General features: G+C 52.6%; 74 protein-coding genes and 1 pseudogene. 46 read left to right on the top strand and 29 right to left on the bottom strand.

Annotation, left to right across the window (positions count from 1 at the left end; translation table 11 throughout):
- From PsW74_RS29590 to PsW74_RS01480, 11 genes and pseudogenes are all read left to right on the top strand, one after another.
- Positions 1-495, top strand: a pseudogene (locus tag PsW74_RS29590) (transketolase); the annotation flags it as partial.
- Positions 496-591: 96 nt separating this feature from the next.
- Positions 592-1,743 (top strand): DSD1 family PLP-dependent enzyme, encoded by a 1,152-nt coding sequence (locus tag PsW74_RS01525; RefSeq protein ID WP_063287506.1) that lies wholly within the window; start codon positions 592-594, stop codon positions 1,741-1,743.
- Between the two features lie 192 nt (positions 1,744-1,935).
- Positions 1,936-2,373, top strand: a complete 438-nt coding sequence (locus PsW74_RS01520) for a glyoxalase superfamily protein (RefSeq protein WP_057461441.1) — start codon at positions 1,936-1,938, stop codon at positions 2,371-2,373.
- 214 nt (positions 2,374-2,587) lie between these two features.
- Positions 2,588-3,073: a hypothetical protein gene (locus tag PsW74_RS01515; RefSeq protein WP_063287507.1), complete on the top strand. Its 486-nt coding sequence runs from the start codon at positions 2,588-2,590 to the stop codon at positions 3,071-3,073.
- 328 nt (positions 3,074-3,401) lie between these two features.
- A complete protein-coding gene (locus PsW74_RS01510) occupies positions 3,402-4,127 on the top strand; it encodes a FadR/GntR family transcriptional regulator (protein ID WP_057461439.1) in 726 nt (241 codons plus the stop codon).
- On the top strand, positions 4,124-5,287 hold the full coding sequence (locus tag PsW74_RS01505; RefSeq protein ID WP_063287508.1) for a PLP-dependent transferase: 1,164 nt from the start codon (positions 4,124-4,126) through the stop codon (positions 5,285-5,287). Before PsW74_RS01510 ends, PsW74_RS01505 begins: the two co-directional genes overlap by 4 nt.
- 28 nt (positions 5,288-5,315) lie before the next feature.
- Complete coding sequence (locus PsW74_RS01500) at positions 5,316-6,575, top strand: sugar ABC transporter substrate-binding protein (protein WP_063287716.1); 1,260 nt, start codon at positions 5,316-5,318, stop codon at positions 6,573-6,575.
- Positions 6,575-7,513, top strand: a complete 939-nt coding sequence (locus PsW74_RS01495; protein ID WP_063287509.1) for a sugar ABC transporter permease — start codon at positions 6,575-6,577, stop codon at positions 7,511-7,513. Before PsW74_RS01500 ends, PsW74_RS01495 begins: the two co-directional genes overlap by 1 nt.
- Positions 7,514-7,522: 9 nt before the next feature.
- Positions 7,523-8,374 (top strand): carbohydrate ABC transporter permease, encoded by an 852-nt coding sequence (locus PsW74_RS01490; protein ID WP_206599540.1) that lies wholly within the window; start codon positions 7,523-7,525, stop codon positions 8,372-8,374.
- Positions 8,375-8,385: 11 nt separating this feature from the next.
- The gene (gene ugpC / locus PsW74_RS01485) at positions 8,386-9,471 is read left to right on the top strand and encodes a sn-glycerol-3-phosphate ABC transporter ATP-binding protein UgpC (RefSeq protein ID WP_063287510.1); all 1,086 of its coding nucleotides are present in this window, start codon (positions 8,386-8,388) and stop codon (positions 9,469-9,471) included.
- A gap of 132 nt (positions 9,472-9,603) precedes the next feature.
- Entirely contained in the window at positions 9,604-10,665 is a 1,062-nt protein-coding gene (locus PsW74_RS01480) for a Gfo/Idh/MocA family oxidoreductase (protein ID WP_063287511.1), read from the top strand.
- 124 nt (positions 10,666-10,789) lie between these two features.
- Here the strand turns inward: PsW74_RS01480 and PsW74_RS01475 are convergent, their stop codons facing one another.
- From PsW74_RS01475 to PsW74_RS01460, 4 genes are all read right to left on the bottom strand, one after another.
- Positions 10,790-11,803 (bottom strand): ABC transporter permease, encoded by a 1,014-nt coding sequence (locus PsW74_RS01475; protein WP_063287512.1) that lies wholly within the window; start codon positions 11,801-11,803, stop codon positions 10,790-10,792.
- A 58-nt stretch (positions 11,804-11,861) separates the two neighbouring features.
- Positions 11,862-13,400, bottom strand: coding sequence for a sugar ABC transporter ATP-binding protein (locus tag PsW74_RS01470; protein WP_063287513.1), 1,539 nt, complete (start codon positions 13,398-13,400; stop codon positions 11,862-11,864).
- Between the two features lie 168 nt (positions 13,401-13,568).
- Positions 13,569-14,486 carry a sugar ABC transporter substrate-binding protein gene (locus PsW74_RS01465; RefSeq protein WP_063287514.1) on the bottom strand — a complete coding sequence of 306 codons (918 nt, stop codon included), beginning with the start codon at positions 14,484-14,486 and terminating at the stop codon, positions 13,569-13,571.
- A 102-nt stretch (positions 14,487-14,588) separates the two neighbouring features.
- Positions 14,589-15,392: a TIM barrel protein gene (locus PsW74_RS01460; RefSeq protein WP_063287718.1), complete on the bottom strand. Its 804-nt coding sequence runs from the start codon at positions 15,390-15,392 to the stop codon at positions 14,589-14,591.
- 263 nt (positions 15,393-15,655) lie between these two features.
- On the opposite strand from PsW74_RS01460, the gene PsW74_RS01455 reads away from it, so the two are divergent.
- The 6 genes from PsW74_RS01455 (at position 15,656) to PsW74_RS01430 (ending at position 24,790) form a co-directional block, all read left to right on the top strand.
- Positions 15,656-16,675 (top strand): LacI family DNA-binding transcriptional regulator, encoded by a 1,020-nt coding sequence (locus tag PsW74_RS01455; RefSeq protein WP_208987781.1) that lies wholly within the window; start codon positions 15,656-15,658, stop codon positions 16,673-16,675.
- Between the two features lie 556 nt (positions 16,676-17,231).
- Positions 17,232-17,849 (top strand): TetR/AcrR family transcriptional regulator, encoded by a 618-nt coding sequence (locus PsW74_RS01450; RefSeq protein ID WP_208987780.1) that lies wholly within the window; start codon positions 17,232-17,234, stop codon positions 17,847-17,849.
- 96 nt (positions 17,850-17,945) lie between these two features.
- Entirely contained in the window at positions 17,946-19,529 is a 1,584-nt protein-coding gene (locus PsW74_RS01445) for an AMP-binding protein (RefSeq protein ID WP_063287515.1), read from the top strand.
- A gap of 70 nt (positions 19,530-19,599) precedes the next feature.
- Complete coding sequence (locus PsW74_RS01440) at positions 19,600-20,808, top strand: acetyl-CoA C-acetyltransferase (protein ID WP_057461429.1); 1,209 nt, start codon at positions 19,600-19,602, stop codon at positions 20,806-20,808.
- 11 nt (positions 20,809-20,819) lie between these two features.
- Complete coding sequence (locus PsW74_RS01435; RefSeq protein ID WP_063287516.1) at positions 20,820-22,967, top strand: 3-hydroxyacyl-CoA dehydrogenase NAD-binding domain-containing protein; 2,148 nt, start codon at positions 20,820-20,822, stop codon at positions 22,965-22,967.
- Between the two features lie 290 nt (positions 22,968-23,257).
- Positions 23,258-24,790 carry a glycosyltransferase family 39 protein gene (locus PsW74_RS01430; protein ID WP_063287517.1) on the top strand — a complete coding sequence of 511 codons (1,533 nt, stop codon included), beginning with the start codon at positions 23,258-23,260 and terminating at the stop codon, positions 24,788-24,790.
- Here the strand turns inward: PsW74_RS01430 and PsW74_RS01425 are convergent.
- Complete coding sequence (locus PsW74_RS01425) at positions 24,751-26,361, bottom strand: virulence protein (RefSeq protein ID WP_063287518.1); 1,611 nt, start codon at positions 26,359-26,361, stop codon at positions 24,751-24,753. The genes PsW74_RS01430 and PsW74_RS01425 overlap by 40 nt on opposite strands.
- 760 nt (positions 26,362-27,121) lie before the next feature.
- Between PsW74_RS01425 and PsW74_RS01420 the strand changes: the two genes are divergently transcribed.
- The 7 genes from PsW74_RS01420 (at position 27,122) to PsW74_RS01390 (ending at position 37,853) form a co-directional block, all read left to right on the top strand.
- Positions 27,122-28,225, top strand: coding sequence for a hypothetical protein (locus PsW74_RS01420; RefSeq protein ID WP_063287519.1), 1,104 nt, complete (start codon positions 27,122-27,124; stop codon positions 28,223-28,225).
- Positions 28,226-28,374: 149 nt separating this feature from the next.
- Positions 28,375-31,140 (top strand): DEAD/DEAH box helicase family protein, encoded by a 2,766-nt coding sequence (locus PsW74_RS01415; RefSeq protein WP_063287520.1) that lies wholly within the window; start codon positions 28,375-28,377, stop codon positions 31,138-31,140.
- 1,246 nt (positions 31,141-32,386) lie between these two features.
- Positions 32,387-33,787 (top strand): tryptophanase, encoded by a 1,401-nt coding sequence (locus tag PsW74_RS01410; RefSeq protein ID WP_057461422.1) that lies wholly within the window; start codon positions 32,387-32,389, stop codon positions 33,785-33,787.
- A gap of 82 nt (positions 33,788-33,869) precedes the next feature.
- Positions 33,870-35,147, top strand: coding sequence for a tryptophan permease (mtr, locus tag PsW74_RS01405; protein ID WP_063287521.1), 1,278 nt, complete (start codon positions 33,870-33,872; stop codon positions 35,145-35,147).
- Positions 35,148-35,219: 72 nt separating this feature from the next.
- On the top strand, positions 35,220-36,074 hold the full coding sequence (gene pdxY / locus PsW74_RS01400) for a pyridoxal kinase PdxY (RefSeq protein WP_063287522.1): 855 nt from the start codon (positions 35,220-35,222) through the stop codon (positions 36,072-36,074).
- 13 nt (positions 36,075-36,087) lie between these two features.
- Positions 36,088-36,468: a RidA family protein gene (locus PsW74_RS01395; RefSeq protein ID WP_057461419.1), complete on the top strand. Its 381-nt coding sequence runs from the start codon at positions 36,088-36,090 to the stop codon at positions 36,466-36,468.
- A gap of 263 nt (positions 36,469-36,731) precedes the next feature.
- Positions 36,732-37,853, top strand: coding sequence for a polysaccharide biosynthesis/export family protein (locus tag PsW74_RS01390; protein ID WP_208980577.1), 1,122 nt, complete (start codon positions 36,732-36,734; stop codon positions 37,851-37,853).
- Between the two features lie 67 nt (positions 37,854-37,920).
- Here PsW74_RS01390 and PsW74_RS01385 read toward each other — a convergent pair whose 3' ends face one another.
- The 4 genes from PsW74_RS01385 to PsW74_RS01370 form a co-directional block, all read right to left on the bottom strand.
- Positions 37,921-38,646, bottom strand: coding sequence for a copper homeostasis protein CutC (locus PsW74_RS01385; RefSeq protein WP_063287523.1), 726 nt, complete (start codon positions 38,644-38,646; stop codon positions 37,921-37,923).
- The gene (locus tag PsW74_RS01380) at positions 38,643-39,596 is read right to left on the bottom strand and encodes a N(4)-(beta-N-acetylglucosaminyl)-L-asparaginase (protein ID WP_063287524.1); all 954 of its coding nucleotides are present in this window, start codon (positions 39,594-39,596) and stop codon (positions 38,643-38,645) included. The genes PsW74_RS01385 and PsW74_RS01380 overlap by 4 nt, the downstream gene beginning before the upstream one ends.
- 405 nt (positions 39,597-40,001) lie before the next feature.
- Entirely contained in the window at positions 40,002-41,039 is a 1,038-nt protein-coding gene (locus tag PsW74_RS01375) for a helix-turn-helix domain-containing protein (protein ID WP_082830440.1), read from the bottom strand.
- 681 nt (positions 41,040-41,720) lie between these two features.
- The gene (locus PsW74_RS01370) at positions 41,721-42,326 is read right to left on the bottom strand and encodes an NAD(P)H-dependent oxidoreductase (protein WP_063287526.1); all 606 of its coding nucleotides are present in this window, start codon (positions 42,324-42,326) and stop codon (positions 41,721-41,723) included.
- A gap of 103 nt (positions 42,327-42,429) precedes the next feature.
- Between PsW74_RS01370 and PsW74_RS29210 the strand changes: the two genes are divergently transcribed.
- Together PsW74_RS29210 and PsW74_RS01365 are read left to right on the top strand one after the other, a co-directional pair.
- Positions 42,430-42,717: a LysR family transcriptional regulator gene (locus tag PsW74_RS29210; protein WP_208987779.1), complete on the top strand. Its 288-nt coding sequence runs from the start codon at positions 42,430-42,432 to the stop codon at positions 42,715-42,717.
- Positions 42,718-42,723: 6 nt separating this feature from the next.
- Positions 42,724-43,332, top strand: a complete 609-nt coding sequence (locus tag PsW74_RS01365) for a LysR substrate-binding domain-containing protein (protein WP_208987778.1) — start codon at positions 42,724-42,726, stop codon at positions 43,330-43,332.
- A gap of 51 nt (positions 43,333-43,383) precedes the next feature.
- On the opposite strand, the gene PsW74_RS01360 is transcribed toward PsW74_RS01365, so the two are convergent.
- The 6 genes from PsW74_RS01360 to fabI all read right to left on the bottom strand — a co-directional run bounded on the left by PsW74_RS01360 (position 43,384) and on the right by fabI (position 52,437).
- Positions 43,384-45,840 carry a matrixin family metalloprotease gene (locus tag PsW74_RS01360; protein ID WP_193775924.1) on the bottom strand — a complete coding sequence of 819 codons (2,457 nt, stop codon included), beginning with the start codon at positions 45,838-45,840 and terminating at the stop codon, positions 43,384-43,386.
- A 423-nt stretch (positions 45,841-46,263) separates the two neighbouring features.
- Complete coding sequence (locus tag PsW74_RS01355) at positions 46,264-46,746, bottom strand: GNAT family N-acetyltransferase (protein WP_063287528.1); 483 nt, start codon at positions 46,744-46,746, stop codon at positions 46,264-46,266.
- Between the two features lie 75 nt (positions 46,747-46,821).
- Positions 46,822-47,985, bottom strand: a complete 1,164-nt coding sequence (locus tag PsW74_RS01350; protein WP_063287529.1) for an acetate/propionate family kinase — start codon at positions 47,983-47,985, stop codon at positions 46,822-46,824.
- Entirely contained in the window at positions 47,982-49,364 is a 1,383-nt protein-coding gene (locus PsW74_RS01345; RefSeq protein WP_063287530.1) for a bifunctional enoyl-CoA hydratase/phosphate acetyltransferase, read from the bottom strand. The genes PsW74_RS01350 and PsW74_RS01345 overlap by 4 nt, the downstream gene beginning before the upstream one ends.
- A gap of 9 nt (positions 49,365-49,373) precedes the next feature.
- Complete coding sequence (locus PsW74_RS01340) at positions 49,374-51,653, bottom strand: DUF3141 domain-containing protein (RefSeq protein ID WP_063287531.1); 2,280 nt, start codon at positions 51,651-51,653, stop codon at positions 49,374-49,376.
- Positions 51,654-51,672: 19 nt separating this feature from the next.
- Positions 51,673-52,437 carry an enoyl-ACP reductase FabI gene (gene fabI, locus PsW74_RS01335; RefSeq protein WP_063287532.1) on the bottom strand — a complete coding sequence of 255 codons (765 nt, stop codon included), beginning with the start codon at positions 52,435-52,437 and terminating at the stop codon, positions 51,673-51,675.
- 381 nt (positions 52,438-52,818) lie between these two features.
- Between fabI and PsW74_RS01330 the strand changes: the two genes are divergently transcribed.
- Together PsW74_RS01330 and PsW74_RS01325 are read left to right on the top strand one after the other, a co-directional pair.
- The gene (locus PsW74_RS01330) at positions 52,819-54,852 is read left to right on the top strand and encodes a hypothetical protein (protein ID WP_063287533.1); all 2,034 of its coding nucleotides are present in this window, start codon (positions 52,819-52,821) and stop codon (positions 54,850-54,852) included.
- A 26-nt stretch (positions 54,853-54,878) separates the two neighbouring features.
- On the top strand, positions 54,879-55,334 hold the full coding sequence (locus PsW74_RS01325) for a type III secretion system chaperone (RefSeq protein WP_063287534.1): 456 nt from the start codon (positions 54,879-54,881) through the stop codon (positions 55,332-55,334).
- A 62-nt stretch (positions 55,335-55,396) separates the two neighbouring features.
- On the opposite strand, the gene PsW74_RS01320 is transcribed toward PsW74_RS01325, so the two are convergent.
- Entirely contained in the window at positions 55,397-56,458 is a 1,062-nt protein-coding gene (locus tag PsW74_RS01320) for an FAD-binding oxidoreductase (protein WP_063287535.1), read from the bottom strand.
- A gap of 326 nt (positions 56,459-56,784) precedes the next feature.
- On the opposite strand from PsW74_RS01320, the gene PsW74_RS01315 reads away from it, so the two are divergent.
- The 4 genes from PsW74_RS01315 to PsW74_RS01300 all read left to right on the top strand — a co-directional run bounded on the left by PsW74_RS01315 (position 56,785) and on the right by PsW74_RS01300 (position 62,287).
- The gene (locus tag PsW74_RS01315) at positions 56,785-57,342 is read left to right on the top strand and encodes an XRE family transcriptional regulator (protein ID WP_063287536.1); all 558 of its coding nucleotides are present in this window, start codon (positions 56,785-56,787) and stop codon (positions 57,340-57,342) included.
- Positions 57,343-57,447: 105 nt separating this feature from the next.
- Positions 57,448-59,931, top strand: coding sequence for an FAD-dependent oxidoreductase (locus PsW74_RS01310; protein ID WP_063287537.1), 2,484 nt, complete (start codon positions 57,448-57,450; stop codon positions 59,929-59,931).
- A gap of 307 nt (positions 59,932-60,238) precedes the next feature.
- Positions 60,239-61,033: a FadR/GntR family transcriptional regulator gene (locus PsW74_RS01305; protein WP_063287538.1), complete on the top strand. Its 795-nt coding sequence runs from the start codon at positions 60,239-60,241 to the stop codon at positions 61,031-61,033.
- A 42-nt stretch (positions 61,034-61,075) separates the two neighbouring features.
- Complete coding sequence (locus tag PsW74_RS01300) at positions 61,076-62,287, top strand: mandelate racemase/muconate lactonizing enzyme family protein (protein WP_063287539.1); 1,212 nt, start codon at positions 61,076-61,078, stop codon at positions 62,285-62,287.
- A 93-nt stretch (positions 62,288-62,380) separates the two neighbouring features.
- On the opposite strand, the gene PsW74_RS01295 is transcribed toward PsW74_RS01300, so the two are convergent.
- From PsW74_RS01295 to PsW74_RS01285, 3 genes are all read right to left on the bottom strand, one after another.
- Positions 62,381-62,611 carry a tautomerase family protein gene (locus tag PsW74_RS01295; RefSeq protein ID WP_057461399.1) on the bottom strand — a complete coding sequence of 77 codons (231 nt, stop codon included), beginning with the start codon at positions 62,609-62,611 and terminating at the stop codon, positions 62,381-62,383.
- Between the two features lie 50 nt (positions 62,612-62,661).
- Positions 62,662-63,201: a pyridoxamine 5'-phosphate oxidase family protein gene (locus PsW74_RS01290; RefSeq protein WP_063287540.1), complete on the bottom strand. Its 540-nt coding sequence runs from the start codon at positions 63,199-63,201 to the stop codon at positions 62,662-62,664.
- A 207-nt stretch (positions 63,202-63,408) separates the two neighbouring features.
- Positions 63,409-63,873 (bottom strand): DUF1348 family protein, encoded by a 465-nt coding sequence (locus PsW74_RS01285; protein WP_063287541.1) that lies wholly within the window; start codon positions 63,871-63,873, stop codon positions 63,409-63,411.
- Positions 63,874-64,083: 210 nt separating this feature from the next.
- Here PsW74_RS01285 and PsW74_RS01280 point away from each other — a divergent pair, with 210 nt between their 5' ends.
- Both PsW74_RS01280 and PsW74_RS01275 read left to right on the top strand, forming a co-directional pair.
- Positions 64,084-64,644 (top strand): TetR family transcriptional regulator, encoded by a 561-nt coding sequence (locus tag PsW74_RS01280; protein ID WP_063287542.1) that lies wholly within the window; start codon positions 64,084-64,086, stop codon positions 64,642-64,644.
- Positions 64,645-64,864: 220 nt separating this feature from the next.
- The gene (locus PsW74_RS01275) at positions 64,865-65,656 is read left to right on the top strand and encodes a cyclase family protein (RefSeq protein WP_063287543.1); all 792 of its coding nucleotides are present in this window, start codon (positions 64,865-64,867) and stop codon (positions 65,654-65,656) included.
- Between the two features lie 51 nt (positions 65,657-65,707).
- Here PsW74_RS01275 and PsW74_RS01270 read toward each other — a convergent pair whose 3' ends face one another.
- Both PsW74_RS01270 and PsW74_RS01265 read right to left on the bottom strand, forming a co-directional pair.
- On the bottom strand, positions 65,708-66,157 hold the full coding sequence (locus tag PsW74_RS01270; protein ID WP_063287544.1) for a VOC family protein: 450 nt from the start codon (positions 66,155-66,157) through the stop codon (positions 65,708-65,710).
- 7 nt (positions 66,158-66,164) lie between these two features.
- Positions 66,165-67,010, bottom strand: a complete 846-nt coding sequence (locus PsW74_RS01265; RefSeq protein ID WP_082830438.1) for an alpha/beta hydrolase — start codon at positions 67,008-67,010, stop codon at positions 66,165-66,167.
- A gap of 143 nt (positions 67,011-67,153) precedes the next feature.
- Here PsW74_RS01265 and PsW74_RS01260 point away from each other — a divergent pair, with 143 nt between their 5' ends.
- The 3 genes from PsW74_RS01260 to PsW74_RS01250 all read left to right on the top strand — a co-directional run bounded on the left by PsW74_RS01260 (position 67,154) and on the right by PsW74_RS01250 (position 70,019).
- Positions 67,154-67,468 carry a metalloregulator ArsR/SmtB family transcription factor gene (locus PsW74_RS01260; RefSeq protein ID WP_063287545.1) on the top strand — a complete coding sequence of 105 codons (315 nt, stop codon included), beginning with the start codon at positions 67,154-67,156 and terminating at the stop codon, positions 67,466-67,468.
- 125 nt (positions 67,469-67,593) lie between these two features.
- Positions 67,594-68,796: an MFS transporter gene (locus PsW74_RS01255; protein WP_063287546.1), complete on the top strand. Its 1,203-nt coding sequence runs from the start codon at positions 67,594-67,596 to the stop codon at positions 68,794-68,796.
- A 158-nt stretch (positions 68,797-68,954) separates the two neighbouring features.
- Positions 68,955-70,019 (top strand): putative sulfate exporter family transporter, encoded by a 1,065-nt coding sequence (locus PsW74_RS01250; RefSeq protein WP_063287547.1) that lies wholly within the window; start codon positions 68,955-68,957, stop codon positions 70,017-70,019.
- On the opposite strand, the gene PsW74_RS01245 is transcribed toward PsW74_RS01250, so the two are convergent.
- Entirely contained in the window at positions 70,003-70,449 is a 447-nt protein-coding gene (locus tag PsW74_RS01245) for a hypothetical protein (RefSeq protein WP_063287548.1), read from the bottom strand. The genes PsW74_RS01250 and PsW74_RS01245 overlap by 17 nt on opposite strands.
- Positions 70,450-70,709: 260 nt before the next feature.
- On the opposite strand from PsW74_RS01245, the gene PsW74_RS01235 reads away from it, so the two are divergent.
- The 6 genes from PsW74_RS01235 (at position 70,710) to PsW74_RS01215 (ending at position 75,378) form a co-directional block, all read left to right on the top strand.
- Positions 70,710-71,819, top strand: a complete 1,110-nt coding sequence (locus PsW74_RS01235) for an S-(hydroxymethyl)glutathione dehydrogenase/class III alcohol dehydrogenase (protein WP_057461388.1) — start codon at positions 70,710-70,712, stop codon at positions 71,817-71,819.
- A gap of 129 nt (positions 71,820-71,948) precedes the next feature.
- The gene (fghA, locus tag PsW74_RS01230) at positions 71,949-72,785 is read left to right on the top strand and encodes an S-formylglutathione hydrolase (protein WP_063287550.1); all 837 of its coding nucleotides are present in this window, start codon (positions 71,949-71,951) and stop codon (positions 72,783-72,785) included.
- A gap of 116 nt (positions 72,786-72,901) precedes the next feature.
- Complete coding sequence (locus PsW74_RS01225; RefSeq protein WP_057461386.1) at positions 72,902-73,192, top strand: SCP2 sterol-binding domain-containing protein; 291 nt, start codon at positions 72,902-72,904, stop codon at positions 73,190-73,192.
- A gap of 270 nt (positions 73,193-73,462) precedes the next feature.
- Positions 73,463-74,317: a methyltransferase domain-containing protein gene (locus PsW74_RS01220; RefSeq protein ID WP_063287551.1), complete on the top strand. Its 855-nt coding sequence runs from the start codon at positions 73,463-73,465 to the stop codon at positions 74,315-74,317.
- A gap of 260 nt (positions 74,318-74,577) precedes the next feature.
- Positions 74,578-74,736: a hypothetical protein gene (locus tag PsW74_RS28790; RefSeq protein ID WP_193775925.1), complete on the top strand. Its 159-nt coding sequence runs from the start codon at positions 74,578-74,580 to the stop codon at positions 74,734-74,736.
- Positions 74,737-75,378: a LysE family translocator gene (locus PsW74_RS01215; RefSeq protein ID WP_063287552.1), complete on the top strand. Its 642-nt coding sequence runs from the start codon at positions 74,737-74,739 to the stop codon at positions 75,376-75,378.
- Between the two features lie 32 nt (positions 75,379-75,410).
- On the opposite strand, the gene PsW74_RS01210 is transcribed toward PsW74_RS01215, so the two are convergent.
- The 7 genes from PsW74_RS01210 to PsW74_RS01175 all read right to left on the bottom strand — a co-directional run bounded on the left by PsW74_RS01210 (position 75,411) and on the right by PsW74_RS01175 (position 82,810).
- Complete coding sequence (locus PsW74_RS01210; protein WP_063287553.1) at positions 75,411-76,445, bottom strand: agmatine deiminase family protein; 1,035 nt, start codon at positions 76,443-76,445, stop codon at positions 75,411-75,413.
- A 148-nt stretch (positions 76,446-76,593) separates the two neighbouring features.
- Positions 76,594-78,303, bottom strand: coding sequence for a Cache 3/Cache 2 fusion domain-containing protein (locus tag PsW74_RS01205; protein WP_063287554.1), 1,710 nt, complete (start codon positions 78,301-78,303; stop codon positions 76,594-76,596).
- A gap of 1,128 nt (positions 78,304-79,431) precedes the next feature.
- Positions 79,432-79,938, bottom strand: coding sequence for an SRPBCC domain-containing protein (locus PsW74_RS01195; RefSeq protein ID WP_063287556.1), 507 nt, complete (start codon positions 79,936-79,938; stop codon positions 79,432-79,434).
- Positions 79,939-79,951: 13 nt separating this feature from the next.
- The gene (locus PsW74_RS01190) at positions 79,952-80,305 is read right to left on the bottom strand and encodes a metalloregulator ArsR/SmtB family transcription factor (RefSeq protein WP_063287557.1); all 354 of its coding nucleotides are present in this window, start codon (positions 80,303-80,305) and stop codon (positions 79,952-79,954) included.
- Positions 80,306-80,430: 125 nt separating this feature from the next.
- Positions 80,431-81,261, bottom strand: a complete 831-nt coding sequence (gene proC, locus PsW74_RS01185) for a pyrroline-5-carboxylate reductase (protein ID WP_063287558.1) — start codon at positions 81,259-81,261, stop codon at positions 80,431-80,433.
- Positions 81,262-81,264: 3 nt separating this feature from the next.
- The gene (locus PsW74_RS01180) at positions 81,265-82,026 is read right to left on the bottom strand and encodes an aspartate/glutamate racemase family protein (protein ID WP_063287559.1); all 762 of its coding nucleotides are present in this window, start codon (positions 82,024-82,026) and stop codon (positions 81,265-81,267) included.
- Positions 82,027-82,111: 85 nt separating this feature from the next.
- On the bottom strand, positions 82,112-82,810 hold the full coding sequence (locus PsW74_RS01175) for a GntR family transcriptional regulator (RefSeq protein WP_008551148.1): 699 nt from the start codon (positions 82,808-82,810) through the stop codon (positions 82,112-82,114).
- A 206-nt stretch (positions 82,811-83,016) separates the two neighbouring features.
- On the opposite strand from PsW74_RS01175, the gene PsW74_RS01170 reads away from it, so the two are divergent.
- From PsW74_RS01170 to PsW74_RS01160, 3 genes are read left to right on the top strand one after another with little or no spacing between them, the layout of a single operon-like run.
- Complete coding sequence (locus PsW74_RS01170; protein ID WP_063287560.1) at positions 83,017-84,708, top strand: thiamine pyrophosphate-binding protein; 1,692 nt, start codon at positions 83,017-83,019, stop codon at positions 84,706-84,708.
- Between the two features lie 5 nt (positions 84,709-84,713).
- Entirely contained in the window at positions 84,714-85,853 is a 1,140-nt protein-coding gene (locus PsW74_RS01165; protein WP_063287561.1) for an enolase C-terminal domain-like protein, read from the top strand.
- Positions 85,850-87,091 carry an FAD-binding oxidoreductase gene (locus PsW74_RS01160; RefSeq protein WP_063287562.1) on the top strand — a complete coding sequence of 414 codons (1,242 nt, stop codon included), beginning with the start codon at positions 85,850-85,852 and terminating at the stop codon, positions 87,089-87,091. The genes PsW74_RS01165 and PsW74_RS01160 overlap by 4 nt, the downstream gene beginning before the upstream one ends.
- Positions 87,092-87,204 lie beyond the last annotated feature (113 nt).

Genomic DNA, 87,204 nt, shown 5'->3' with positions numbered 1-87,204 from the left:
CCTGAAGACGAACAGGACATTGTCGATGGCGCTTATTGGCTGCGCAAGCCGGGACCGAATGCAGAAGTTGTGATCGCGTACACCGGTGCCGTCGCACCAGAGGCAATCAACGCTGTTGGGATGATGGCGGAAGACCGCCGTGATGTTGGTCTGCTGGCAATCACGTCTGCTGACCGCCTCAATGCTGGTTGGACAGCTGCGCAGCGCGCTCGGGACCGTGGGGCAATGCATGCGCGCAGCCACATTGAGCGCTTGTTTGATGATGTGCCGGACAACTGCTCGCTCATTACAGTGCTGGATGGGCACCCTGCCACCCTTGCATGGCTTGGTGCGGTGAAAGGCAACACGATCCGCACACTTGGTGTGGAGCACTTTGGTCAGACTGGCACCATTGCCGATCTTTATGCTCATTACGGCATCGACACCCAATCCATTTTGCGGGCGGCTGAAACGATTTCGACAGGTGGCAAGATTCGCTACATCAAGGCGGGCTAGACTTGCAGGCGGAAGCGGTGTGTGGTGCATTGCTTCTGCCGTTTTACTGTTCAATTTCGTTCTTATTGAACTCATGCCTGCTGCAAGGACTTCGCTGTGACCTCTGATCTTTCCCAGTACACGCTTGGCTATGACATCCCTGCCCTACCGGGAATGAAGCTGGATGATGTGCAAACGCCTGCTTTGATTGTTGATCTTGATGCCTTTGATCATAACCTGCTGAAAATGCGTGATGAGATTGCCAAGTATGGTGTTCGCCATCGCGCTCACTGCAAAATGCATAAGTCTGCTGAAGTTGCAAAACTACAGATAGAGCGAGGCAATGCTTGCGGCGTGTGCTGCCAAAAGGCGAGCGAAGCAGAGGCTCTGGCGAGAGCAGGCCTCGCTGACATTATGGTGTCCAACGAGGTTTGTGATCCCTACAAGATTGATCGTTTGGCACAGCTTCCCAAGCTTGGTGCACGTATCCTAGTCTGCACGGACAATCTGGCTAATATTGCAGATCTCTCTCAAGCCGCAGTCAAACACGCAACACAGCTGGAAGTTCTGGTGGAACTGGATTGTGGTGGTGCCCGGTGCGGCGTGGCAGATAGCGCTGCTGTGTTGGAGCTGGCAACTGCAATCATCGCAGCAGCCAACTTACGGTTTGCGGGCATTCAGTCTTATCAGGGCGCTGCACAACATGCCTATGATTATGCTGATCGAAAAGCGCTGCTGGATACGGCAATCACGATCACCAAGGATGCTGTAGACCTGCTGGAAAGCAAAGAGATCCACTGTGATATCGTTGGCGGCGCAGGGACTGGCTCATACCCGTTTGAAGCAGCCTCCGGTGTGTTCAACGAGTTGCAATGCGGGTCCTATCTCTTCATGGATGCGGACTACCGCAAAGTGAAAGACAAAGATGGCAAGCACTTACCTGCTTTTGAGCATGCCCTGTTCCTGCTGACTTCGATCATGTCCACTGACATCGATGGGCAAGCCGTTTGCGATGCAGGGCTGAAGGCACACAGCATCGATTCCGGGCTGCCGACTGTGTTTGAGAGACCTGACCTGCAAAGTCTTGATTATTCAGATGAGCATGGCGTCCTGAAGGATCCGCAAAACTCGTTGAAGATCAACGATAAGATCAAGCTCGTTCCTGGGCATTGCGACCCGACCTGTAACCTGCATGACTGGTATGTGGGTGTACGTGACGGTGTCGTGGAAACGCTTTGGCAGGTGACAGCCCGTGGTAAGTTTTACTAGGCGTGCAGAACCTTGGTTTGACAGCAACATCCATCCTCTGTAGGTTGCGCGGCAAGGGATCAGGCCCCTGCCGCTCGCAGAGCAATGCTCATGGTGAAGCCTGAAACAAAAGATGCGACTTCAGCCCAGACAAGCGGGTTGGTGGCAATGCGAGCTCCATCAAGTTGATCCCGCATAGTTTGAGGCTATGAAATGAACGGATCTCTTCCTTCCCTTTCCGCGTTAAAAACGCAAGCGAAGCAATTGCGTGCTGCGCTGGAAAAACGCGGCGAAACAATTTCGCACTCCCAGACACTGGAGCTTATTGCTCGCCAACAAGGCTATAAGGACTGGAACACCCTTTATGCTGCCGTTGGCAACCGTCCACCTGTGTCGTTTCTGCGGCCCGGTGACAGGGTTGCCGGCAAGTATCTTGGACGTCGGTTTGCTGCCGAGGTTCTAGGCGTTCAAAGCTCCGTCGCAGCCCACCGGGTGCGGCTGACATTGCACTTTGATGAGCCGGTTGATGTGGTGAGTTTCAAGAGCTTTTCTGCGTATCGTCAACGAGTGACCTGCACCGTAAATGCGGATGGCATGACGAGCGAAAAGACCTCTGATGGCGAACCGCACATGGTTCTAACAGGGCTCTAATCTTACCTCGCAAAAGAACCGGGAGACGTGACGCCTCCCGGTTTCCCAGTGGACACAACCACCCTGTGCATCAATGCGATCTCAACCGCAAAATGCTTGGTGAGGTGAAACTGTTGCTTGAATATCCGTGCTCAATTAAACTATACTGTGATACTCATATTTAAATTGCTGGCGGTGTGATACAATCGCCAGATGCACGAAAGAGGCGCTGGCCATGGATGTTGGGGCAAATGATGTTTACCTGGAACGCCAACCGGAACGACTGGTTCTGGAAGGCTATCGCCGCTGGTCATCCGGCTTCGAGACAGGTTCCATCACACCCTGGGAAATGGCATGGGACCTTTATAGCGAAGTTCTTGGGCATCAAAATGCAGGAGTAGCGCTCGCCAGCCTGTCTCAATACGTGCGCACACTCAAGCGCTGCGCAGCCTGCCCACTACGCTCCTACCCTTATGATTCTCAGCATCTTTGTGTTGAAGAATGCCTGACCATGGGCCTGATTGCTGGCTTGCAACATGATGTCGACACCGTTGAGCTGTGCCTACAGCACATTACCTGTCCGCAAAGATGCGAAGAAGTAGAGCAAGCTGCTGCGAACTTCGCCGAGACCCTCAAATCCCTCGGTCAAGTCATGCTGCCTGTACCGTGTCATGTGCTGACTGATATTCTGAAAAAGAGCTCAGGCGGAAGCATGCATTAGGCTTGAAATAGAAAGCGCTTCTTAAAATATTGTGCGGCTCGTGTTTGTGAGCTGAAGCCTTCAAATTGATTTCATTACCAATTGCAATGGACGAGTCTGCGTCCGTGCAGGCCAATCTCTTCTATAATTCCCTCCAAACCATCCGCCTCCTACCACATTAATATATCCGCCGCAGCTCTCTGATATCTCACAGGTTTCCCTCTGGGTGCACTGCGATAAATCAGTGGTTGTGCACAGTAGGTATTTACAAGCACAGATTCCTGTTTCTAAAATTGGTCTGACGTCTGATGGCAGACGAAATCAAATAGACATCTGTGCGGAGCCTAATGTGCCAAGCCCATCCAACAATAAAATTCGGCCAATCAAGACCGAGGACAGAAGCGACGCAATTCTGCAGTCGCTGACAGATTTCATCGTGGAGGAAGGCTTGCAGCCCGGTGACAGATTGCCCACGGAACGAGAGCTGATGAACGGCCTGAAGGTTGGCCGCTCGTCCATTCGTGAGGTGATCCGCCATTTGCAAGCATTGGGGATCGTGGAGATCCGCCGTGGGTCAGGGACATACTTGAAGCGCCCGCTCTCGGAGAAAACCGTTTACCTGCCACTGTCCATTGCAACCAAGCGCGATGGCCTGTTGCAAACGCTGGAAGTGCGCCGGGCACTTGAAGTTGAGGCCTCTATACTGGCAGCCAAGCGGGCGACGCCGGAAGAGATTGACGAGATGCGCACCAAGTTAGAGCATATGGAGTCGGTCCATCATCTCAACGGCACGGCTGGCCCGGAAGACCTTGAGTTTCACCTGTCTATTTACCGCGCTGCAGGCAATCCGCTGTTTGAGCAATTGTTGCAGCAGATGCGGGAATCTTTTGAGAGCTTTTTTGATATGCCGTTCGACCGCAAAGATTTTGCCGGACGGTCTTTTCCTTTTCACCGACAATTATTTGACGCCATTGCCGCTGGAGACACGGAGATGGCCCGCAAACATACCTTGGAAATTTTGAGCGTGGTTGAAGAAGATATTGTGCAAATGGCACAGGAAACGGACGCAGTATGATCGACCTGTGGGGGGAGGACACAGCAACAATCGTGGCGCATGATGAAACATCCTTTGCGGATGCAGTCGTGCCACCGATTTTTCAAAACTCGCTTTTCACGTTCTCTTCCTATCAGGAGATGTGTGAAACCTTCGCGGGTAAGATCAACCGCCCGGTTTATACGCGCGGGATCAACCCAACCGTCCGTGCTTTTGAGGAGAAGATTGCCAAGCTGGAGGGCGCTGAAGATGCACTGGCGCTTTCCAGTGGTATGGCCGCTATTTCATCCGCAATCCTGTCTGTGGTGAAGCCCGGTGACCGGATCCTGTCCGTCAAACATGTTTATCCGGACACTTTCCGTTTCTTTGAAATCTTCCTGCGCAAGTTTGGTGTGAGCGTTGATTACATCGATGGCGGCAATTTGGCGACGGTTGAAGCTGCCTTGCCCGGGCATACTCTGTTTTATCTGGAAAGTCCGACCAGCTGGATCATGGAGGCCCATGATGTGAAAGCGTTGTGCGCCCGAGCCAGGGAAGCTGGTGTCACAACGATCATCGACAACAGTTGGGCTTCACCCATCTTCCAGAACCCGATCAAGCTGGGCTGCGATATTGTGGTCCATTCAGCATCCAAGTACATCAGCGGCCACAGTGATGTGGTTGCGGGGGTGATCGCAACGTCTGCTGCGCGTGTGGCGCAAATCCGCGGGGAAGTGACCCAGTATCTGGGCGGCAAGATTGCACCGTTTGAGGCGTGGTTGTTGTTGCGCGGCCTGCGGACACTGCCAATCCGCATGAAAGCCCATGAGCAGGCTGGGATGGAGATTGCCAAGCGACTGGCTGAACATCCTCTCGTGAAAACTGTTTTTCATCCGGCGTTCCAGAATAAGGCCCATCCGGGTCTGCGTGGAACTTCCGGTCTCTTTTCAATTGAACTGGCAGACAATGTCAGCGTCGAAGCACTGTGTAATCACCTGAAAATTTTCAAAATGGGTGTGAGTTGGGGCGGGCATGAAAGCCTGATTTGCCCTGCGCAGGCCTCTCTCATTCAATCGGGAGGACCAAATTCAACCGCATTCTTTGGCGTGTCACCGCACGTCGTTCGCCTGAATGTTGGCCTTGAAGACCCTGAGGATCTCTGGGGGGACCTCGAAGAAGCGTTAGGGGCAGCATCAGAATAACATTGCTAGAGGAGAGGCAATTATGAGTTTGAAGAAATTATTGGCCGCAAGTCTTGTGGCAACAGCTATTGCAGGTCCGGCAGCTGCTGAAACCAATCTTCGACTGGTGGAAGTGATCACAAGCCCGGAACGTACCAAGGTTTTGCAGAGTATTGTTTCGGAGTTTGAAGCGGAAAATCCGGGCACCAATGTCGAAATCATCTCGTTGCCCTGGGGGCAGGCTTTCGAGAAGTTCGCGACCATGGTTTCTGCTGGTCAGACACCGGATGTGGTTGAAATGCCAGACACATGGGCTGCGCTTTATGCCAATAACGGCGCTTTGGAAAGCCTTGAGCCCTACCTGAAGAGCTGGGATGGCACCGACAAGCTGAATGCCCGCACCATTGAGATGGCACGCAGTGGTTCCGGTACAGCTTACATGCTGCCCTACGGTTTCTATCTGCGCGCCATGTTCTACAACAAGAAGCTCTTCAAGGAAGCGGGTGTTGAAAAACCACCTGTGACATTGGATGACTTCCGTGATGCAGCTGAAAAAGTATCGGCTCTTCCCGGCAAGTACGGCTTCTGTCTGCGCGGTGGTTCCGGCGGTTTGAATGGCTGGGCCGTTTTTGGGGCAACGGCAGCTGGCACAGATCAGTTCTTTGATGAGGAAGGCAACAGCATCATGTCCACGGATGCGTGGATCAAGGGTGCACAGTTCATGGTGGACCTCTATCAGGATGGTCTTGCACCAAAAGACAGCCTGAACTGGGGCTTCAACGAGATCGTGGCAGGCTTCTACTCCGGCACATGTGCCATGCTTGATCAGGACCCGGATGCACTGATTGGCATTTCGCAGCGCATGGACCCGAATGATTTCGGTGTGACCACTATGCCAAAAGGTCCAAATGGCAAGGCCTACCCAACCATCGGGTATGCGGGCTGGTCCATGTTTGCTGACAGCGAAGACAAAGACGCCTCCTGGAAGCTGATTGCGAAGCTTCAAAGCCGTGATGCGAACCTTGAGTGGTCCAAGCGTGTGGGAACTCTGCCGATCTACAAAGATGCAGAAAGTGATCCGCACTACAACACGCCGCAGTTTGCTGGTTGGTTTGAAGAGCTGTCCGATCCGGACGTCCACCCGCTGACAATGCCAACACATCTTGAAGAATTTGCGTTCTTCAAAGATTCCATCTCCATCCGCACCAGTCAGGAGGCTCTGCTGGGTCGCAAGTCTGCGGAAGAGCTTGGCAAGGAGTGGGGGGAGTACCTCACAACAGCACAGAAAAAGTGGCTGGCTAAACAGTGATGACAGCTGCCACAGACCTTGGAACACACCCTGCCAGTCGGCAGGGTGTGACTTCCCGCAGATTCCTATCCCGATTTGAGCCCTACTTTTACGCAGCCCCTGCCATTGTGCTGTTGGTGACTGTGATGATGGTGCCGCTGGTGGTTGGCCTGACCTACACAGTCAGAGATATCCGCATCCTCAATCCGTTCAGTGGCGGTTATGTGGGCTTTGCGCATTTTGAGGCGGTCTGGCACGACCAGAACTTCCATAACGCCCTTTACAATACCTTCTGGTGGACAGTCAGCTCACTGTTCTTTCAGTTCTTTCTGGGGTTAACGCTCGCTCTGCTGCTCAACCGCACTTTTCCGGGACGGCGCATCATCCAGTCGCTTGTTTTTCTGCCATGGGCGGTGCCTGCATTCCTGTCTGGCCTCAACTGGGCATGGATGTTCAATCCAGTCATCAGCCCCCTGCCCCAATGGCTGTTTGCGCTCGGCATCCTGAACGAACCAACCAATATTCTCTCAGATCCTGACCTCGCCATGTGGGGACCCATCGTTGCCAACATTTGGTTCGGTATCCCATTTTTTGCGATCACTTTGCTGGCTGCGCTTCAATCCATTCCAGGTGAGATTTACGAGGCCGCATCCATCGATGGCGCGAGCCGCAAGCAGCAGTTTGTCAGCATCACGCTGCCGTTTCTAGCGCCAACCATCGCGATTACGCTGATGCTGCGCACCATCTGGATCGCCAACTTTGCGGATCTCATCATCGTCATGACGAATGGTGGTCCGGCAGATTCAACGCAGATCGTCTCCAGTTACATCTTCACGCAGGCTTTCCGCCGTCTGGACTTTGGCTATGCCTCCGCAATTGCGGCAGTGCTGCTGGTTCTGTTGATGGCCTATGCCGTCTCCATCATCTTCATCAGACGCAGTCTGCTGCGCGAAACCTGAGGCTCTGTTATGGCATACTATGCAAAATCAAAGGGCCAACGGGTGGTGGACTGGAGTGTTCATTACGGCCTGCTCGCCTGCTATCTGTTCTTTGCGCTGTTTCCGCTTTTTTGGCTGTTCAAGGTCGCGGTGACACCGACTAAACTGCTTTACTCAGAGGGCATCCGCATGTGGCCCTCAGAAATGACGTGGACCAACTTCACGCAGGTGATGACAGATACGGACTTTCCGCAGTTCTTTATCAACTCGGCTATCGTGTCAGGCTCAACCGCTTTCATTTCCACGCTGATTGCAGCGGCGGCAGGCTATTCATTCTCACGGTTTCATTATCGCGGTAAGGCAGTCATCATCGTGCTGATGCTGGTCACACAGATGTTCCCGCTGGTCATGCTGATTGCACCGATCTTCCGCATTCTCACGCCGCTGGGGCTGACGGACAGTCTGCTTGGACTTGTGGTGGTCTACACGGCCTTCAACGTTCCGTTTGCGACCTTTCTGATGCAGTCGTTTTTTGATGGCATTCCCAAAGACCTTGAAGAAGCAGCCATGATTGACGGCAATACCCGCTTTGGGGCGCTGGTGAAGATCATCTTCCCGCTTACCCTGCCGGGCATTGCAGCCACGCTTGGCTTTGTGTTCACCGCAGCGTGGAGCGAGCTGCTCTTTGCGCTCATGCTGGTCAGCAGTCCGGATGCAGTCACCTTCCCGGTTGGGTTGCTCACGTTCGTCTCCAAGTTCTCTGTCGATTTCGGGCAGATGATGGCAGCGGGCTTCCTGGCGCTCATTCCAGCGGCAATCTTCTTCTTCCTCATCCAGCGTTATCTGGTGCAGGGTCTTACCGCCGGTGCGGTCAAAGGATAACGAGGTACCCTATGGCTTCTATTCAAATCACCGAGGCAACCAAATCCTACGGAAACACCGCTGTTTTGCATGGGATCGATCTGAACATTCAGGATGGTGAGTTCATTGTGCTGGTTGGCCCGTCTGGCTGTGGCAAATCCACCTTGCTGCGTATGATTGCGGGGCTGGAGGAAGTGACATCCGGCTCAATCTCCATTAACGAGCGGATCATTAATGATCTACCGCCGCGGGATCGGGACATTGCCATGGTGTTCCAGTCTTATGCGCTCTATCCGCATATGAGTGTGGAGGAGAACATCAGCTATGCGATGACCCTTCGCAAATCACCGAAGGAAAAGATCGCCAGCGCCGTCAATGGTGTCTCCAGTATTCTTGGTCTGAACGGTCTTCTGGAACGGCGCCCCAAAGCGCTCTCCGGCGGTCAACGTCAGCGCGTTGCTATGGGGCGGGCGATTGTGCGTGACCCGCAAGCGTTTTTGTTCGATGAGCCGCTTTCCAATCTGGATGCGCGCCTTCGCGAGCAAATGCGCTCGGAAATCCGGAAGTTGCATCGCAAGCTCAATGCCACGTCTATTTATGTGACACACGATCAGATTGAAGCCATGACCATGGCCGACAGAATCGTCGCCATGCATGATGGATATATTCAGCAGGTTGGCACGCCGCTGGAAATCTACGACAAGCCAGCCAATGTTTTTGTGGCTTCATTCATCGGGTCTCCAGCCATGAACTTTATTAAGGGCACAGCCTCGGCATCTGGTGACGGATATCACCTTCAGACAGATCAGGGACACCAGATTATCCTGCCGGAAAGCGCGGGCCTGAGGGATCGGATGGACGTTATTCTGGGCGTGAGACCAGAGCATTTGATGATTGTAGAGGAAGGCCCGGCAAGCCTCCCGGCAACTGTGGATCTGATTGAGCCCATGGGTCTTTCCACGCTGGTTCATGTGCGTGTTGGACAAGACAGCCTTAAAATCTTCACACTCGACCGGCCTGATATCGCTGAAGGCACGCAGGTTCACGTGTCTTACATTAAAGAAAAGCTGCATATGTTTGATGCTCGGACGGAAATGCGGCTGGAGTCTCCTGTATAAGTTCCCCTGAACTGGTTCGTTGCTGCGGCAACGAACCGTTTTTCTGGGCTCAGGGTTTCCACGTTCTTCTGGGGCAACCTAAACTGGTATAAATACTGCCTGATATATGTACCGCAGAAGGAATTCCTCTGAATGCCCTCGATCAGTCTGGCCGTCGTTGGTTTGGGAATGGCCGCAAAACCACATCTGGAAGCGCTTGACCTGCTGAGAAATCACATTGAAGTCGCAGGTTTCTATACCCGAACAAAGGCCAGGGCAGAGGCTGTCTCTGAGCAATATGGCTGGCCATGCTTTGACAGCCCTGAGCAGATTGCCAGCGATCCGGAGATTGACGCGGTCCTTCTGCTGACCCCACCCGATCAACGCCACGAACTGGTTGAGCTGTTCTCCGGTGCAGGCAAACACATCCTGACAGAAAAACCGCTGGAACGGACCTATGACGCGGCGGCTGAGCTAGTGGAACTCTGCGATTATGCAGGCATCAAATACGGTGTCGTGTTTCAGCACCGTTTCCGCGAAGGTGCAAAGCAACTGAGGACGTTGCTTTCAGATGGGGCTTTGGGCGATATCCATCTGGTACGGGCGAACATCCCGTGGTGGCGGGATCAGGCCTATTATGATCAGTCAGGCCGGGGCACCTATGCACGCGATGGCGGCGGTGTGCTGATCACGCAGGCCATTCATGTGCTGGACCTGATGCTGAGCCTGACCGGCCCGGCAAAGTCCTTGCAGGCCATGTGTGCAACGACCACGGCACATAAGATGGAAGCAGAGGATTTCGCCACGGCTGGTATTGAGTTTCACAGCGGAGCTGTCGGGTCCATCATGGCGACCACGGCTACCTTTCCCGATGTAAAAGAAACGCTTGTGCTGGATGGTTCAAAGGCCTCTGCCCATCTGGAAGGCAGCAAGCTGACGGTGACGTATCGCGACGGGTCTATCGATGTGTTTGGTGAACGCAGTGGGACGAAGGATGGAACGGGTGGCGGGGCTAACCCAATGGCGTTTCCATGCGACTGGCACCGGGATCTTATTGACGATTTCGCCCTCAGCATCATTGAGCACCGCGACCCGAAAGTAACTGGCCATGATGCGTTGATGGTGCATGCGCTCATTGAGGCGATTGAGAGCTCTTCACGCACCGGATCAAAGGTTGATGTGCGCGAGGCGGAACTGTCGAAGGCCTACATCTGACAGGTGGTTCGCTGCCCAAAACTTTGCAGATAAAAAATGAGCAGGAGGCCGGACGAGGGCTCTCCTGCTCGGGTATTAGGCATCATCCGTGGGAGGTTTTAGCCTAAATTCTTTCGCGGTTTGATCAGACCTTGGCCCGCTTGCGCTGGCGATATTGATCCGCAACCACTGCAGCTACAATGATACCACCTTTCACGATGTCCTGGATGTAAGCATCAATACCAAGGAACGTGAAACCACTCATCATTGTACCCAGAATAATGGTTCCGATGACGGTGCCTGTGATGCGACCAACGCCGCCTGCAAGACTTGTTCCGCCAATAACAGCTGCAGCGATGGCGTCAAGCTCATATGCAAGGCCCATACCCGCCTGTCCACTGCCAGCTCGTGCTGCGGCAACCACACCGCCAAGACCAGCCAGCAAACCAGCAAGGGTGTACACTTTGATCAGGTGACGGCCAACGTTGATGCCGGAGACTTTTGCCGCCTGAACATTTGCACCAGTTGCATAGGTGAATTTGCCGTAGCGGGTGAAGCGCAGGGCTATGTGGAAGATAAACGCGGCCATCAGAAAGATGATCACCGGAATGGTGCCGGAACCGAGCCACATGTATTCTTCAGAAAGCAGGCTGATCGGCTGACCTTTGGTGTAGTAACGTGCTAAACCGCGCGCTGTTACCATCATGCCCAGAGTTGCGATAAACGGAGGGATGGCCGTGTAGGCTATCAACGACCCGTTTATGAACCCGGCTAAGGCCCCGACGGCGATACCAGCCAATACTGGTACGAGGAACGGCATGTCCGTGAACATTGGAAAGACGGCACGGGTATAGTCAGAGGTTTGCGCAAAACTGGCGGCAACCATGGCCGAAAGCGCAAGCACTGAGCCTGAGGACAGGTCAATACCGCCGGTGATGATCACCTGCGTCACGCCAATGGCCAGAAGGCCGATGATGGAAACCTGCAGAACCATAATCAGCAGGCGCTGTGGGTTGAACAGGAAGGTGTCACCCTTCACAATCCAGCCCAGAATTTCAAAAAAGACTGCAATGCCGATCAGTACGAGGAAGATGTTAGCTTCTACCGGCAGTTTTCGAGCTGGAGCATTTGTCTCAGCTACATCAGTTGCATTTGCCATCTGGCAAGTCCTTTCAATCTCTGCGTCGGGCGCTTAAAGCTGCCGCGCATGAAAACTCTTAGTTGGAAGCAAGGCGCATAACGCTGACCTGATCTGCTTCAGCTCGATCCAGAATTCCGGTGACATGTCCTTCATGCATCACCATCACGCGGTCACTCATGCCCAGCACCTCCGGCATCTCGGAGGAGATCATGAGAACAGCAACGCCCTCACCTGCCAGTTTGGTAATGAGCTTATGGATTTCAGCCTTGGCGCCCACGTCAATGCCGCGGGTTGGCTCATCCAGGATGAGGATGCGAGGTTTGGTCAGCAGCCAGCGACCAATCAGAACCTTCTGCTGGTTGCCCCCAGACAAGTTCTCGATGCGCTCGTTCATGCCCGGTGTTTTAACGCGAAGGGCTTCGCTCATTTCCGTGCACAGCTTGGAGACTGCGCTTTCGGCCACAAAACCGGCCTTCACATGATCCTGACTGAGAAGCGCGATCTGCATGTTCTCCTGAATGTCGAGCATCATGAACAGACCGGTGTCCTTGCGGTCCTCGGTCAGCAACGCCATACCATGACCCATGGCCTCTGCTGGCGTTTTGATCTTAACCGTCTCGCCGAACACGCTGATGCTGCCCCCCGTTGCCGGGGTCACGCCGTAGATGGTCTCTGCCACGTTGGTGCGACCTGAGCCCACCAGACCTGCAACGCCGAGAATTTCACCTGCACGCAGATCGAAGTTCACGTTCTCGAACACGCCGTCCAGACACAGATCCTTCACAGAAAGGACCACATCACCGATTGGCACTTCCTCTTTCGGGAACATCTGGGTGATCTCGCGGCCCACCATCATGCGGATGAGCTGATCACTGTCCAGATTGTTGGCAAGGTCGGTGCCGATGTATTTGCCATCGCGGAAGACGGACACGTCATCAGCGATCTCGAAGACTTCGTCCATCTTGTGAGTGATGTAGACGATGCCTTTTCCCTCTGCCTTCAGGCTCGCGATGATCTGGAACAGGTGCTCAACTTCGCGGTCTGTCAGAGCGGACGTTGGCTCGTCCATGATCAGCACATCAGATTCATAGGAAATCGCTTTTGCAATCTCGACCATCTGACGGTTGGCGATGGACAGGTCACGAACTTCAGTTTCCGGATCCAGATTGATGTTCAGCTGGTCGAACAGCTTTTTTGTATTGTCACGCAGCGCTTTATGATCAACAAACCCGAGCTTCGTCAGCGGCTCTCTGCGGATCCAGATGTTTTCGGCAATTGTCATGAACGGCATCAGGTTGAGTTCCTGATGGATCATGGCAACGCCCTGTTCCAGCGCATCCAGCGGCGTGGTCATGTGGACCTGTTTGCCACCCAGACGAACTTCTCCGCGGTCTGGTTGATAGATGCCTGCAATAATCTTCATCAGGGTGGATTTGCCCGCCCCGTTTTCTCCCATGAGGGCATGAACTGTGCCGGGTCGGATGCGCAGGTTCACATCATCCAGTGCAACAACACCGGGGAACTCCTTGCGCACACTATCGACTTCTAGCAGGTATTTTTGTGGGGCTGCGGCACCCTTATTCTCACGTACCGCCTCTTGTGTGCTTAAACTCACAGTCCGTGAACTCCATTTTTCTGCTGGCAGTGTGAGGGGCTTCCGGGTGCCTGGCCCGGAAGCTTGATCACTTGGAGGCTGGGCGCATTCCTGTCACTGGATAAAGCCAAGGGAATGGAACGCGCGCCAGAGCAAGGCGGAAGGCTCTAAAGCCTTCCGCTCAGCTGCTTACTTGTTGAGGAACTCGCCAAGGTTTGCTTTGTTTACCAGCTTGAATGGGATCCAAACGATGGTGTCCACTTTTTCGCCGCGAGCCAGCTTCAAAGCAGCTTTCACAGAGCCTGCGCCCTGGCCTTTAGCGTCCTGGAATACAGTTGCGAACATTTCGCCACGGTCCATGGAAACGAGTGCATCTGGAGTAGCATCAACACCAGCAACTGCGATGTCGCTGGACGCAATGCCAGCCTGCTTCATGGCGATCAGAGCGCCCAGAGCCATTTCGTCGTTGTTTGCAGCAACAGCGTCGATTTTGGTGCCAGACACGATCCAGTTGTTCATCAGGTCGATTGCTTCAGAACGCTGGAAGTCAGCAGTCTGCTCTTCAACAACCTTGATGTCCGGGTAGCTGCCAAGAACTTCTTTAACGCCCTGTGTACGGCCACGTGTGCCGTTGGACGCCAGTTCGCCGAGCATGATAGCAACGTTGCCTTTGCCACCCATCTGCTTGGCCAGTTCTTCCATCTGCAAACGACCAGCAACAACTTCGTCAGAGCCCACGAACACAACCTTTTCAGGCAGTTCTTTGTCTTCTGGCTTACGGTTTACGTAAACAAGTGGAATGCCGGCACTGTTGGCCAGTTTGGTGATGCGCGGTGTTGCGGATGTATCAGCCGGGTTCACGATGATCGCATCAACGCCCTGTGCAACAAAGTTCTGTACCTGGTCGATCTGCTTACCGATGTCGCCGCGTGCGTCTTCAAACTGAATTTCAACGCCGTCAGCTTTGGCTGCTTCGTCACCCATCGCGTTGCGCAGGATGGTCAAGAAGTTATCATCAAAATAGGCCATTGAAACGCCGATGTTCTCAGCCATGACGCTGGTTGTCATCATTGCCGATGCAGCTAGAGCCAATAGAGTACGTTTCATTACTTCCTCCTCCGTGCCGAAAACTGGCACTTCTCCCAAGATTAGGTTGGCGCGGATCCCCATCTACGCCAATTTATTTAGCGAAATCAGTCGCCTGGATGATCAGGCAGCGGTTGCCGCCTGCAGTTCTTTTTTCAGGAAATCAAAGCTTGCCTGCGTGGCGTCCACCACGTTTTCAAGGGCATGCACAACTGGAGAAAATGGCTCCAGAGACACGTGACCTGTGTACCCGTTGGCAAGCATGGTTTTGATTTGTGCGGCGTTGCCCAAACGGTCAGCTTCCCCCACCAACAGACGGTGATCATCCAACATTTGCGCAATGGAAAGGTCTGGATCTTCCACACCGGAAATGTGCATGAGGCCTGTCTGGTCCGCGAAGAACTCTGTTTCTTCTGCAAGGTGATGGTGGAATGTGTCATGCACCAGCTTGAACACACCCTCCCCGTTCACATCGCGGATTGCTGCAACAGCATCCGCCTTGCGGCGCAAAGAGCACTGCGGAAAGCCCAGAGGCTCCACGAGGCCGGTGATCCCAGCGGTCTCCAGCAGTGGTTTAAGTTCTGTCAGAGATTGGCGCAGGTTTGCCGCCAGCTCATCATCGCTCTTGCCATAATCATGGTCGTTGACCGGGCACATGACGAGAGCTTTGGAACCACACCGCTCAGCAAAGCCGATGAGTTCGTTTGCCTCAGCAAGACGAATATCTGACCACTCGTTAAAACGCTGAAGGGCATTGATGCTGATGATTTCGACGCTATGCTTTTCAGCGAGTGCTTTGACGTCTTCTGCTGGTGTTTTCTGCTCAAACGGATTGCCAGCAATGTCATTGCGGATTTCTACGGCATTGATCCCCATGGAGGCAGCCATGCCAAAAAACGCGTCCAGCGTCATTTGAGGTGCAAGCATATGGTTCAACGCGAAGTTGATGTTTCCCGACAAACGACTTCTCCCAATGTCCGATGTATAAACATCAATTTGATCTGCTAAAGATCATATGTAAGTACTGGTACCTGTCAATTTAGAGTCTGAAATTACATGTAAAATCGGGGTGAGAGAACGAATATTCCATCATTTCAATATTTTGGAAGGTTTGCTCCCGTGAAGTCAAAATGTGAATTTCGGTGTCAGGATTGATCGTTTTGATGGCTTAACAATCAAAGGTGATATATATGAGGCGTGGCAGCTGGCAGAATCCGAGTGTGTTGGACATTGCAAACAAGGCAGGTGTTTCGACCGCTACAGTTGACCGTGTCCTCAATAAACGGGGTGGTGTTTCCAAGGTCAAAGTGGGGCTGGTTCACAAGGCACTGGTGGAGCTGAAAGAGCCCGAAGAGGTTGCCTTGGAAAAAGTTTCTCCAATAACCGTTGGGTTGCTGGTGGATTCTGGAACAAGTTTCATTGAAGAGCTTATGGGACTGGTGGATCAGCGCTACGGGGACGATCCCAATGTGCGGTTCAAGCGCTTTTCTTCGCACACCAAAGACTTTGAACCGAGTGTGTTTTCAGAGCGGATGATCTCCTGGGTAAGCAAATATGACGGCATTATTATCGCTGTGCGTGAACATCCCGCTATCACCCGCGCTATTGAAGAAATTAGCGAAACCGGAACGCCGGTGATCTGCCTGACAACAGACCAGCAAAGCCCTAAACACCTTGGTTACGTTGGGATGGATCAGATCGCAGCAGGCCTGTGTGCGGCCCAATTGCTGGGGAAACTCTCTGGCGGCAAAACAGGCGAAGTCTTCCTTGCAACCAGTGCGCATTACCACTGTCAGGAAGGGCGGGAGACTGGTTTCCGGCGATTGCTGCGCAAGGATTACCCGAATATCACTATTTCCGAGATTATCAATTCAAACGATGATGCGGAGACCGTCTATCAGTTGTTCAAAAAGCGATTGGATGAAGGCGCAAGGCCACTTGGTATTTACAATGTTGCTGGCGGAAATACGGGCATCGCAAAAGCAATTGGTGAGCTGGGTTCGCCGATCACCTTTGTCGGCCATGAGTTGAACGAAAACTCACGCAAGCTGCTTGAGAATGATCAGATGGATTTCGTAATTACACACGATATGGAAACCGAGCTGAAACGGTGCATCAAACTCATTAGGTGGCAAAAGGATTTTCCTGATGGGATTCAACCAGAATACGGGGCTTTACCACCCGTTTTGAAGACGCGCTTCAACATCTGATGTATTTATGATGCAAATATTTGGATGAATTAGACTGCCATTCTAAGGAATGGAATATATTTTCCACGATATTGTGCGTTTGAATCATCTCAAATCCCAGGAAAAACAACGCATATCTGGCATTTAGCGTTCATATTGTGCCCATGTGCAGAGTGGCATCATGGCAGGGTGGTCGGATAAGTTCGATCCGTAGTTCCGCTATACGTACTAGTTCTGATGTTATTCACATCAAAATTGAGGTGTCCCCTCAGGCAGTTTGTGTTTGTGCTGTAAATAGTATGCGGGCCTACCGGTCTCGTTCCCTGATGGGATCAATGAGGCTGCAAGAGTGACAGTCGCTTTGATGAGTGAATGCTCGCTCTTTCCTGCTGCTGGGTGCAGGGCATCGTCCGCGCTCATCATATGCAAAGCAGAGATGCAAGAGTGACCCTCAATTCCTGTCAGTTGCAATCGCCTCCTCTTATTCCTTAGGCTCATTCATTGATGATCTGACGTTTGCGTCATGGATTCACTTCAGTTTATTTGCTAAACGTTCAACAATTAAAATGAGTGAATGTTGGCTGATTTGGAAAAGAAGAAGACACAGGCAGAACGGCGGGAGGAATCTGAACGCAAGCTTTTTGACGCGCTGGTGAGCATCATCAACGCGGAAGGTGTTCAGATGGCGACCTGCGAGAGCATCGGCCTGAAAGCGGGGTACAGCCGCGGTCTCACCATTCAACGGCTTGGCAAAAAAGACGAGATGTTCGTCAAGCTGATCGACCGCATGGTGAGCGAGACCGAGGCACACGTTACCCGGCAGATTCCACCGGAGACAAACGCGAGGGAGGCGATCCGGCAGTATATCGACATTCACTTTGAGGATTTGCAGAACAAGCCCAGCTATCAGGCTTATTTCGCACTGATGGCGGGCAGCGTTACAGATTATGCTCTTTTAGGAGATGCGGTGAAACGCGCACACGAGTTCGTAAAGCGGCTGCTTGTCTCTTATCTGGAGCGCGGCAAAGCGGAGGGCGTGTTCCCGCAGGATCTGGATTCAGCCATTCAGGCCGTTTCCATCGGAAGTTATTTGCTTGGGGTAGCACTGCAGCAAAAACTGCATCCAAGCCTCGATATCACTCTGCTGAAACCGGCAGCGTATTCATTGATACCATCATTGCCTGAAAAACAATAAGCGCCAAAATCAGCGCACCACGAGGAGAACAGGCGTCACATTTTAAAACGCACAGCGCACATCTGCGCTGTTCAACCTATGACTTGGGAGGGGATTATGGTTGGAACACATACTGGGGTGCCGGCAGGTGCCATGAATTTTGATATGCTCGTGAACCATCTGCAGAAGGTGGACACCGGTATTCCGTTGTTTAAAGACCTTGGCGGTCGCACCTTCAGCAATCCGCAGTTTGCGAAGCGCACTCGCCAGTTTGCAAAAGGTCTGCAAGACCTTGGCCTTGAGCCGGGCGCCCGCGTTGCCATTCTCAGCCTCAATTCCGCTGAGTATGTGGAAGCGATGATCGGCACCATGATTGCGGGCATGATCTCCGTTCCGCTCAACATCCGCTGGTCTGCAGAAGAGATGCTTTATGCGATCGGCCACTCCAGCATGGAGGCCATCGTTTATGACGACACGTTCTCGCCTATGGTGGCGGCCATCAAAGAGCGTGCGGATAGCCTGAAGCATTTCATCCATGTGGGAGAGAAGGAGCAGCCTGAAGGCACCAAAGCCTATGCAGATTGCCTGAGTGAGCCGATTGCGCTGGAGCTGGGCCGTGATGTGGAGACTGAGTGCTTCATGAGCTACACCGGCGGCACCACCGGATTCCCGAAAGGTGTCGTTCACACCCATAGTTCCATGCTCGCCAGTGCCAACATTGTTGCTGCCAACGGCGTTCCTTACCATGACCGACCTGCGCTTCTGGTCATGCCGCTGTTCCATCTTTCTGGTTATGGCCTGCTGCTGGCTCGCCTCATCCAGAACAAGCCGTCTTTGATAGTGCCGATGTTCCGTCCGGATATTGTGGTGGCTGCGGTTAAGAACTTCGACGTCTCGTCCTTCCTCATGGCACCGGCCATGTTCCAGATGCTGATGTACGCTCCGGAGTTTAACTCTGAAGACTTCTTGCGTGTGTCACAGCTTTATTACGGCGCCTCGCCTATTTCTGAGGCTCTGCTGAAGCTGATTCAGGAGAAATTTCCAAAGACCGATCTCATGCAGGTTTACGGCATGACAGAGGCTGGGGCGGCGACGTTCCTTGCAAGGCAATTTCACGAAGGCGAACTCATGCGCTTTGGTGCCGCCGGGCAGGCCGCCTCGCCGCTCATCCAACTGCGCATTGAAGATGAGGACGGCAATGAACTGCCAACCAACACAATTGGTGAGGTGGTGCTGTATTCTCCAGCTGTCATGAAGCGCTATTACAACGCTCCGGGCCAGACAGCAGCCGTGCTGCGCAATGGCGGTTACCGCACAGGTGACGTCGGCATGGTGGATGACATGGGTATCCTCTCGCTGAAAGACCGGCTCAAGGACATGATCATTACAGGTGCAGAGAACGTGTACACCGCCGAGGTGGAAAGTGCGATCTCCACGCATCCGGATGTGTCGATGGTGGCGGTGATCGGCATTCCTGACGAGACCTACGGTGAGGCTGTTCATGCGGTGATTGTAGCAAAGGAAGGCAAGACCCCGACTTTTGAAGAGATCCGCGCCCACACAAAAGAGCGCATTGCTGGCTATAAATGCCCGCGCTCCATGTCTCTGGTAGAAGAGCTGCCACTCTCTGCCATGAACAAAGTTTTAAAGAACAAACTTCGCGAACCGTTCTGGGAAGATCAGAACCGCGAAATTGCATGAGTTCAATCGGGGCGACCTGGTTGCCCCGGTCCTTAATCTGTTTGAAGATCACAAGACACGGTAGAAACACATGGCGACGACAGCATACGTTTATGATGCGATCCGCACTCCGCGTTCCAAAGGAAAGCCGGATGGATCCCTCAACGAAGTCAAACCAATCAATCTGGTGACCACCCTGCTCTCCGAAATGCAGGGCCGACACGACCTCGACACTTCCCGGGTGGATGATGTCGTGATGGGCTGCGTAACCCCGGTGCGCGAACAGGGCGCTGTTCTGCCAAAAATCGCTCTGCAGAAAGCGGGCTGGGACCAGACCGTGGCTGGCGCTCAGGTCAACCGTTTCTGCGCCTCTGGCCTGGATACCTTCAACACCGCCGCAGCGCGTATTGCATCCGGCTGGGAAGATATGATCTGCGCAGGCGGCTATGAAAGCATGAGCCGCGTGCCTATGGGCACTGATGGTGGACCGTTCAGCGAAGACCCTGAAACCGTGCTCGCCACAGGCTTCGTGCCGCAAGGCATTGGTGCAGACTTGATTGCCACTATTGAGGGCTGGAGCCGTGATGATGTGGACGCAGCAGCCGTTGCCAGCCAGCAACGGGCAGCGCACGCACGCGATAACGGTTGGTTCGACAAATCCGTTGTGCCGGTCAAAGACGAGAACGGCATCATTGTTTTAGAAAAAGACGACTTCATCAAACCGAAAACAGACATGCAGACCCTCGGCTCTTTGCGTGCAAGCTTTGAAAAGCACGGGGCAATGGGCTTTGATGCTGTTGCTCTGGCGCGCTATCCGGAAGTTGAAAAAATCAACCACGTCCACACTCCGGGCAACTCCTCCGGCATCGTAGATGGAGCGTCCTTGATCCTGCTCGGCAGTGAGCAGGCCGGTAAGGACATGGGTCTGACACCTCGCGCCCGCGTGCTCTCGGTTGCTGTGACTGCGTCTGATCCAACCATCATGCTCACCGGACCGGGACCAGCTTCCAAGAAGGCACTCGCCAAGGCTGGCCTGACCATTGACGATATTGATCTGGTTGAGATCAATGAGGCTTTTGCCTCTGTCATGATGCGTCTGCAGAAGGACCTCAATGTACCGGACGAGAAGCTGAACGTGGTTGGCGGGGCGATCGCTATGGGTCACCCACTGGGCGCAACCGGCGGCATGCTGGTTTCCACCATGATTGACGAGCTGGAACGCAGGAACCAGAAGCGTGCCTTGATCACCATGTGTGTTGGTGGCGGCATGGGCATCGCGTCCATCGTTGAGCGCGTATAACGGGGAAGACCATGTCTGAATACACTTACGAAAAAGACGCCAGCGGCATTGTTACAATCACGTTTGACTCAGCTGGCAAGTCCGCAAACACCATGACCCGTGCCTGGTTTGAAGGCATGAAAGAGCTGATGGCCAAGCTGTGCGCTGAAGAGGGTCTTTCCGGTGTCATCATCGCCTCTGCCAAAAAGACCTTCTTTGCAGGCGGTGATCTGGAAGAGATGCTCCACGGCAGTATGGACCCGGAAGATATCTTCGCCTACGTGGAAGAGATGAAAGCCCCGCTGCGCCAACTGGAAAAGCTGCCAGTGCCAGTGGTTGCGGCCATCAACGGTGCCGCGCTTGGCGGGGGCTTCGAGATTTGCCTCGCCTGTAACCACCGCATTTTGCTCAACTCTCCAAAGGCCGTTGTTGGCCTGCCGGAAGCGACACTCGGCCTGTTGCCAGGCGCTGGCGGCGTTGTCCGCCTCACCGCAAAGCTGGGACTGGAAGCAGCGCTGCCACTGCTGGCAGAAGGCAAGCAGCTGCGTCAGGAAAAAGCGCTGAAAGCCGGTTTGGTGGACGAGTTGGTTGATATGCCGGAGAAGCTGATCCCAGCTGCAAAGGCATGGATCAAAGCCAACCCTGAGGCTGCTGTTCAGCCGTGGGATCAAAAAGGCTTCCGCTATCCAGGTGGCAATGCGGAAAGCGCCAATGTGCGCATGGTGGCCGCGATGGCACCAACCATGCTTTACAACAAAACGCGTGGTCTGATGCCCGCACCTGAAAAGGTGATGGACATTGCCGTCAACTCCATGCGCATGGGCTTTGACAGCGCACTGCGCAATGAAAGCCGCGGCTTTGCTGCTCTGCTGCGCTCCACTGAAGCCCGTGCAGCGATCACCACGTTCTTCTTCGGCATGCAGGCGATCAAGTCCGGCAAAGTCCGCCCGCAAGGGGATGCCTGGAAAGCAGGCAGCTCTGCTATTCTTGGCGCAGGTATGATGGGCTCGGGCATTGCATGGGCACATGCAAGCCGTGGCCTGCCAACCACACTCAAGGACATGAGCCTGGAGAATGCTGAAAAAGGCAAAGGTTACTCCGTAAAACTGGCAGACAAAGCCATCAAACGGGGCCGCATGGATGAGGCGAAGAAGGAAGCCCTTCTTGGCTGTATCACTCCGACCGACAGCGATGACACCTTTGCTGGCACCGACATCATCATTGAGGCGGTCTTTGAGGATATCTCTTTGAAAGAGAAGGTTATCCCTGAAACTTACAAGCAGCTTTCTGATGCCGGTATCTATGGCTCGAACACCTCGACCCTGCCGATCTCCATTCTCGCGGAAAGCTGTCCTGATCCGACCCGTTTCATCGGCCTGCATTTCTTCTCGCCGGTTGATAATATGAAGATCGTCGAGATCATTGTTGGCGACAAAACCAGCATCGATACCCTGCGCAAAGCCTATGATTACGTGCAGCAGATCGGCTACCTGCCAATCGTGGTCAACGACAAGCGTGGCTTCTTCACCAGCCGTGTGTTCGGCACTTATCTGGATGAAGGTCTGGCTCTGATGCGTGATGGCATGAGCCCGGTCGCTATTGAGCGTGCTGCGTGGAAAATCGGCATGCCGGTTGGTCCGCTGGCCGTGCATGATGAAGTCTCCATGGTTCTTACCAAGAAGATCCACGAGACCCACATCGCGCTGGACAAACGCCTCGGCGTTGAAAACGGGTTCCCGGCAGATGATAGTTCCAACGTAAAGGTTGGCCAGTCCATGGTGAACATGGGCCGTGGTGGTCGTCACTACGGCGGCGGCTTCTACGAGTACGCTGGCGATGGTTCCAAGAAACTCTGGGATGGTCTTTCCCAGTTCAAAGAGCGTGATCTGAACGTTTCCACGCAGGATGCGGAAGATCGCATGATGTACCGTCAGGCCATTGAGACCCTGCGCTGTCTGGATGAAGGCGTGTTGCGCACAGAGGTGGAAGCCAACATCGGCTCCATCTTCGCCATTGGCTTCCCGGCACACACTGGCGGTGCTCTCCAATTCATCCACGGTATCGGCCTTGAGGCCTTCAAGAAACGCGCTGACGAGCTGGCAGCAGCTTATGGCCCACGCTTTAAAGTCACCGAAGCAGCTCTTGATAAATTGCGCAGCGAAAAACTCGCAGCTGCCTGAGCTTAAGCCGACTAAACAACAAGCCCGCGAAGCCATCGTTTCGCGGGCTTTTTTGTGTGCGGTTGCCTGCCGTTGCGCCACACTTCATCTCTGCACTGATAAAAATACGACATACTCTTCAGATTAACTTCAGGCTCGCAAGGAAGAAGGGCATTGGAGGTGGAGAGATTGTCTGAGTGTTGTTGAGTTGTCGTGAGATTGCCTGTTGGCATTCCGGTTGACCTGAATGTGCCCGACCCTCTGTTCCCCATCCTAAGAATAAGCGATGTAACCTGATCATGAGGCAGCTGATGATTGACAGAACCGTCACACCAGCCCGTGTTGCCATTGTTGTTTTCATTATAATTTTTTCTGCAGTGCTCGCCCGATTTTACGGGGCTGCCATGTTGGGTCTGGGCGTTGATGAAAGCTATATGGTCGTCATGGCCCGAGATCTGTCTCTCAGCTATTTTGACCATCCTCCGCTGACCTTCTGGATTGTCCATGTGACGGCTTGGCTGACAGGCTCTGAGGCAGGCTTTGTGCTCCGCACGCCCTTCATCGCCATGTCGGTTGTCTCCACCCTGCTGCTGTACCAGCTCACCGCCCACTTCTACGGTGCGAAGGCTGGGGCATGGGCGATTGCATGGTTCTCCATCTCCCCGTTTTTCCTACTGTCGGCTGGAAGCTGGATTGTACCGGATGGGCCGATGATGCTCTTCTTGTTGGTTGCGGCCAGTCTTCTGGCTCCGCTCTCGGATCCGAATACAACGCACATAAGCAAGACGCGTTGGGGAATTGCCGGACTGGCATTCGGGTTGGCGCTGCTTTCAAAATACATGGCGGTTTTGAGTGGGCTTGGTGTCTTGCTTTTCCTGCTCTCGAACAGAACAACACGGCCCCTGCTTCGCAGCTCAGGCCTATACATTGCCGTGGTGATCGCGCTGCTGGTCTTCAGCCCGGTTATCTATTGGAATGCAGTGAACGGCTGGCAGTCCTTCGGATTTCAGCTCTCACGTTCAGTCTCTTCCAGTGATTTTGAACCTGTGGTGCATCTCATCAATTCCGGACGCATGCTGTTGGGACAACTGGCCTATCTTCAACCGGTTACGCTGGTTGTGTTCCTATGGCTCCTGTTGAGGCACTTCAGATCAGCTGAGAAAACAAGAGCTGATCGATATCTCCTGTGCCTTGCGATTGTTCCAATCGTGGTTTTCAACGCGGTGGCTTTGCTTTCCAGAAATACACTTCCCCACTGGCCTATGGCTGGATATCTGTTCCTCTTCCCTCTCTTGGGGAGTTGGTTCGCCAGCCTCAAGCCAACTGGGGCAGCGATCGCAAAACGCGCGTTTGCGGCATCCGCAGGGGTGATCCTCACTGTCGTGGTGCTGGGCGGACTGCATTTTAAAACGGGAGTTCTGACGCGTCCGCTGGCGTCTGCTGCCCGTTGGGATGATACCATCCGCGCAATGGACTGGTTTGATGTGAAGGATGCTCTCCGCCGCCGCGGTTTCTTGCAGGAGGATGAGCCCAGACTGATTTATACGCTGAACTGGATTGACGGCGCTAAGATTGCTTACGCACTTGGCGATCAAGCGCATGTCAGAGTGCTGGGCAGTGATCAGCGTCATTTCGGGCTGTTGCCAGAGCCAACAAATGATCCGAAGCGCAAAGTGCTCGTCGCGGGGCTTCTTCCCTTTGATGACTGGGAAGAGAGACTGCGCAGAGTTCATGCAGCACTGGCTGGGTCATACTGCACGATCACTCCCGATGAGCCGATTACGATTAACCGGGGTGGCTCGCCTTATCGGGCACTCTTCTTGCTCTCAGTCTCTTCTTGCTGAGAGGCTGGGCTCTTTTCAGGGGCCTCTGGTTTGTAATCCTTGTTGGTGAGAGCTTGATAAAACGGCTTGCTCCTCAGCATCTTTCGGTTCTCTTCGAGCTGGTCTTCGTCGTCCACACCAACACCGCGCGAGCCTTCTTCATTGCGGAAGGTTGCAAAGCTTAAGCCTTCGAGGCCGGCATCGGAATCCGGGTTTTTGCCCGGTTGAATCCCAGCGGCTGCCAGTTCCTGTTCCAGCAGTTTCAGGAAAAAGCCAAAGTCCTCAGCACCATCAGGATAGTTGGTGTCCTTAGCATAAGGATAAAGCGTGATCTGCGCACCTTGGGTGATACGATCAAAATATGCGTTTTGCTCTGCTATTTTTGCTTTGGCCTCAGGCGTGTCAGCGGAATACTTCTCCTGATCATCTTTAATCGCTGCCTCCGCTCCGTCCATATTGGTGACTTTGAACGAAAGGAAGGGGTTATCCGGTGAGAGCAAAAGTGGCGTCAGGATGTTTCCAGCTTGTGCCAGTTGATCCATCTGAACACTCAAATGAATCTTATTTCCGGCTTTCTCGTATTCGCCGCTATCAAGCACGGGCCTGCCGTCCTCACCCAGAGGCTCAAACTGGGTAAAGATGCCATCTCGGTCAGCATTATTGATCCGGTGATCGGGGTTTTTGAGCAACTCTCTTTGTGCTGATATCTTGTCCCTGCTCCGTGCGTACTCTTCTCTATCCGTGAATGGGATCTTGTGCTGCTCTTCATATAATTTATTCAGTTCAGTGAGTACTTCCTGAGCCGCAGCCACTGAGTTGCCGCCGGTATAAGCCCGTACGGAAGTTTCTTTGCGTGGTTTTTGAGTTTCTTTCGACGGTACTTCCTTGAGTGTCAGCTCCAGCATTTCCAGATAGGTTTGCAATGCTAGAAAGGTATCCCGACTGTCCTTGATTTCGCCAGCTTTCAGCTGTGCCTCTGCTTTATCTGCATTGGTTTTGATGAGCCCGGCCAGTCGAGGAGCCTCCTCCTGACGGCCCTGTGAGAAGCCCTCCAGGTCAAAACTCGCAAGGAACTTCAAACGGGCTTTGATATCTGCCAGCTCTTGCTTGCGATGCAACAGCACACAAGCGGAATCAACACCGCGGGCATAAGTCTCCTCGATCTCCTGCAGAGTAAGGTTTGCATTGTCCAACACATCCTCTGCTGCATCGACATTCTGCAACTTGTTCAGATCAGTCGCTTTGTCCAGAAGACCCGCTGTTTTCTTTACGTAATTGTCGAAGATTTCAAGATCACGGACATCCTTGAAGATATTCCGGCGCTTCTTGTAGGCCTCAAACTTGGCACGGACTTTTTTGATTTCCGGCGACAGGTCCGGGATTTGGGGCTCTGGCGGCATATGGTTCCCGGCCGGGCCGTCAACGTGCTCTGTTGGCTCCCCATTGGGAACGCCTTGCGGGCTGGAGCCTTCAACCGTGGTGCCCTGCACACCATCCATGTTGATACGAAGAATTTCAGAGACAGAATGGATCCACTCCTCTGCTTTCTGATCACCGGAAGTGTTGTCCGTTTCAGGGTTGTTTTTGGGCATCCATAGGCTCCGTTTCGCACCGGGAGAACGCCGCTATTTTGGAGTATCCCGCAGGTAAGCCAACTATCGCAGTGGTTTCAGAGCGAATGAAAAGTCAATGGAAACGATAAAATATTGGGGTATCTGATTGTCTGAATTGAGTTGGCAATTCCTGCTTGCACACGGCTTTAGCTCATCGGCCCAGGCTCTGGCTGTGATGTGTGCCCAACGTAAACCTCGGCAGACACATAAAAAAACAGCCCGCGCTGGAGGCTTGGCGAGCTGTTTTGAAGCAAATGACTTAGAATATAGTCCAGTCTAAGGTTCATCTCTGCTTGATATAGATTTCAAGTATAAATACAATAAGTTATGCAATATCCATTCTAATATTCTCTTCCCCCCATAACAGTTAAAACATAGCAGGATCTCATTTCGGCTTGCTCAAACCATCTGCTCAATGACCCATCAGCTGAGATAAATAATCTCGCCATGGGGCCACGAAAAACACAGTGTTTGTTTTGAAATGCGATCAGCTTACCTACAAGATTAAGAGAAACGCGGGTCTCCAACCATTCCCCAAATGGGGGCTTGCAGAAGAAAAAGAGCACCCCTCCGACAGATACCCGGCGTGTTCTGACCGTTCGATTAATAGGCCTGCCTCACCTATGTTACTCCGCAAAAGCTATCTACCACCTAAATCCTGTTTGATATTTATTGGCACTACGCTACGGTAACTGTGTCGAATATTTAAGGAATCATTGCTGTTTACACATTTAGAGGCATGGAAAAGAATTTTGAACTCTTTCTCACTCAGTTATATGAGTCTGTAGAGCACCCCGATCTGTTTGAGGACGCCCTCACCACGGCCAGTGACATGCTGGGAACATCTGGCGTTCATCTTTACACGTATGATGCTGCAAAACCTGAGGAGCGTCTCAACTATGTGGCGCGGATTGATACCGCATTCGAGCTTGAATACACCACAGACTACTTCCCCCATGACTACCGAATAGAGCGGGTTCACAAATCTCCCTATGGACAGGTGATAACCGACGCGGAGATAACAACGGAGCATGGGTTGAAAACCAACCCGGTCCATCAGTTGCTCCCCAAATATGAGGTTTATGACCTTATGGGGACGAACCTGACCAAGGGCGATAACTTCGGCTGGTTTGGTGTGTCTTCCCTCAGGGTCGGAGATGGCTTCACACCTTTGCAAAGAAAGATGTTTGAGCGCATGATACCGCATGCCAGCCGGGCTCTGCATTATCGGCAAAGGGTGAAGAGCCTTGAGATGAAGCTGTCGTTGCAAGACCGCGTTGCCGCAGAGCTGCCATTTGGCCTCATCGTCTTTTCACAGCATACCATCAGTTCCATCAATCCAGAGGCTCTTGAGATTCTGGAGCACGGGTTTTTGAAGCTGAAGAAAGCAGGCCTTGCCTGTGCTGAGCGTAAGCACAACAGAAAACTGGCAGAGGCGCATGTCAGCGCCCTTCACGGGGGCCTGCCCCTGTTGAAGCTGACGGATGAGCGATCCGGCATAACCTATCTGATCCAGATGTTTAACCCAAAACCACAGGCGGCAGGCGGAGCTGTAGAGGCCGCGCAGTATCTGGCGGTGAAGATCATGATGACGGGTACCACGGAGCAGGCAGATCGTGCTGTGCTGGAGAACATGGCAGATGCCTTCCGGCTCTCAAAAGCTGAGACAAATGTGATCTGCGCCGTCCTCTCCAACCAGTCCCTGCAAGCCTACTCAAAAAGCCGCTCCGTCCGGCTCGACACCGTCCGCAAACAACTCAGAAGCGCCCTTTACAAAATGAACATCAACTCCCAAAAACAACTCTTCCAGCTTTATGAAGTGTTTCGTTCGTTCTCGCGGTGAGTTGTGCGAATTGCTTGATGCGTTTCGCATTGTGCGTGCTAATCTGTGTTTATCTTCAACTCGTTTAGTACACGAAGGGAGCAGCTGAGCGTGTAGGCACTACAAGCATTTCATGTTACTTGTAGCGGGCCTTAAATCCAGAGTTGTAGATGTCATTTAATAATTTAAGTTTCCAAGCCTCTTGGAGAGAGTATCAAGAGCGCGTTCTCGCTGAGTTAGATACCCATCTGGATGATGACCACTTGCATATTGTTGCAGCTCCAGGATCAGGGAAGACTATCCTTGGATTGGAGGTCATGAGGCGAGTAGGCCAGCCTGCGTTAATTCTTGCCCCGACGATTACGATCCGCAATCAATGGATAGAACGCCTCACATCCTTGTTTTTGCCAGAGGATGAAGAGCGGCCTGATTGGATATCAAAAGACATCAGAAAACCAAAATTTCTGACTGTGATCACCTATCAGGCTCTTCATGCTGCATTCTCGAATGAGGACGTCGACGAAGAGCTTCAAGACGCAGAAGATGAAGCAGAAGATCAGCCAAGGGTAACCCAGTCTAAGTCGGTTGATGTAATTGCACTGCTTGCTGAGCAAAATGTGAATGTGCTCGTGCTGGATGAAGCGCATCATCTACGGAATGAATGGTGGAAGGCGCTCATCAAGCTGAAAGCTGGCTTAGTGAAGCCCAAAACCGTCGCATTGACCGCTTCTCCTCCGTATGATGTCGACTTTAAAGAGTGGCAGAAGTACGAGGAGTTGTGCGGCCCAATAGATGCTGAGATTTCGGTGCCTGAGTTGGTGCAACGCGGTGATTTATGTCCGCACCAAGATTATATTCACTTTTCTCTTCCGACAAAAAATGAACACCAGAAACTTTGGGAATTCAAAAAGAACGTCTCAGAATTTCTTAAGGAGCTTTCGGAGAATAAGCGCTTTTTGGATGCCCTTTCTGCTCATCCTTGGGTTTGTGACACGCAGCGACACGTTAAAGACATTCTTGATGATCCGCAGTTCTTTTCCTCGATAATTATTTTTCTCAACTCGCTTGGCTTCGCTCCGCCTGACTATGCTCTAACCATTTTAGGTGTCAGGTCGGCTGAAGTTCCAGGTGTTGATCCCAAGTGGCTTGAAGTATTGCTGAGTGGGGTTCTCTACTCCCACGTTGATGACTTTTCCGAGTTTGATGACACTCTGGTTGCTGTTCGCCGCGAACTTAAGCGAATAGGAGCTATTGAGCGGCGCAGAATAAACCTCGAAGACACCAAGGAAATTAAAAAAATACTAGCCAGTAGCACTGGTAAGTTGAAGAGCATTGCTACGATCACTCGAATGGAAGCCAAGCAACTTGGTGATGATCTGCGCATGGTGGTTCTTGCAGACTATATTCGAGAGACGGAATTGCCTTCTTGTGCGGATGAAATAGGCCCGCTTAATAAAATCGGTGTGGCCCCAATTTTTGAGCATCTCCGCCGTGAAAGCATTGCTGGTGTCAAACTTGGTGTGCTGACCGGATCTCTGATTATTCTTCCCAAAGATGCTCTAGGCATCTTTGACCAGGTGGTGAGAGATAATCACATTGATAATAGCCATATTCGGCTTTCTGACCTAGCTCATGATAAGAATTTCGTCCGCGTTCATATCAAGGGAGAGCAAAAGCAAAGCATCGTTCACTTGATAACTGAGGTGTTCAATGCTGGCGGAATTACTGCCTTGGTTGGAACGCAGGCATTGCTTGGAGAAGGTTGGGATGCGCCTTCAGTAAACACCCTCATTCTAGCCAGTTATGTTGGCTCTTACATGCTTTCCAATCAGATGCGTGGCAGGGCTATTCGTATTGATCCGAGTAAACCCAATAAAACAGCCAATATCTGGCATCTTGCATCAGTTGATATTGAGCGATTAGATGAAAAACTGAAATCAGTTTTTACGAAAGAGACATCGAGGCGAGAGATTTTTGATCCGTTCGATGACATTCAACAGGATGTTGGAGATGATGTGAGGATGCTGCAAAGGCGGTTTCTTGCGTTTGAAGGTGTTTCTTATGATGTGCCCTTCACAATAGAAAACGGCTCCAAGCGGCTTGCTCTTGCTGGCACTAAATGGACGGGTGCTGGCGTAGAAAGCCTTAATCAAAGCATGTTGGCGCGGGCTGAAATGAGGGAGGCCCTGCTTCACACATGGAGCAAGGGATTGCATGGCTCCAGCCCGAAACCGGAAACGCGTGAAAACATTGGTTCAAACTACGCGCCCCAAGGTTTCGTATTTTTTGAAACCATCCAATACTTAATTATGACAGGTCTTATAACTGCCGCTCTTGCCATTGCGCAGGTATTGTCTGGTGTTCGTGATGTTGAGACATTGGCGGTTTGGATTCTGGTCGGTGCAGGTGTGGCTGCGGTGATGATCGCACCAAAGGCTTTCAAGATTTTTCGACTATATCTTCGAAACAGTTCTTTAGAGAAATCTATCACGCAAGTAGGGCGGAGCGTTTTAGAAACCCTTCAATTCATGGAGCATATAAAAACAAGCACTCAAAACCTCCGCATTCAGTCCACGCAAAACAAAATGGGCGTCGTTTATTGTCGGTTGGATGGGGCGACACCTGCGGAGAGGCGTCTCTTTCTGGAGGCAATGGGAGAAGTTTTAGGCCCCTCTGAAAATCCGCGATATTTGCTTGTGCGCTCTTCCAGGCTTGGCGGCATATCTCGCGTGGATTATCACCCAGTTCCAAATTCTATTGGTCAAAAAAAGAAGAATGCCGAGTTCTTTGCTAAGCGCTGGGAGCGATATATCGGGCCCTCACAACTTATCTACACACGTAGCCCTGAAGGACGCTTATCGCTCTTGCAAGCACGAACGCAGTCCTTTGCTTCAGCCTTTCAGAAAAAGACAGATCGTTTGAGTGTGTGGGAGTAGTGCTTGCTATGTTTGTCTTTAGTGACAAGTTTATCTCGGCTCTCTGAATGTAGATTGGCTCTAGGGCTTGACGGTTTACGTGAGGTTGATCGCATGAATTTCAGGTTGCTGTTCACGCAGGACTTTTGAGTTTGCAGTTTCATCCCGCACCGCACAATGAAATCCTTAAAAAACGCAAGAAAACACGAAAGAACGCAAACGAACGCGTTGCTATGTGAGGCTAATTGCTGAGCGGGCTTCATGGATGATGAGTTCTGGTTTTAGGCGTCGGAAGAGATTTATGCCCGGTGCGCGGAAAAGTTATCAACTGCCTCTGTGCAGGGCAGAAAAACGCGGTTGGGAGGATAAGTGCGAGAGTGCGCAATTTTCTTACGGGGATAACGTGGTGTCCGCCAAAAAGTGTCGCAAAGAGAGGTTCCACTGCAAATAACTTGGTATAATTGCTCTCTGTGAAATTTAACAGGAAAGAAATCTCTGAGATATCAAGAGTTCGTGGCGGTGCCCGTGTATCTGCTATTGATTTATGCGCTTCACTCTTGGGCGTCTTCAGGCGGTTTTGCCTTTAAGCCCCGCAAAAAATCTTGCTTTGAAGGGGAATATAAGAATTTACAAAATTATTTACTGTGTGACGTCGAATATTACAGCGCCTGTTAATGCCTCATGAAGTCTATACTGACCTTTATACTTGTTCTAGGGGCAACCCCGTAGGAAAGACGTAGAATAGCTGCTTGACACATGGGTAAATGTGGTTTCATATGCCTTTGCTATCACATGATATGCAGTAAAGATGAGGAATAGGCCATGAGCCGGTCAGTACTGGTTCTTCAGTATCGCAATAAAAAGAGTTTGGCATGGTTTACGCAAGATGTTCGTCTTGCCTATGACTTCCCAAATGCGTGCGTATAAGCCTACAGGCCCATCAGTCCCTTTAAAAATTTGAATGTTTGACGCCTAATCTACTTGGAGCAACGGGAAAACTACATCTACCCTTGCGCTTTATCGGGCAAAACTACTCACACCGTCTCTGACAGTGAACGGGTGAGCTGCGTCTTACTTTCAAACCTGGTGACTGCTGCCGCAAAACACAAATTCCAAGATAACCGCCTGTAATTTCAGGTGCTTGAAAACTTTCGCGCCCAATGGTTGGAGAGCGACCCAACTCGTGCGCCGCTGCGTGTTCCCAAAGGTGGGAGCCAGTATTTGGATACAGAATGCGCAGTAAAAACATGACGTAAGGACTAGAACAATGAAACGTATCCCTGAGCCGTTCCGCATCAAAATGGTTGAGCCAATCAAGATGACCACTTTCGCAGACCGCGAAAAGGCATTGGCTGAAGCAGGTTACAACCCATTCCTGCTCGCAAGTGATGACGTTTACATCGATCTGCTGACAGACTCCGGCACGGGCGCCATGTCTGACTACCAGTGGGCGGGCATGATGATGGGCGATGAAGCCTATGCCGGATCCCGCAACTTCTACAACCTCAAAGAAGCTGTCCATCACTTCTTCCGTTATGAATATATGGTGCCAACCCACCAGGGGCGTGGTGCAGAGCAGATCCTGTTCCCGGCACTGATCCGTCGCGCCAAGGAAGTGCGTGATGCAGACAAGCACGTGTTCATCTCCAACTACCATTTCGACACCACAGCCGCGCACGTAGAGCTGAACGGTGGCGAAGTCGTCAATGTGGTGGATGAACGGGCTTATGACACAACCACTTACTACGATTGGAAGGGTGACTTCGATCTTGAGAAGCTGGAAGCGTCGATCAAGGAAAATGGTGCGAAGAACATCACCGCGATCATCACCACAGTGACCTGTAACAGCTCCGGCGGTCAGCCAGTTTCCATGGCCAACATGCGGGCTGTTTACGAGATCGGCCAGAAATACGACATCCCGGTTGTGATCGACTCCGCCCGTTATTGCGAAAACGCGTATTTCATCAAGCAGCGCGAGGAAGGCTACGCGGATAAGTCCATCACCGACATCATCCGCGAAATGTACTCCTACGGCGATATGCTCACCATGTCCGCCAAGAAAGACCCGCTGGTCAACATCGGCGGCATGTGCGCAATCCGGGAGAAGAAAGAGCTGTTCCAGGCCGTCCAGACCCTCTGCGTCCCAATGGAAGGCTTCGTAACATACGGGGGATTAGCCGGTCGCGACATGGAAGCGCTGGCACGGGGTATGCATGAAGGTGCGGACGAGAGCTTCCTGCACTATCGTATTGGCCAGGTTAAGTATTTAGGCGATCGTCTCGTTGAAGGCGGCGTGCCAATTCAGTACCCAACCGGTGGTCATGCGGTGTTCGTAGACGCGAAGAAGATCGTTCCGCACATCCCGGGAGACCAGTTCCCGGCGCAGGCTTTGTGTAACGCGCTCTATCTGGAATCCGGTGTACGCCCAGTTGAAATTGGCTCATTCTTACTTGGCCGCGATCCAGCCACCGGCCTGCAAAAAGAGTCCCCACTGGAACTCATGCGCCTAACAATCCCGCGCCGTGTGTACACCAATGACCACATGGATTACATCGCGGATGCTCTGATCAACGTTGCGAAAAATGCGAAGGATATCAAAGGTTTCGACTTTGAATACGAGCCACCTGTGCTTCGTCACTTCACTGCACGTTTGAAGCCAATCAAATAATTTGGCAACTTGGGAGGCGCTGCTCTGTGCCTCCCCTCTTTCCTCACGGATATAACAAAACTACTTCACGGGAGAGAAGTAAATGTCTGAGGGCACACAAGTCGGTGGTTTGGGAAAATCCACTGCAACAGTCAGTCCATCCTTCCTAGGCGGGGCTATGATCATCGCCGGTACTGCAGTCGGCGCTGGTATGTTTTCCGTTCCAACCGTTAGTGCTGGTATGTGGAGCATCTGGGCTATTCTGGCTCTGGCCTTTACCTGGTTCTGTATGCTTCATTCCGGCCTTATGATATTGGAAACAAACCTGAATTATCCGGTCGGATCCAGTTTCGATACCATGGTGAAAGACACCCTTGGGACTGGATGGAACACCGTAAACAACATTGCCGTTGCATTTGTCGGCTACATCCTCTGCTACGCTTACATCTCCGGTGGCGGGTCTATTGTGGTTCACACACTGGATGCTACATTGGGTGTTGCGCCTCCGCAGATGTTGGCTGGTCTGATCTTTGCACTGGGTCTGGCGTTCTTCGTCTGGTGGTCTACCAAAGCAGTTGATCGCATCACAACCATCCTTCTTGGTGGCATGATCATCACATTCTTCATGTCTGTGACTGGTTACACCTTCAACATGAAGGCTGCAGTCTTCTTTGACAGCGACAATAATATGGGAATGGGGAGTTACTTCCCGTATTTGTTCGCAGCAATGCCGTTCTGCCTGGCTTCCTTCGGGTATCACCACAACGTACCAAGCCTGATGAAGTACTATGGCAAGGAGCCAAAGAAGATCTTACTCTGCCTTGGTACAGGCACTTTCCTTGCACTGGTACTTTACATTGTCTGGCTGTTTGCCACATTGGGCAACATCTCACGAGCTGATTTTGGCCCAATCATCGAACAGGGTGGTAACATCGGCGTACTGGTGGAAGCTCTTGGCCGTGCAGTAGAAAACACCTCTGCATCCAACATGTTGTCCGCATTTGGTAACATGGCTGTGGCTAGCTCCTTCCTGGGCGTTGCGCTTGGTCTGTTCGACTTTTTGGCAGACTTCCTGAAGTTTGATGACAGCTCTGCAGGTCGTGCGAAAACCGCAGCTGTGACCTTCGTTCCTCCGTTGATCGGTGGCATCTTCTTTCCAGATGGTTTCATCATCGCGATTGGCTACGCTGGCCTTGCTGCAACAGTCTGGACGGCGATCGTCCCTGCTCTGATGGTGCGTGTCAGCCGCAAGAAATTCGGCAATCCTCAGTTCCGCGTTTGGGGCGGCGAGGCTCTTGTCTGGGTGATCTTCGGCTTCGGCATTTTGGTTGCCGTCAGTCACATTCTGGGAATGTTCAACGCACTTCCAGTCTATCCATAAGCGTCGAGAATGGCATGACGCTCTGCTGGGGCTCGCGGTTGTGAGCCTCAGTTCCGAAACGAGGTATTTGAAATGAAAGGCATACTCTCCATCCAATCCCACGTGACATATGGCCATGCTGGCAACGGCTGCGCTGTATTTCCGATGCAACGTATGGGGCATGAGGTCTGGGCTATCAACACCGTCCAGTTTTCAAATCACACCCAGCACCCGCAAGGTTGGACCGGACAGGCCCATGATGCCAAGCAGATCTCTGAAATCTTTGAGGGTCTGGCAAAACTGAACGTCCTCTCTCAGATCAAAGGTATTGTAACAGGGTATCTTGGTGGCCCTTCTCACTGTGACGTCATTGTTGACATCGTGAAGGAAGTTCGGCGGCACAATCCTGAGTGTCTCTACTTCTGTGATCCGGTGATGGGTGCGCCTGACAAAGGCTGCATCGTCAGTGAAGGTGTTGCCGAGTTGCTGGTGAGCAAGGTGATGCCGATTGCAGATGTGATCGTGCCCAACCAGTTCGAGCTTTCACAGTTCATTGGTGAGCCGATCGAAACACTGGAACAAGCCAAACAAGCATGCGCTAAGGCTATGGAAATTGGACCTAAAATGGTTCTGGCCAAGCACTTGCACAGCGTTTTTGATGATGCCTTCACCATGATGTTTGCAAGCGAGCAAGGCAGTTATCTGGCTCAGCGCCCGCATCTGCCGTTTGAGCGCCAACCGGTTGGCGTCGGAGATCTAATCACATCTGTATTTGCCGCTGGTTATCTGAATGGTCTTTCTGAAGTAGAAGCATTCCAGCACTGTAATAACGCGGTGTATGGCGTGCTTAAAACCACGCAGGAAAAAGACGAATGGGAGCTGCAAACTATTGCGGCGCAACAGGAATTCGTCTCACCATCTGAACAGTTCGAATTAACAAGCCTATAAAACTGGAAAAACAATGACAGCTATCGATACCTCCAAAGCTCCTGCAGCAATTGGCCCGTATGTTCAGGGCGTGAACCTTGGTCAGATGATCATCACGTCCGGTCAGTTGCCGATCAATCCGGAAACCGGTGAGATGCCTGCAGATGTTGCTGAGCAGACCCTTCAGTCTTTGAAGAACGGTCTGGCGATTGTTGAAGAAGCAGGTCTTGCAGCAAAGAACATCAAGAAGACAACGGTTTTCGTGAAGGACCTCAATGACTTCGCTCGCGTGAACGAAGTTTACGGCAAGTTCTTTGAAGACAACAATGCGCCGTTCCCAGCACGGTCCTGTGTGGAAGTTGCGCGTTTGCCAAAAGACGCTCTCGTCGAGATCGAAGTGATTGCCTGCCCATAACGGGTAGGATTTCCCCTGCAATGCTCGTGGTCCAACACGAGCATTGCCCTCAATATGTTGAGCTACAAAGACGTTTGTTTGCAGTGTCTTAGTAAGATTATCTCTGATCAGAGCAGCTGACAAGCGCACGAAAAAACCCCGAAATTGAAGTGCGTTAAACAGGCAATGGCCAAATCCAGCGGCTACTCGAAGGCCCTCGAATAGGTCAGTGTCCGCATGTGAAAACATGTTTGCACATATCTCGCTGGTTGGAGTTGCTCGTTGTGCCTGCGCTGCTGCTTGCAGTGGTTGGGTGCTCGGAAATTCCAGGACATGGCCCAAGCGCTTATCAGGTGGAGAATGCAACTTCTCAACGTAATGCGCAGTCGCTGAGCTATGTCATGCTAGATGTTGATGTTCCGACAGTTCAGCATTTATCCAATTATGCCAGTAACTTACCTCCCAAAGAATTCCGCGTTGGCAAGGGCAAGAGAAGCACGATCCGCGTTGGTGTTGGTGATCAGCTCTCTGTTGGGATTTGGGAGTCCATCCCAAATGGGCTTTTCTCAACACAAGGCCAAAAACGCACTGAGCTTGGCCTTGTGGTTGACGACCAAGGCAATATTTACGTGCCTTATGTTGGGGAACTCAAAGTCGAGAACAAGAGTATCTCTGAGGTTCGCGAACAGATTCTCAGTGGGTTGGAGGGTAAGGCTGTCGATCCACAAGTGGTTGTAAACCTTCAGGCAAATGGATCGCACAAGGTCATTGTTATTGGTGATGTGATGCGTCCGGGCCAGTTCCGTGTGCATGAAGATGGTCTGAGTCTGGTTGAGGCAATCTCAGAAGCTGGTGGAACGCGGAATCCAGACTATGAGTCGTTTGTTACTGTCATGAGAGATGACAAGAAGTTCCGGTTTAGTCTGGACGATATTTCGGAGCAACCAGCTAACAATATCTGGCTTCGGCCAAAGGACATTGTCTCCATTACACACCAGCCTAAATCTTTCACTGTGTTTGGTGCGGTTGTTGCCCGGCGCAAATACGACTTCCCTTCCTCGCGGGTGAACCTCTCGGAAGCCATTGGAATGTCTGGTGGTTTGCATGATGGGACTGCGGATGCGACGGGTGTTTTCCTGTTCCGGTTTGAGGACCGGCAAAAGATGATGCCGTTGCTTCCTCCGCATGAGCAACATGAGGAATTCGGGACAGTGCCTGTTGTCTACCGTCTCAATTTGAGAGAGCCAAGCGGCATGTTTTTGACGCAAGCCTTTGAAATTAGAGATAAAGATGTGATCTATGTGGCGAACTCATCTGTCTCTGAGGTCAACAAGTTCATCAGCATCCTCATTTCTCCTGTAACCGGTACATTGCGGTCTGGTGTTGCGCTTGCAGGTGTGCCTTAATTTTACTATGAGTTGCTGCGGTCGTGTAAGTGAAACTATCGAAATATCAGCGGGTTAAATGAATGTGTTATTTGGTGTATGCATTTTGCTGAAGGATAGTCTTGAGTGATCTCACCAATTCTTCATCGGTCCGTTTTTCTCCGGCGCTTTCAAAACCAAATTCCAGCAGACGTTGGTCTTGCGGATAAGTTTTTCCGCAGCCTGCATGAATCTCAGTAAATTCAGCAGCTTGTAAGATATCGGGCGCCGTCTGAGTATTAACACCTGACCCCGGCATCACAGAGAGCCTGCCAGTTGCGGCTTTGTGCATGGCGGTTAGGTTCTCAATACCATCAATCGCTTTGTAAGCACCGCCGGAACTGAGGATGCGTTCGAAGCCGAGTTCGACGGCCGCGTGGGTGGCCTCGATCAGATCTGGGGCAAGGTCAATGACGCGGTGGAGCGTTACACCAAGGCCATCAGCGTGATCCATTAGTGTATTCAATAGGTTAGTGTCGAGTGCGGTGTTGTGTTGGTTTGCGCCCAGAACAACGCCGGCCAAATTGGTATTACGGGCAGCATCGATTTCGCGCTTCATCTGGTCCACCTCTTGTGGGGAGAAGATGAAGTTACCCCCGCGAGGGCGGATCATAGCATAGACCGGGATGGGCGCTTTGGCTGCCAGTTCCATCAGGCCAACGGACGGCGTCAGGCCACCCATGGCGAGGCACGAACACAGCTCAATCCGGTCAGCTCCGCCAGCAACAGCAGCATTCAACCCGGCAATGGTGTCAACACACACTTCCAGCTTCATGACTGAACCTCCACCTGACCCACCATCAAATCTTCTGCCCGGATGGCCTTGCGTTTTTCAGGCTGGCCGAGCTCCGGTGTCCAGACCCAATAGACGATCTCCTCGTCACACCCAACATTGACCACACGGTGTTTGCCTGCTGCATCAATGGCATGGATCACAACACCGCCGATGTAACCGCTCTCCAGCTCCTGCAACTCAGAGATCGCCAGCCGCAACGCATCATCCAGCGAAATGCCGAGCTTCATGGCCAGCACAACGGTGCGGGCGGTGCCGCAGCGCATGGTCATTTCACCTGTATGAGTGCATGCGGCCGCGCCATAACGGCTGTCAGCATAAAAGCCAGCTCCGGGAATGGGAGAGTCGCCAACACGGCCCGGATATTTCCAGGCCCAACCTGATGTGGAGGTGGCGGTGCAGATATTTTTCTGGCTGTCTTTACAAAGGAATACGGTGGTGTCTCGCACCTTTTCAGGGTCGGTGATTGCTTTGGTCAACGGTGCCAGATCCGTGTTGGGAAAGGCGGCTTTCTGCTCGTCGCTCATCACCTCTTCCAGCTTGCGCCACCACACCTGTTTGCTGTGTTCCAGCAAGGCGGGATCCTTTGCAAACCCAAGCTCATCTGCGTAACGGCGAGCCCCCTCACCCACCAGCATGGTGTGTGGCAAGTTATCCAGCACTGCCTTTGCCAGGCGGGTGACCTCCAACGTCATCGGAACGCCTGCAACAGCGCCGTAATCACGGGTGGTGCCGTCCATCACGCTGGCGTCAAACTCCATGTTTCCCAACAGGTTCGGCCAGCCGCCATAGCCTACACTGCGCACCTTGATTTCAGCTTCCACCAAAGACAGTCCGGGCACCAAGGCATCAAGCCCATGTGCTCCGTTTTGCAGGTGACTGGCGGTGGTGCCAATGCCGGGCCAGCTTTCAGAATTACCAAGTACTATCATTGCGCCGCTCAAAACTTATCAGAGAATAAATCACAGTAACTCTTTGATGATGCCTTCGGCCTGTCAATGCTACCAATCCGGCTTCAGCCGGAAATGTCGTGTCTTTGCCTTCATCGCCGCTAATCTAACATGCTGAAATATCAATGATATTCACGTTGAAAATTGGTAGCATCCAAAAGCTGTGAGCGTTTGCGTTGTTTTGTGCGTTCCTTTGAAAGCTTTTGCGTTTTTCTGCGTTGCTATGTTTTTACCCATAAATCATGCCAGATCCTAACGATACGGACCTCTCGGTTGGTCACTTTGGACCGCTCTATGAAATGGATATCAGGCAATTTGTGAAGGTACGCAGGTACTGTGTCGCTGTGATACCCGGGGTCAACTTGATCTCAGAGGATCAAGCTCCCCTCAGTTCAACTTTGCCTCTTTTAGCGAGGTGAGCCAGTTGGAGAAGATGCCGCTGGAGATGCGGGTTTTGTGGTCTTGCCCGGCGGCGATGTCCATCAGGATGTCGCGGGGAGAAACGCCGTAGTGTTCTTTGAAGCTGCGGGTGAAGCTGGAGGCGTGCGAGAAACCACAGCTCTCGGCGATCTGCTGGATTTTGACTGTATCGCTTCCGGAGCGCAGCAGCTTGCGCATGGCGTGCTTCATGCGGATGTAACGCAGGAAGGCCATGAAGCCGCCCATGGGCTCAAACAGGCGGTAGAGGGTGGTGCGCGACACGTTGAGGTGATGCGCCACTTCCGTGCTGTTCAGGCGTGGGTTGGTATAGGTCCGGCTGATGTACTCGGCGGCTTGTAAAAACCGCACTGCAGTCTGATTGTTTTCATCCAGTGCAAATGGGATTCTCGGGCCGTTGTTCATCTGGTTGGCGACCAGCTTGGCGATGCATTCCACGATTGAGCTGACATCCTCATCTGACAGGTAACCCAGTTGACCGCGAAGCAGCTGCATCATGCTGATCACTGCATTGGTCGAGCCGCCTGTTGCGGGAAGGCATAGGGTTGGGTAGGTGCGATCGCCATGGAGGAACGGTGCCAGTGCCGTCCGTGGCAAAGCCAGTGTCATCAGCTTGTAAGAGCTGTGGTCTACCACAAACGGCTCGGCCATATCCTGCACGATCAGATGACCGGGCTGGAGTTCCACGCTCTCCTGGCCCATGTGGGTGACGCAATTGTGGGTGTGATCATAAAATTGCACAAACACAGCGTCCATGCCATCGCGGGCAATGCGCTGGCTGGAGCGGATGAACCTGTGCGGGGTCGCGTTGATGGTTGCCACAAAGCCACTTTTATAGCGAAATCCGCGCACGCCCGCACCAAAGGCATCTGGTGAAGCGGTGTTGGAAGCCAGACAAGCCTCTCCCGTCGCTTCGGCGACCCCCTCGCGCCATTCATCCCAGTTGATGCTGGGCCGGTAAATCACCTCAGGTCTCGGCTCATTCATTGAGTTGTTCGATTCAACAGACATTCTACCCGGTACTATACTGCAACTTGTGCGTGGTAATTCCAATCTGCGCTTAAAATATTCCTGAAGGCTGGAGAACGAAGGAGCTACAGTCCCGATTGAGAAAGGGACCTGCGAGGCCACATCGTTCTGTCAGTTTTGCGTCCCCTCCCGTTGAAAAAGATTCAAAACGGGCATTGATACCGTGGTCCTGCTTATGGTTGGAGGCAAGGCGGTGTTGAGCAATGTGTCCTACGCTAAGTCTGACAGGAATGGTGTCCCTCCAGCCTTCAGATGACCAAATTTCAGGAAGCGACCCCCGAGCCCCGGCCATAAAAAAAATTCTGAAAATGAATGCAGTGCTGACCAACAGATCAAGGCACCGAAAACAAAGTCACCACCATGTCGCCCCATCCATAATACCACAGTAGGTTTATTCTTCTAAAGGATCGCAATGAAAACAAGGGCGTGAAACAAATTGTTAAAACAAAGCTGTGCTTTGAAACGACAGGCTAAGAGACCTGAGCAGCGGGAAGAAGATGGGGTTGGTAAAGATCGAATCGATTTTTAATGAGTGAGCTGTTTGAGTTCTCGGTTTGCCCATAATCTACAGTTTTGGATGAGCAAAAAAAAGGCGAGCACAAGGGCCCGCCTTTTTGAAAAATGGAACGTTGAAAGAGGTCAGGCGCTGACGCGGGCAGCCAGCTTGGCGTTGTTTTCCAGCAGTTTGTCCAGCCGCGCTTTTTTGATGACTGGGTTGAGTTCAGGGTCCAGAACATGTGCGAGCAATGCTGTATTGGAAGCTTCGATCGCGGCGTCATCAACAACTGCAAGGCCGTGGAGGACGAAGGGGCGCAGGTAAACCATTCCAGTCAGCAGGGCAGTCTGTTGAAAGGGTTTGAGCAACTCATCCATGCTGAAATTGTTGTAGCCGCCTGCGTGATAGCTATCCTCCGGTCCGCCGGTAGAGATAGCCAGCAACAGTTCACGGCCAGCCAGTTTGGTGCCACCCGGGCCATAGGCAAAGCCGTAGGTCAGGACCTGATCTTGCCATGCTTTCAGCACTGGCGGGGCGGAATACCAATAAAACGGAAACTGGAAGACAATGCGATCGTGAGAGAGCAGGAGTTGCTGTTGTTCTTCAACGTTAAAGCTCAGAGTTGGGCCACCAACACGGGCCAGATCAAGCACGGTGATGCCATCTGTTGCGGCAAATGCTTCAAACCAGGAACGGTTGATACGGGATTTTGAAAGGTCGGGATGGGCAGTGAGCACAAGGGTTTTCATCGCAGGAAGGCCTCATTGAATATCTGATCTCTGCTTTATAACAGGATGCATACATGCTATTAATTGCCTCCATATCAATCCAATAGATGTACGGTATCGAATAATGCGTTTGCCTCTTGCCATGCTGGAAGTGTTTAACGCCATTGCGCAGAACGGCAGTCTCAAAGGAGCCGCTCAGGCGCTTGGCATCAAACCGTCCACGGTGTCTCATCAGTTGAAATCGCTGGAAGAGCAGCTCGGGACGGCTTTGTTTGTGCGCACCACCCGATCGGTAACCCTGACGGATGCGGGCCGTGCGTTGCAAAGTGGGGCGGGTGCGGCGTTTGACCTGCTGGGGCAAGCGGTAAATGATGCAAAGGAACACGGCAGCAGCGCCCGTGGCAGTTTATAACTGACCTTGCCTGAGTTTGTGTTTCATTCCTTCCTTGCAGATCTCCTGCCCAGCTTTCAGGCAGCTTATCCGGAGATACAGCTGGAACTTTCTCTGACGGACGCCATTGTCGACATCGTTGCAGATGGTTTGCACGGCGGGCTTCGTCTGGGGGGAAAGATTGCGCAGGATATGATTGCGATCCGTATCTCTGACCCGCAACCCCTGACCGTCCTTGGCAGCAAGGCCTATCTGGCTGAGCATGGCACGCCGGAAAAACCTGAAGACCTCCTCGCGCACAATTGCCTTCACTACCGTTTTCAAACATCAGGGCGGTTGGCGTCGTGGGTGTTTGAGGTGGATGGCAACACCGTGGAGATTGATATCAAAGGAGGGCTGATCCTCAACACCCTGCCCTCTCAGTTGCAGCTGATGGAGCAAGGCATGGGATTGGTGCTGACCTTCCGCGAGTATGCGCTGATGCAGTGCGACCTGACAAAGGTGCAATGTTTGCTGGAGGATTACCTGAAACCAACAGAGCCGATCTATCTGTTTTACCCGCGTGAATACAAAAACCTGCAGGCCCTGCGCCTGTTCATCGACCACATCAAGGCCCACCGGCAGTCATTTTGTTGAAGTAACAACTTCAATGATAATTTTGAGCAGTTGTCAAATTGTGATTTATTTTTAAACAAAAAAGAAATCGTCTTCTGTCAACGCGAAATGATTTACTCCCGTAAGGACAATTTTGTCACCAGAGTACGTTATTGTTGCATCTCCGGTTATGTCGACAATCGTAAGATCTGAAAACTGCTCTGCTCCGATAGCTATTTCAATCAAATCTGTACCTCTTGTGAAGTCATCAATAAATGTTTGGTGCCCTTGTGTTGTGAAACGGAAAGTGTCTGCGCCTCCGCCTCCCGTAAGGAGGTCAAAATCCCCTCCTTTACCGTCAATAATGTTGTTACCATCATCTCCGGTTAGAAAATCGCGATGCGTTGAGCCAATAATGTTTTCGATGCTAAATATAGCATCACCTTGGGCTGATCCGCCAGTTTCGGCCCATGAATTTCCTAGATTAACTGTAACTGATGATGTTGACTGTTGGTAATCCACAGTATCATTACCTTCACCCCCGTGGATCGTATCAGCACCGTGGCCTCCGCGGATTACATCATCCCCGGCTCCACCATGAATAATATCATCCCCATGCCAGCCCGCAAGCCAATCGGAGCCATCACCACCACGTAGTATGTTTGTATTAACGTCGCCAGTTATTACATCATTATGTGCAGACCCAGTAATATTTTCAATTGCAATTAGTCTGTCACCTTGAGCGTCGCCACCACGTTCAACTTTTCTATCTGACAAATTGATGAAAACTAAAGCAGTAGATGTCGCATAACTGGCTGTGTCTTTGCCAACGCCACCATCAATTCTGTCGTTTGATTGCCCACCTTCCAGAATATCATTGCCATATCCGCCGCGAAGTGTATCGGTCCCTGTAGCTCCAAAGATGAAATTGTCTAATCCGCTCCCATCGAGTATATCACCAAATTTTGAACCATTAATATTCTCGATGTTTATCAGACGGTCACCTTCAGCTGCTCCTCCTCTTTCAACCTTGCTGTCAGATAGGTTGACGATCACCCTTTCATCTGACTGCGCATAGTCTGCCGTATCAATACCATTGCCGCCGTCCAGGCGATCATTATCTCGCCCCCCTCTCAGAAAGTCATCGCCGTCGCCACCACGTAAAGTGTCAACACCGTGCCAGCCAATTAACCAATCCTTACCATCATTTCCCTCGAGTGTATTGGAACCGGCCGAACCGGTAAGAATATCATTACGTGCTGAACCTCGTACACCTTCAATGCTGATAAGCTTATCGCCTTGTGCAGAACCACCTTTTTCTGTTCGGTTACTACTCAGGTTAATGATCACGCGTTCAGTTGAGTCTTGATAATCTGCCAGATCAAAACCGGTTCCTCCGTCGATTCTATCTGTGCCTGCCCCACCTTGAATGATATCATTACCATTTCCGCCGCGAAGAGTATCATTTCCTCCGCGACCATGGATTAGATCATTGCCGTTTCGGCCTTCTAGCGTATTGCCGACTTGGTTCCCGTAGATTTTATCGTGCTGCTTCCCACCGATTGCGTTTTCAATGATAGAACGAATGTTATTATCATATAGTAATGCATTGAAAACATTGGCGCGTGCATAGTTTCCATTGCCCAATTCAGCAGTATTGGCATCTGATGTTTTGGTCCAGCTTCCAGGCTCTAAGTTGACAATTAGGCTGGATGAGTAATTGCCAAAGTTATAAGTGTCTACGCCACCGCCATCCCAAATAGTTCGGAATATGTTGTCTCCAGGGCCATCTCCCTGACCTACTCCGTTCACGAACATCTGTCCGGAGACTGGTGAGAAGTGATAAGTGGTATCGCCAGAGTTGAAATCGAAATTTGCTCCGTATAGATACTGGAGTGCAGCAATATCATACTGCATTAATGTTTGCGCAAAGCCGTATTTTTCATTGTTATAACCACGCCCATAATCACCAATGTAAGACTTGTATGTCATCACTGAGAACTCCATGGAATCTCTATTGTAATCCATAGATTTACCAGGAATGAAGGTTATGCTGTCGCTACTGTGGCCATGTGAGAGGCCTAATGTGTGCCCAATTTCATGCAAAATTGTGTGTGACGTATATGTGCCGTTTTCTGGTTGACTTGCGTAGTTATTGCGTTGAAACCAGATATCTCCTTGGGTGGCCCAAGAAGGAAAGCGTCCACTAGCAGTGCCTAAGCTGGCAGCTGTGGTTTGAGCAAAGGACAAATCTGCTTGACTATTTGAGGATATCTCTGTGAAGGTTAGTCCTGAAATAGATGAGATATGTTCAAGCGCAACTCGGACCGCAGCTTTCCAATGAGAACTCAGTTCTAAAAAATCATCGACGTAGTCATTGTCATATCTGCCGGGATAAATTTCGTAAGGTTTGGTGTAATATCTTTTATTTTCTGGAAACGAAAAGGTTATGTTAAGGCGGTCCCACTTTGTTCCAATAAGTAAGCCGTCAATGTTATTGTCGCCAGTTCGTGCATTGTCCCACACTCCGTTAGCTTCAAAAATACCCACCGCATTGGATCTACTATATAATGAGGTGGATGTGTCTTGGTCAAAGCAACCGAGAGCATTGGAACTACAAAAATTACACATTTTTTACTTTTACATTTTTACTGTATGATGGATATGCTATCAAGTTAAAGAATCTATCGGCTGACCAACAGTGATTGATTGTTGGTTGATAGCTTATTCAAAAGGGTGTCTTGTCCTTATTTGAATAAGTGTGGGTCAATATTATAACTACTCATAATTTCATGATATGTCTACTTATGATTGCAAGAAGCTTAATTTGAGACATGACAAGGTAAAGGACGAGTGCTCACCTTCTGCAATTATGTACGGAAGCACTACAACTTGATTAAGGTGGAACCTCGTTGGAGACTATAATGAGGCACCCCCTGACTGTAAACCTGTTCAATATTAAATGAGTTATCTTTAAGCAGCAGGCGCCTTATACGGTGGCACCTGCCGCAGGACCATGCCGTGTTTTTGGTCGGCTTTGTAACCGAGGCTTTCGTAAAAGCCTCTTGCGCCGCGGTCTTGTCCGGTCAGCAGCATGATCTTGTAGGCATTCGCTTGCCAGGCTGCATCTCGCAGAGCATCCATGACCATGCGGCCAAAGCCTCTGCCCCGATAAGCTTTCAGCGTCACCACGTTCTCGACAAGGCAATACGAGCGGCCACCATACGTCATGTTGGGTAGAATATGGAGCGTGGCGCAGGAGACGATCTGGTCATAAATCTCCACACCAAACAGAGAGGTGCCGTCATGTTGCAAAAGCTTGGCGAATTGCGCTGGCCCGTCTTTGCCATAAACAAGCGGAATGCCATCTGTCAGCTCATTCAGGAGCATGACGACATCCTCATAATCATCGAGAGATAGCTGGCGGACGGTGATGGTTGGCGAGAGGACGGACATAACGGGACTCACTGAGAACGTGCAGCATTGATTATGCAGCAAGTCTACCGCGAAGTTGTTCTGAAGCCCAGTTGCTCACTGTTGAGTTTTCATGGCAGCTTTTGCGACGGCCCGTGCGATCACCTGTTCTTCGTTGGTGGGCATGATGAAGACGCGTACCGGTCCGGTCCCGATTTCCGGGGCGTTGGCCTTGTTTTTCTCCTGATCGATGGTGATGCCTAAAAACTCCAGTGGTTCGCACACGCTGGAGCGCACCCGGGCTGAATTCTCGCCAATGCCAGCGCTGAAGATCAGGGCGTCGATGCCTTCCAGACTGGCGGCCATGGCGCCCACTTCGCGGCGGATCTGGTAGCAATAGTAATTGATGGCTTGCTTGGAAAACAGCTCTTCTGAATGTTCCAGCACGCGCATGTCAGAAGATTCCTCCGACAATCCCAAGAGCCCGCTGCGGCGGTAGATGATGCTCTCGATCTCTGCCGCTGACAGTTCCTTTTCCTGCATCAGGTAGAGCATGACGCCCGGGTCCAGCCGTCCGCACCGTGTGCCCATGGGCAGGCCATCTACGGCAGAAAAGCTGGTACTTGCGTTGATGGAGCGGCCATCTTCTACGGCGCACATGGAAGCGCCGTTGCCCAGATGGGCGATCACGAGACGCCCGCGTGCCACATCCGGATATTCGCGGCGCATTTCGCTGCAGATGTAATCAAAGGAAAGCCCGTGGAAGCCATAGCGGCGCACGCCTTCCTCATAAAAATGGCGTGGAATGGCGAACGCGTCATTGGGGAAGGTGTGACCGGCATGGAAGGCCGTGTCAAAACACCCGATCTGCAGCACGTCCGGAAACACCTGTTTGGCTGCGCGGATGGTTGCCAGACTGTAGGGTTGGTGCAGCGGTGCCAGTGGAACGAGCTGCTCAAGCTCCTGCACCACCTCGGAGGTCAACTCTGTCGGCTTGTAAAATGCATTGCCGCCATGGACGATGCGGTGGCCGATACCCACCACAGATTTACCTTGCAGGTAGGGCTCCATCTTGGCGAAGATGGCGACGACGGCGCTGGCATGGTCAACTGTGCCCAGCTCCCGCACGATGTCCTCGCCGGGTGTCTGCATCTTCAAGCGGGCAGAAGGGCCCAGACGTTCAACAATGCCGGAGATGAAAAGGTCAGGCTCTGCCTGCGCTTTGTAAAGCGCGAACTTGACGGAGGACGATCCGGTATTGAGCGTAAAATAAAAACTCATGCTTTCTGGCTCGCAGCGTAAAGAAGCGCAACAGCGCAAGACATTAACCGGGCCTTGTCGTCATCTGCACGGCTGGTGAGGATCACCGGACACCGGGCGCCCATAACCACTCCGCACACTTCTGCATGGGCAACAAAGGCCAATTCCTTGGCTAGCATATTGCCAGATTCCAGATTGGGCACAACCAGTACATCTGCCCTACCAGCAACCAAGGAGGTGATGCCTTTTGTTACCGCGGCATCAATGTCGATGGCGTTGTCCATGGCCAGCGGGCCATCCACGATGCCACCCTTGATCTGGCCGCGTTCTGCCATTTTGGAAAGGATCGCTGCATCCATGGTCGAGGGGATTTTGGTGTTCACCGTTTCCACGGCTGAAAGGATGCCCACCTTGGGCTGTTGCTGTCCAAGGGCCAGTGCCAGATTGATGGCGTTTTGGACAATATCCACCTTGGTTTCCAGATCCGGTGAGATGTTGATGGCCGCATCGGTGATAAACAGCAAATGGTCCAATCCCGGCACATCCATCACAAACACATGGCTGAGGCGATTGTCAGTGCGCAGGCCCACATCCCGTTTCACGATCTCCGCCAACAACACGTCGGTGTGGAGTTGGCCTTTCATGATGGCCTGTGCTTTGCCTTCGCGCACCATGGCCACGGCCTGTGCTGCCGCCTGACTGTGGCTTGCAACGTCAATGATATCGCAGTGGGCCAGATCTTTGCCAAGACGCTCTGCGGCATCCTCGATCTTTTCGCGAGAGCCAATCAGGACCGGCTCGATCAACGTGTTTTCTGCAGCCAGCAGAGCGCCGCCCAGTGACTTGCGGTCTTCTGGCGCCACAACGGCGGTGATGAGAGGTGGAAGTGGACGGGCCTGATCCAGCAGTCTATCGAAGTGCTCATGACTGCGCACGGTCAGACCCGGCAAGCTGACGGCCTTGGCGATTTTGCTGGTGCGCGGGGCGATAACCTCGGCCTCGCCTTCTACAATCACCTGACCGTCCGCGCGTTCCACGGTGGTTTGCAGTGTGACGACGTAATCGGGCAGCTTTTCCGTCACCTTCACGCGGGCTGTCAGATGGTCCCCTTCATAGGCACGACCCAGAAAGCGCAGGCTCTGGCTTTTGTAGAGCGTGCCCGGTCCGGGCATTTGATTGCCCAGCACGGCAGAGATCAGACTGGCGACCCAGAGGGAGGGGGCGACGCCTTCAAAGTCGCCTTCGCCCTCGCGATCTTCCTTGGGCAGGTGGATGGGGTTGAGGTCGCCTGAGGCATGGGCGGAGACGTAAAAATCATCCGCAGAGCAGGTTCGCTCGTAAATGGCTTCCATGCCAACTTCGATCTGGTCATACGGAGTATTCTTGTAGGTTGTTGTCATCAAACCTTCCTAACCCCATTTGAGCGACTTCTTCAGACAGTGCCACAGTTCCAGAGAATTGGGCGCCATATTCTCTTCCTTGCCGATAATGTAGGACACGGCCTTATACGCAAAGGTCTTGTCCTTCTCGCTTTTCAGCAAGCCCGGCAGGGCATTGTAACCGGCTTCCATTTCGAAACGGGAAATGAGAGTCTGATCGTGAATGAGGAAGTTGCGCTCTTTCGGATCCATGGATTTGAACGGTGCCCATGTGGTCAGCACTTCGTTGAACCGCTCCAGCTTTTCGCCACGCACTTCGGTGCGGGTGTCGGCAATCATCAGCACAATACGCACGATGGCTGCGGCTGCCCCGCCCTTCTCGATCTTCTTGAGCGCGTTCTGGATGCTTGTCAGGCTGTGCAGGTCCTGCAGTGGCACCTTTGGCCGGCGGAAGGACAAGGCCTTGCCGTATTCCACGGCGGGCGGTGAGGCCCAGAAGGTGAGGAAGCTGTTTTCTATAAAGGCTTCGCGCATGTCCTTCAGCGCATCCCAGCCGTATTCAATGCTGTCGGCCATCAGCTCCTCCCAGTAATGGAAAGGCGTTTTGGCCATGTTGGGCGTGTGGTTTTCCTTCACCGCTGCGGCGGCCATGGTGGGCCAGAACATCAAGGGATTGGTGGAGGCAAAAGCGCCGTTTGCCAGCCGCATGGGGTGCATATCGCGCGTTGCATCCGCTGCCTGCGCGCTGTTCATGGTTTTCAGAACAGGGCCAATGGTGCTGTCATACACGTCCTCCCAGCTCTCGGAAAAGCGGGCGACACCGGCAAATGCTTTTTCTTCGTCGCGTTCACCAGTTTCCAGCAGCATCTCATCAATGGTTTTGCGGGCAAAGCTCACCTTGAATTTGGCATCACAGCCTTTGCCCTTCTGCTCTTCAATCTGCAGTTTATAGAGCCCGGGAGGCATGGCCTCGATGGTCTTCAGCGTAGAAGCCACCTGCGTATGTTCGCGCTTGGCCACGCTGGAGGAGACAAAGATGCCCAGATGCCCGACCTGATCATGAAGCATATAGAGGATACGCTGACCGAGGATCTCGATTTCCGCTTCATCCGTGTAGGTGTCGGCAATCCAGTTGAGCGCCTGATCGGGCGGAGTGATGTTATCGCCGTAGGAGGAAAACACGATGATCGGGGACTTGATGGTCTTTAAGTCAATGGGGCGTCCCGGTTCCAGAAAGGCTTCGTTCTTCGCCAGCTTGTTGCCGATGAAAAGGTTGTCCAGAATCCAGCGGAATTCTTCCTCTGTCATGTAGTAGAAGCCGCTCCACCATTTCTGGAATTCCAGATAGCGCTCTTCGTCCTTGTCGATGTTGGTGTAAAGGTCATAGTACTTGCGGAACCAGTTGCGGCCCGGGTTCAGCATCTCGAAGTTCTGCACCAGATTGGCACCATCAAAGACGCCGTTGCCCAGATCTGCGGAGAGCAAGGCAGGCACAATGCCGCCCGTTAGGCCTGCGGAGTAGCGCATGGGGTCCTGCCCCATCTTGCCGCTCCAGTAGGACATGGGCGCACCGTTGAGCACAATCGGCCCCACCAGATCCGGATAGACCGCTGCCAGAATAGCTGTTGCCCACCCGCCCTGACAGTTACCAACCACGATGGGCTTGGGGCTATCTGGGTGGCGAGAGATGATCTCGCGCAGGAAGGCCGCTTCGGCATGGGTGACGTGCGACAGCTCCTGATTGGGCTCTGGCATGGGATGAAAGGCGACAAAGTACACGGGGTGCCCGTCACGCAGGGCAACCCCCACCTGACTGTCATTCTTGAACCCGCCAATGCCTGCGCCGTGGCCAGCACGCGGATCGATGATCACATAGGGGCGCTTCCAGTCCAGCACCTCCACGCCGTCAGGTGGAATGACCTTCAAAAGCATGTAGTTGCAGGGGCGCGGCAGGTTGCGGCCCTCAACAACCACCTCGTAATCATAAATGAGAACCGGAGGACAGCCCTTGGCCATGTGGTCAAAGTATGTGTCACTGGCTTCGCGCAGGGCATCCATGGTCAGGATAGCGCGTTCGCTGGATTCCTTGAGATAATGCGACCACGCATCCAGCAGCTTCTTGGGTGTGTCGTACGGGCCCCAGGAGGCGGCCAGTGCGTCGCTTTTGGTTTTTGATTTGGCCTGTTTCTTTTGAAGGTCGTTCATCAGGCGCGTGGAGCGTCGTGAGTTGGCGACCTGCAAAAACTGGTTTTGTTCAGCGAGGGCCTCAAAGTACTGGGCGGTTCGCTTGCTAAAGAGTTCTACTTGCATAATCTACCTCGGTGCCGGCCTAACCAATGATGCGGTAACCACCGTCAATGGGGTGAACCACGCCGGTGATGTTTCGGGCTTCATCACTGGCCAGAAAGGCGGCATATGCGCCAATGTCTTCAATACTTGCGAGTTTTCGGGTGGGAGCACGCTGGGTCGCGTCGGCCAGCATCTCGTCAAAGCTGGCAATGCCGCTGGCGGCGCGTGTTGCCAGCGGGCCGGGGGACAGCGCGTTGACAGAGATGCCCTTCTGGCCCAGTTCGGCAGCCACATAGCGCGTGGTGCTTTCCAGCGCGGCTTTCACCGGACCCATGATGTTGTAGTGGCTGATCACCTTTTCCGAGCCATGGAACGTCACGGTCATGACGCTGGACCCGGAGGGCATCAGCGGTTCTGATTTGCGGATGAGGCGCAGGAAAGAGTGCACGGAGATGTCCATGGCCACGCCAAACCCTTCTGCCGAACAATCCACCACGCGGCCATGCAGGTCAGCCTGCGGGCAAAAGGCGATGGAATGGAGCAGAATGTCCAGCGACCCCCAGACCTGCTCGATTTGCTGGTAAAGAGCATCCACCTCATCAGGTTTCGTCACATCCAGCGGCGCAAAAATGGCTGCATCGGCTTCTTCTGCCAGTGGGGCCACATGCTTTTTCGCTTTGTCATTCAGGTATGTAAGAGCCAGTTCTGCGCCTTGTGCCTTCATGGCTTTGGCGCATCCCCATGCAATGGACTGGCTGTTCGCCACCCCAACAATAAGGGCTTTCTTGCCCTTCAATGAAAACATGCGGTCATTACCCTGTTGGTTGAAACCTGTCATTTGGAAGGAAAACAACAAGACTAGAAATAGCTATACAGGAGAAATAAGGAAAACCAAGGTGCGAAATCTAGTAAATGAATTGGACGATCGAAATATTCAAAGAGTGACTATTTATGTAACTAAGTAATTTTGTAATTAAATTTAAGTCGTTTCTCGATGAGCGTTGAGCAACCTGGTTTTCCAAGACAAATCTGTCCGTTGTTTACTTTTTTCGGTTGGCGACCCGAGTTGAGTGCCTGTCAGCACAGACGCGCCCGGCAGGGGATTCTAATAGTTTGATTAAAACGTGATCCCGGAGTGTTTCTGTAGTTTTCGGGAAAGAAGATATTACCAAGCGATGGTGCTTTCATGACCGGATCAACTTTATCTGTTTCAACCACTCAGCCAACTGTCCCTCAACCCGATCTTGCGCAGTATCAGGATGTGGTTCCTCCTAAGCCAAGTGAGCGGATTGTTGAGTATTCGCTTAACTATGTGACGAAGAAAACGGCGCAGCATGAAGCGGTCCTGGGTGAAATAAAGCGCGAGCTCAATTCTTATTTCAGCACTGAGGTCACGGAGAAGGTGGTTGATCACTTCCTCTCCACAAAGCCACATCTGCCAAAATCCAGCGTGCTCGCCATGCTCCTTCATGTGCCAAGCAAAGCTTCGCAGCAAGCGCAGGAAAAAGTGACAGCGCTCTTTGAAGAGGCGCATGCCTATGGCAGCAGGTTGACGATGGAAACCTTTTTTGAAGGCGCCGCAATTCCGGATGACCCCAAAAAAGCGGCTGAAGTTCTCACGGCCCGCATTGTTGAGCTGGCAAAAACAGCAGATGCTGATGGTATTTCCAGCATCACGCGGTCGCTGAGCTTTCTTGGCGGCTCAGACAACGCAGTGTTGAAAGAGGCCGTGCCGATTGCACTGAAGGCCGTCCATTCCACGCTTGTCTATCCCGAGAGTGTCCGGACACAGAATGCAGCGCAGGGTGGAGACGTTGCGCGCGTGCCGGGTGAGGTGACAACCCATCTGCTCGCACTCATCAGAAATGAAGCGCAAACCCCGGGTCTGGACCCGGAAACAGCTGGCAATTTGGCTGAGGTTGACGGGTATGTGAAGGATCAGGTTCTGGGCCATAAGATCTCCGTGCCGGAAACCCGCGAGCTGTTGACTGCTGTTGCAGAGCGATTTGAGGAAATCGGCCTGAATGGCCTTGCCGATGAGACCAAAACGCTGCTGGGACAACTGGGCAAGAGCGATAACCCGCCGCTGACGCGCCTGCATGATGCGATTTACTCCCGCGTGCTCGACAGTACCTTTATTGCGGACATGGTTCACGACACGCCGCAGTCCGTAATGAACTCTGCACAGCTGGTGAAAGATGGCATCCGCGATGTGATTTCCATCCAGACCCCACGGGTCCAAAACCAGACAGCCATGACCATGCATAGGATGATGGCAGGCAACGAGCGGTTCTGGATGCCGGAATGTCCGGAGCTGATGGAGTTTGTGCAAGGGCCGCGTGACGATGCGCTGATGAATCTGGACAAGTTTTTGTCCGCTCCAACCCGCAATGGATATGACGCCATTGCTGTTCCCATGCTGGTTGTGAAGTCCACAGTTGCCTTGCATGCTTTGCTGACCAAGACGGTGCCAGCAGACCGCCAGCCACTGGTCGTCAACGGCAAGAAGGTCGCCGACTTGCCTGCTTATGTAAAGGTTGCAAACAAGGCCTATCAGGGGATCTGTCAGGAAGCCAATCGAACGAACGCTCCGGAAGATCCTGATTTGCAAAAAGCAGACAGATCCAAAGTTGGGCGCACGGACACGCCAAAGAGTGCGCATGCCGGGATCACCCTTGGCTATCAGCCCGGCAGTGTGACGTTTGAAGGAGATGCAGGCAAGATCCCGAGCACGCACCCTGCGGATGTGAACCTGCCAAAGCTGCAGGAACCGAGCAAGTCTCAGGTTGAAGCGCTGACTCGTGGTATGCCGTTTGCCTCTGGCGTTTCCGGTTCAACCAACCTCAACCTGCATTTCCTGCATTATCTGAGGCACACCTCCCCTAACCCGGACCAGATTCCAGATTCCAAAGACTACATGGTCGCAAACACCATGTTCCTGAACTACGACGGTGGTCACTCCATCCATGAAGCGCTTTGGGTCGGGCAGGAGCTGGACGGTACGTTGGGGCTGGATCTTGGTCTGGCGCAAGGGAAGCTAGATGGAACTCAGATTGAGTCCTCAAGCTATGTCTCCGACCTCAATGAGTTCATCGACCTTTACGATGGCACGGAGACTGGTGACGCATTGGCACGAGCCAAGGAAAACGCCTGGGACGCGACACTGGATTACTTTGATGAGCACAGCTACGCCGCCGGTAAAACCGTGAGCGACGCCTGAGCCTCAAGCCAATTTGGAAATAGAAAATGAAACATGCTGAAACTCTCATTGCCGAGCTTGGCGAGAAAATCGGGCTGCCAAACCTTCAACTGGACGAGGAAGGGCTCTGCTCTTTTGACGTTGAGGACGAGTTTACGCTCACCTTGGGTGCAAACAATCAGGATGAAGTGATCCTGTTCGCCCTGCTGCCTGATATTGAGAAAGACAAACGTCAGGCGGGATACCAGCTGTTGCTGCAAGCCAACCTGCTGGGCAAAGGCACCGGAGATGCGGTTCTTGCCATGACGGAAGGCGACAACCAGCCAGCGTTGAACTCAAGGTTTTCTGCCAAGAGCCTTGGTATCGCGCAGCTTGAGGATAAGCTGGATAAATTCATCAAGCTCGTCAAACTGTGGCGCGTGACCATCCAGTCCCTCAATACCTCACAAAATGAGGGCACAACGCAGCTTCATCCCACAAACGATGAGTGGCTTCGCGCTTAAGCTTGAGCCTTGTCATCCTGTTGGGCTGTTCGCAGGCAGCCCAACGGTCCTTTGTCAGCCTCTTAAAGCGTAGGGGCAGACAGAGCTTGCTCGCAGATCTGGTTGCTGATCCGCTCGGCGATCAACGGGGCGAGGATGACGCCGGGGTGGCTGCCTGCCACGAAAGCGTTGGTGAAACCGTTGATGGGACGAGCGAGTGGTTCGGAGGATCGGGTTGCCGGGCGTTGGCCGACCTGAATGGAAAGCAGCTCCACACGGCCCGCATTGGCAAACGTATCTTTGACCGCCTGCACAACTGTCTCTCCGATGCGTGCCAGCTCTGCCGGGTCTTCGGTCTTTGGCGGGCATTCAGCAATGGCAAAATTGCCTGTTCCCAGACTGCGCATCTCCACATCCGGTGTTTGCAGCACCGGAAGGAAGTCCGGCACCTCTGCACTCACTTCGATGTAGGTGCAGGGCGAGGTATAAAGATCGTGCTCCGGCTCAAATGGAGCGATCAACGCGCCATTGCCGCCACCGGAAGCAAGCACGGTAAAGTCGCTGGCTTGCAGCTCCCCTCCCATCATCACCCCTTTACAATGGTGGTCGGAAGCGTCCAGCCCGCTGGCGGTGCTGTTCAAAACCACCTTGCCGCCAAGGCGCTCAAAGGCGTTGACCAGTTTGCCGATGACTTTGGGCGGGTACCACGACACATCCTGCGTCGAATGAGCTGCAAACTCTGGCGGGTTGGCGAGAGCTGGCAGATGCTGCTGAAGTTCCTGTTTGCTCATGGTGCGGGTTTGTGTGCCCGCCTGTTGCTGCCGGTCGATCAGGTGCTGGGTTTTTTCCGGTGTGGCGCGCCAGACAATAGCGCCGCCTTCTGCATCAAACAGCGTGCCGTCAAACTCCGCGTTCAGGGCTTTGTAACGCTGGATGCCATCAACCAACAACGGGAACAAATCCGGTTGGTCAATCGGATCATTGGCGATATGGCAGATCCAGCCGAAGGAAACACGTGAGACATCTCCGCCCACACAGTGGTTTGCATCAAACAGGGTGACTTTGAAACCTTGACGCGCGAGCTTATACGCAATCATGGCTCCCGTAATTCCGGCCCCAATCACGTTAACGCTTAAATTCTGCATAGATGCCTCAGTTCAAAGAAAAAGATACCGGCCAGCGACAAACATCGCTGATCAGCTGAAGAATTCAAAGGAATGGCTATGCGCAGACCCTAACGAACCCTCCTGCACGGTGGAACCGGCATCCTGAAAAATAAGAGGGTAGTGATATATTTGTCGCGACTAATATAGTTAGCGGGATGATTTCGGTAACCAATTGATACAGTGAGATAAACAACCGGTTGCATGGCTTTTGGTAGCCTGAATTGCAGGGCCTGCGTGAAATAATCCTTGAAAATTTCACGACGATTAGTGAAAATATCGCGAAATATTTCACGGAATCACGCCACATGACTATCACAAGTACATTGGGGGAAGATCTGAAGGCGCTTCGCATCGCGCGCGGTATGACGCTGGAAGATCTGGCAAAACTACTGGGCCGCTCAGTGGGGTGGCTCTCTCAGGTAGAGCGGGATAAATCCACGCCGCGCCATACAGACCTGAAGCAGTTTGCCGAGGTGTTCGGCGTCCAGCTCTCGCTGTTCTTCGGTAATGCAGAGGCGCCGGAAAATGAGAGAGGCCGTGTGGTGCGCGATGGCAACCGCCGCGTGATCGGGGAGCGGGATAAGGGCCTGCTTGAAACATTGGTGTCACCAGACCTGACCGACAGCTTTGAGATGATCCACTCCACCTTTCAACCTGGCTCTCACCGCAGCGCGGCGATTACACGCCCGACGCAAGAGGTGGCCTACATGGTCTCGGGCAAGCTGGATGTGTGGATTGGGGAAGAGATGTTCACGGTGGAGGCAGGCGACAGTTTCCGCATCAAGGAAGCGTCTTACCGCTGGTCCAATCCATATGCTGAACCTGCCATTGCGATTTGGGTGATCTCACCGCCGGTTTATTAGGGCACCCGCTCAAAGAAATGTTTGCAGACAAGAATGATACCCGTCTCACAGAGAACAGCGGGAGAGGACTACATGACAAACGAATAGATTTTGGAGGAGGTGCGCATGTCTATCCCAACCACCGCGCGGGTTGTCATTATTGGCGGCGGCGTTGTCGGCGTTTCCACGCTATACCATCTGGCAAAGATGGGCTGGAACGATTGCGTGCTTTTGGAAAAGAATGAGCTGACAGCAGGCTCCACATGGCATGCGGCAGGCAACTGCCCCAACTTTGCCACCAGCTATGCCGTAATGAACATGCAGCGCCACGGCTTGGAGCTGTATCGCAGGCTGGCTGATGAGGTGGATTACCCGATCAACTATCATGTCACCGGCGCGGTCCGACTGGCCCACAGCCACAACCGGATGATGGAGTTTGAGCATGTGGCCGCCATGGCTGAGCATATGGGCCTGACCATGGATATGTGCACGCCTGACCAGCTGCAACAACACTTCCCCTTTATGAAAACGCACGATCTGGAGGGCGGTCTTTGGGATCCGCTGGACGGCGATATCGATCCGGCGCAGGTGACACAGGCGCTGGCGAAGGGCGCGCGGGAGCTGGGTGCCCGCATCCTGCGGTTTACACCAGCCACAGGCCTGCGCCGTGAAGGCAGGGAATGGATTGTCTGTACTGAGACAGGTGAAATCCGCTGCGAGTATGTGGTGAATGCAGCTGGCTACTATGCTGCCCGCGTCGGCGAATGGTTTGAGCCGTATGGTGGGCGTGCTGTGCCTTCCGTTACCATGAGCCATCAGTATTTCATGACTGAGGCTGTTCCAGAGGTGGAGGCATGGACCAAGGCACAGGGCCGCAAGCTGCCCATGCTGCGTGATCCTGATACCTCCTATTACCTGCGGCAGGAAACGGGTGGGTTCAACCTTGGCCCCTATGAGAGAGCCTGCCGGACGGCATGGACCTCTTCAGATGACCCGATGCCGGATGACTTCAGTTTCCAGCTGTATCCGGATGATTTGGAGCGGCTTGAGTTTTACATTGAAGATGCGATGGCCCGCGTGCCCTTGCTCGGAACGCAAGGAGTGAAACGCAACATCAACGGGCCTATTCCCTACGCACCTGATGGCCTGCCCATGATTGGCCCCATGCCCGGCGTGCCCAATGCGTTTGAGGCGCACTCCTTCACCTTTGGCATCGCGCAAGGCGGCGGCGCTGGCAAGGTGGCCGCAGAGTGGATTGTACACGGCCAGACCGAGTGGGACATGTGGGCTGTCGATCCAAGACGTTACACCGATTACACTGATAAGCAGTACTGCATCGATAAGGCGAAGGAAGTCTACGGTCACGAATATGCCATGCACTTTCCCCATCACGAATGGCCAGCGGGCCGCGACCGCAAGCTCTCCCCCAACCACACCAGACTGCTGGAACTGGGTGGACAGATGGGAGCTTACAATGGCTGGGAACGGGCCGATTGGTTTGCGCAAACGGGCGACGATATCTCTCACGAGGCCACCCAAACATGGAGCCGCTCCGGTCCGTGGCAACAGCGGGTGCGAGAAGAATGTGAGGCCGTGCGGGACCATGTTGGCGTGCTGGACCTCCCCGGCTTCTCGCGGTTCCAACTCTCCGGCACAGGCGCTGCTGACTGGCTGCGAGGGCAGATCGCCGGAGGTCTCCCCAAAGTTGGCCGCATGACCCTTGGCTACTTCCCCGATGATCGTGGCCGCGTCCTGACGGAAATGTCGGTTCTGCGTCATGGTGCAGACGAGTTCACGCTGATCACTGCTGCGTTGGCCCAGTGGCATGACTTTGAGCTGCTGAAAGCCCGCCTGCCAGAAGGATTGGGTCTGGAAGACCAGACAACGGACACAACAACGCTGATCGTCACCGGCCCAAAGGCCCGTCAGCTGCTTGCTCCTATGCTCAAAGCGGACCTGTCTCTCAGTTGGCTGAGCCTGCAACAAGCCACCATGCTTGGTAAGGCTGTGATGTTGGTGCGCGTCTCTTTTGCGGGTGAGCTGGGCTGGGAAATCCATGCGAGCAATGAGGATATGCCGGAGATTTATCAGGCGATCCTTGCTGGTGGGGCCAAATCGTTTGGCATGTACGCGCTCAATGCCTTGCGGTTGGAGAAAGGCTATCGCAGCTGGAAGGGAGATCTTTCGACCGACTACACCTTGCTGGAGGCTGGTCTGGACCGGTTCGTGAAGCTTGATAAGCCGCAGAGCTTCCCCGGCAAAGCCGCACTGCTGAAAGAACAGGCAGAAGGCGTGAAGCGTCGGTTTGTGACAATGATCGTGGAGGCGGGCGAGTATGACGCTGCTTACATGTCTACCATTTGGCATGAGGATCACATGGTGGGGGAAGTCACCTCCGGCGGGTGGGGCTACCGCGTCAATGCCTCCATCGCGCTTGGTGTCGTGCAGGCTGATCTGGCAAAACCGGGAACTGAGCTGACCATCAAAATCTACGGTAAGCCCTACAAGGCAATCGTACAGCCGGATGAGCCACTTTGGGACCCGGAGAATGAGCGCCTCAAAGATCAAAGCATGTCTGAGAGTGTCGTTTTGGAAGGGCACGCAGTGTAATACCCGTTCCTCTGACATGATCTGTGGCATCCATATCTCTCCTGCTCCACACGACTGAAGCAGAAAAATATGGATGCCGTAATATTTGGGTGTGCGATCTATACTTGATTTATTTTAAGTTTAGATATGAGTATGACTTTATTTTTATTCGTGTGTACTCCATTCTACAACATAATATAGCTTTGCGTGATGAGTTTACGTCCGGTGTTTGCATGTTGACATCTAAGTAGTCAGTCATATTTAATTGTATGTCAGACATGGATAGGGTTGTCTTATCTTTCTGCTCTTTTGATGAGGCTGACGCGCGATGGTATCGACATACACTCAGGATCTGCGAGATCAGATCACCGAGGAACTGGCTCGGCAGTTGTTTTCTGCTGAGCTCAAGCCCGGTGACTTTCTGCCCAAGGAACTTGAGCTCACGGACCAGTTTGGTGTGAGTCGCGCCACCATGCGCAGCGCTCTGGCAACCTTCACCAATCACGGCATCATTGAGCGCATTTCCGGTTTTGGCACACGCGTCAAAGACTATCAGGAATGGAACATCCTCTCCCCGCAAGTGGCCACGTGGATCGCTCAGTATGGCGGCAACACATTGATCTTTGCCCGGGAGATCTTCCGGTTTCGCACGTCTGTTGAACCGTTTATTGCCATGGAAGCCGCCCGCCGGGCCACGGCAAAGGATCTGATGAAGATAGAAGCGGCTTGGAACGGCATGTATGCGGCCATGCAGAAGGATGACCTGACCTATCGCGGCAAGCACTTCCAGCAGTATGACATTCAGTTTCATGAGGCGATCTATCAGGCGACCCATAATCTGGTCTGGGTACAGATTGGGCGCAGCACCATGCCTGCGGTGTTTGTCCTGATCAAGAAAACCACGGAAGCTGCCAGCGAACTCAGTGACAGTCTGGAACGCCACCGCCACCTTTTGGAAGCCATTCGTCTGCGGGATGCGGAGGCGGCTCGGAAAGCGTCTGTCCGCATTATTGACCGCGCGGCCTATGATCTTGATCTGGATGAACTGAACGAAGAGATCCGCGAGAACTCACTGGCCAACGTCGTGATGCAGAATGAGCGTGACCGCCTCTCCTCTGACTGAGCTGCCATCCCCTCTCCCCAACTCCTTTCTCCGAGACACAAAATGAAAATCACCGGTATCGAAACCATCAATCTCAAAGAATTTCGCAATGTAACCTGGGTGCGCGTGCATACGGATGCGGGCAGCTTTGGTCTGGGCGAAACCTTTTATGGCTCAGACGCGGTTTGTGGGTTCATCCACGAAACGCTGGGTCAGGAGCTGATTGGCCGTGACCCAACCCAGATTGATGCGATCTCCCGCCTATTGCTCAACCCCATTTGCGGTTTCAACTCCACGGGAGCTGAAATGCGGGCCGCCTCCGCCATTGATATCGCGCTGTGGGACCTTGCGGGCAAGACACTTGGCGTACCCGTGCATCAACTGCTGGGTGGCAGAAGCCGAGACAAGATCCGCGCCTACAACACCTGTGCAGGCTATGAATATGTGAAGGACAAGCAGGTCAACACCACAGAAGACTGGAGCACGGACTCTGTCTCTGAAGGCCCCTATGAGGATCTGGAGGCTTTTCTTTCGGATGCCGGTACTCTGGCGAAAAGTCTGCTGGATATGGGCTTTCGCGGCATGAAGATCTGGCCGTTTGATCAGTTCGCAGTCAAAACCAACGGCACCTACATCTCGCCGGAAGATCTGGAGGCCGGTCTGCGCCCGTTCAAGCAAATTCGTGAGGCTGTTGGGGATGCAATGGACATCCATGTGGAGCTGCACAGCGTGTGGAACCTGCCTATGGCTGAAAAGATTGCTCGTGCGCTGAAGCCTTACAACGTGTTCTGGCTGGAAGACCCGATCAAGATGACCAACGTGGACGCACTGGCAGAATACGCCCGCCGTACTGACACATGGGTCACCGCCAGCGAAAACCTGGCCACACGCTGGTCTTTCCGCGAGCTGTTTGAAAAGCGTGCCACGGATGTTTGCATGCTGGACATCGGTTGGTGCGGCGGCCTGACAGAAGCCAAGAAGATCGCCACCATGGCAGAAACCTACGAGTTGCCCGTCGCGCCACACGATTGCACCGGGCCGGGGCTTCTGACCGCAGCTGTGCACCTGTCCATCAACCTGCCCAATGCGCTGGTTCAGGAGATGGTGCGGGCATTTTACTTCGGCTGGTACAGCGAATTGATGGAAGGCCTGCCAGTATTCGAAAATGGCTATCTGCTCGCCCCAACCGCACCGGGTTTGGGCATCACGCTCTCCCCAAAGGTTTTTGAACGTGGCGATGCAACCATCCGGATGACGGGTTCTAAGACCAGTTAGGTTGCACATGGCATGACTGTTAGCGCCCGCTGGATATGAGCTCTATCCTGCGGGCCTTCACCCGTTGTGCTTATTACATGCTGGTCTGTGAGCTTACTCGTTGACTTCCTGAAGTGGTTTCTCACCCACTGCAATCTCAGGCATAGTATCTGTCAGCAGTTTTCCAGCCACTGCAATATTATCATATGAATGTTCCTCAAGATGAATCACGAGGTGGTCTCTGGCTAAACCCGTTGTGGTGCAAAATGCTTCGGTTAAAGCTGCAACACAGGCAGCTTTCTTTTCGCGGCTAAGACGAGGGGAATAAACAACAATATGAGGCATGGCTTGTACTCCTTAAAATCAAGGCACTTTGAAGTATAAGGCAGCCGATTTTAAAGTGCTACAGAAGCACGCTTGGGAATATGTCTTGGGCAATCCCACTCAAGTGCTTTTGTTTTAATAGTAATCGCGCGCTCAGGATCAGCCTTATAGTTTTCAGGCATGATATCCATGACAAACTCCCGGTCTTCCTCCAGGGAAGTTATCTGCGCCTCACCCCAGATTTTGAGCCTCTGCTGTGTTTCATAGTCCACCAGTATGAGAGACACGCGGGCGTTTTGAGAGATGTTTCCAGCACTGAGATATTGCCGGTTACCGCGATAGTCGGCATATGCAAAATGCTGGTCATCCAGCACCCTCAGAAAACCTCTTGGCCCACCTTTAAACTGCACATACGGCCAACCAGTCTGTGAGAGTGTTGAGAGGTAGAACCCATCCATACGGTTGATGAATGCGGCGTGGTCTGGTTCAATTTGATGACCCGTCAACTCCTCCCCTTCCAGAAATGTAGCGTAGGCTTCTTTGGTGCCATAGCGGTCCTGAAAAAATTGAGCAGCAGGCGTAAAGGCAATCTGGGCAAAGGCTTTGGGCATGAAAACTCCCGAGAGGTCTAATGAATATCTCTGAATATGGGAGCTGGAACAGAAAATGCGACGGTCCTTTGGGTAGAAGGAGCCGTCGCATTGCTCTGGGGGGAGCGGGAGGAACTGGGATAAGTCCGCAGTGTTCTGAAAAGGCCAAGTCGATGGGGCCGTGCTTGGCACTCTAAGCGGATGGACGCATTCCTCCGGTGGAGCTCGTTATAAGTTCATTTCGGACAGACCTGGGTGGTGATCCGGGCGGCGGCCAAAGGGCCAGGCAAACAGGCGTTCGTTTTCGTTGATCTCCGTATCGGTGATGCAGGTGATCCGTTTTTTCATCAAACCTTTGGTGTCAAATTCCCAATTCTCGTTGCCGCAGGAGCGGAACCACTTGTTGTGTATGGTGCGCCATTCGCTGACAATGCGAATTGAGAAACGGTTTTGGTTATAACTCCAAAGCTCTTTGATGTGGCGATAGTGGAGCTGGGTTTTCCATTTGGCGGAAAGGAAACCCATAATCTGTGGTCGGCCTTCGATCGTCTGGTTCCGGTCATGCCACATGCAATCGCGAGACAGGTTTCGGATAACAATAGTCGGGCAGCGTGAGTTCCACGCATCCTCCGCAGCTCTTACCTTTGCGAGTGCCGCATCTTCTGTCAGGGGGCGCATAGATAAGTTGAGCATATTGTTACCTCTTATTGTTTACTGATCGGTACAGTTGCTGATTGCCAAGGTGTACCGATCTGTTCATTTGGTCAATTCACCAAATCGCGAGGTGTGTGATGCCCGTCACGAGACTTAGCAAAGCCCTTTGATTTTGCGGCTAAAATGAATTCCCTTGTTCGGCCATATTTTTTTCGTTATATGTACTGATCAGTAAACCCAGAGGTTGGTATGCGCAAAAATAAACGAGATGAACTCGTACAACAGGCGATGGAAACCTTCTACAGAAACGGATTTCACGCAACGGGCATGGATATGCTGGTGGCAGAATCCGGCATCTCCAAAACCTCCATGTACAAGCATTTCAAGAGCAAGGATGAACTGATCCTTGCTGCGCTGAAGCTGCGTGAGGAGCAGTTTCACAACTGGTCTGCACAACGGGTTGCTGAGCTGGCGAGCGAACCCAGAGATCAACTGCTGGCGCTGTTTGATGTGCTGGATGAGTGGTTCAAGGAAGACACCTTCAAGAGCTGCATGTTCATCAAAGCCAGCTCGGAATATCCGGAACCTGACCACCCCATTCACCAGCAAACCGTTGAACAGCGAAATACCATGTACGAGGGTGTGCTGACACTGGTTGAAGCGGCTGCTCTGAAAAATCCGGAAGCGTTGGCGCGGCAACTGCTTATGCTGCAGGAAGGCGCGATCATTACCGCGCATTTTGGCAACAGCAAAGACCCGGCAGGTGACGCGAAACAAGCTGCCAAAGCCTTGATTGACGCTGCTTCCTGACAATCCCAACTCGCGAAAAGTAATCGTCGCCTCCCAAGGCGTAGAATGTGGTTTGAGGACTTCACGTTCTCCAGCGCGCGGCCTTGTATCTGCAAATCTTACTCCGCGGAAAATATTTGCGTATACATATGAATGTGTTTAGCGTGGTCCCTGAGAAATCTTACGGGACGGTTGGTTTCTCATATTAAAAACGTCCACTTTCTGGGAGGGAGAAAGAGGGATGCTGACCAAAAGCATATTGGAAGACCTTGGCACAAAACTGATTACTGGAGATGTGGAGGTGATTGACCTGTCAGGTCGATTAGGGCCAGAAACTCCCATTTTACAACTGCCGCCTGACTTCGCCAAAAACACGCCGAAAGTGGAGATTCATAAGATCTCCGAGTATGATGCGGACGGACCGTTCTTTGCGTGGAACTGGATGAAGCTGGGAGAGCACTCCGGTACACATTTTGATGCGCCGCATCACTGGATCACCGGAAAAGACTATGCAGATGGATATACCGACACCATCTCACCGCAAAATTTTGTTGCACCTGTCAACGTGATTGATTGCTCCGCCGAGACTGCTGCAAACCCGGATTTCCTGCTGACGGCTGATCGTGTGAAGGAGTGGGAAGCTGAGCATGGATCGATCAACGCTGGCGAATGGGTTGTCATGCGCAGCGATTGGTATCACCGCAACACCGATGAAGCGAAGTTTCTCAATGTAGATGAGAATGGGCCGCACTCACCGGGGCCAACCGTTGATTGTATTGAGTATATCCTCTCCAAAGGTATTCTGGGTTGGGGCAACGAATGCATCGGCACGGATGCAGGATGCGCCGGAGGGATGGAACCACCCTACCCTGCGCACAACTTGCTGCACGCTGCCAACCGCTACGGCCTCGCCAGCCTCGCTAATCTGGACAAGCTACCCCCGAAAGGCGCCATCCTGATTGCCGCTCCACTCAAGATCGCCGATGGAACCGGCAGTCCCATTCGTGCACTGGCTTTGGTTTCTGCGAGCTAGCGAAATACTGTGAAACGCGCTGATCGGCAGTGGTTTGAAGGCTGCTGCCGGTCAGTTTGCATCTTGAGAAAAAGGCTGTTCCAGCTCGAGAATATTGCCCTCGGGGTCTCGCAGGTAGATGATCAGGTGTGGTTTATCGGGCGTGCCGAAATCTGTAATCTCGCCCAATTGGCTCCCACCAGCTGCGATGGTTTCAGCGCGAGTCGAGTGGATGTCTGGCACCTGAAACGAAAGATGACCGAAGCCGGGCTCATTCACTTGAGGTAGGCACCGATCCTGTGTGGCCTTATGCTGGTGAAGCTCAAGAAAAGGAGCGTCGCACTCTGGAAATTTAAGCCAGATCGAGAGGATCTCAGAATTTGGCAGCCCATTGCCTCTGGAGACCTTCTCACCCGACAACACTTTGGCAGGCCGTAGGTATTCGCAGTTGAAGACCTCTTGGTAAAACGCGGCAAGCGCCTTTGCGTCTTTTGTGACAAGGTTGATGTGCGTCAGTTTCATATCGCAGTTACCGTAGTTGTTCCAAAATGCGGGTGATGGCCTCGATCACATAGCGCGGCTTGTCTTTCATCACGTTATGTCCGCTGCCTTTGGCGAACAGGCTGCTGCGGTTTGGGGAGGTCGCGACGAAATTTGCGTGGGCCTTGCGCATTTGGCTGACGATCCTCTCGTCCTGTACCCATAACGTTTCTGCGAGGATGTCGATGACAGGCAGATGCTCAGGAATGCCCACCGTGCGCATCCGTTTCGCTGTGGTTGGGTAGGCTTTCACCACGGGAATGATTGCTTTTGCCAGTTCAGTAGCTGCTTTTTCGAGTGCCTCGAAGCGCGGCGTGTACTCTGCAAGGACGTAATCGACCAGCTGCTGGCTCATATCCGCCGGGATGCCTGCATCTACAAACACAAGGCCTGTCACCTGCACCATATTCTCGGCCAGGAGGCTTGCAATATAGCCACCATAGGAGTGGGCAACGAGCATTACAGGGCCGCTTACACCGTGTGCCGTCAGTGCTGCTTGCAAATCTTCAGCTTCGCCTTCAATGGTGTACGCCCCTTCCCATAGTGGGCTGTTGCCTAAACCGGCGCGGTCATAGACCACGGTTTGAACACCCACCTTGCGCAAATGTGGTTCAATGCCTTTCCAAACCGAAGCATCATTTCCATTCCCACTGATGAAGATGATGGTTGGGCTACCCTCCCCTTTTGCTTCCAGCCATAACGGAGCCGACAAAGCTGCGGTTGAGAAGAGAGCTGCGAGGAAAGCGCAGAAGATGTAGGAGAGAAACTGGCGGAGTATCAGCACAACAGCAACTTTCTTGAAACTAAAAATCTTAGAGCAATACGGCCATAACATCGCATTTTCCGGGTTGTTTCAATGGTGTTGTGAAAGCTTGAGATGAGGAGAGTGCATGTCCCTCTCCAACGCGGATCCTTGAATATAGTTGATAAGCTATATTGTAATGTTGCTATATAGCTTATCAACTATATGTTATTTACATGAGCTTGATTGAAATCCTTAAAACTCTCGCCAATGAGAACAGGTTGACCATTCTGGAGTGGCTTCAGGACCCTGAGGCGCATTTTCCGCCGCAGAAGCATGGCGACCTGATTGAGCATGGGGTTTGTCTGGGAGCAATCGCTCGAAAACTCGGCATTTCTCAGCCCACAGCAACCAACCATATGAAGGTGCTGGTGAATGCCGGTCTGGTGACGCTCACGCGCAACAGCAACTGGGTGTATTTCCGCGTAAACAAGGAGACTGTTTCTCTCTTTCTGGATGATCTTCAAACCAAGATCGCCCCACAAAAATAACTCGCCGACGCAACCTGCAAGCTGATCCTCTTAAGCTGATGGCCTTCTCCCTGATCTTCAGCGGATTGCTCTTGTGCCGCGAGCCCTACTATTCGTTCCTCATCCAATTATGACTGGAATACAGAGTGAAAAGCTCCGTTTTTGTGTTCTTTGGCTCCATGTTTGGTTCTCGTTTAGGAGACCAACTGCTGCTTTTCGTCGTTCCTCTTGTTGTCTTCCAAACCACTGGCAGTGTGTCGCTTTCCGGCCTTGCCTTTACTGCTGAAACGCTGCCGCGCATTCTGTGCTTTCCCGTCTGCGGAATTATGGCAGACCGTTTTTCTCCCGTCACATTGATCCGCATTTCTCAGGCAGGCCGCTCACTGGTCTGTGCCCTTGGCCTTGTTGGCCAATATTTTATGCCTCACGTGGGCTGGGTTGTTGCCATTGCGGCCCTCTCAGGCGTGCTCACCACGCAAGGGTTCATGGCTCGCGAAGTGATGTTGCCGCAAATCTTCAAAGACGTGACCTTCACCAAAGTGCAGTCCTACGCGCAGAGTGTTGACCAGATTTGCATCGTGTTGGGGCCGGTTATTGCCGCGGCTCTGTTCAACGTATTCGGCTGGGAAATTGTCGTGGTCATGTCAGGCGCACTGTTTGTCAGTGCCGATGCGCTCATCTCCATCTGGCGTCGTCTCAGTGACGTGGAGCTGAAAGAGGCCAAGCCGCTGGACGGGCATTGGACCAAGCCACTCCGCATTGCGCTCAACCATCTGTTTTATCTGCCGGGGCTGAAGCGCATTGTGGCGCTCACTGCGCTGGTCAATCTGGTCTTCGGTGTCACACTGGCAACCTCTGCCAGTATGGTCACTGGCCTTTATGAGCAGTCCGAGGAATTCTACGCGCTGCTGCAATCCGTTGGGGCGATTGCCACTTTTGCTGTTTTGCTGATCACAGGCGCGAGTCGTCTTAAGCTGACCCACATCGGTATCATCTCCTACAGCGGGTTGGTTGTTGGCGGTGTGATCACTGGGTTCACGAGCAACTACTGGATTTACCTGTTGGGGTACTGTGTGATCCTTGGCTTTGACAGCATGTTCAACGTCTACATCCGCAGTGCACGGCAGAAGATCATTCCGCCAGATGATTACGGTAAGACGGTTGGTGTGATCATCCTGTTCAACAACTTCACTCTGCCCCTTTCCGGCTTGTTCGTTGGTTTCGTCACCTCGGTTGAATACACCGGATGGCTGGTACTCGCCCTTACTGCGTTCATTGCGTGTGCGGGACTGGCACTCAGCCTTGTTGGCGGCTCCGTGCAACAAGCAGAGGTTAGCGAAACACAATAGACCCGAGCCACATACTGACGCCACACCCCTGAATTGCCATGGGGTGCGGCGGTTTCTTTGGTGCGCGTAACCACTTCACCATGCTGCGCCCTTATGGTGTCTGAAGTGCTTCTTAACGGAGGCACTGGGGACCAAAGGTACTTGCAAGGGTGAGTTTTATGCCAGCCGACTCCAGCCTGCCAGATCAACCGGAAAGCTCTGGCCCGTTCTTCTCCAAGTGGATGAGAGAGGGTCGGGAGATCATTCCCGGCCTCATCATTGCAACAGTGATCGCCATTGCTGCGCGTTATATCTCCGAGCATCAGGGTGGGCCGGTGATGCTTTACGCCCTGCTCATTGGTATGGCCGTGCATTCTATTTATGAGGATGGAAACTGTCAGGCAGGCCTGAGTTTTGCGGCTAAAAAGGTGCTGCGACTGGGCGTGATCCTGCTTGGCCTGCGCGTCTCCTTTGCACAGATCCTTGCACTCGGTTGGCAAACGCTGGCTCTGGTGATCCTCTCGGTGCTGGCCATGTTGTTTGTTGGCCTTGTGGTGGCTCGGTTACTCGGTCGCTCCGCCAGTTTTGGATTGCTGACGGGAGGAGCTGTTGGCATTTGCGGAGCATCCGCAGCGCTGGCGATTTCCTCCGTATTGCCAAACTCCAAGGAAAACGAACAAAACACGCTGTTCACAGTCATCGCCGTAACAGCCCTCTCAACCCTCGCGATGATCCTTTACCCCAGTATCGGACAGATGTTCGGCCTCTCTGATGTGCAGCTCGGCATCTTCTTTGGTGCCACCATTCATGATGTGGCGCAGGTGGTGGGTGCTGGGTTTGCAGTGTCAGACAGCGCAGGTGAAATCGGCACCGTGGTCAAGCTGATGCGGGTGATGATGTTGCTTCCGGTGATTTTTATCATCTCTGTGTGGTCCGCCAAGTGGTTGCACACCAAAAGCAACGCCGCAACGACTGCTCTGCAGACCAAAGCTCCTGTCCCCTATTTCGCCTTCGGGTTCGCAGCACTGGTCGTGGTGAACTCACTGGGCTGGATACCTGAGACACCGCGCCTGATCCTCGTTGATGCCTCCACCTGGTGCCTCGTCATCGCGATCTCGGCACTCGGCGTCATGACCACCCTGAAAACCCTCGTCAGCCTCGGCCATCAGCACCTGTTTGTTATCGTCGCGGAAACACTACTGCTGCTTGGCGGGATCGTTCTGGCGATCAAGTATCTGCTTTAGAACGTTTTGGAATGCGCTGCCAATAGACGAATGCGTAACCTATTGTGCAGGCAATACCCATGAAGATGAGGAAACCTTCGAGGATTATAACTGACGGCGTTGCGATGATGGGCATGAGCAAAATGGCTGTGCTGGTGCCAGCCAGATAGCTAATGAGGGTGGCGCCAACGGGGAGCCAGAGCCGTGTTCTTCTGAGGAAGAGGTGAAAGACAATAGCAGCCGGTAGAGCGGGCCCTGCAATGAAAGGGATGATCGTTGTGAGCGGGATCCTGTCTTGCAGGATATACAAGATCACAAAGCCGATTGGTGGGAAGATTGCAAGTAGGTAGAAAGCGAGACAAGCCGTGATGCCTGCGAGTGTGAGCGCGAAAAGATAAACTGGATAGGCCAGCAAAAACTCGAGAATCTTGCTCTTTGTCATGCCACTCATATTTTTCTCCTGAAGACAACAAAGCAATGATTGAATTGCGCAATGACGTCCACACTGTGCACTCAAATATGTTGTTTGTTACTAACTTTAGTCTCTACGCAAAACTCCTGAATTCGCTGATGCAATTCGTGGTTCTGCGCGTTATAAGTTACTGGTGCAAGTTTAGGGGTGACACGCGGGAGGTGTGCGCCGCTTTAATCAATTTTGGGGAGGTCCCGCCACATCCGGCGGGTCTATAACAAGACGTATAGGTTCACAATATGGATACACGCGCCGCTGTTGCTTATAAAGCCGGAGCCCCTCTTTCCATCGAGACAGTTCAGCTGGACGGCCCGAAGCCTTTTGAGGTTCTGGTTGAAATCATGGCAACAGGTATCTGTCACACAGACGCCTTCACCCTGTCCGGAGATGACCCGGAAGGTCTGTTCCCGGCCATCTTAGGCCATGAAGGCGCAGGCATTGTGCGCGAAGTGGGCAAAGGCGTTACCTCGCTGAAGCCGGGCGATCATGTGATCCCGCTTTACACACCGGAATGCCGCGAGTGTGAGTATTGCCTTAACCCGAAGACCAACCTGTGTCAGTCCATCCGCTCCACACAGGGTGCAGGCGTAATGCCAGACGGGTCCAGCCGCTTCTCCATCAATGGTGAAAAAATTCACCACTACATGGGCACCAGCACCTTCTCCAACTTCACCGTTCTGCCTGAGATTTCTCTGGCGAAGATCCGCAAGGACGCACCGTTTGATAAGGTTTGCTACATCGGTTGTGGTGTGACCACAGGTGTTGGCGCCGTGATCAACACAGCAAAGGCTGAGCCAGGCTGTAAGGCTATTGTGTTTGGTCTTGGCGGTATTGGTCTTAACGTTGTGCAGGGCCTGCGTCTGATCGGTGCTGACCAGATTGTTGGTGTTGACCTCAACCCAGGCAAAAAGGCGCTTGCAGAACAGTACGGCATGACTGACTTCGTCAACCCGAAGGAAGTTGAAGGCGATCTGGTTCCTTACCTTGTTGATCTGACAGGCGGCGGTGCGGATTACACCTTTGAGTGTATTGGCCACCCAACCACCATGCGTCAGGCGCTTGAGTGTAGCCACAAAGGCTGGGGCGAAAGCATCATCATCGGTGTTGCTGGCGCAGGTCAGGAAATCTCCACCCGTCCGTTCCAGCTGGTGACTGGTCGTTCCTGGAGAGGCACTGCCTTCGGTGGCGCGCGTGGTCGTACGGATGTGCCAAAGATCGTGGACTGGTACATGGATGGCAAGATCGACATTGACCACATGATCACCCACACCATGCCGCTGGATGAGATCAACACTGCGTTTGATCTGATGCATGAAGGCAAGTCCATCCGTTCGGTTGTGACGTTCTAAGCCATACTCTGGGTTTTCGTATTGATAAGGTCTAAGCGGACATCTGCTCTGCTTAGGCCTTCATTTTAATGCGTATTCTTATCCGAAAACCGGAACCGCTTTTCGGAAGTACGCTGTGAGAGAGCTATTATGATTGAGCTGATCCAAAGCTGGCGCTGTTTTGATGGCGAGCAACGCGTTTATCGCCACGATAGTAAAGCCACCGGTACGCCAATGGAATTTGCGGTGTTTCTACCGCGCCGTGCGTTGAATGGTGAAGAGTGCCCTACGCTGATGTTCCTCTCCGGTCTCACTTGCACCTGGGAAAACATGGTCTCCAAAGCTGGCAGCCAACGTGCAGCAGCAGAGATGGGCATGATCATCGTGGCACCGGATACGTCTCCACGTGGTGACGATGTGGCGGATGATGATGGCTGGGACATGGGCAAAAGCGCTGGCTTTTACCTAAACGCCACGCAGGAGCCATGGGCCAGGCATTACCGAATGGAAGAGTACATCACGCAGGAGCTGCCGGAGATCTTGGAGGAACACTTCCCGATTGATCTGAGCGCTATGGGCCTGACGGGTCACTCGATGGGTGGTCATGGTGCGTTGACGCTTGCGTTGAAGAACCCGGGCCTGTTCAAGAGCGTGTCTGCATTCGCGCCAATTGTGAACCCAATCAACTGCCCGTGGGGTGAGAAAGCCTTCTCAGGTTATCTCGGTGAAGATCGCTCCACATGGGCAAATTATGATGCGTGCGAACTGGTCAAGTCTCGCAGCTGGAAAGGCCGGATCCTGATCGATCAGGGTTCTGCCGATGGGTTCTTGGAAGAACAGCTGAAGCCTTGGGTCTTTGAAAAGGTTTGCCGTGACGAAGGCGTTGACCTGACTCTGCGTATGCATGGTGGCTACGATCACAGCTACTATTGCATTGCCTCCTTTATGCAAGACCATATCGCCTGGCACTATGACGAATTGGTTTAGCGGTTAACCTATACTAGACCATTGAGGCGCTTGTAGTTTGCAGGCAATAAGGTTAGGTAGCTGCAACAATTGGGAGGGTCCTGCCCTCCCTGAACAGAAAATAGCCAGAGGAACAGATGTCCGAATTCATCCAGAAGATCGTAACCGGGATCAACGGCAAACTTGATGGCGTCGATATGTCAAAATCGATTGCGCTCAACATCAAGGATGAGGGCTTCATCATCGTCGACGAAAACGGCGCGCGCGCAGAAGAAGCAGAGGCTGATTGCACAATCTCTTGCTCTGCGAAGACCTTCAAAGGCTTGGTGGATGGTTCCGTCAACCCGATGACAGCTGTGATGATGGGCAAGATCAAGATCGGCGGCGACAAGATGGTTGCCATGAGCCTTGGCAAAATCCTCGGCTAAGCAAATATAGCGTCAGTCCGCAGTACTGTGGACTGACGCCTTCCACCTCAACGCGAATACATTCCCGCCTTCTCAAGGCTCTTAGAGCCTCTTCAATTTCCATTTTAAAATTGCGATATGGCCAAGTTTCCTTGTGAGATCAAAAGCATGGAACAGTGGCAGTCAATCACGCACTGATTACAGTTTTCGAAAGATCAACTGGACTGTGCGGATAGGTAATTAAGTGTTTTATGGCTCACTGCGCTCTAATAAAACCAGAGAGCTGTAGTCATGAAAAATGGTATTGACGATGAAAATCAGTTTGATCCGGTTGCAGATATTCTTTCCAGTTTTTTTGAGCTTAACAACGCTTTAGACTTGGAAGCTGCAGGCAAGTATGATGAAGCAGCAGAGGCTTTTGAGCACATTCTGCGCAATGATCCAGATGATAGTGTTGGTGCTTCACTTCATCTGGCAGCTATTGGCAAAGGCAATGTACCCAGCTGCATGCCCGAGGCTCATGTGTTGATGCTGTTTGGCCAAATGTCTGAGACCTATGACAAAAGGCTACTGGACGGCCTGAAGTACGCCCTCCCCGAAAAAGTTAAGGAGAGAATGGCTGCGCTTGAGGTTGGGCCTTTCAAGCGAATGCTGGACCTTGGTTGTGGAACAGGACTCTGCTGTGAGGTGCTCAAGGATCAGGTCATTCATAAAATCGGTTTAGACCTTTCTGCGGAGATGCTTGAGAAAGCAAGAGAGAAAGAGATTTATGATGTCTTGCATGAAGGCGAGATCACTCAATTTCTGAAGCAAAGCCGTCATGAGCCCTGGGACCTTGTGATCTCTACAGATGTCATTCCATACAATGGGACTTTGGACGAGATGTTTTTAAATATCGCCCGAAACATGGCTCCCGGTGCTATTTTCCTCTTTTCAACGGAGACCCAGCCGGAAGAGGCGTTTGGCGGCCAGCCTTATCTCATGGGAAAATACTGTCGCTATGCCCATTCGCAGAATTACCTTGAGAACCTGCTGAAGCAGAACAATCTCGAACTTCTTGATCGGACTGAGATGGTCCTACGTTTGGAACAAGGACATCCAATCGCCGGTCAGCTGGTGATTGCAAAGAAAAAAGACCCGGATTAACCGCAAGAACTCTATAACAGTGAACAGTAGCGCGGTTGAGCGGAAACCAAAAAGTATTATTCAGGCAAGAGTAGATCAGGATACTCTGAACCTCCTCCCCGTTGTTCTATGAAGGCTTGATAAAAGACCATCTCCAAGCCATGCTCGACGCGGGAGACGTGGATGCTGCTCAGATTTCGACACTGCAAGATTTAGTAGATGAAGCCCTGACTATTGAGGGTGAACATGAGTAGTGTTTTTCCATTTTGGGGGACGTGTTCATGGGCCATATTGTCAGGCTCCTGAAAAAGGAAGAAGGCCAAAAAGTTATTGATGACTACATCCATGAAGGTTTTAAAATTGGAGAGGCGATTCAAACCGGTGTGATCAGTCACGACAACACCACGAACAATCGCCAGAATGTTATTGAAAGAATTTAAATGAGTGCAGACCAACTCATCCTGTATTGCATAGCTATTTTCTCTGTGTCGATCATCCCCGGCCCCAGCATGGCGCTTGCATTTGCTGAGGGCGCCCGGGGAGGCGTGAACGGTGTTGTTCCGCCCGCACTGGGGAATGTCACCGCCTCTTTAGGGCAAGCCCTGATTGCCTTTTTCGCCTTCCGTTCCGTGGTGTCGCTGGAGCCTCGGGTTTTGCTCACAGTGCAGGCTGTTGGAGCACTGTATATCGCCTATATCGGCTACATCTTCATTCGCCACGGCAGCAGCTTTCGGTTGGATACTGCGGGACCGGAAAAACAGCTTTCCAAAGCGACAGAGGGATTTCAGACTGGATTTCTCATTGCCTTCTTCAACCCAAAAGCGATCCTGTTTTTTGTGGCGTTGTTTCCGCAGTTCGTTAACAGCGAAATTGTAGCAAGCGTTGGTGCGTTGAGTTCTGTTTTCCTGCCCATCGGCCTCATCGCTCTGATCTGCTTTTTAGCCTACGGTTTTTTGGGACAAATCTCACTTCAGGTCTTTGATGAAAGCAAAGTGTTCAACTGGATCGTGCCAGGGTTAGGCGGCTTTTTGCTGCTAACAGCGACACTGGGCCTTCTGGATGCAATCAACCAGATTTTCTGAGTGCAGCAGAGCAGTGATCCGTGTTGGCTGACCTAATCTCTCAGAACTGCCTGCGCTGCCTTGCCTTTCAGCTGAAGGGTGAGGCACCGCACTGAGCCGCCCAGCTTGCAAACCTTGTTGGCTGGCACCGGAATAACCGTCTTGCTGGTGTTGGCCTGGATGGTTTCCAAGACATCATCGCTGTTCTGGTCGCCAAAATGCGGCATGTAGATGAATTGGCCGGTCATCGTCGCGTTGACGTTGACCCCGCAGGCGCTGGACAGATCGTCTTCATCCCACATAGCGTCCACTTCAACAATCTTGATGCCAGGAAAAGATGCCTCCAGTTCCTCGGTGATCTCGGTCCTCATGGGGGCGTCATAGCGGTTGAGGATGATGGTGTTGTCTTCCGCAAACATCACCATGCCATCGCTGTGAGCCATCACCTCTTCATCGGGAGGCAAGATTGCAACTTCTTTCGCGTTCAGCAGCTCCTTCAAAATTGCCTTGCCGTCTTCATAGGACAGGTCATTGTCTTCCAGAAAGCGCGTTGTGGTGATCACCCGGCCTGCGTGGTTATCAACGATATTACCGCCATCCAACAGGTAGTCGGTTTGAGTAAATGTCAGCCCCTTCGCATTGGCAAAGGCGTTGAAACCATCCTGCATTTCATCTGCGACCGCCTGATCTCCTTCAAAGGTGACAGGGGTATAGCGGAACTGAACCGGTTTGCCTGGGTTGATGACGGTGTAGTCCCGCGCCCAAATGTGCGGGAGATAGTCATTGATAAGAACCTCGTCCGGCACCTTGCCTTTGAAGTAAGACCGCGTCTGTGCATCCACAACGATCCGCACCTCGTCGTTGCCATAAACAGCATTTGCGTAGGCGATGTCGAAATCCACGATGTCCCGAAACAGCGCTGCATACTCGGGATCATCGTAGGTATCGGCAATGGATGGCGCTGCGATGAGGATCAGGTCCTGATCAGACGCTAAGGCCGCTGTGAAATGACCGCTCGTCAGTGATAAGCTCACGCTCGCAAGCAACGTACAGGCCATTAGCTGGAGTTGCGATTTGAGGTTTTTCATGTGTGCTCCAGCTGGTCTGTCAGTGCCTCACTTGTAAAAACAGGTGAGTGAACGGGCGATGATCATTTCGTTTGAATGTAAAAGGCCCTGCATCACCAATGGAATGCAGGGCCTCTTCAAGTCATTACGCTCCTAAGAGGCATAGTGCTTAGGCTGCACGAATATCATCCATAAAGGAGTTGATGGTTTTGCGCAGGAGCGCTGCGTTGGATGCAACTGCCTGCGATGCGTCAAGCACCTGAGAGGCAGCTTCCTGCGTTTCCGTCACTTTCACAGACACTTCGCTCACGTTGTGTGCTGCGCTGCGGGTGCCCTGCGCTGCCATCTGAACGTTCTCGCTGATCTCCATGGTCGCGGATCCCTGCTGTTCAACGGCATTGGCGATGGAGGTGGCGTGTTTGTTCACTTCGCTCATTGTGTCGCTGATGCCAACAATGGCTTCCACTGTCTCCTTGGAGGAGTTCTGGATGCCTGAGATCTGTGCTGAAATTTCCTCGGTTGCCTTGGAGGTCTGGGTCGCCAGCTCCTTCACCTCGGAGGCAACAACTGCAAAGCCTTTGCCCATCTCACCAGCACGTGCTGCTTCAATGGTTGCGTTGAGCGCCAGCAGGTTGGTCTGCTCTGCAATATCGCGGATGAGGTTGACGACTTCGCCGATCTTTTGCGCAGCACTGTCAAGTGCCTGAACCTTCTGGCTGCTTTCTTCTGCTCCACTGGTTGCGGCGCCCACCACACGGTTGGTCTCACCCAACTGGCGGCTGATCTCTTCAATGGAGGCGCTCAGCTCTTCAGCTGCGGTCGCAACCGTCTGCACATTGGCTGAGGCTTCTTCGGAGGCATCACGAGCGGAGTTGGAACGCAGAGCAGAATCCTCTGCAATGCCGGTCAGGCGGGTGGCGGTGTGTTCCATTTCCGCAGAACGCTGATCCACACTCTGCAGTGCTTGCGTGACTTCGGCACCAAACTGGCTCAACAGGTTCTCGATGCGGCTCTGACGTTCCTCGCGAGCACCGGATTCCTCATCGCTTTGCTCTTGCAGGCGAATACGCTCTACGTTGTTCTGGCGCAGAACTTCGATCGCTTGCGCCATCTCACCAATCTCATCAGAGCGGGTGGAATACGCAATCTTGATGTCCATCTTGTTCTCGGACAAATCACGCAGGGCCTTCGTCATCACAGGAATCGGCTTCAGCATGAATTTGAAGCCGAAGTAGGCCATCAGAACAAGAACAAGCCCCAGTCCAAGTGCGGCGTAGAGCAGGTTCCAGGTGACGTTATCAACCTGCGCTTCAATGTGGGATTTTTCAACGCCTACATAAAGAATACCAATCACGCGATTGTTGCTGTCAAAGATTGGCTGGTACAGGGTGTAATAGGCCATGCCGAGGATGTCGGCTTCACCGCGGAAGGTCTTGCCAGACTTGATAATTGGATAAACACTGCCAGTTTTGCCGAGTGGTGTATCGACGGCGCGTTCACCCTTCTTGTTTTTGATGTTGGTGGTTTTGCGCCAGTAATCCTGGGTTGCGTCATCCCACACAAAAACAGTTGCGGTCTCGCCAGTCAGATGCCCAATCTGGTCAACAAGATCGTTCCCTGAAAAGCTCAGAGGATCATTTGTGATGATTTTGGCAACATTAGAATTGTGATCCAGCTTCACGGTTGCTGATGGGAGTTCCTGCTGGAACTGTGCAGCCGCGATGCGAAGATTGATATTGTGACGTTTGTCCACCTCATCGCTCAGCGTACCCCAGAGTAACAGGTCTGCGGCCAGCACAAGAACACCGATTGTTACGACAATGGCAAATGAAACGGTTGAAGCTATTTTGGTGGTCAGGTTAATTCCGGAAAAGTGCATAAGTGCCCCGTTGCTATTCTTATTTTCCGCTGCGGGTATTTTCTGAGAATACCACTGTTAGTTTTAGGGGTATGGTGCACTTACTAATAACAAATTAAATTTTGAACTATTCCGCTCGGTAATATGCAAAAATATAATGAGAGCAAATACTTATATTATTTCCGATAGGGCACATTTCTGCGCATAAGCTGTTGCCTGAGGGGCAGAATGCGACAATCCGCGCAAGAAAAAACCCCGCCTCCAAGGGAGAGGTCGGGGCTGAGGAGAGGTCTCCACCACAACTTACGTCGCCAAACTTGCCTGAAGCTCGGCGAGAGGAGTCGCGGGTTTCAATATTGCTCTTTGTAAGAACCAAATGTGAGTTGATGCACCAACTTGATCACAAAGATGATTGGTTGTGCGAGCAGACCCGGAACAAACAAGACAAAAGCTACGCAGTAGAACGAAAAGAACGGCCCCACGAACATAACGAAAGTCCCCAGGCGTTCGGGGACTATGTCCTCGGGCGTGAAAATAAAGAAACCCCAAATTGTAAATAACAGAATTAGGAACGAGGCAATCACACTTAAGAAATGCAGGTGACTAACACGCTGGTATGCTTTGTTTTCGTTCCAATACTTCAAGTATCCGTAAACAAAGGGGAGAGTGAATGGTACGGCGAGCAGTAAAGTGGAGAGGCTGGCTATTGCGAAGTGACTTGCATTATATGAGCTTAACCTCTGCAGCGCGAAAAAACGTGATTGGGACATTGGAAATGTTTCGAGACAAAATGATACAAGGTATTGAATTATATCATATTTCATCAGATAAACTGAAAAATTGGAAGGTAAGACTATAAGGAGTATAGAGAGGATAAACAGATATAAGATTGTCTTGTTGTTCCACCTATAATATGCGTAGGAGTGATAGGCGCTCAGTGATGCATAACCCAGCAAGCTCCTGTATTTCTTTCGTCCCTCTTCAAATTTCTCAATTGAGTTTATCTTCATTGGTTTGGTCCAAGATAAGTAGAAGAAATTTATGTTTGAGAATGCAGTTTACGGCAGAAAATCAATTGATAACAACTAAGTGGGCTGGCTTGTCACCAATTGGAAGCACAGCCCAAGTTAGTTGCTTTACGAAAGTGCTCTAAGTCTGCATTTCGCTTTGAAGCTCGGCGAGAAGTTCTTCCAGTAGGCCCATACCGGCATTCCAGCCTTGGTTCATGCCGCCGATGGCTGCCTCGAAGCAGGCTATCTCGGCCTCTGTGGCGTCATGGGGAACCCATGTGAGGCGCATTTTGGTCTGGTCGCCGTCTTGCTCGAAGGTGACGGTGGTCAGCAAAACACGAGGCCAGTCCTGCATCATCGGGCTGGCAATCACATTCCAGTCAGCGTCAGAGGTTGCATGCAGCCATACCAGTTTTGAAGGTTTTGAGACCTCTGTATATTCAACGCGTTGGAAGTTGGAATTGTCTCCCCACTTCATCTCATGCAGCCAAAGGCCGCCTTGTTTGACGTCCAGCTGGTGGACGATGCTTTCCACGTTGGGGCCGTACCAGCGCGAAATAAGATCCGGCTCGGTCCATGTACGCCAAACCAGCTCGCGCGGGGCGTTAAAGGTGCGTTCCAGTACATAGGTTGGTAGTTCACTCATTCCAATTCCCTCCTCAACTCTCGGATTTCTTCAATTCCTCCAGAAGATCATCCAGCTGATCAAAGCTGGATGACCAGAACTTGCTAAACTCTTCCAGCCATTTAACCGCCTCACGCATGGGCTCGGCTTTGAGCCGTGCCGGGCGGCGTTGCTTGTCTATAGCGCGTTCAACCAACCCTGCCCGTTCCAGAACCTTCAGATGCTTTGAGACGGCAGGTTGGCTCATGCAAAATGGCTCAGCCAGCTCGTTGACCGATGCGTCTCCATTGGCGAGCCGTATCAGGATTGCACGGCGCGTTGGATCGGCCAGTGCTGCAAACACGGCATCAAGGTTTTCTGGTTGGGGTGTCTGGTTCACCTGTTGCATAACCGCATGGTTATATAATAATTGAAATTGGTCAAGCCCAAAGTCATGAGAGTGTGTCAGGGCAAAAGAAAACCCCGCCGTCCTGATGGAAAGCGGGGTTTCATATCTTGTGATAACGCAGGAGACTAGGCCAGCTCTTCACTGCGTTTTTTGGCAGCTGCAACAGCGCGCGAAAGGAGTGGCGGCATGCCGTCCTCTTCGTTCATAAGTACATCAAGCGCCGCGGCTGTGGTGCCGTTTGGAGATGTCACATTGATGCGCAGCTGGGTAGGGTCATCGCTGGCATCTTCTGCCAGCTGACCTGCTCCGCCAACGGTGGCTTTTGCCAGCTGCATCGCCAGTTCTTCCGGCAGCCCTTGCTCTGCGCCTGCTTTGGCGAGGCACTCGATCAGGTGGAACACATAGGCTGGTCCAGAGCCGGAGACTGCAGTCACAGCATCCATCTGACTTTCGTTTTCCAGCACAACGGTCTGCCCGACAGCGGCGAGCAGTTCCTGTGCCATCGCCAGATTGCTTTCCGAGCAGTGGTCGTTTGGAATGAGCGCGGTGATGCCGCGGCCAATTGCTGCTGGTGTGTTTGGCATGGCGCGGATGATCGGGCTGCCCTCACCCACCAGAGAAAGAAGTGTGGTCAGGTTTGTGCCCGCTGCAACGGAAATGAAAACGGTGCTGCCACCGCCTAACGCCACAACCTGAGGGGTTGCATCGCCCATCATCTGTGGCTTCACAGCCAGAATACACACTGCCGGAGCTGCTGGCAGTTGCTTGTTCAGGCTTAGGCCGTGATCTTCCAGTGACCTCAGCCAGTCAGATGGATAAGGATCAATCACAGTTGTGCTGGAAGGCAGAACGCCTGCTTCCAGCCAGCCCTTCAGCATGGCTGAGCCCATCTTTCCGCAGCCAAGCAAAACGAGGCCGTTTGTGTTTATCTGTTCAATCTGACTAGGCTTCGACATCGATTAATTTCCGTAAGTCGCTAAATTCAAACGCGGGTCATCCAGTTCCAGCGGGAACTTACGCGGAACCAGACCGGATTGAAACCAGTTCACGAACGTGTAGATGGAATAGACGGGCAATCCGGTGAGTTTGCGGATGTCATTGGCGTAGGGCACCATATTGGTGCACTCCAGCACGATGGCGCCAATGCCTTCGTTTTTGGTCACCAATTCTGCGGCAGCGTCCAACAGATCCAGACGGGCATCTTCAAAGTTGATGGCGTCATAGTCATCCAGCACTTCGCGGGTGAAGTTGCGCAGACCATCTGTGCCTACAATCACCGTATCTTCCGGTGCGCCTGCCGCTTTCAGGTGCTCTTTGGTGAGTGTTTCTTTGGAAATGGTGATGACGCCGACGCGCTTATTCTTCGGCAAAAGCTGTTGCACGCTTGGGATTTGCATCAAGGAAGACGTTGCGACGGGCACGCCAAGCGCTTCCTTCACCTCGTCCTGAATGAGAGCCAGAAAACCGCAGTTGGTGGTGATGCCATCGCAGCCGGTTCGTACCAGATCGCGACCTGCTTCAATAAACAGGTCCAACAGCTCACGCGGATCATTGCGCACCACCTTGTTTGGGGTCGCACCGCGGACCACACGGTAATGCACTGGAAACGGCCATGTCTGGGCATTGCCGATGTCGCCGTAAATGCGCGGGAATTTGGTTTCCAGCATGAGAATGCCGACTGAGGCACCAAATACGGTCTTGCCTCCATACTCAACGGACATAATTCAAAACCTCTTCTATAAAATTGGAGGGCAAAGCAGGTTAAGTGTTGGGGACCTGCGACCTGCTTTGCTTTTGGTACTCGCGTTAATCTGCTGGAACGTAGAGCTGCGAATAGGCTATGCGCACCGCCTCTGTTGCTTCATCGCGACGTCGTTCAATATGGTGACGCATGGTGGAAACGGCTTTGTCTTCGTCCCGGTTAATCAGGGCGGTCAGCACCACACGGTGGGCCGAAAGCTGGGCTTCCTCCTGCGTGGAAACAGGTGTCTTGCCGCGTAGGTATTTCAAGTCGACAAGACGGATGTAACGCACGCGGTCATTCAGGTTTTCCAGAATGCGGACCAGCTCGTTGCTTTGAGACAGGGCAGCGATGCGCATGTGATAGGCCTCATCCATGCTCAAAAGCTCCATCGGGTCTTCGCAGCTGTCGTAGTCCGGTTCAGTGGACTTCAAAAACTCCATCAGATCCTGAAGTTCTTCATCACTGGCCCGGCGGCAAACAAGGCGGACAATCTCCGTCTCAATGGCGACACGCGCTTCATAAAGGTCGAGAATAAGCTTCGGGCTCAGAGGGCGGCAAAAGAAACCGCGGCCACTCTGGAACGTGAGGAAGCCTTCTGCCACGAGTCGATTCAACGCCTCGCGCAACGGTGTCCGGCTTGCGCCCAACTCTGTGGATAACGCACTCTCGTTGATACGGGCATCCGGCTTAAGTTCGAAATAGGCCGCCATTTTCCGTAGTTTTTCGTAGATGCGGTCCACGTTGCTATCAGCTTTTGTCATTCCAAAATCGCTCTCAATCCTGCCGTCGCAGGCCCCCAAAATTGGCTCAGCACTTACCACGTCATAGATGAACTGTACATTCCATTTGACCTGCGCTCAATATTGAATATGGTGCTGTATACAATTTTGAGTGCAATCGATTCTGCATTCTTCGGGTTTAGTAAATTGCCTGCTTAACAGGTGGGACGGGTCTGATAGGTGACACTGTGACGAATAAGATGAATGGTGCAGAAGCCATGGTAAAAATGCTGGAGGCGCAGGGCGTCCAGCACATTTTCGGTCTTTGCGGCGATACAACACTGCCGTTTTATGACGCGATGTATAAGCTTGATCACAAGATGACCCACGTTTTGACCCGTGATGAGCGCTGTGCCACTTACATGGCCGATGCGTATTCACGAGTGACCGGACGTCCGGGTGTGTGTGAGGGGCCGTCTGGTGGTGGCGCAACCTACATTTTGCCGGGTCTGATCGAAGCCTCTGAAAGCTCTTATGCTGTGCTTGGCATCACGACAGACATTTCTGTTGGATCCTACGGCAAGTACCCACTGACCGAAGTGGATCAGGAAGCGCTGATGCGTCCGCTGACCAAGTGGAACACCGTGATCAAGCGCGCTGACCACATTCCGCGGATGGTTCGTAAAGCCTTCCGTGCCATGACAACGGGTCGCTCCGGTGCTGCTCATCTCGGCCTGCCCTACGACATTCAGTATGATGCGGTCGATGCCTCTGACATCTGGGCAGATCAGCGGCTGACGTCATATCCAGCTTACCCTCAGGCCCCTGCTCCAGGTGCTGCTGAAGCTGCGGTTGATGCGATCCTTTCTGCGAAGAAACCGCTTATTGTGTGCGGCGGCGGTGTTGTGATTGCTGGTGCTATGGAAGAACTGGAGCGTCTGGCATCCCGTCTCGATATTCCGGTTGCAACGTCTATCTCCGGTCAGGGTTCACTGGCTGAAACCCATCCAAACTGTGTCGGTGTAGTCGGGTCCAATGGCGGAACGGACGAGACATGGGAAGCCATGGCCAATGCGGACCTTGTGGTGTTCATGGGGGCTCGTGCCGGCTCCACCACCACCTCCCGCTGGGAAGCGCCATCTGCCAAAACCCGTGTGGTTCACTTCGACAACGACCCGATGGTGATCGGTGCGAACTACGAAGTGGAAGTTGGCGTCGTTGGTGACCTCAAGCTGTCTCTTGCGCAGGTCAACGCTGTTCTCGACAAACGCGATCAGGGCGCTGACACTTTCGGCGGTGCAGCTGCTGTTGCAGACATCAAGAAACGCAAGTTTGAGATCTTCAACAAGCTGGCCCAAAGCGGTGAAGCACCGATCCGTCCTGAACGCGTGATTGACGCTATGATGAAGGTGTTGCCGGTTGATGCCACAGTGATCTCTGATCCAGGCACTTCCTGCCCGTACTTCTCTGCTTATTACCAGCTGCCGCAGTCTGGTCGTTACTTCATCACCAACCGCGCACATGGCGCATTGGGTTACTCACTCTCTGCTGCGCTGGGTGCATGGTATGGCCGTCCAACCAGCAAAGTGGTTGCCATGATGGGTGATGGCTCCTTCGGCTTTACCTGTGGTGAGCTGGAGACTGTGTGCCGTTCCCGTGCACCAATAACGTACATCGTGTTCTCAAATTCCAGCTACGGCTGGATCAAGGCAAGCCAGTATGCAGACACAGATGCGCGCTACTACAATGTAGACTTTAACCGCACTGATCAGGCCGCTGTTGCCGCTGCTTATGGTGTGAAGAGTTGGCGCGTTGAAAATCCTGATGATCTGGAGCGTGTACTCAAAGAGGCAATCGAACATGACGGCCCAACGCTGATTGATGTTGTGACGCAGCCTCTTGAAGAAGCAAACGCCCCTGTACGTCGCTGGATGGGATAAGAGCCATGAACGCTGAACAGAAAATCACCGGGATGGATGTCTGGCACGTACAGCTGCCAGTGAACGCCCGCCGCGACCATGGCATTGGTTCTGTTGAACACGCCGTTGATATTGTCATCCTCCGCTTAACGGCGGAGGGGGGCGAAACCGGTTGGGGGGAAGCCTCGCCGTGGTCCGTCTTTACAGGATCAGCAGAAGCCACCTTTGCGGCGCTCGACCGCTACATCCGTCCGCTTGTTGTTGGCCGCACCATTGGTGAACGCGCCATGATCATGAAGGACGCCCAAAAGGCGGTTGCTCATTGTACCGAGGCGAAAGCAGCTCTGGAAACAGCACTGCTCGACCTGCAGGGCCGAATCTCTGATTTGCCTGTCTGGGCGCTGCTGGGTGGCAAATGCCGCGATACGATCCCTCTTTCCTGTTCTATTGCTGATCCTGATTTCGATCGTGATTTGGCATTGATGGAACGTTTGAAAGAGGATGGCGTACGCATCATCAAGCTCAAAACAGGCTTCAAAGGTCATGAGTTTGATATGATGCGTATGGAGCGCCTACGCATGAGCTATCCTGAGTTTTCCATTCGTGTGGACTACAATCAGGGTCTGCACCACGATAGTGCCCTAGGGTGCGTTCGCGATATCGCGAGTTTTCAACCAGATTTTATCGAACAGCCGGTTGCGCATAACCTTCGGGAACTTATGGCAACTATCCGAAATTCCATCGATGTGCCGCTTCTTGCGGACGAAAGCATCTTTGGGCCAGAGGATATGCTGACCGCGATTAACATGGGGATAGCTGACGGTGTTTCAGTCAAAATAATGAAGAGTGGAGGCTTGACTCGGGCCCAAACTGTAGCCCGCATGGCCGCAACCGCTGGTATGAGTGCCTATGGCGGCGACATGTTTGAATCCGGCCTCGCCCACCTTGCCGGAACGCATATGATTGCTGCAACGCCAGAAATCACTTTAGCTTGTGAGTTTTATCAGGCAAAATACTTCCTAGTAGAAGACCTTATGGAAACGCCATTTGAAACCAGAGGCGGCGATGTGATCGTTCCGCAAACGGCAGGCTTGGGAGGCCGGCCGGATCTGGAGAAAGTTGAGCACTATGCGATTTCCAAGAGTGCGGTGCTGGGGGCTGCATGAATAAAAATAATGTCGTCGTCATCGGTGCAGGGATCGTTGGTGTATCAGCAGCTTTATGGTTGAAGCGTGAGGGTCATGATGTGACCCTCATCGACAAGGGTGAGCCCGGCATGGGCGCATCCTTTGGCAATGCATGTGTTCTGGCCAGCTGCTCTGTGGCGCCAGTCACAGCGCCGGGTTTGATCCTGAAAGGCCCAAAGCTTCTGCTGGATCCAAACTTTCCGCTGTTCCTGCGTTGGAGCTACCTGCCGAAGCTGGCGGGCTGGCTGGCACGTTACCTGTCACACGCAACGGATAAGGAAACCCGCCGCATTGCGCAGGGGCTGACGCCGATTGTTGGTGACAGCGTGGACCAGCACCATGCATTGGTGGATGGAACCAGCGCTGCAAAGTGGCTGCAGGAAAGCACCTACAGCTTTGCCTACAACGACAGAGCCGCCTTTGAAGCAGACGCATACACCTGGGAACTGCGCCGCAAAGCCGGGTTTGTGCCGGAATTGATTGAAGGTGACGCCGTTCACGAGATGGAGCCAATCCTTGCCAAAAACATCAAGTTGCTGGCGTTGATGCGTGATCACGGGTTTATTCAGGACCCGGGTGCATATGTTCGGGATCTGGTGCAGATTTTCAAAGAGATGGGCGGCACGTTTGTGCAGGCCGAAGTGAAGGATTTCGATCTGTCGGGCGGCTCGATTTCAGCCGTCATGACTGACAGAGGACGTTTTGAGTGTGATCGTGCCGTTCTGGCAACTGGCGTCTGGTCCAAGCCTTTGATGAATAAGCTTGGCATCAACGTGCCGCTGGAAGCTGAGCGCGGTTACCATATTTTATTCAAGAACCCGAGCGAGCAGCCGAGCCAGCCAATCATGGTCGCCTCCGGCAAGTTCGTGGCAACACCAATGGCACAGGGATTGCGCTGTGCGGGTGTTGTTGAGTTTGGCGGGCTGGAAGCTGGCGCTTCCAAAACTCCTCTGGCTCTACTAAGGAAAAAAGTTCGCGAGAGCTTCCCGCATCTGGAAGCATCAAGCGAAGAAGAATGGTTGGGCTTCCGCCCTGCGCCATCGGACAGTCTCCCCCTCATCGGTGAAGTGGGCAAAAGCGGTGTTTATGCAGCGTTTGGGCACCACCACATCGGCCTGACGGGCGGTCCAAAAACCGGGCGGCTGGTCTCTGATCTGATCAGCGGTAAACGCCCCAATAACGATATAAGCCCTTACGATCCGCAAAGATTTAATTGAGGGCATCACTAATTTTCTTGGAGGAGAGAACATATGAAGAAGTCTAGTCTACTGGTTACCTTGAGTGTTTCCGCTATGGCGTTGGGGGCAACTGCTGCTTCTGCGGAAAAGTG

This window comes from Pseudovibrio sp. W74 (assembly GCF_001623085.1).
In the GTDB taxonomy this organism is placed as follows: Bacteria; Pseudomonadota; Alphaproteobacteria; order Rhizobiales; family Stappiaceae; genus Pseudovibrio.
This window is presented reverse-complemented; position numbering and strand designations above follow the sequence as displayed.

Coding starts and splice junctions, on each gene's coding strand:
- PsW74_RS01455 (WP_208987781.1), top strand. CDS start 15,656: ATGAGGCGTGGCAGCTGGCAGAATCCGAGTGTGTTGGACATTGCAAAC.
- PsW74_RS01280 (WP_063287542.1), top strand. CDS start 64,084: ATGCGCAAAAATAAACGAGATGAACTCGTACAACAGGCGATGGAAACC.
- PsW74_RS01435 (WP_063287516.1), top strand. CDS start 20,820: ATGTCTGAATACACTTACGAAAAAGACGCCAGCGGCATTGTTACAATC.
- PsW74_RS01205 (WP_063287554.1), bottom strand. CDS start 78,303: ATGCACTTTTCCGGAATTAACCTGACCACCAAAATAGCTTCAACCGTT.
- PsW74_RS01160 (WP_063287562.1), top strand. CDS start 85,850: ATGAATAAAAATAATGTCGTCGTCATCGGTGCAGGGATCGTTGGTGTA.
- PsW74_RS29210 (WP_208987779.1), top strand. CDS start 42,430: ATGCGTTTGCCTCTTGCCATGCTGGAAGTGTTTAACGCCATTGCGCAG.
- PsW74_RS01300 (WP_063287539.1), top strand. CDS start 61,076: ATGAAAATCACCGGTATCGAAACCATCAATCTCAAAGAATTTCGCAAT.
- PsW74_RS01180 (WP_063287559.1), bottom strand. CDS start 82,026: ATGTCCGTTGAGTATGGAGGCAAGACCGTATTTGGTGCCTCAGTCGGC.
- PsW74_RS01505 (WP_063287508.1), top strand. CDS start 4,124: ATGATCGACCTGTGGGGGGAGGACACAGCAACAATCGTGGCGCATGAT.
- PsW74_RS01310 (WP_063287537.1), top strand. CDS start 57,448: ATGTCTATCCCAACCACCGCGCGGGTTGTCATTATTGGCGGCGGCGTT.
- PsW74_RS01495 (WP_063287509.1), top strand. CDS start 6,575: ATGACAGCTGCCACAGACCTTGGAACACACCCTGCCAGTCGGCAGGGT.
- PsW74_RS01375 (WP_082830440.1), bottom strand. CDS start 41,039: ATGAATGAGCCGAGACCTGAGGTGATTTACCGGCCCAGCATCAACTGG.
- PsW74_RS01215 (WP_063287552.1), top strand. CDS start 74,737: ATGAGTGCAGACCAACTCATCCTGTATTGCATAGCTATTTTCTCTGTG.
- PsW74_RS01465 (WP_063287514.1), bottom strand. CDS start 14,486: ATGAAACGTACTCTATTGGCTCTAGCTGCATCGGCAATGATGACAACC.
- ugpC (WP_063287510.1), top strand. CDS start 8,386: ATGGCTTCTATTCAAATCACCGAGGCAACCAAATCCTACGGAAACACC.
- PsW74_RS01315 (WP_063287536.1), top strand. CDS start 56,785: ATGACTATCACAAGTACATTGGGGGAAGATCTGAAGGCGCTTCGCATC.
- PsW74_RS01355 (WP_063287528.1), bottom strand. CDS start 46,746: ATGTCCGTCCTCTCGCCAACCATCACCGTCCGCCAGCTATCTCTCGAT.
- PsW74_RS01440 (WP_057461429.1), top strand. CDS start 19,600: ATGGCGACGACAGCATACGTTTATGATGCGATCCGCACTCCGCGTTCC.
- PsW74_RS01395 (WP_057461419.1), top strand. CDS start 36,088: ATGACAGCTATCGATACCTCCAAAGCTCCTGCAGCAATTGGCCCGTAT.
- PsW74_RS01480 (WP_063287511.1), top strand. CDS start 9,604: ATGCCCTCGATCAGTCTGGCCGTCGTTGGTTTGGGAATGGCCGCAAAA.
- PsW74_RS01430 (WP_063287517.1), top strand. CDS start 23,258: ATGATTGACAGAACCGTCACACCAGCCCGTGTTGCCATTGTTGTTTTC.
- PsW74_RS01305 (WP_063287538.1), top strand. CDS start 60,239: ATGGTATCGACATACACTCAGGATCTGCGAGATCAGATCACCGAGGAA.
- PsW74_RS01345 (WP_063287530.1), bottom strand. CDS start 49,364: ATGACAACAACCTACAAGAATACTCCGTATGACCAGATCGAAGTTGGC.
- PsW74_RS01165 (WP_063287561.1), top strand. CDS start 84,714: ATGAACGCTGAACAGAAAATCACCGGGATGGATGTCTGGCACGTACAG.
- PsW74_RS01330 (WP_063287533.1), top strand. CDS start 52,819: ATGACCGGATCAACTTTATCTGTTTCAACCACTCAGCCAACTGTCCCT.
- PsW74_RS01225 (WP_057461386.1), top strand. CDS start 72,902: ATGTCCGAATTCATCCAGAAGATCGTAACCGGGATCAACGGCAAACTT.
- PsW74_RS01420 (WP_063287519.1), top strand. CDS start 27,122: ATGGAAAAGAATTTTGAACTCTTTCTCACTCAGTTATATGAGTCTGTA.
- fghA (WP_063287550.1), top strand. CDS start 71,949: ATGATTGAGCTGATCCAAAGCTGGCGCTGTTTTGATGGCGAGCAACGC.
- fabI (WP_063287532.1), bottom strand. CDS start 52,437: ATGTTTTCATTGAAGGGCAAGAAAGCCCTTATTGTTGGGGTGGCGAAC.
- PsW74_RS01295 (WP_057461399.1), bottom strand. CDS start 62,611: ATGCCTCATATTGTTGTTTATTCCCCTCGTCTTAGCCGCGAAAAGAAA.
- PsW74_RS01175 (WP_008551148.1), bottom strand. CDS start 82,810: ATGACAAAAGCTGATAGCAACGTGGACCGCATCTACGAAAAACTACGG.
- PsW74_RS01385 (WP_063287523.1), bottom strand. CDS start 38,646: ATGAAGCTGGAAGTGTGTGTTGACACCATTGCCGGGTTGAATGCTGCT.
- PsW74_RS01275 (WP_063287543.1), top strand. CDS start 64,865: ATGCTGACCAAAAGCATATTGGAAGACCTTGGCACAAAACTGATTACT.
- PsW74_RS01245 (WP_063287548.1), bottom strand. CDS start 70,449: ATGAGTGGCATGACAAAGAGCAAGATTCTCGAGTTTTTGCTGGCCTAT.
- PsW74_RS01380 (WP_063287524.1), bottom strand. CDS start 39,596: ATGATAGTACTTGGTAATTCTGAAAGCTGGCCCGGCATTGGCACCACC.
- proC (WP_063287558.1), bottom strand. CDS start 81,261: ATGTCGAAGCCTAGTCAGATTGAACAGATAAACACAAACGGCCTCGTT.
- PsW74_RS01475 (WP_063287512.1), bottom strand. CDS start 11,803: ATGGCAAATGCAACTGATGTAGCTGAGACAAATGCTCCAGCTCGAAAA.
- PsW74_RS01340 (WP_063287531.1), bottom strand. CDS start 51,653: ATGCAAGTAGAACTCTTTAGCAAGCGAACCGCCCAGTACTTTGAGGCC.
- PsW74_RS01220 (WP_063287551.1), top strand. CDS start 73,463: ATGAAAAATGGTATTGACGATGAAAATCAGTTTGATCCGGTTGCAGAT.
- PsW74_RS01265 (WP_082830438.1), bottom strand. CDS start 67,010: ATGTTATGGCCGTATTGCTCTAAGATTTTTAGTTTCAAGAAAGTTGCT.
- PsW74_RS01490 (WP_206599540.1), top strand. CDS start 7,523: ATGGCATACTATGCAAAATCAAAGGGCCAACGGGTGGTGGACTGGAGT.
- PsW74_RS01415 (WP_063287520.1), top strand. CDS start 28,375: ATGTCATTTAATAATTTAAGTTTCCAAGCCTCTTGGAGAGAGTATCAA.
- PsW74_RS01270 (WP_063287544.1), bottom strand. CDS start 66,157: ATGAAACTGACGCACATCAACCTTGTCACAAAAGACGCAAAGGCGCTT.
- mtr (WP_063287521.1), top strand. CDS start 33,870: ATGTCTGAGGGCACACAAGTCGGTGGTTTGGGAAAATCCACTGCAACA.
- PsW74_RS01290 (WP_063287540.1), bottom strand. CDS start 63,201: ATGCCCAAAGCCTTTGCCCAGATTGCCTTTACGCCTGCTGCTCAATTT.
- PsW74_RS01520 (WP_057461441.1), top strand. CDS start 1,936: ATGAACGGATCTCTTCCTTCCCTTTCCGCGTTAAAAACGCAAGCGAAG.
- PsW74_RS01285 (WP_063287541.1), bottom strand. CDS start 63,873: ATGCTCAACTTATCTATGCGCCCCCTGACAGAAGATGCGGCACTCGCA.
- PsW74_RS01190 (WP_063287557.1), bottom strand. CDS start 80,305: ATGCAACAGGTGAACCAGACACCCCAACCAGAAAACCTTGATGCCGTG.
- PsW74_RS01460 (WP_063287718.1), bottom strand. CDS start 15,392: ATGCTTGCACCTCAAATGACGCTGGACGCGTTTTTTGGCATGGCTGCC.
- PsW74_RS01410 (WP_057461422.1), top strand. CDS start 32,387: ATGAAACGTATCCCTGAGCCGTTCCGCATCAAAATGGTTGAGCCAATC.
- PsW74_RS01325 (WP_063287534.1), top strand. CDS start 54,879: ATGAAACATGCTGAAACTCTCATTGCCGAGCTTGGCGAGAAAATCGGG.
- pdxY (WP_063287522.1), top strand. CDS start 35,220: ATGAAAGGCATACTCTCCATCCAATCCCACGTGACATATGGCCATGCT.
- PsW74_RS01195 (WP_063287556.1), bottom strand. CDS start 79,938: ATGAGTGAACTACCAACCTATGTACTGGAACGCACCTTTAACGCCCCG.
- PsW74_RS01445 (WP_063287515.1), top strand. CDS start 17,946: ATGGTTGGAACACATACTGGGGTGCCGGCAGGTGCCATGAATTTTGAT.
- PsW74_RS01235 (WP_057461388.1), top strand. CDS start 70,710: ATGGATACACGCGCCGCTGTTGCTTATAAAGCCGGAGCCCCTCTTTCC.
- PsW74_RS28790 (WP_193775925.1), top strand. CDS start 74,578: ATGGGCCATATTGTCAGGCTCCTGAAAAAGGAAGAAGGCCAAAAAGTT.
- PsW74_RS01260 (WP_063287545.1), top strand. CDS start 67,154: ATGAGCTTGATTGAAATCCTTAAAACTCTCGCCAATGAGAACAGGTTG.
- PsW74_RS01320 (WP_063287535.1), bottom strand. CDS start 56,458: ATGCAGAATTTAAGCGTTAACGTGATTGGGGCCGGAATTACGGGAGCC.
- PsW74_RS01210 (WP_063287553.1), bottom strand. CDS start 76,445: ATGAAAAACCTCAAATCGCAACTCCAGCTAATGGCCTGTACGTTGCTT.
- PsW74_RS01370 (WP_063287526.1), bottom strand. CDS start 42,326: ATGAAAACCCTTGTGCTCACTGCCCATCCCGACCTTTCAAAATCCCGT.
- PsW74_RS01350 (WP_063287529.1), bottom strand. CDS start 47,985: ATGAGTTTTTATTTTACGCTCAATACCGGATCGTCCTCCGTCAAGTTC.
- PsW74_RS01250 (WP_063287547.1), top strand. CDS start 68,955: ATGCCAGCCGACTCCAGCCTGCCAGATCAACCGGAAAGCTCTGGCCCG.
- PsW74_RS01515 (WP_063287507.1), top strand. CDS start 2,588: ATGGATGTTGGGGCAAATGATGTTTACCTGGAACGCCAACCGGAACGA.
- PsW74_RS01425 (WP_063287518.1), bottom strand. CDS start 26,361: ATGCCCAAAAACAACCCTGAAACGGACAACACTTCCGGTGATCAGAAA.